Annotated in this window: 92 protein-coding genes, 4 tRNA genes and 1 pseudogene (1 of these 97 running past the window's edge); 73 read left to right on the top strand and 24 right to left on the bottom strand. The window is 71.5% G+C overall.

Annotated features, from left to right (window positions below; all coding sequences use genetic code 11):
- Nucleotides 1-654, top strand: partial view of a LysR family transcriptional regulator gene (locus IE207_RS03595; protein ID WP_190182487.1) — the 3' portion only. 255 nt of this gene lie to the left of the window's left edge; the window shows 654 of its 909 coding nt (coding positions 256-909); its start codon lies beyond the left edge, outside the window; it ends in the stop codon at nt 652-654.
- A 235-nt stretch (nt 655-889) separates the two neighbouring features.
- Here the strand turns inward: IE207_RS03595 and pepN (IE207_RS03590) are convergent, their stop codons facing one another.
- The 5 genes from pepN (IE207_RS03590) to pepN (IE207_RS03570) form a co-directional block, all read right to left on the bottom strand.
- Complete coding sequence (pepN, locus tag IE207_RS03590; protein ID WP_190182486.1) at nt 890-3,487, bottom strand: aminopeptidase N; 2,598 nt, start codon at nt 3,485-3,487, stop codon at nt 890-892.
- A 180-nt stretch (nt 3,488-3,667) separates the two neighbouring features.
- A complete protein-coding gene (locus IE207_RS03585; protein ID WP_190182485.1) occupies nt 3,668-4,699 on the bottom strand; it encodes an aspartate-semialdehyde dehydrogenase in 1,032 nt (343 codons plus the stop codon).
- 254 nt (nt 4,700-4,953) lie between these two features.
- Nucleotides 4,954-8,289: a S8 family serine peptidase gene (locus IE207_RS03580; protein ID WP_190182484.1), complete on the bottom strand. Its 3,336-nt coding sequence runs from the start codon at nt 8,287-8,289 to the stop codon at nt 4,954-4,956.
- Between the two features lie 391 nt (nt 8,290-8,680).
- Nucleotides 8,681-9,643, bottom strand: a complete 963-nt coding sequence (locus tag IE207_RS03575; RefSeq protein ID WP_190182483.1) for a hypothetical protein — start codon at nt 9,641-9,643, stop codon at nt 8,681-8,683.
- Nucleotides 9,644-9,842: 199 nt separating this feature from the next.
- A complete protein-coding gene (gene pepN / locus IE207_RS03570; protein WP_190182482.1) occupies nt 9,843-12,416 on the bottom strand; it encodes an aminopeptidase N in 2,574 nt (857 codons plus the stop codon).
- 126 nt (nt 12,417-12,542) lie between these two features.
- Between pepN (IE207_RS03570) and IE207_RS03565 the strand changes: the two genes are divergently transcribed.
- Nucleotides 12,543-13,190, top strand: coding sequence for a mycothiol-dependent nitroreductase Rv2466c family protein (locus tag IE207_RS03565; protein ID WP_190182481.1), 648 nt, complete (start codon nt 12,543-12,545; stop codon nt 13,188-13,190).
- A 127-nt stretch (nt 13,191-13,317) separates the two neighbouring features.
- Here the strand turns inward: IE207_RS03565 and IE207_RS03560 are convergent, their stop codons facing one another.
- From IE207_RS03560 to IE207_RS03550, 3 genes are all read right to left on the bottom strand, one after another.
- Nucleotides 13,318-13,974 carry a superoxide dismutase gene (locus tag IE207_RS03560; protein ID WP_190182480.1) on the bottom strand — a complete coding sequence of 219 codons (657 nt, stop codon included), beginning with the start codon at nt 13,972-13,974 and terminating at the stop codon, nt 13,318-13,320.
- Between the two features lie 170 nt (nt 13,975-14,144).
- Nucleotides 14,145-15,569, bottom strand: coding sequence for an amino acid permease (locus IE207_RS03555; protein WP_190182479.1), 1,425 nt, complete (start codon nt 15,567-15,569; stop codon nt 14,145-14,147).
- Nucleotides 15,570-15,648: 79 nt separating this feature from the next.
- A complete protein-coding gene (locus IE207_RS03550) occupies nt 15,649-17,046 on the bottom strand; it encodes an amino acid permease (protein WP_190182478.1) in 1,398 nt (465 codons plus the stop codon).
- Between the two features lie 287 nt (nt 17,047-17,333).
- Here IE207_RS03550 and IE207_RS03545 point away from each other — a divergent pair, with 287 nt between their 5' ends.
- Complete coding sequence (locus IE207_RS03545; protein ID WP_190182477.1) at nt 17,334-17,915, top strand: biotin transporter BioY; 582 nt, start codon at nt 17,334-17,336, stop codon at nt 17,913-17,915.
- Between the two features lie 77 nt (nt 17,916-17,992).
- Here IE207_RS03545 and IE207_RS03540 read toward each other — a convergent pair whose 3' ends face one another.
- The gene (locus tag IE207_RS03540; protein WP_190182476.1) at nt 17,993-19,435 is read right to left on the bottom strand and encodes an amino acid permease; all 1,443 of its coding nucleotides are present in this window, start codon (nt 19,433-19,435) and stop codon (nt 17,993-17,995) included.
- Between the two features lie 230 nt (nt 19,436-19,665).
- Between IE207_RS03540 and IE207_RS03535 the strand changes: the two genes are divergently transcribed.
- Together IE207_RS03535 and IE207_RS03530 are read left to right on the top strand one after the other, a co-directional pair.
- On the top strand, nt 19,666-20,151 hold the full coding sequence (locus IE207_RS03535) for a ribose-5-phosphate isomerase (protein ID WP_190182475.1): 486 nt from the start codon (nt 19,666-19,668) through the stop codon (nt 20,149-20,151).
- Between the two features lie 208 nt (nt 20,152-20,359).
- Nucleotides 20,360-21,166, top strand: a complete 807-nt coding sequence (locus IE207_RS03530; protein ID WP_190182474.1) for an Fpg/Nei family DNA glycosylase — start codon at nt 20,360-20,362, stop codon at nt 21,164-21,166.
- A gap of 10 nt (nt 21,167-21,176) precedes the next feature.
- Here IE207_RS03530 and IE207_RS03525 read toward each other — a convergent pair whose 3' ends face one another.
- Nucleotides 21,177-22,412, bottom strand: coding sequence for a GNAT family N-acetyltransferase (locus IE207_RS03525; protein WP_190182473.1), 1,236 nt, complete (start codon nt 22,410-22,412; stop codon nt 21,177-21,179).
- Between the two features lie 117 nt (nt 22,413-22,529).
- Between IE207_RS03525 and IE207_RS03520 the strand changes: the two genes are divergently transcribed.
- The 3 genes from IE207_RS03520 (at nt 22,530) to IE207_RS03510 (ending at nt 24,677) form a co-directional block, all read left to right on the top strand.
- Nucleotides 22,530-23,672 carry a PP2C family protein-serine/threonine phosphatase gene (locus IE207_RS03520; protein WP_190182472.1) on the top strand — a complete coding sequence of 381 codons (1,143 nt, stop codon included), beginning with the start codon at nt 22,530-22,532 and terminating at the stop codon, nt 23,670-23,672.
- Between the two features lie 219 nt (nt 23,673-23,891).
- Nucleotides 23,892-24,347, top strand: coding sequence for an HD domain-containing protein (locus IE207_RS03515; RefSeq protein ID WP_190182471.1), 456 nt, complete (start codon nt 23,892-23,894; stop codon nt 24,345-24,347).
- A 135-nt stretch (nt 24,348-24,482) separates the two neighbouring features.
- The gene (locus tag IE207_RS03510) at nt 24,483-24,677 is read left to right on the top strand and encodes a hypothetical protein (protein ID WP_136216973.1); all 195 of its coding nucleotides are present in this window, start codon (nt 24,483-24,485) and stop codon (nt 24,675-24,677) included.
- Nucleotides 24,678-25,206: 529 nt separating this feature from the next.
- Here IE207_RS03510 and IE207_RS03505 read toward each other — a convergent pair.
- Nucleotides 25,207-25,404, bottom strand: a complete 198-nt coding sequence (locus IE207_RS03505) for a hypothetical protein (protein ID WP_190182470.1) — start codon at nt 25,402-25,404, stop codon at nt 25,207-25,209.
- A 104-nt stretch (nt 25,405-25,508) separates the two neighbouring features.
- The gene (locus IE207_RS03500; protein WP_190182469.1) at nt 25,509-26,264 is read right to left on the bottom strand and encodes a GntR family transcriptional regulator; all 756 of its coding nucleotides are present in this window, start codon (nt 26,262-26,264) and stop codon (nt 25,509-25,511) included.
- Between the two features lie 68 nt (nt 26,265-26,332).
- On the opposite strand from IE207_RS03500, the gene IE207_RS03495 reads away from it, so the two are divergent.
- Nucleotides 26,333-26,995, top strand: coding sequence for a hypothetical protein (locus IE207_RS03495; RefSeq protein WP_190182468.1), 663 nt, complete (start codon nt 26,333-26,335; stop codon nt 26,993-26,995).
- Nucleotides 26,996-27,779: 784 nt separating this feature from the next.
- On the opposite strand, the gene IE207_RS03490 is transcribed toward IE207_RS03495, so the two are convergent.
- Nucleotides 27,780-27,850: transfer RNA gene (locus IE207_RS03490), tRNA-Gly, on the bottom strand.
- Nucleotides 27,851-28,039: 189 nt separating this feature from the next.
- Between IE207_RS03490 and IE207_RS03485 the strand changes: the two genes are divergently transcribed.
- The 5 genes from IE207_RS03485 to clpX all read left to right on the top strand — a co-directional run bounded on the left by IE207_RS03485 (nt 28,040) and on the right by clpX (nt 32,780).
- Nucleotides 28,040-28,116: transfer RNA gene (locus IE207_RS03485), tRNA-Pro, on the top strand.
- Between the two features lie 200 nt (nt 28,117-28,316).
- Nucleotides 28,317-29,711, top strand: coding sequence for a trigger factor (gene tig / locus IE207_RS03480; protein ID WP_190182467.1), 1,395 nt, complete (start codon nt 28,317-28,319; stop codon nt 29,709-29,711).
- A 288-nt stretch (nt 29,712-29,999) separates the two neighbouring features.
- Complete coding sequence (locus IE207_RS03475) at nt 30,000-30,617, top strand: ATP-dependent Clp protease proteolytic subunit (RefSeq protein WP_136216948.1); 618 nt, start codon at nt 30,000-30,002, stop codon at nt 30,615-30,617.
- Between the two features lie 47 nt (nt 30,618-30,664).
- On the top strand, nt 30,665-31,339 hold the full coding sequence (locus tag IE207_RS03470; RefSeq protein WP_308433546.1) for an ATP-dependent Clp protease proteolytic subunit: 675 nt from the start codon (nt 30,665-30,667) through the stop codon (nt 31,337-31,339).
- Nucleotides 31,340-31,493: 154 nt separating this feature from the next.
- The gene (clpX, locus tag IE207_RS03465; RefSeq protein ID WP_008738998.1) at nt 31,494-32,780 is read left to right on the top strand and encodes an ATP-dependent Clp protease ATP-binding subunit ClpX; all 1,287 of its coding nucleotides are present in this window, start codon (nt 31,494-31,496) and stop codon (nt 32,778-32,780) included.
- 65 nt (nt 32,781-32,845) lie between these two features.
- Here the strand turns inward: clpX and IE207_RS03460 are convergent, their stop codons facing one another.
- A complete protein-coding gene (locus IE207_RS03460; RefSeq protein ID WP_190182466.1) occupies nt 32,846-33,778 on the bottom strand; it encodes a hypothetical protein in 933 nt (310 codons plus the stop codon).
- Between the two features lie 93 nt (nt 33,779-33,871).
- Nucleotides 33,872-34,513 carry a hypothetical protein gene (locus IE207_RS03455; RefSeq protein WP_190182465.1) on the bottom strand — a complete coding sequence of 214 codons (642 nt, stop codon included), beginning with the start codon at nt 34,511-34,513 and terminating at the stop codon, nt 33,872-33,874.
- A 97-nt stretch (nt 34,514-34,610) separates the two neighbouring features.
- Between IE207_RS03455 and IE207_RS03450 the strand changes: the two genes are divergently transcribed.
- A complete protein-coding gene (locus IE207_RS03450) occupies nt 34,611-37,232 on the top strand; it encodes a valine--tRNA ligase (RefSeq protein ID WP_190182464.1) in 2,622 nt (873 codons plus the stop codon).
- 154 nt (nt 37,233-37,386) lie between these two features.
- The gene (locus IE207_RS03445; protein WP_190182463.1) at nt 37,387-38,535 is read left to right on the top strand and encodes a sensor histidine kinase; all 1,149 of its coding nucleotides are present in this window, start codon (nt 37,387-37,389) and stop codon (nt 38,533-38,535) included.
- Nucleotides 38,536-38,550: 15 nt separating this feature from the next.
- On the opposite strand, the gene IE207_RS03440 is transcribed toward IE207_RS03445, so the two are convergent.
- Entirely contained in the window at nt 38,551-39,612 is a 1,062-nt protein-coding gene (locus IE207_RS03440; RefSeq protein ID WP_190182462.1) for a rod shape-determining protein, read from the bottom strand.
- A gap of 117 nt (nt 39,613-39,729) precedes the next feature.
- Between IE207_RS03440 and folC the strand changes: the two genes are divergently transcribed.
- The 18 genes from folC to galE all read left to right on the top strand — a co-directional run bounded on the left by folC (nt 39,730) and on the right by galE (nt 63,667).
- Nucleotides 39,730-41,268 (top strand): bifunctional tetrahydrofolate synthase/dihydrofolate synthase, encoded by a 1,539-nt coding sequence (folC, locus tag IE207_RS03435; RefSeq protein WP_373304660.1) that lies wholly within the window; start codon nt 39,730-39,732, stop codon nt 41,266-41,268.
- 3 nt (nt 41,269-41,271) lie between these two features.
- Nucleotides 41,272-41,622, top strand: a complete 351-nt coding sequence (locus IE207_RS03430; protein WP_190182461.1) for a DUF4233 domain-containing protein — start codon at nt 41,272-41,274, stop codon at nt 41,620-41,622.
- Nucleotides 41,623-41,684: 62 nt separating this feature from the next.
- A complete protein-coding gene (ndk, locus tag IE207_RS03425) occupies nt 41,685-42,095 on the top strand; it encodes a nucleoside-diphosphate kinase (RefSeq protein ID WP_190182460.1) in 411 nt (136 codons plus the stop codon).
- Nucleotides 42,096-42,425: 330 nt separating this feature from the next.
- The gene (locus IE207_RS03420) at nt 42,426-43,445 is read left to right on the top strand and encodes a rod shape-determining protein (RefSeq protein ID WP_008738981.1); all 1,020 of its coding nucleotides are present in this window, start codon (nt 42,426-42,428) and stop codon (nt 43,443-43,445) included.
- Nucleotides 43,446-43,612: 167 nt separating this feature from the next.
- Entirely contained in the window at nt 43,613-44,557 is a 945-nt protein-coding gene (mreC, locus tag IE207_RS03415) for a rod shape-determining protein MreC (protein WP_190182459.1), read from the top strand.
- Nucleotides 44,558-44,570: 13 nt separating this feature from the next.
- Nucleotides 44,571-45,266, top strand: a complete 696-nt coding sequence (gene mreD, locus IE207_RS03410) for a rod shape-determining protein MreD (protein WP_190182458.1) — start codon at nt 44,571-44,573, stop codon at nt 45,264-45,266.
- A 13-nt stretch (nt 45,267-45,279) separates the two neighbouring features.
- Complete coding sequence (gene mrdA / locus IE207_RS03405; RefSeq protein ID WP_190182457.1) at nt 45,280-47,454, top strand: penicillin-binding protein 2; 2,175 nt, start codon at nt 45,280-45,282, stop codon at nt 47,452-47,454.
- A 7-nt stretch (nt 47,455-47,461) separates the two neighbouring features.
- Entirely contained in the window at nt 47,462-48,664 is a 1,203-nt protein-coding gene (rodA, locus tag IE207_RS03400) for a rod shape-determining protein RodA (protein ID WP_190182456.1), read from the top strand.
- Nucleotides 48,665-48,733: 69 nt separating this feature from the next.
- Complete coding sequence (locus IE207_RS03395) at nt 48,734-50,254, top strand: CYTH and CHAD domain-containing protein (RefSeq protein WP_190182455.1); 1,521 nt, start codon at nt 48,734-48,736, stop codon at nt 50,252-50,254.
- A gap of 114 nt (nt 50,255-50,368) precedes the next feature.
- Nucleotides 50,369-52,294: a TIGR03960 family B12-binding radical SAM protein gene (locus IE207_RS03390; RefSeq protein ID WP_190182454.1), complete on the top strand. Its 1,926-nt coding sequence runs from the start codon at nt 50,369-50,371 to the stop codon at nt 52,292-52,294.
- 106 nt (nt 52,295-52,400) lie between these two features.
- A complete protein-coding gene (locus IE207_RS03385) occupies nt 52,401-53,246 on the top strand; it encodes a hypothetical protein (RefSeq protein WP_190182453.1) in 846 nt (281 codons plus the stop codon).
- A gap of 127 nt (nt 53,247-53,373) precedes the next feature.
- Nucleotides 53,374-54,153 (top strand): TIGR03936 family radical SAM-associated protein, encoded by a 780-nt coding sequence (locus IE207_RS03380; protein ID WP_190182774.1) that lies wholly within the window; start codon nt 53,374-53,376, stop codon nt 54,151-54,153.
- A gap of 233 nt (nt 54,154-54,386) precedes the next feature.
- Nucleotides 54,387-58,367 carry an Rne/Rng family ribonuclease gene (locus tag IE207_RS03375; protein ID WP_190182452.1) on the top strand — a complete coding sequence of 1,327 codons (3,981 nt, stop codon included), beginning with the start codon at nt 54,387-54,389 and terminating at the stop codon, nt 58,365-58,367.
- Nucleotides 58,368-58,636: 269 nt separating this feature from the next.
- Nucleotides 58,637-58,957, top strand: a complete 321-nt coding sequence (gene rplU / locus IE207_RS03370; protein ID WP_030159347.1) for a 50S ribosomal protein L21 — start codon at nt 58,637-58,639, stop codon at nt 58,955-58,957.
- Between the two features lie 13 nt (nt 58,958-58,970).
- Nucleotides 58,971-59,225, top strand: a complete 255-nt coding sequence (rpmA, locus tag IE207_RS03365) for a 50S ribosomal protein L27 (protein WP_030013081.1) — start codon at nt 58,971-58,973, stop codon at nt 59,223-59,225.
- Between the two features lie 179 nt (nt 59,226-59,404).
- Nucleotides 59,405-60,850: a GTPase ObgE gene (obgE, locus tag IE207_RS03360; protein WP_190182451.1), complete on the top strand. Its 1,446-nt coding sequence runs from the start codon at nt 59,405-59,407 to the stop codon at nt 60,848-60,850.
- Nucleotides 60,851-60,908: 58 nt separating this feature from the next.
- On the top strand, nt 60,909-62,546 hold the full coding sequence (locus IE207_RS03355) for a glycosyltransferase family 2 protein (protein ID WP_190182450.1): 1,638 nt from the start codon (nt 60,909-60,911) through the stop codon (nt 62,544-62,546).
- A 119-nt stretch (nt 62,547-62,665) separates the two neighbouring features.
- On the top strand, nt 62,666-63,667 hold the full coding sequence (gene galE / locus IE207_RS03350) for a UDP-glucose 4-epimerase GalE (protein ID WP_190182449.1): 1,002 nt from the start codon (nt 62,666-62,668) through the stop codon (nt 63,665-63,667).
- Nucleotides 63,668-63,737: 70 nt separating this feature from the next.
- Here the strand turns inward: galE and IE207_RS03345 are convergent, their stop codons facing one another.
- Entirely contained in the window at nt 63,738-64,931 is a 1,194-nt protein-coding gene (locus IE207_RS03345) for a glycosyltransferase (protein ID WP_190182448.1), read from the bottom strand.
- A complete protein-coding gene (locus IE207_RS03340) occupies nt 64,928-67,798 on the bottom strand; it encodes a bifunctional glycosyltransferase/CDP-glycerol:glycerophosphate glycerophosphotransferase (RefSeq protein ID WP_190182447.1) in 2,871 nt (956 codons plus the stop codon). Before IE207_RS03340 ends, IE207_RS03345 begins: the two co-directional genes overlap by 4 nt.
- 182 nt (nt 67,799-67,980) lie before the next feature.
- Between IE207_RS03340 and IE207_RS03335 the strand changes: the two genes are divergently transcribed.
- The 7 genes from IE207_RS03335 (at nt 67,981) to IE207_RS03305 (ending at nt 75,142) form a co-directional block, all read left to right on the top strand.
- Nucleotides 67,981-68,979 carry a glycosyltransferase family 2 protein gene (locus tag IE207_RS03335; protein ID WP_229873280.1) on the top strand — a complete coding sequence of 333 codons (999 nt, stop codon included), beginning with the start codon at nt 67,981-67,983 and terminating at the stop codon, nt 68,977-68,979.
- Complete coding sequence (locus tag IE207_RS03330) at nt 68,976-69,473, top strand: GtrA family protein (protein WP_229873278.1); 498 nt, start codon at nt 68,976-68,978, stop codon at nt 69,471-69,473. Before IE207_RS03335 ends, IE207_RS03330 begins: the two co-directional genes overlap by 4 nt.
- 78 nt (nt 69,474-69,551) lie before the next feature.
- Complete coding sequence (proB, locus tag IE207_RS03325; protein WP_190182446.1) at nt 69,552-70,679, top strand: glutamate 5-kinase; 1,128 nt, start codon at nt 69,552-69,554, stop codon at nt 70,677-70,679.
- A gap of 96 nt (nt 70,680-70,775) precedes the next feature.
- Nucleotides 70,776-71,186, top strand: coding sequence for a DUF8830 family protein (locus IE207_RS03320; protein WP_308433545.1), 411 nt, complete (start codon nt 70,776-70,778; stop codon nt 71,184-71,186).
- A gap of 762 nt (nt 71,187-71,948) precedes the next feature.
- Nucleotides 71,949-73,223, top strand: coding sequence for a glutamate-5-semialdehyde dehydrogenase (locus tag IE207_RS03315; RefSeq protein ID WP_373304659.1), 1,275 nt, complete (start codon nt 71,949-71,951; stop codon nt 73,221-73,223).
- Nucleotides 73,224-73,300: 77 nt separating this feature from the next.
- Nucleotides 73,301-73,879 carry an SCO2584 family spore wall biosynthesis protein gene (locus tag IE207_RS03310; protein ID WP_190182445.1) on the top strand — a complete coding sequence of 193 codons (579 nt, stop codon included), beginning with the start codon at nt 73,301-73,303 and terminating at the stop codon, nt 73,877-73,879.
- An 81-nt stretch (nt 73,880-73,960) separates the two neighbouring features.
- A complete protein-coding gene (locus IE207_RS03305; RefSeq protein WP_190182444.1) occupies nt 73,961-75,142 on the top strand; it encodes an SCO2583 family membrane protein in 1,182 nt (393 codons plus the stop codon).
- Here the strand turns inward: IE207_RS03305 and IE207_RS03300 are convergent.
- Nucleotides 75,129-76,250: a M48 family metallopeptidase gene (locus IE207_RS03300; protein ID WP_190182443.1), complete on the bottom strand. Its 1,122-nt coding sequence runs from the start codon at nt 76,248-76,250 to the stop codon at nt 75,129-75,131. The two genes, IE207_RS03305 and IE207_RS03300, sit on opposite strands and share 14 nt — an antisense overlap.
- 138 nt (nt 76,251-76,388) lie before the next feature.
- Between IE207_RS03300 and IE207_RS03295 the strand changes: the two genes are divergently transcribed.
- From IE207_RS03295 to IE207_RS03230, 14 genes and pseudogenes are all read left to right on the top strand, one after another.
- Nucleotides 76,389-76,556, top strand: coding sequence for a hypothetical protein (locus IE207_RS03295; protein WP_190182442.1), 168 nt, complete (start codon nt 76,389-76,391; stop codon nt 76,554-76,556).
- Nucleotides 76,557-76,654: 98 nt separating this feature from the next.
- On the top strand, nt 76,655-77,272 hold the full coding sequence (nadD, locus tag IE207_RS03290) for a nicotinate-nucleotide adenylyltransferase (RefSeq protein WP_190182441.1): 618 nt from the start codon (nt 76,655-76,657) through the stop codon (nt 77,270-77,272).
- 29 nt (nt 77,273-77,301) lie between these two features.
- The gene (locus tag IE207_RS03285; protein WP_190182440.1) at nt 77,302-78,978 is read left to right on the top strand and encodes an LCP family protein; all 1,677 of its coding nucleotides are present in this window, start codon (nt 77,302-77,304) and stop codon (nt 78,976-78,978) included.
- Nucleotides 78,979-79,107: 129 nt separating this feature from the next.
- Nucleotides 79,108-79,554, top strand: coding sequence for a ribosome silencing factor (gene rsfS, locus IE207_RS03280; protein ID WP_136215683.1), 447 nt, complete (start codon nt 79,108-79,110; stop codon nt 79,552-79,554).
- An 86-nt stretch (nt 79,555-79,640) separates the two neighbouring features.
- Nucleotides 79,641-80,261: a histidine phosphatase family protein gene (locus tag IE207_RS03275; protein ID WP_190182770.1), complete on the top strand. Its 621-nt coding sequence runs from the start codon at nt 79,641-79,643 to the stop codon at nt 80,259-80,261.
- 156 nt (nt 80,262-80,417) lie between these two features.
- Nucleotides 80,418-80,490 (top strand) — tRNA-Ala (locus IE207_RS03270).
- A 143-nt stretch (nt 80,491-80,633) separates the two neighbouring features.
- On the top strand, nt 80,634-80,867 hold the full coding sequence (locus IE207_RS03265; RefSeq protein WP_136215681.1) for a hypothetical protein: 234 nt from the start codon (nt 80,634-80,636) through the stop codon (nt 80,865-80,867).
- Between the two features lie 140 nt (nt 80,868-81,007).
- Nucleotides 81,008-81,080 (top strand) — tRNA-Ala (locus IE207_RS03260).
- Nucleotides 81,081-81,337: 257 nt separating this feature from the next.
- On the top strand, nt 81,338-84,223 hold the full coding sequence (gene leuS / locus IE207_RS03255) for a leucine--tRNA ligase (protein WP_190182439.1): 2,886 nt from the start codon (nt 81,338-81,340) through the stop codon (nt 84,221-84,223).
- A 130-nt stretch (nt 84,224-84,353) separates the two neighbouring features.
- Nucleotides 84,354-85,088: a hypothetical protein gene (locus IE207_RS03250; protein WP_190182438.1), complete on the top strand. Its 735-nt coding sequence runs from the start codon at nt 84,354-84,356 to the stop codon at nt 85,086-85,088.
- A gap of 209 nt (nt 85,089-85,297) precedes the next feature.
- Complete coding sequence (locus tag IE207_RS03245; RefSeq protein WP_190182437.1) at nt 85,298-86,143, top strand: DegV family protein; 846 nt, start codon at nt 85,298-85,300, stop codon at nt 86,141-86,143.
- Nucleotides 86,144-86,253: 110 nt separating this feature from the next.
- The gene (locus IE207_RS03240) at nt 86,254-87,249 is read left to right on the top strand and encodes a ComEA family DNA-binding protein (protein ID WP_190182436.1); all 996 of its coding nucleotides are present in this window, start codon (nt 86,254-86,256) and stop codon (nt 87,247-87,249) included.
- Nucleotides 87,250-87,272: 23 nt separating this feature from the next.
- A pseudogene (locus IE207_RS03235) lies at nt 87,273-89,630 on the top strand (ComEC/Rec2 family competence protein); the annotation flags it as partial.
- 124 nt (nt 89,631-89,754) lie between these two features.
- Entirely contained in the window at nt 89,755-90,636 is an 882-nt protein-coding gene (locus IE207_RS03230; protein WP_190182435.1) for a YceI family protein, read from the top strand.
- 23 nt (nt 90,637-90,659) lie between these two features.
- On the opposite strand, the gene IE207_RS03225 is transcribed toward IE207_RS03230, so the two are convergent.
- Nucleotides 90,660-90,902 carry a hypothetical protein gene (locus IE207_RS03225; RefSeq protein ID WP_190182434.1) on the bottom strand — a complete coding sequence of 81 codons (243 nt, stop codon included), beginning with the start codon at nt 90,900-90,902 and terminating at the stop codon, nt 90,660-90,662.
- 79 nt (nt 90,903-90,981) lie between these two features.
- On the opposite strand from IE207_RS03225, the gene holA reads away from it, so the two are divergent.
- Nucleotides 90,982-91,965, top strand: coding sequence for a DNA polymerase III subunit delta (gene holA, locus IE207_RS03220; RefSeq protein WP_190182433.1), 984 nt, complete (start codon nt 90,982-90,984; stop codon nt 91,963-91,965).
- A 783-nt stretch (nt 91,966-92,748) separates the two neighbouring features.
- Here the strand turns inward: holA and rpsT are convergent.
- The gene (gene rpsT, locus IE207_RS03215) at nt 92,749-93,015 is read right to left on the bottom strand and encodes a 30S ribosomal protein S20 (protein WP_030159297.1); all 267 of its coding nucleotides are present in this window, start codon (nt 93,013-93,015) and stop codon (nt 92,749-92,751) included.
- Between the two features lie 188 nt (nt 93,016-93,203).
- On the opposite strand from rpsT, the gene lepA reads away from it, so the two are divergent.
- From lepA to hemW, 3 genes are all read left to right on the top strand, one after another.
- On the top strand, nt 93,204-95,069 hold the full coding sequence (gene lepA / locus IE207_RS03210; protein ID WP_190182432.1) for a translation elongation factor 4: 1,866 nt from the start codon (nt 93,204-93,206) through the stop codon (nt 95,067-95,069).
- A 239-nt stretch (nt 95,070-95,308) separates the two neighbouring features.
- Entirely contained in the window at nt 95,309-97,195 is a 1,887-nt protein-coding gene (locus IE207_RS03205; RefSeq protein WP_190182431.1) for an AMP-dependent synthetase/ligase, read from the top strand.
- A gap of 32 nt (nt 97,196-97,227) precedes the next feature.
- A complete protein-coding gene (hemW, locus tag IE207_RS03200; protein ID WP_190182430.1) occupies nt 97,228-98,460 on the top strand; it encodes a radical SAM family heme chaperone HemW in 1,233 nt (410 codons plus the stop codon).
- 326 nt (nt 98,461-98,786) lie between these two features.
- Here the strand turns inward: hemW and IE207_RS03195 are convergent, their stop codons facing one another.
- Nucleotides 98,787-99,596 carry a DUF3097 domain-containing protein gene (locus IE207_RS03195; protein WP_190182429.1) on the bottom strand — a complete coding sequence of 270 codons (810 nt, stop codon included), beginning with the start codon at nt 99,594-99,596 and terminating at the stop codon, nt 98,787-98,789.
- Nucleotides 99,597-99,624: 28 nt separating this feature from the next.
- Nucleotides 99,625-100,350, bottom strand: a complete 726-nt coding sequence (locus IE207_RS03190; protein ID WP_190182428.1) for an MBL fold metallo-hydrolase — start codon at nt 100,348-100,350, stop codon at nt 99,625-99,627.
- Between the two features lie 164 nt (nt 100,351-100,514).
- On the opposite strand from IE207_RS03190, the gene hrcA reads away from it, so the two are divergent.
- The 12 genes from hrcA (at nt 100,515) to IE207_RS03130 (ending at nt 111,105) form a co-directional block, all read left to right on the top strand.
- Nucleotides 100,515-101,531: a heat-inducible transcriptional repressor HrcA gene (hrcA, locus tag IE207_RS03185; protein WP_190182427.1), complete on the top strand. Its 1,017-nt coding sequence runs from the start codon at nt 100,515-100,517 to the stop codon at nt 101,529-101,531.
- Nucleotides 101,532-102,671, top strand: coding sequence for a molecular chaperone DnaJ (gene dnaJ, locus IE207_RS03180; protein WP_190182426.1), 1,140 nt, complete (start codon nt 101,532-101,534; stop codon nt 102,669-102,671).
- Between the two features lie 145 nt (nt 102,672-102,816).
- Nucleotides 102,817-103,908 carry a nitronate monooxygenase gene (locus IE207_RS03175; protein WP_190182425.1) on the top strand — a complete coding sequence of 364 codons (1,092 nt, stop codon included), beginning with the start codon at nt 102,817-102,819 and terminating at the stop codon, nt 103,906-103,908.
- Nucleotides 103,905-104,651, top strand: a complete 747-nt coding sequence (locus tag IE207_RS03170; protein WP_190182424.1) for a 16S rRNA (uracil(1498)-N(3))-methyltransferase — start codon at nt 103,905-103,907, stop codon at nt 104,649-104,651. The genes IE207_RS03175 and IE207_RS03170 overlap by 4 nt, the downstream gene beginning before the upstream one ends.
- A gap of 96 nt (nt 104,652-104,747) precedes the next feature.
- On the top strand, nt 104,748-105,107 hold the full coding sequence (locus IE207_RS03165) for a histidine triad nucleotide-binding protein (protein ID WP_190182423.1): 360 nt from the start codon (nt 104,748-104,750) through the stop codon (nt 105,105-105,107).
- 3 nt (nt 105,108-105,110) lie between these two features.
- A complete protein-coding gene (locus IE207_RS03160) occupies nt 105,111-106,016 on the top strand; it encodes a ribonuclease Z (protein WP_190182422.1) in 906 nt (301 codons plus the stop codon).
- 174 nt (nt 106,017-106,190) lie between these two features.
- Nucleotides 106,191-107,288, top strand: coding sequence for a carbohydrate kinase family protein (locus tag IE207_RS03155; RefSeq protein WP_190182421.1), 1,098 nt, complete (start codon nt 106,191-106,193; stop codon nt 107,286-107,288).
- 188 nt (nt 107,289-107,476) lie between these two features.
- On the top strand, nt 107,477-108,535 hold the full coding sequence (locus IE207_RS03150) for a PhoH family protein (protein ID WP_190182420.1): 1,059 nt from the start codon (nt 107,477-107,479) through the stop codon (nt 108,533-108,535).
- Nucleotides 108,536-108,548: 13 nt separating this feature from the next.
- Nucleotides 108,549-109,046: an rRNA maturation RNase YbeY gene (gene ybeY / locus IE207_RS03145; RefSeq protein WP_136215662.1), complete on the top strand. Its 498-nt coding sequence runs from the start codon at nt 108,549-108,551 to the stop codon at nt 109,044-109,046.
- Entirely contained in the window at nt 109,043-110,353 is a 1,311-nt protein-coding gene (locus tag IE207_RS03140) for a hemolysin family protein (protein ID WP_373304658.1), read from the top strand. The genes ybeY and IE207_RS03140 overlap by 4 nt, the downstream gene beginning before the upstream one ends.
- The gene (locus IE207_RS03135; protein ID WP_190182419.1) at nt 110,350-110,703 is read left to right on the top strand and encodes an MmcQ/YjbR family DNA-binding protein; all 354 of its coding nucleotides are present in this window, start codon (nt 110,350-110,352) and stop codon (nt 110,701-110,703) included. The genes IE207_RS03140 and IE207_RS03135 overlap by 4 nt, the downstream gene beginning before the upstream one ends.
- A 48-nt stretch (nt 110,704-110,751) precedes the next feature.
- Nucleotides 110,752-111,105 carry a cytidine deaminase-like protein gene (locus tag IE207_RS03130; RefSeq protein ID WP_190182418.1) on the top strand — a complete coding sequence of 118 codons (354 nt, stop codon included), beginning with the start codon at nt 110,752-110,754 and terminating at the stop codon, nt 111,103-111,105.
- A gap of 81 nt (nt 111,106-111,186) precedes the next feature.
- Here the strand turns inward: IE207_RS03130 and IE207_RS03125 are convergent, their stop codons facing one another.
- Nucleotides 111,187-112,482, bottom strand: a complete 1,296-nt coding sequence (locus tag IE207_RS03125) for an MFS transporter (protein WP_190182417.1) — start codon at nt 112,480-112,482, stop codon at nt 111,187-111,189.
- Nucleotides 112,483-112,553: 71 nt separating this feature from the next.
- On the opposite strand from IE207_RS03125, the gene IE207_RS03120 reads away from it, so the two are divergent.
- Together IE207_RS03120 and IE207_RS03115 are read left to right on the top strand one after the other, a co-directional pair.
- Nucleotides 112,554-113,579, top strand: a complete 1,026-nt coding sequence (locus IE207_RS03120) for a GlxA family transcriptional regulator (RefSeq protein ID WP_229873277.1) — start codon at nt 112,554-112,556, stop codon at nt 113,577-113,579.
- 60 nt (nt 113,580-113,639) lie between these two features.
- The gene (locus tag IE207_RS03115; RefSeq protein WP_229873276.1) at nt 113,640-114,974 is read left to right on the top strand and encodes a WxL domain-containing protein; all 1,335 of its coding nucleotides are present in this window, start codon (nt 113,640-113,642) and stop codon (nt 114,972-114,974) included.
- Nucleotides 114,975-115,343 lie beyond the last annotated feature (369 nt).

The following is a 115,343-nucleotide window of genomic DNA, read 5'->3' as shown; positions in this document are numbered from 1 at the left end:
GCCGGGTACCTGTCCGGGGAGGCGGGCGAGGTACGGATCGGAGCCTTCTCCACCGCCGTGCCCGCCCTGGTGGTGCCGGCCGTCGCGGCCCTGCGCCGGACCGCGCCCGGGGTGGAGGTGCGGGTGCGGGAGACCGAGGCCGCCGAGTCCTACGAGCTGCTCTCCGCCGGGGCCGTCGACCTCGCCCTGTCCCTCGCGGCCCACGCACCGACCGCCCGCGACCCCCGCTTCACCCGGGTCACGCTGCTGGAGGACCCGCTCGATGTGGCGCTCCCGCCCGGCCACCCCCTCGCCGCCGCACCGCTCCTGCGGCTGGCCGACCTGTCGGGGGACCGGTGGATCTTCGGCGGCAGCGGCCCCTGGTCGGAGATCACCCGATCCGCCTGCGAGGCGGCCGGGTTCGTGCCGGAGCAGGCGCACTCGGCGTCCGGCTGGAGCGCGATCCTGGCCATGGTCGAAGCGGGCATGGGGGTGGCCCTCGTACCCCGCATGGTGACCGAACGCGCCTCGGGCACCGCCGTACGGGTGCTGGCCCACGACCGCCCCGCCCGGCACGTCATCGCGGCCACCCGCAGCGGAGCCGAGTCGGCCCCGGCCCTGGCCACCGTCCTGGAGGCGCTACGGGACGCGGCGGCGCAGCGCACCGCTCCCTAGGGCGCGTTTCGAAAGTCCCGCCTGCCCCGCGACGCCCGGCACGCACGCTCGCCGCGTTGTCGGGATCGCCCGCGTACGGCCCGGTACGAGGGCGACCCTCCGCCTTGCGATCGCACGCACCGGACGCCGCGGGGCCCGCCCTTCGGGCGGCCGGCGCTACTTTCGAAACACGCCCTAGTGCTGTGACCGGACACGCGTGTGCCCCGGCCGCCGCAGCGGGCCGGGGCACACGGGCTCAGGCCGCGGCGGCCGCGTCCGCCGCCTGGGCCTTGAGGGCACGCTCGACGCCCGCGCGCGCCTCCGACACCAGACGGCGCAGGCCCGCGTTCGGCTCGGCCGAGGCCAGCCACGCGTCCGTCGCGTCCAGCGTCGCGTGCGAGACCTGGAGCGACGGGTACAGCCCCACCGCGATCTGCTGCGCGATCTCGTGGCTCCGGGTGTCCCAGACCTCCTTGACCGCCGCGAAGTACTTCTGCGTGTACGGCGCCAGCAGCTCGCGCTGGTCGGTCTGGACGAAGCCGCCGATCACCGCCTCCTGCACCGCGTTCGGCAGGTCGCCCGACTCCACGACCGAAGCCCACGCCTGCGCCTTGGCCTGCGCCGTCGGGCGCGCCGCCCGGGCGGTGGCCGCGTGGCGCTGGCCCGCCGCGGTGGCGTCCCGCTCCAGCTCGGCCTCGATCGCCGCCTCGCCGGCCACGCCCGTCGCCACCAGGCGCTCCAGGAACGCCCAGCGCAGCTCGGTGTCGACCGCCAGACCCTCGATCTGCGCCGAGCCGTCCAGCAGCGCCGACAGGTACGTCAGCTGCCCCTCGGTCCGGGCCGTCGCCGCGAAGGCCCGGGCCCACGCCAGCTGGTGGTCGCTGCCCGGAGCCGCCGCCCGCAGGTGCTCCAGCGTCGCCTCCGTCCAGGTGGCGAGGCCCTGCTCGCGCCACGCCGGGTCGGCGTACAGGTCGACGGCCAGCTTCACCTGGCGGTGCAGCGACTGCACGACGCCGATGTCCGACTCCTTGCCGATGCCCGACAGGACGAGGGAGAGGTAATCGCGGGTCGCCAGCTCACCGTCACGGGTCATGTCCCACGCCGAGGCCCAGCACAGCGCCCGCGGCAGCGACTCGGTGAAGTCGCCCAGGTGCGCGGTGACGTTGGAGAGGGACACCTCGTCGAGCCGGACCTTCGCGTACGAGAGGTCGTCGTCGTTCAGCAGCACCACGGCCGGACGGGCGCGGCCCACCAGCTCCGGCACCTGCGTCAGGCCGCCGTCGATGTCCAGCTCGATCCGGTCCGTGCGCGTCAGCGCGCCGTCGCGCAGCTCGTACAGGCCGATCGCGATCCGGTGCGGGCGCAGCACGGGCTCGCCCTTGGCACCCGCGGGCAGGGCCGGGGCCTCCTGGCGGACGGCGAAGGCGGTGATGACGCCCTGCGCGTCCGTCTCGATCTCCGGGCGCAGGACGTTGATGCCGGCGGTCTCCAGCCACGCCTTCGACCAGGCGGTCAGGTCGCGGCCCGAGGTCTCCTCCAGCGCGCCCAACAGGTCGGACAGGCGCGTGTTGCCGAAGGCGTGCGCCTTGAAGTACGCCTGCACGCCCTTGAAGAAGGCGTCCATGCCGACGTAGGCGACGAGCTGCTTGAGCACCGAGGCGCCCTTGGCGTAGGTGATCCCGTCGAAGTTGACGAGGACGTCGTCCAGGTCACGGATGTCCGCCATGATCGGGTGCGTGGACGGCAGCTGGTCCTGCCGGTACGCCCAGGTCTTCATCGAGTTGGCGAAGGTGGTCCACGCGTGCGGCCACTTCGAGCCCTCGGCGTAGGCCTGGCAGGCGATCGAGGTGTAGGTGGCGAACGACTCGTTCAGCCACAGGTCGTTCCACCACTCCATGGTGACCAGGTCGCCGAACCACATGTGCGCCAGCTCGTGCAGGATCGTCTCCGCGCGCACCTCGTACGCCGCGTCCGTCACCTTCGAGCGGAAGACGTACTGGTCGCGGATGGTGACGGCGCCCGCGTTCTCCATCGCACCCGCGTTGAACTCGGGCACGAAGAGCTGGTCGTACTTGGCGAAGGGGTAGTCGTACGCGAACTTCTCCTGGAACCAGTCGAAGCCCTGCCGCGTCACCTCGAAGATCGCCTCCGCGTCGAGGAATCCCGCGAGCGAGGGCCGGCAGTAGATGCCGAGCGGCACGGACTGCCCGTCCTTGCCCTCGTAGGAGCTGTGCACCGCGTGGTACGGGCCGGCGATCAGCGCGGTGATGTACGTCGAGATCCGCGGGGTCGGCTCGAAGCGCCAGACGTTGTCCTCGGCGTCCCCGGGCGTCGCGCCTTCGGGGACCTCCCGCGGGGAGTTCGAGATGACCGTCCAGCCCTCGGGCGCCGTCACGGTGAACCGGAAAGTGGCCTTCAAGTCGGGCTGCTCGAAGCTGGCGAAGACCCGCCGCGCGTCCGGCACCTCGAACTGCGTGTACAGGTACGCCTGCTCGTCGACCGGGTCGACGAAGCGGTGCAGGCCCTCGCCGGTGTTGGTGTAGGCGCAGTCCGCGACGACGCGGAGCTCGTTGTCCCCCGCCGCCAGGTGCTCCAGCGCGATCCGGGAGTCCCGGAAGACGGCGGCCACGTCGAGGGCCTTGCCGTTCAGTACGACCTCGTGCACGGCCGGCGCGACCAGGTCGATGAAGGTCGCGGCGCCCTCCTCGGCCGACCGGAAGCGCACGGTGGTCACGGACCGGTAGGTGCCGCCCTCCTGCGCACCGCCGAGATCGAGTTCGATCTCGTACGAGTCGACGGTGAGCAGCTTCGCCCGCTGCTGAGCCTCTTCACGGGTGAGATTCGTGCCAGGCACGCGGTCATCTCCTTTGATGGTGACGTTGCCGCCCCATCCTTCCACGCGCCCCGCGTCACCCACGCCCGGACGATTCACGGGCGGACAGGGGCGGGCCGGCCCGTCTCCCGGCACGCCGAAGGGGCGGCGCCGGCTCGCGGCGCCGCCCCTTCGGCGGGCACGGGTGGGACCGGCAGGCGATCAGCCCTGCTTGAGCTCCTCGGCGATCAGCTCCGCGATCTGGACCGCGTTCAGGGCCGCGCCCTTGCGCAGGTTGTCGTTGGAGAGGAACAGCGCGAGGCCGTTCTCCGCCGTCTCGTCGGCGCGGATGCGGCCCACGTACGAGGCGTCCTTGCCCGCCGCCTGGAGCGGGGTCGGGATCTCGGAGAGCTCGACGCCGGGGGCGTCCGCCAGCAGCTCGTAGGCGCGCTCCACGCTCAGCGGACGCTCGAAGCGGACGTTGACCTGGAGGGAGTGGCCCGAGAAGACCGGCACGCGCACACAGGTGCCGGAGACCTTGAGCTCCGGGATCTCGAGGATCTTGCGGGACTCGTTGCGGAGCTTCTGCTCCTCGTCGGTCTCGAAGGAGCCGTCGTCCACGATCGAACCCGCCAGGGGCAGCACGTTGAAGGCGATGGGCCGCTTGTAGACGCCCGGCTCGGGGAACTCGACGGCCTCGCCGTCGTGGACGAGCGCGGTCGCCTCGCCGGCCACAGCCTTGACCTGGCCGTCGAGCTCGGCGACACCGGCCAGGCCCGAGCCCGACACGGCCTGGTAGGTGGTGGCGACCATCGCGGTCAGGCCGGCCTCGTCGTGCAGCGGGCGCAGGACCGGCATCGCGGCCATGGTGGTGCAGTTCGGGTTGGCGATGATGCCCTTGGGGCGGTTCTTGATCGCGTGCGGGTTCACCTCGGAGACGACCAGCGGGACCTCCGGGTCACGACGCCAGGCCGAGGAGTTGTCGATCACGACGGCGCCCTGCGAGGCGACCTTCTCCGCGAGGGCCTTGGAGGTGGCGCCACCGGCGGAGAAGAGCACGATGTCGAGGCCGGAGTAGTCGGCGGTGGAGGCGTCCTCGATGGTGATCTCGCGGCCCTCCCACTCCAGGGTCGAACCGGCCGAACGGGCCGAGGCGAACAGCCGCAGCTCGTCCACCGGGAACTTCCGCTCGGCGAGGATGCCGCGCATGACTCCGCCGACCTGTCCGGTGGCTCCGACGATTCCGACCCTCACGGTGACTCCCTCATGTGTGCGTTCGACGCGGGCGCGCGTAAGGCCATCATGCGTTCGGTCCTACGAGCCTTGTCCAATCCATTGTCCGAGGCGCGGACGATCTGCTGCGCGCGAACACCCTGACGAGTCGGTCACAAGGCTGCGGGCCGCCCGCCCCGGCCTGTGTTTTGCCTGGTCAGCGGAGGTGTGCCGGCTTGCGGAACGCCCGAAGGGGCGGCGCTCGACCGAGCGCCGCCCCTCCGGTGTGCTGCGTACTACGGCAGGACCTTCTCGATCTGCACGCTGCCGGTGCCCGCGGCGGTACCGCGGCCGTTCAGCAGCTGGACCTGGCCGAAGAACTGCCGGCCCTCGGGGGCCGGGCTGCTGACCAGGACGTTCGCCGAGACCTGCGCGCTCGCGCCGTTGGCGAGGCTCACCGCGGCGGCCTCGTCGACCTGGACGGAGCCCAGGGCGGCCGAGAAGTACACGTCGCGGTAGTCGTACGTGGTGCTGCCGGACGGGACGGCGTAGCCGATCACCTTGATGCTGTAGGTGCCGGCGGCCGGGTTGAGCAGGCTCACGGCCTCCTCGGAGTCGCCGTCGGCGGAGGAGCCGACCTTGACACCGTCCTTGTAGACCTCGAGGTCGAGGTCGGCGGCGGCGTCGGAGACCTTGCCGATCGCGACGTCGAGGCGCGAGACGCCCTCGCCGACCGTGACCTCGCTGGTCTGGGTCTCACCGGCGGCGATGGTCGGCTTGGCGACCTTCGCGGAGCCGAGCGGGCCGCCCTTGAGCTTGCCGCCAGCGATGGCCGCGGCGTCGTTCTTGATGCTCCACTGGACGGGCGCCGGGGCACCCTGCTTGACCTCGGAGAGCACCTTGACCGCGGGGTCGAAGGTGGCGCCGAGGACCGAGACGTCCAGCTTGAACGGGTTGTCGAGCAGCGGCGACGTACGGCGCGCCTCGACCTCGATCTCCCAGACGCCCGGGGTCGGGTCGGCGTAGGAGCGCAGGTCGGGGCGGCACTGGTTCGCCGGGTTGTCGTAGTTCGGGTAGCACTGGGTCGTCGCGCTGTCCTCGACGCCCGTGCCGTACGGGTGGATCGAGATGAAACGCGTCTGGCTGCCGGCCGCGAGGCCGCCGAGGGCGACCTCAAGGGTCTTGGCGCCCTGCGGGACCGTCACGAAGTACGACTTGTGGCTGTTGCGCTGGACCGAGGAGGTGTCCGACAGCGCGAACGACGGCTTCGCCAGCGGGGCCGAGGCGACGACCGTGGTCATGATCTGCTTGTCGATGCCCTCGGTGGTCTCGTCGTCCAGCTGCAGGATGCCGCTGTGCACGCCGGCCGACTTGACGTTGGCCTCGACCTTGATGGTGACGGGCTTGTTCAGCGGCAGGGTGACGTAGTCGTAGCCGCCGACGACCTTGAAGGTCCCGTCGTTGTTGCGCCAGCTCAGGTTGTGCCGGGTGCCGTACTTGACGCCCGTGGTGCGGGTGACGACGACGTCGTAGACCTTCTTCTGGCCGACCTTCAGGCCGCCCTCGCGGTCGTAGAGGCCGGTGCCGAAGCCCGGGGTCTTGAGGAACTGGTCGATCGCGGTGTCGACCGGCGCCTTGACGGTGAACTCGTTGGCCTTCGCGCCGCGCTGGAGGGACTCCCACGCGCCGACGATGTTGATCAGACCCGCGCCCTGGGCGTGCGCCGGGACGTCGTCGATCCTCTTCGCGGTGCTGGTGAGCGCCACGCGCAGGCTCGCCGGGGTCACCGCCAGGTGCTGCTGCTTGGCGGCCGACAGCAGCAGGGCGCTGGCGCCCGTCGCCTGCGGCGAGGACATCGAGGTGCCCTGGAGCATGGAGTAACCGGCCGGCAGGGTGTAGCCGGCCTCCTTCACCGGGGAGCCGGGCAGCCAGGTCTGCGTGGTGTTGATGGCCGCACCGGGGGCGGTGAGGGTCGGAGTCATGCCGCCGTCCTCACGCGGACCGCGCGAGGAGAAGGGGAACATGTTGTACTTCTTGGTCACGCCGGAGCCGTAGTTGGCGGCCCAGGTCTCCTTGGAGACCGCGGCGCCCACGGAGATGACCTTGTCCGCGAGACCGGGGTCGCCGATCGTGTTGACGCCCGGGCCCTCGTTGCCGGCCGAGATGACCAGCTGGACGCCGTAGGTGTCGATCAGGTTCTTGTAGAGCTCGGCGCGGGCGTTGTTGCCGTCGTTGAGCGCAGGGAGACCGCCGATGGACATGTTGACGATGTCCACGCCACGGTTGGCGACCAGGTCGATCATGCCCTCGGTCAGCGCGACGTTGGTGCAGCCGCCGGACCACGAGCAGGCGCGCGAGGAGACGATCTTGGCGCCGGGCGCCTCGCCGTTCATCTTGCCGCCGAAGAGGCTGTTGGCGGCGGTGATGCCCGCGACGTGCGTGCCGTGCTCGGACTCGATGATGCCGATGTTGACGAAGTCGGCCTTCTTGCCGACCCAGTCACCACCCAGCGGGTCCATCGGGACGTCCTTGCGGATCTGGATCACGAACGGGATCCGCTCGGCGACGTCGGTCGCCGGGTTGTCCGTGCCGAAGTAGCCGATCTGGTAGCCGTCCTTGTACGGCTTCATCGGCTCGTTGTTCGTGAAGTCGCCGTCCTGGTCGGTGTCGACGCGGACGGTGCCGGCGGCGGCGTCGTAGAGCATGCCGAACCGGTCGGTGGTGTCCCCGTCCCGGTTGACGTCGCCCTTCTCGTCACCGGTCGCGGTGATCGACTCGCTGAAGCGGCTCCACTGGTACGAGCCCTCCGGGGCCTTCCAGCTCTGGCCGCCCGCGGTGAAGGTCCCGCCCGTGGCCGTGACCGGGGTGATCTGGGCGCGCCAGGTGGCGTCGTTGTCCGTGATCGGGTCGGTCGCGGTGACCCAGTCGACGATCTTGCGCTCGCCGGTGGTGGTCTTCTGCAGCGCGGGGTGCGCGAGGTCGACGCCGGAGTCCAGGATGCCGATGGTCACGCCGCGGCCGTCGGCCTGCGGGTTCTTGGCGACGAAGTCGACCGCGCCCGTCTCGAAGGACGGGTTGTACGGGTTCTTCGCCGGGGTGTCCTTGCCCGGCCCCGGGTAGGTCTCGGCCGCGGTCTTCTTGCTCGCGCCGGCGTCCTTGCCCGAGTCAGGCCGCGGGTCCGACAGCTGGATCTCGTGCTTGAGGTCCATGGCGTGGACCGAGGACAGCTTGCCGGCTTCCCTCAGCGCGGCCTCGGCCTTGCCGGTGGGGATCGTGGCGCGCACGTAGCCGAGCTTGTCGTTCGTCTGGCCCACCGAAGCGCCCTGTACGGCGCCCAGCTGGTCGGCGACCTGCTTGGTCTGACCGGGCGCGGTGGCCACCATGACGGTGACGGTCGCGTCGCCCTTGGCCTTGGCGTCCCGGAGCAGTTCCGCGTCGGACGAGCCGAGCTTCTGGTCCGCGGACTTGACCGCCGTCGGGGCGCCGGGGTCAGTGGCTCCCGTCGCGGCGAAGACGGGCATCGCCCCGGACGCGCAGAGCGCGGCCACCAGGCCTGCGGCCGCCGCGACGCGGGCGACGCGCCTGGAGGCCGGTATTGCCCCGGATATGGAGCTGGGGGATTCGAGGGTCATCAGCATCCCTGGCTAAGAGAAAGATACGGTCCGGATTTCGGTGCCGGATGACCGGTCAGCCTTGCGCAAGTGACCACTGTTTGGGGAGACATGTCATTGACCGAGACCTGACATGGCGGACTCTCGCCACCGTGGAGGATGCGCCAGCGGGGATGCAACGGGGCATAGGGGGGCGACTTGCGGGGGTCAGTGAGTTGACTTGTCGACTTTCTGGCGGAGTGTCAGGCTGGAACCCGCGCCCGGACGCACCGCAGGTGTGACAACTTCCGTCCGTTCAGCGCACGCGCGTGCGCGCGTTATGAAATTGGGGGAGGCCTTCGCCGGGCGCCGGCCACGGCTCCGGCTCGCGGCTCCGGCTCGCGGCCGGGCCGGCCCCCGGCCGCGCTCCCGTTCACCGGGGCAGTACGACGAGGTAGGCGGCGGGCTCGCGGTCGCCGGACGCCGTCAGCGCGGTCCGGACGACCGCGGCCTGCTGCTCGGGCCAGTCGCGCAGCTTGCGCGGGGTGATGTGGATGACGGTCACCCCGAGCCGCTCCAGGGCGTCCCGCTTCCGGACGGTCTCCGACCACTGCTCGTCCTCGCCCTGGCGGGGTGCCCGGGTGTCGATCTCGACGGCGACGGCGTGATCGGGCCAGTATGCGTCGACCCCGCCGAGGTGGGGGCCGCCGGGCAGCCGCAGGTCCACGTTCCAGACCGGCTCCGCGAGTTCGTAGCCGCGTACGAGCTGGTACAGCCGGTCCTCCGCGATGGCCCGGCCCTCGGCGAGCAGGGACTCGACGGCGTCGACCACGTGCGGCCGGTTCAGCAGCCGGGCCACCGTCAGCTCCCGCACCACGGCCGCCGGTTCGCAGTGCCCCGCCCGGACGGCCTCGCTCAGCAGGCGGCGTACGGTGCCGGCGTCGGAGAGCCGGGCGACGGCGTCGGCGACGGCGCGGGCCACCGGGGCGACCGGCAGGCCGGTCACCTGCATCGGCCGGGGCGGGGTGTGCGCGCGGATGATCCGGACGCCGCCGGTGGACCGGAGCCGGCGGGTGTTCGAGACGAGCACGTCGATGTGCGGGAGCGCCGTGAGCGCCGGGGCCGCGCTGAACCGGTACAGGGCGAGGGCTGCGAGCCCGGTGATCATGGCCTCGTCGGCGGTGCGGCGCCCGGCGTACAGCAGGGCGGCGTGCAGCCGTTCCTCGCTGGTCGGGGCGCCGGGGTGGAGCAGGAACACCCCCGGGAGGATCTGCTGCCAGGCCCGGCCGGCGGCGTCGGCGGCGCTGACGCCGTGCTCGCGGAGCTGCGCGAGGGTGAGCACGCGGGGGCGGCTGCCGGTGAGGTGGGTGAGGGGGAGGGGCGCGTTGTGGTTCATGCCGCGGAGATTCCCGCACGGCGGGGGCCCGCTAACCCCTGTTACGTTCCCGTCGACAAATCGGGACAAGCCCGCACTAAAGTACGGCCGTTCGAAAGCCGATACCGCCGTTCGCTTCCGCTCGACCCGCTCGACCCGCCCGGCCACCGGCCGGCACCGGGGCCGGGCCCGCGCGGCCGGGCGGGAAGCGCACCGGGCCCTAGCCGGCGGTGGCGTCGGCCTTGGTGGCGCCCGCGTCATGGGCTTGGGCTCGCAGCGCGCGGGCCAGGTCGTCACGGGACTCGGCCACCAGCCGCCGCAGCGCCGGCGGAGCCGACTCGTGCGCGGCCAGCCACGCGTCCGTCGCCTCCAGCGTGCCCCGCGAGTCCTGCAGGGCCGGGTACAGGCCCTTCACCACGTCCATCCCGATCTGGATCGACCGCTCGGCCCACACCCGCTCGATCGCCTCGAAGTACCGCTCGGTGTAAGGCGCCAGGAGGGCCCGCTGCGAAGACTGCTGCATCCCCGCGATCGTGGCTTCGACCAGCGCGTTCGACAGCGCGTCCGACTCCACCACCGCCGCCCAGGCCTGGTCCTTCACCGCCGCCGACGGCCGGGCCGCCAGGCACCGCACGTGGTGGCGGCGGCCCGACGCCGTGTCGTCGCGCGCCAGTTCCGCGGCCAGGGCGCCCTCGTCCACCGCCCCGTGAGCGGTCAGCGGCAGCAGGAAGTCCCAGCGCAGCTCCTGGTCGACCTCCAGCCCGTCGATGTGCGCCGAACCGTCGAGCAGCCCCAGCAGCAGCTGGAAGTCGCCCTCCGTGGTGGCGGCCGCCGCGAAGAACCGGGCCCAGATCAGCTGGTGCTCGGAGGCCGGCTCGGAGAAGCGCAGCTCCTGCAGGGCGACCGCCGACAGCACCCGGCCGCCCTGCTCGCGCCACTCGGGCGCCGCGTAGTGGGTGACTGCCGTCAGCGCCTGGTGGTGCAGCATCTGGAGCACCCCCAGGTCGCTCTCGCGGCCCGAGTGGGACAGGACCAGCGAGACGAAGTCGCGGGCCGGCATCAGGGCGTCGCGCGTCAGGTTCCACAGCGCCGACCAGCACAGCGCGCGGGCGAGGGGGTCCCGCAGGTCGCCCAGGTGGGTGCGCAGCGTCGCCAGCGAGCCCTCGTCGAAGCGGATCTTGCAGTAGGTGAGGTCGTCGTCGTTGACCAGGATCAGGTCGGGCCGCTCCCGCCCGGCCAGTTCCGCCACCGCCGTACGCGCCCCGGCGACGTCCGTCTCGGTCCGCGCGTACCGCACCAGGGCGCCGTCCTGCAGCCGGTACAGGCCCACCGCGACCCGGTGCGGGCGCAGCTCGTCGCCCTCCTGCACCACCACCAGTTCACCGATCCTGCCGTCCGGGCCGTAGGTCACCTCCGGCGTCAGCGCGTTCACGCCGGCCGTCTGGAGCCACGCCCGCGACCACTCGGCCATGTCCCGGCCCGAGACCTCCCCGAGCACCGACAGCAGGTCGTCCAAAGTGGTGTTCCCGTACGCGTTCGCCTTGAAGTAGCGCCGCGCGCCTTCCAGGAACGCCTCCCGGCCGACGTACGCGACGAGCTGCTTGAGCACCGCCGCGCCCTTGGCGTACGTGATGCCGTCGAAGTTCAGCTTCGCGGCCTCCAGGTCGGGGATGTCGGCCGTGATCGGGTGCGTGGAGGGCAGCTGGTCGGCCCGGTAGGCCCATGCCTTGCGGTTGTTGGCGAAGGTCACCCACGCCTGGTCGAACCGGGTCGCCTCGACCAGCCCGAACGAGCCCATGAAGTCGGCGAAGGACTCCTTGAGCCACAGGTCGTCCCACCACTTCATGGTGACCAGGTCGCCGAACCACATGTGCGCCATCTCGTGCAGGATGACGTTCGCGCGCCGCTCGTACGAGGCCTGCGTGACCTTTCCGCGGAAGATGTACTCCTCCCGGAACGTCACCATGCCCGGGTTCTCCATCGCGCCCAGGTTGTACTCCGGCACGAAGGCCTGGTCGTACTTGCCGAACGGGTACGGGTAGTCGAACAGCTCGTGGAACAGGTCGAAGCCCTGCTTCGTGACGAGGAAGACGTCGTCCGCGTCGAAGTGCTTAGCCAGGCCCTTGCGGCACATCGCGCCGAGCGGGATCGTCAGGTCCCCGCGCGTGTAGGTGTCGGTGACGTAGTGGTACGGGCCCGCCACCACGCAGGTGATGTACGTGGAGATCGGCGCGGTCTCGGCGAAGCGCCGCGTCTGCCCCTCCCGGGACTCCTCGGCCCCGTTGCTCCACACCTGCCAGCCCTCGGGCGCGGTGACCTCGAAGCGGTAGGGCGCCTTCAAGTCGGGCTGCTCGAAGTTGGCGTACACCCGCCGGGCGTCGGCCGGCTCGTACTGGGTGTAGAGGTAGACCTCGCCGTCCTCCGGGTCCACGAAGCGGTGCATGCCCTCGCCGGTGCGGCTGTAGGCGCAGTTCGCGTCGACCACCAGGACGTTCTCGGTGGCGAGGCCGTCCAGGGCGATCCGCGAACCGTCGAAGACGGCGGCCGGGTCCAGCGCGCGACCGTTCAGGGTGATCGCGTTCACCGAGGGGGCGATCAGGTCGGCGAACGTGGCGGCGTCCGCGGTCGCGGCCCGGAAGCGGATCGTCGTTACGGACCGGAAGGTTCGCGGACCCTCGGCGGGTTCGGCCTCGTCCACCGCCGACCTCAGGTCGAGGGACACCTCGTACCCGTCGACGGACAGCAGCTCGGCCCGTTCGCGGGCCTCGTCACGGGACAGATTCTCTCCGGGCACGTGCACTCCTTCGTGCGTGATCGCGGTCTTGCCTCGAATCCTCGCACGGGGGGAATGGGAGCGGCCCTGAGCTGGTTGGGGAGGGGGCAACGTGACCGGAAACGGGCGAACGATCTGAGGAGAGACATGGCCGACACGCAGGTGAGCGGGAAGACCCCGGTCGATTTCTGGTTCGACCCGATCTGCCCCTGGGCGTGGATGACCTCCCGCTGGATGCTCGAAGTCGAGAAGGTGCGCGACGTCGAGGTCCGCTGGCACGTGATGAGCCTCGCCGTCCTCAACGAGAACAAGCTCGAAGACCTGCCCGAGCGCTACCGCGAGATCCTCGGCCCCAAGGGCTGGGCGCCGGTGCGCGTGGTCATAGCCGCCCAGCAGAAGCACGGTGACGAGTACACCGGCAAGCTCTACACGGCCCTCGGCACCCGCATCCACAACGAGGACAAGGGTGCGACCCGCGAGGTCATCGCGGAGGCGCTGGCGGAGGTCGGCCTCCCGGCCGAGCTGCTCGCCTACGCCGACTCCGACGAGTACGACGAGGTGCTGCGCGCCTCGCACAACAACGGCATCGACCGCGTCGGCCAGGAGGTCGGCACCCCGGTGATCTCCGTACCCGGCGCCGACGGCGACGAGGTGGCGTTCTTCGGGCCGGTCGTGACGCCGACCCCGCGCGGCGAGGCCGCAGCCCGGCTGTGGGACGGCACGCTGCTCGTCGCGTCCACCCCGGGCTTCTACGAGATCAAGCGCACCCGTACCCGGGGGCCCGTCTTCGAGTAGGCGCACCCGGGGATCCCGGGCACAGAAGACCCCCGTGAGTCACGTCCTCACGGGGGTCTTCCGCTGTACACGCCCGCCGGTGAAGGTTGAGAAGACGATCACGAGGCGGCCGGGCCGGTGGCGCCGATCAGCCCTTGACGGGGATCAGCAGCGGGGTGTTGGCCTTGGCGTCGGCGTAACGCCTGGCCACGTCCTGCCAGTTGACGACGTTCCACATCGCCTCGATGAAGTCCACCTTCTGGTTCTTGTACTGCAGGTAGAAGGCGTGTTCCCAGGCGTCGAAGACCAGGACCGGCACCGAGGCCTGGCCGACGTTGCCCTGGTGGTCGTAGACCTGCTCGACGATCAGGCGGCCGCTGATCGGCTCGTACGCGAGCACGCCCCAGCCGGAGCCCTGGGTGGCGGAGGCCGCGAAGGTCAGCTGCTTCTTGAACTTCGCGAAGGAGCCGAAGGACTCGGTGATCGCGTCCGCGAGATCGCCGACGCCGTCCGCGGCGGTCGGCTCGCCGCCGCCCTCGCCGGTCTTCGGGCTGGCCATGTTGTGCCAGTAGATGCTGTGCAGGATGTGGCCGGAGAGGTGGAAGGCCAGGTTCTTCTCCAGGCCGTTCAGCGCGCCCCAGTTCTCCTTGTCGCGCGCCTCCTCCAGCTGCTCCAGCGTGGTGTTGGCGCCGGCGACGTAGGCCGCGTGGTGCTTGTCGTGGTGCAGCTCGATGATCTGCGGGTTGATCACCGGCTCCAGTGCCGCGTAGTCGTACGGAAGCTCAGGAAGCGTGTAGATGGCCATGCGTGTATCCGGTCCCCTCAGCGTGCCAACTGCTTATTGCAATCACTGCGCAACTGCACGCTAACAGTATCTATTCCTGAACACACGTAAGGGTCGCCTGTCTTCGGCGCCCACGACAAAGGCGCGCCCCGTGCCGTCGCACGGAACGCGCCTCGACCTGCGCGGGCCCCTCAGGCGGCCGCGGCCCGCCGTCCGCGTACCAGACCGGCCACCGCGAGGGCGGCCGTCAGCCCGGCCGTGAAGACGACCTGGACCCGGGTGTCCTCGCCCAGGGCCATCAGCACCAGCACCCCGGCGACCCCGGCGAGCGCCACCCACGTCAGGTACGGGAAGCCCCACATCCGCACGACCAGCTTCCCCGGCGCCTCCCGCTCCAGACGGCGGCGCAGCACCATCTGCGAGACGGCGATGAAGCCCCAGACGACGAGGATCACCCCGCCCACCATGTTCAGCAGCCAGGCGAAGAGGGTGTCCGGGTACCAGTACGACAGCAGCACGGTGACGAACCCGAAGCCGGAGGAGGCAAGCACCGCGCGGCGCGGCACGCCGCCGCTCACCTTCCCCAGCGCCTTCGGCCCCTGACCCCGGGTCACCAGGGAGTGGGCCATGCGCGAGGAGCCGTAGATGTTGGCGTTCATCGCGGACATCAGGGCGATCAGGATGACCACGTTCATGATCTGGCCGGCCGCCGGGATGCCCAGGTGGTCCAGGGCGGCGGCGTACGGGCCCTGCTCGACCACCGACGGGTCGTTCCACGGCAGCAGCGTGACGATGACCAGCATCGAGCCGACGTAGACGATCGCGATCCGCCACATGGTGGTCCGCACGGCCCGGGCCACGCCCTTGACCGGGTCCTCCGACTCGGCGGCCGCGATCGTCACCGTCTCCAGCCCGCCGTAGGCGACCACGGACGCGAGCAGCCCGACGAGCAGCCCGTCCACCCCCTCGGGCATGAAGCCGCCCTCGTGGACGAGGTGTGCGGCGCCGGGGGAGGCGGTCCCGGGCAGCAGCCCCAGGACGGCCAGCACCCCGAGGCCCAGGAACAGCGCGATCGCCCCGATCTTGAGGGCGGCGAACCAGAACTCGAACTCGCCGAAGTTCTTCACGGCGGTCAGGTTGCTGACGGTGAACACCACCATGAAGAGCAGCACCCACATCCATGACGGGCTGCCGGGGAACCAGCCCGTCATGATGTGCGCCGCGCCGATCCCCTCGATGGCGACGCCGACGCACAGCAGCGTCCAGAACATCCAGCCCGCCGTGAACCCGGCCCAGGGACCGATCGCGCGCTCCGCGTGTACGGAGAACGAGCCCGAGGCGGGGTTCGCGGCGGACATCTCGCCGAGCATCCGCATCACGCACATCACCAGCACCCCGGACACCGCGTACGCGAGCACGATCGAGGGGCCCGCGGCCGCGATGCCGGCGCCGGAGCCGACGAAGAGCCCGGCGCCGATGACCCCGCCGAGGGCGATCATCGACAGGTGGCGTTGCTTGAGGCCGCCGCCGAGGGCTGACCCGCTGCCGGCCCCGGGCGGCGCCTGCCGCTGCTCGGGCGGGGCGGTGGTGTTCTCGTCGGCGGTGCTCTGGCTCATGGCGCCATCTTGCCCACCGTCCGATAATCGGATGCCTCGCGTCCGGCATTCGGACAACGGGGTGGGCGGGAGGCTGCTTTCAGGCCCGGCGGGCCCGCAGTTCCCTGATGCCCGCGATCGCCAGGACCACCGCGGCCGCCCCGGAGGACCACAGCAGCTGCGGCCGCGCCGAATCGTCGAACAGCATCAGTACCAGCACGGCCGCCATGCCGAGCAGCGCCGCCCAGGTCAGGAACGGGAACCACCACATCGGCAGCGTCAGCCGCTCCGGCATCTCCCGCTCGATCCGCCCGCGCAGCCTCAGCTGCGAGACCGCGATCAGTGCCCACACGAACAGCAGCACCGCGCCGACCGCGTTGAGCATGTAGAGGAACACCGTGTCCGGCCACAGCAGGTTCAGCACCACCGACACGAAGCCGAACGCGACCGACGCGAACACCGCGCGGCGCGGCACCCCGCCCCGGGACACCTTGAGCAGCCCCTTGGGAGCCTCACCCCGCTCGGCGAGCGAGAAGACCATGCGGGAGGACCCGTAGAGATTGGCGTTCAGCGCGGACAGCAGCGCCACGAACACCACGATCTCCATGATCTGACCGGCCGACGGGATGCCGATGGAGTCCAGCACGGCCACGTACGGGCTCTGCCCCGGCTCCAGCGAGTCCCAGGGCAGCAGGGTCACGATCACCAGCATCGAGCCGACGTAGAAGAAGAGGATGCGCCACACCGCGCTGCGCACCGCGCGGGCGACGGAGCGGGCCGGGTCGTCGGACTCGGCGGCCGCGATGGTGACGACCTCCAGGCCGCCGAAGGCGAAGACGACCGCGAGCATGCCGGCGACCACCCCGCCGAACCCCTTCGGGAAGAACCCGCCGTGGCCCGTCAGGTTCTGCACGCCCACGGGATCGGTGTCGGGGAGCAGTCCGAAGACCGCCAGCGTCGCCAGGATCAGGAACAGCACGATGGCGGCGACCTTGAGCGCGGCGAACCAGAACTCGAACTCGCCGAAGTTCTTCACGGCGGTCAGGTTGGTGACCGTGAACACCACCATGAAGATCAGCACCCAGACCCACTGGTCGACCGAGGGCAGCCAGCCGTTGGCGATCTTCGCGGCGCCGGTCGCCTCAACGGCGAGCACCACGACGAGCAGGAACCAGTACAGCCACCCCGCCGAGAAGCCCGCCCAGCGCCCCAGCGCCTTCTCCGCGTAGACGGAGAACGAGCCGGACGCGGGCATCGCGGCCGACATCTCACCCAGCATCCGCATCACCAGCATCGCGAGGACGCCTGCGAGCAGGTACGAGCAGATGATGGCGGGTCCGGCGATGGAGATGCCGGCGCCGGAGCCGACGAAGAGCCCGGCGCCGATCACTCCGCCGAGGCCCAGCATGGTCAGGTGGCGCTGCTTGAGGCTGTGGCTCAGGGGTTCGGGGGAAAGCCCGTCCGCGGGGGCGGGCTTGTCGGTCAGGCGGTCGCGCATGAGGGTGGGCTCGTACTCTCGTTCGGCCTGGTGGCGATGGGGATTCGCGCAGATTGGAGGGACCCTACAGTCTCGCCGGAGGGCGTCCGTCTGCGCAAAACGGACGTGAAGTCTCTAGTAGGTCGTGATGGGGATCACTGCAACTCTGGTGTCGGGAAGGGTTTTTGTCCACTCCCCACCAAACCGGGCAGTACGGCTTGTCCCTGGCGGCGGTGGGGCGGCGACCGGCCCCGGACTAACGTCGATGATCGTCCCGTCATCCGATCACCCCCACGCGGAGTCCCCAGATGAGCACTGCTTCCGTCTCCTCCCGGCCCGGCGCCGTCCTCGCCGACCTGCTGCCCGCGAGCCGCGTCCGTGACATCGCGCTCGTCGTCGGCGGAGCCGCGCTCATGGGCGTCGCCGCCCAGATCTCGGTCAAGGTGCCGGGCCTGATCGTGCCGATCACCGCCCAGACCTTCGCCGCGCTGCTGGCCGGCGCCGCGCTCGGCGCGGGCCGCTCCTTCCTCTCCATGGCGCTGTACACGCTCGTCGGCATGGCCGGCGTGCCGTGGTTCGCGCACGGCGCCTCGGGCGCGGGTGGCGCCACCTTCGGCTACGTGCTCGGCATGCTGCTCGCCTCCACCGTCGTCGGCGCCCTCGCCCGGCGCGGCGCCGACCGATCCGTCCTGCGTACGGCGGGCACGATGGTGCTCGGCTCGGCCCTCGTCTACGCGGTGGGCGTCCCGTACCTGGCGCTGGCCACCGGGATGTCCTTCGGTGCGGCGGTCGCGGGCGGGCTGACCCCGTTCCTGATCGGCGACGCCGTCAAGGCGGCCCTGGCGATGGGCCTGCTGCCCACGACGTGGAAGCTCCTCGACCGCGGCTGAGCGGCCCGCGCGCGAAGCGGAGCAGCCCCGGACCACGAGCGTGGTCCGGGGCTGCTTCGTGGGGGAGTGCCCCGGGACTACGCGGGCGTGGCGGTCTTGGCGGCCTTGCGGCGCCGGTCGCGGACCACGCCGATCGCCAGGACGACCGCCGCGACCAGCAGCGACAGCATCACGGTCTGGCGGTTGTCCTTGTCGTAGACCATGTAGGCCAGGACGAAGGTGATCATCCCGGCGGTGATCCAGGTCAGACCCGGGAAGAGCCACATCTTGACGATGAGCTTGTCCGGCGCCTCGCGCTCCAGGATCCTGCGCATCCGCAGCTGGGTCAGGCAGATGACCAGCCACACGAAGAGCGCGATCGCACCCGAGGAGTTCAGCAGGAAGTCGAAGATCGTGTCCGGGAACGCGTAGTTGAAGTACACGGCGAGGAAGCCGAAGACCACGGAGCCCAGGATCGCGGCGGTCGGCACACCGTTCTTGCTGACCTTGGCGAACGCCTTCGGGGCGTCGCCGCGCTCGCCCAGCGAGAACGCCATGCGCGAAGCGGTGTACAGGCCCGAGTTCAGGCAGGACAGCACGGCCGTCAGGACGATCACGTTCATGATCTGACCGGCGTGCGCGATGCCGATCGAGTCGAGGGCGGCGACGTACGAGCCCTTGTCGACGATCGACTTGTCGTTCCACGGCAGCAGGGTCAGGACGATGAAGATCGAGCCGAGGTAGAAGACGCCGATGCGCCAGATCACCGAGTTGGTCGCCTTGGTGACCGCGCGGCGCGGGTCCTCGGACTCGCCGGCGGCCAGGGTGACGATCTCACTGCCCATGAAGGAGAAGACGACCATCAGCACACCGGTGAGGATCGAGCCCCAGCCGTTGGGCATGAACCCGCCGGCGTCCGTGAGGTGCGCGAAGCCCGCGCCCGGGTTGTCCGAGCCCGGCAGCACGCCGAAGACGGCGAGCATGCCGACGATCACGAACGCGCCGATGGCGACGACCTTGATGCCCGCGAACCAGAACTCGAACTCGCCGTACGAGGCGACCGAGCCGAGGTTGGTGACGGTCAGGACCGCCATCACGATCAGGGCCCAGCCCCACTGCGGGACGGCCGGTATCCAGCCTTCGAGGATCTTGGCGCCCGCGGTGGCCTCCACGGCCAGGACGACGACCCAGAAGAACCAGTACAGCCAGCCGATGGAGAAACCGGCCCAGCGGCCGAGCGCGCGGTCGGCGTACGCGGAGAAGGAGCCCGAGTTCGGGCTCGCGGCGGCCATCTCGCCGAGCATGCGCATCACGAAGACGACCATCGCGCCGACGAGTGCGTACGACACGAGGATGGCGGGACCGGTCTTGGCGATGCCGCCGCCGGAGCCGACGAAGAGTCCTGCTCCGATGACGCCGCCGATGGCGATCATGGACAGGTGGCGGTTCTTGAGACCGGCCTTCAGACCATCGGAGGGCTTGGCGTCGCCGGGGGTGCCGGAGGGGTCGCCTGCCTTCTGAAGGGTCGTCGTGGAGCTCATGGACGATTCCTTAGGTTCTCGGGTTGCGAGTCCCGGCATTGAAACCTGAGATGAACGTCAGACGGAAGACCTGGTTCCGGAAGGTTGCCCGGGGCTAAAGTCCGGGACCTTCGCCCCACCCCGTCCCGTCTGGGTTGTTGGGGATAATTTGAGCTTGCCGAGTGACCCATGCCACACCCGGCCCGGCACCCTCCAGCGGCAGTCCAGGGCGGCCGTGCCACACTCGGACCATGCGCGTGTACCTCGGATCTGACCATGCCGGCTTTGAGCTGAAGAACCACCTCGTGGACTGGCTCAAGAACAACGGCCACGAGCCCGTCGACTGCGGGCCCCACATCTACGACGCCGTCGACGACTACCCGCCGTTCTGCCTGCGCGCCGCGGAGAAGACCGCCGCGGACGCCGACGCCCTCGGCGTCGTCATCGGCGGCTCCGGCAACGGTGAGCAGATCGCCGCGAACAAGGTCAAGGGCGTCCGCGCCATCCTGGCCTGGAGCGTCGAGACCGCGAAGCTCGGCCGTGAGCACAACAACGCCAACGTGATCTCCGTCGGTGGCCGCATGCACACCCAGGACGAGGCCGTCAGCTTCATCGAGGCCTTCCTGGCGACCCCGTACTCCGGCGAGGAGCGCCACACCCGCCGCATCGACATGCTCACCGCCTACGAGACCACCGGCGAGCTCCCTCCGATCCCGGCCCACCACCCCCAGGGCTGATCCGCCCGATCCAGCCGTGCCGTGCCGTGCCGCCGGACGTCCGGCGGCACGGCAGGTTCCGACCGCTTCCCGCCGGTCTCCGGGCCCGTGCACCGCTTGCCCTGCGCGTCCGCCCGCCCGTGTGCGGGCCCGCCTTCCCGCTCGTCCGCCCGCCTTCCCGCCCGCCTTCCCGCCCGTCTTCCCGCTCGTCGCCGTGAGGAGCCCCGCCGTGCCCGAGGGGCATACGATCCACCGCCTCGCCCAGGACCACACCGCGCGCTTCGCCGGGCGCCCGGTACGGGTGAGCAGCCCCCAGGGCCGCTTCGCCGAGAGCGCCGCCCTGCTCGACGGGCGCACCCTGGAGAGCGCCGAGGCGCACGGCAAGCACCTCTTCCTGGAACTCGGCGACGCCTGGATCCACATCCACCTCGGCCTCTTCGGCAAGCTCGGCTTCGGCCCCGCGCCGGCCCCGCCCGCCACCGACACGGTCCGGCTGCGCCTGGCCAACGGGGACCACTGGGCCGATCTGCGCGGGCCGACCGCCTGCGCGCTGCTCGGCGAGGGGGAGAAGAAGGCGATACACGAGCGGCTCGGCCCCGACCCGCTGCGCCCGGACGACGACCCCGACCGGGCGTGGAAGCGGATCTCCCGCTCCCGTACGAGCGTCGCCGCGCTGCTCATGGACCAGAAGGTGATCGCGGGTGTCGGCAACGTCTACCGCGCCGAGGTGCTCTTCCGGCACGGCATCGACCCGTACCGGCTCGGCAAGGACCTGACGCGGGCGCAGTGGGACGCGATCTGGGCCGACCTGGTGGGCCTCATGCGCGAGGGCGTGCGGAACAACCGGATCGACACCGTCCGCGACGAGCACCTGCCCGAGGCGATGGGCCGCCCGCCCAGGGTCGACGACCACGGCGGCGAGGTGTACGTCTACCGCAGGGCGAACATGCCCTGCCACGTCTGCGGGGGCGAGATCCGCACCGCCGGCCTCGCCGCCCGCAACCTCTTCTGGTGCCCGCACTGCCAGATCCGCTAGGCCGGGCGTTTCAGAACCCGTGCGGCAGCCAGGGAGCCACGTCGCTGGCGAAGGCCCGTGAGGCCCGCGCGAGCGTGCCCGGGCGCAGCTCGCGCACGCGCCCGGCGCCGGCCAGCGAGGTCAGCGTGATCCCGCCCAGGTACGCCGAGCCCAGGTCCCGCACCGACAGCTCCAGGTCCACCGGGTCCGCGCTGCGCACGCAGGACGCCGTCCCCTCCGGCCCGACGCGCAGTCGCCACCGCCCCTCGTTCCACGGGCAGAACGCGTCCTCGACCTCCAGGACCACGTCCAGCGGCGTCCCGTACCTGCGCGCCTCCAGCGCCGCCCCGAGGTCCACCAGCCGCACGTACAGCGCGTCGCGCGGGTTCGGCCGGGACCGCCGTACGTCGCTCACCAGGTGCAGCACGGGATCGTCCGCCGGACGCCCCGTGGCCCGTACCGTCGAGGTCAGGTCGATCTCGCAGAGGTAGCGCCACAGCGCCGCGTACGCCGCCGGGTCCGGCGCGTCCAGATCCGACACCTCCACCGTCCCCGCCGCGCCCGTGGGCCCCCACTCGGGCTTCACCCGGTAGCGGGCGTACCCCGCCACCTGCCCGTCCGGCCCCTCGGCGACCACGCACGTGAGCGCGGAGGCGCCCGCGCGCAGCGACTCCGCGTCCAGCAGCCCCTGCCGCTCCCAGCCCGGCTGCCGGGCCGGCATCCCCGGCCGCCGCGCCACCAGGGCGGCGTAGACCCGCTCGCAGTCGGCCAGTGCCTTCTCCGGGTCCACGAGGCGCAGCCGGATCCCGTCCGTCCCCGGCGGCACGCAAAGCCGTACGCGAGCGGTGTCGATCTCCAGGGCCAGCCCGTAGGTACCGGTGCCGTAGCCGAAGCGCCCGTAGATCGCCGGCTCCGAGGCCGTCAGCACGGCGAGCGGTTCACCACCCGCCCGGATGTCGTCCAATTGGCGGCGCATCAGCGAAGTGAGCACTCCTCGCCGGCGGTGGGTCGGCGCGACGCCCACCATGGTGACCCCGGCGGCGGGCACCAGCAGCCCGCCCGGCACCGACAGCCGGAAGCTGAACGCGCCCGCCGAACCCACGCAGTCCTCGCCGTCCCACACGCCGAGCGAGCGCTCCAACTCCGCGAGGGACTTGTAGAGTTCACGCTCCTCGGGGGACTCGGGCACGCCACCGAACGCCAGTTCAAGGTGGTCGTACCAGACATCCCACTCATCAGCCTGCAATACCCGCGTCTCAAGAGCCATATGCGCATCCTTATCAGGGCAATCCCGTCCAGTCGAAGCGATTTCGACCTTCGGCGGGCCCCAGGTCCGGGGGTACCCCTGCGCACGCACAGCCATGATGGATAGGGTCCCGAAGCAATGGCCGGAGCACGTGTGGAGACGCTCATGGCCCGGACGCGCATGCTGTCGCACCGGGCCCGCACCGGGCTGCGCAAATCCGCGGTCGACTACTTCCGCGGTGACGCCTCCGACTGGCTCGCCTTCGGGGGCCTGCTCCTGACCGTGCCCGCGATCGCCTTCGGCACACTGATGATGCCCGTCTGGTTCTCCTCGTCGGCCCTCGTCCTGCCGATCGTGGCGGGCGGACTGCTGCTGCGGCCGGCCAGCCTGCTCGCCCTGTACGCCGCCTCCGCCGTCGCCCTGATCGTGGAGGCGCTCGTACTCGGCCCGTACACCGAAGGGCCCGCCCGGGTCACGCCCGGCACCGTGCTGGTGGTCGCGGCCTGCGGGTTCTTCGGGCTGGTCATCGCCCAGTTCCGCAGCCGGGTCGGTGTCCCGTGGCGGCGCGGCGGCACCATGCTGTTCGACCTGCGCGAACGGATCCGGGTGCAGAGCAAGCTGCCGTCCCTGCCGGCCGGGTGGCACCGGGAGATGGCGCTGCGGCCGGCCGGCGGCCAGTCCTTCTCCGGGGACTTCGTGGTGGCGGCCCGCACGAACGGCGGCCGGACCCTGGAGGTCGTCCTCACCGACGTCTCCGGCAAGGGCATGGAGGCCGGCTCCCGCGCCCTCCTCCTCTCGGGAGCCTTCGGCGGACTGCTCGGGGCCCTGCCCCCGCACGGCTTCCTGCCCGCCGCCAACGGCTACCTGCTGCGCCAGGACTGGGAGGAGGGCTTCGCCACCTCCATCCACCTCGTCCTGGACCTGGAGACCGGGGACTACGAACTCCTCTCCGCGGGCCACCTCCCCGCCCTCCAGCTCTCCGCGGGCACCGGCCGCTGGCGGGAGGTCTCCGGCGAGGGCCCGCTCCTCGGCGTCTACGACGGCACGGAATTCACCCCGGCCCGCGGGAACCTCCGCCGCGGGGACGTCCTGATGCTCTTCACGGACGGCCTGGTCGAAACCGCGGACCGCGACATCAGCGAGGGCATCGACCGCCTGACGGGCGAAGCCGACCGCTACGTCGCGGCCGGCTGGGACGGCGCGACCTGGCACCTCATCGAGAAGGTGGCCAAGGACGTCAACGACGACCGCGCCCTCCTCCTCATCCGCCGCTCCCCATAGCCCCCGGCCAATCCGGCCTCGCCGGCGTTTGCGGCGCAGCCGGGGCCGCCCGCGCCGAGACGCCGCACCCGGACCCGCACCCCCGGGGCCGGCCCGCCACCCCCGACGCCCATGCGGGAACCCCCGCCCTCCGCGCCGCGTTCTCCAACCGGCGCACCACCGAAGCCGATGCGCGCTCCGGGCCGCTCAGGCCCTTCGTACGGCAGCAAGGGAGCTCACATGACGGACCGGGCCCTGACCCTCCTCGAAGTGGAGGCCCTCGCCCGCTCGGCGCACGAGGGACAGACCGACAAGGCCGGCCGTCCCTACGCGGAGCACCTCGCCGCCGTCGCCGAGGGCGTCCGCCTGCGCGGCGGCACCCCCGAGCAGCAGGCCGCCGCCTGGCTCCACGACGCGATCGAGGACCACGCCCTCGCCCCCGATTGGCTCGAAACAGCCGCCCTCCCCGAGGGGGTCAAGTCCATGGTCCTCGCCCTCACCAAGATCCCGGGCGAGCCGGTCGAGGAGTACACGGCCCGCATCCTCGCCACCGAGGGCGCCCTGCTGGTCAAAGAGGCGGACCTGGCGCACAACGCCGACCCCGCCCGCCTCGCCGTCCTGGACGGCCCCACCCGCGACCGGCTGTCCGCGAAGTACACGTATGTCCGCTCCCTCCTCGGCCTGCCCACCCCTTGACCCCGCCCGGTGGCGGAAAACCCGCGATGGCGATTCGTCACGAGACGGATAGCCGGGCCCGGTTGGTGGGAGGATGGTCCATGTGGGGGCAAGCGCCCCAGGCCGACCAGGGGACGACCGAAGGTGTGATCAGTAGTGGCCATTTCGCTGTCAGTGGTGGTTCTGTTGGCGATCATTTTGGTGGTGCTGATCCGCGGCAGCCACATCAAGGCCGGCCCCGCGATCGTCGCGGTCCTCTTCGGCTTCTTCCTGGCATCCAGCTCCATCGCCCCGGACGTCAACCGCTTCCTGAACTCCCTGGCGGACACCATCGCCGGCATCAAGCTCTGACCCGGGGGGCGAACCCGCCCCGGGAACGACCAAGGGCCAGGCGGAGGAAACATCCTCTGACCTGGCCCTTGAGTCTTCAGAGCGGGTGACGGGAATCGAACCCGCGTAGCTAGTTTGGAAGATCGCGTATGTGGATGGCTGCTGAGCTGGCACCTTGCTGACCTGCGGGAAGGTGGACTCCTCACCCCGGTTCCCCGCAAGTCCCCGCTGGTTTTCGCTGGACCGGGCACGCCAGGGGCACGCTGACTGGGCCACCGCAGCCACCCTTCGCGCACACGTCTAACGGGCGAAGGACCAGACCAGCAAGATCACCACTAAGACACCAGCCCACAGAGGTATGCCGGTCTTCGTGAACCTTCCTCGGCTGTCCCTCGGCTGCGGCCGTCGACGCTTAGCCATCCACGCCCCCTCGCTGGCCCCCATGGGCCCCCGGCACACGGTGTCGAAGAAGTGCGGCGGGCAACAGGCGCATGGCGGTTGCAGCGGGGGCACTGCATGGCACAACGCCACATTCGACACATGAGGCGGGTTAGAACGGGTGGAACGTCTGGGCCTCGAAGCCAGGGAGGCGCTGGCGGCTGAACGTCACGTAGACCGGGCCGTAAGGCGTCTCCGTTTGGATGTTCTCCCACTGGTCCAACTCGTGGGTGCAGAACCTGCGGAGGAGCGCGTTCATCTGCTGAAACTCCTCGGGGCTCAATCTGCCCCCGTTTGCGCTGTCGTCCATGCCGGCACCGTATCTCGGCAGATTGGGCGCAGGAGTAGAGCTTGAGGATCACCGATCTTTCGCAGCAGAGCCGTTCCCTGTGACCGGCCCTTGCGTCGGCCGCGCTAGCGGCCCACAGGGATCTCGTAGACGATCTCGCACACTGCGGCGGGGATGACGATGTCCGCGGTCTCCACGGGCTGCCCCTGGTCGCTGTAGTACGTCCGCCGGATGTGGGTCACCAGAGCGGCCTTCTGGATCCCGAGGAGCGACGCCTCCTCGGCTGTCGCCTGCCGCGGTTCCGGCTGCTCCACAGCATGGCTGACGGTAATCCCGATCGCGGCCATCCGGTTCACGACGCCAACGCCGGCATGCGGTCCGCCCTCCGGCAGGACGACGAGCGTGCCCGCGGTGAGTTCGTACGGCTCCCAACTCGTCGACAGCTGCACCGGTCGACCATCAGCAAGGAACTCGTAGACCGTACGCACGCACAGCTCGCCCTCGGCGATCCCGAGCCGCGCCGCGATCCCGGCCGGCGCGGGCACCTTCGCCTCGGTCCGGCTCTCCCAGTTCCCCTGCTTGCCCAGGGCCTGCATGTCCGCGCGGAACGGGGAGCCGCTGAGCTGCTCGCGGGCCGAGGAGCGCACCACCCGGACGCGCTGACGAGACTCCGCGACGTACGTACCCGAGCCCGCGCGGCCTTCCAGCACACCTTGCGAAATCAGCAGTTCCTGCGCCCGGCGGACCACGTTCTCGCCGACACCGCACTCCTGGGCGATCTGGGCTCGTGAGGGGAGCCGGTCGCCAGGTGTCCACTCATGATCCGCGACCCGCTGTCGCAGTACGTCGGCGATGCGGAGATAAGGCGGCTGCTCAGGCATGTAGAAAATCTAGTCCACTAGCTCTAACCTAGTTAACTAGCTTTTGCGTCTTGGTTGGTGCCGGGGTGGTGGCCGTCTTCATTACCAGCAACCAAGCCGGTTCTGTCGCGCTTCTTCTAGTCGGTGCCGTTCTCCTGATCATGGCCATCAACGGGTCATCGCTCACTCGCGCTCGCTACCAGGACTATGAGCTGCTGATGGCACGTCGTAGGCATCCGATTGTCGCCAGCATCGAGCAGGACACGCCGCAGGATGCACGGCAAGCTCTACAGGTTTTGAGTGCCATTGATCCGAGATCCACTGATGACCCCTTGGTGGCACAGGTCTCCGCGGCTGTCTACGAGCGAGAGGTAGCCGATCGCCTTGCGAGGGTCTATCCCGAATCGCATCGTGTTGGTGGTGCTGGTGACCTTGGTATCGACGTACTCGTGCAGACACCAACTGCCCTGATTGGGGTGCAGGTCAAGGCAGGTCGAACCGTCTTGCAAACCTCTACGCTCCGCAGCGTCATTCATGCTGCTGCAGGAGCCCGTAACTCTCGGAGGGCTCCGATCGACGGTCTTCTTCTGGTCACGAACCGACCTCTGCCGCAGGATGTCTCTCGGCGGCTTAGGGAAGTGGCAAGTCCAGACCTACCGACGGCTGCCGTTCGGTGGGTGGACGATCAGGACGATGCGGTCCTCGAAGCGAAAGTTCAGGAACTCGTCTCACGCATCAGTCCATCCACGTGAAGTGGGTCTTCTGAACCTTCCGGGCCTCACGGTGCAGGCGGCGTCAGCCGCAGCAGGTCCTGCTGTCATCCCGTCTGCCGTCGTCCCACACGGAGTGGTAGCGGGGCAGTCGTCAGGGGCCCAGGTGGAGCGCCCCGCTGGACGAACGACCTGGGCCCCTGACGACTGCCCCGCTACGGCTTGCCCTGGGACGATGGCAGACCGGATGACAGCCCCCACCCCAAACCACGGCGCAGCCGCGGCCGCCCGACGTGCCCCCGCATCCCAGAGTCAGAGCGCCCCCGCCGGAGGCATCGCCTTGAGGGACGGTTCACCGATCAGGCCGGGCTCCCATCAAGTCCTTAGCCATTAGCGCGCGGACGGCGGCCGGGCTGGAGCGGGGCGGAGACAGGAGCGCAGGCCCGGGTGACGGGCCGCGCGCGCCGCGCGTGCGCGGCGGGTGCCTTGACCGGCTATGGCACAAGGCGTGTCGCGAGGCTGGGATCAAGGGGCTTCATTTCCATGATCTTCGGCACACGGGCAACACCCTGGCCGCGTTCACGGGAGCCAGCACGCGGGAGCTGATGGCGCGGATGGGCCACAGCACCGCCCGCGCTGATCTACCAGCACGCCAGTGCGGACCGGGACCGGCTGATCGCCGACGCACTGAGCGGGCTCGTGGAGAGGGGCAGGAAAGACACGGACGAGCGCAAGGGGCACGCGGGGGACGGCTGATCACAGCCCCCGGGAACGACTCAGGGCCAGGCGGAGGAAATGTCCTCTGGCCTGGCCCTGAACTGTAGAGAGCGGGTGACGGGAATCGAACCCGCGTAGCTAGTTTGGAAGACTAGGGCTCTACCATTGAGCTACACCCGCAACGCCTGCGCCGCAGGTCCGGGGACCGCGGCACGGACAGAATACTAGCGGGTCGGGCGGGGGGATCGCACACCGCATTTCGTTCCGGCGTCGTGGTCGACTCCGCAGGAGGGGCGGGCGCGGGGCGAGGTCCGTGGGAAACCGGCGTGTCGGACCGTCTTCGGGCATGTACCCTACGTGTCGCACCGACGGGGTGTGGCGCAGCTTGGTAGCGCGTCCGCTTTGGGAGCGGAAGGTCGTCGGTTCGAATCCGGCCACCCCGACCAGTAGCACCTTCTCCACACGCAGTGTCCCCGGGCACGCCCGCCGGTGATCGCCCCGGTGATCGCGTTGTGGGCTGATTGCCGCTTGCGGTTACTATGCAAGCTGCGTGCCCGTGTGTCTGATGCCGGGCCGAATCCGCTGAACCGCTGAATCGCAGCGTGACGGCAGAACCCCCAGCAGTCAGCCACAAGGAGACCGAACCGTGAAGAGCGCCGTGGAGACCCTGAACCCGACTCGGGTTCGGCTCACTGTTGAGGTGCCCTTCGAGGAGCTCAAGGACAGCCTCGACGCGGCCTACAAGAAGATCAACCAGCAGGTCACGGTGAAGGGCTTCCGCAAGGGCAAGATCCCGGCCCGCGTCATCGACCAGCGCTTCGGCCGCGGTGCGGTGCTGGAGGAGGCCGTCAACGACGCCCTCCCGAAGTTCTACACCGAGGCCGTCAACGAGGCCGACCTGAACCCGCTGGGCCAGCCCGAGGTCGACATCACGGAGCTGAAGGACGGCGAGCTGCTGGCCTTCACCGCCGAGGTGGACGTCCGCCCCGAGATCGAGATCCCGGACTACTCCGGCATCGAGGTCACCGTGGACGCCGTCGAGGTCACCGACGAGGACGTCGAGAAGTCGGTCGAGCAGCTGCGCGGCCGTTTCGCGTCCACCAAGGACGTCGAGCGCGCCGCCCAGGACGGCGACGTCGTCACCATCGACCTGGAGGCCAAGGTCGAGGGCGAGGTGCTGGAGGACGGTGTCGCCCAGGACGTCTCCTACACCATCGGCTCGGGCGAGCTCCTCGACGGCATCGACGAGGCCGTCAAGGGCCTGGAGGCCGGTGGCGAGGCCACCTTCACCTCCCAGCTCAAGGGCGGCTCCGCCGAGGGCAAGGACGCCGAGGTCACCGTCAAGGTCACCAAGGTCTCCGCTCGCGAGCTGCCGGAGCTGGACGACGAGTTCGCGCAGATGGCGAGCGAGTTCGACACCCTCGAAGAGCTCAAGGCGGACAGCCGCAAGCGCCTCGAGAACATGAAGCAGTACGACCAGGCCACCCAGGCCCAGGAGCGCGTCCTGGAGAAGTTCCTGGAGCTCGCGGAGATCCCCGTCCCCGAGAAGCTGCTCGCGGACGAGGTCCAGACCCGCAAGCACAACCTGGAGCACCACCAGCTCGGCCAGATGGGCCTGAACCTGGAGAAGTTCCTGGAGATCCAGGGCAAGACGGCCGAGGAGTTCGACGCCGAGACCGCCGAGCAGGCCGTCAAGGGCATCAAGACCCAGTTCCTGCTGGACGCCCTGGTCAACAAGGAGAAGCTGGGCGTCAACCAGGAGGAGCTCACCGAGCACCTCATGCGCCGCGCGCAGTCCTCCGGCATGTCCCCCGACCAGTTCGCCCAGGCGGTCGTCGAGGGCGGCCAGGTCCCGATGCTGGTCGGCGAGGTCGCCCGCGGCAAGGCCCTCGCGGTCGTCGTCGAGGCCGCCAAGGTCCTCGACACCAACGGTGAGGTCGTCGACCTCTCCGACGACGAGGACGAGGTCGAGACGGCCGCCGAGACGGTCGAGGCGGCCGTGGAGGCCGACGCCGAGACCGAGGGCGACGAGGCCAAGTAACACCCCCGGGCGGGCCTCGCGCCCCGCCCACCCGGCAGTGCCCCGAAGGGCCCGGACGCGGCTGCGTCCGGGCCCTTCGCCGTACGGTGGGAAAGGGCTCCGGACCTTGCGCTCCGAGCGAACAGTTCGGGAAGCGGGATGGCGTTGTCCGACCTGCGCGTTAGGGTCCATGAATACGAGGGCACGGGATTACCCGACGCCGGCGGACATCGTCCGCACCGGCTGGTCCGCGCCCCAGAACGAGACGCTGAGACGGCATGTGGCCGTCGGAGACGAGCAGGTGGATACGTGACGAATCTGAAGCCTTACGCCGCGGGTGAGCCGTCCATCGGTGGTGGCCTCGGCGACCATGTCTACAACCGGCTGCTCAGCGAGCGCATCATCTTCCTCGGCCAGCAGGTCGACGACGACATCGCCAACAAGATCACCGCGCAGCTCCTGCTCCTGGCCGCCGAGCCGGAGAAGGACATCTACCTGTACATCAACAGCCCCGGCGGCTCGGTGACGGCCGGCATGGCGGTCTACGACACCATGCAGTACATCAAGAACGACATCGTCACCATCGGCATGGGCATGGCGGCCTCCATGGGCCAGTTCCTGCTCACCGGCGGTACGGCCGGCAAGCGCTTCGCGCTCCCGAACACCGACATCCTGATGCACCAGGGCTCCGCCGGCATCGGCGGCACCGCTTCTGACATCAAGATCCAGGCCCAGTACCTGCTGCGCACCAAGCAGCGGATGGCCGAGATCACCGCTCACCACTCCGGCCAGACCGTGGAGGCCATCATCCGCGACGGCGACCGCGACCGCTGGTTCACGGCGGAGGAGGCCAAGGAGTACGGCCTCATCGACGAGATCATCTCCGCCGCGTCCCTGGTCCCCGGCGGTGGCGGCACCGGGGCCTGATCCCGGCACCGCACCAGGCAAGCCTCAGCCCGCAGAACGCCACCAGGATGGTGAACACCCAGATGCACATGAACAACCTCTCTCCCGCGAGCGGCCTCTACACCGGCGCTCAGGTGGACAACCGGTACGTGATCCCGCGCTTCGTCGAGCGCACCTCGCAGGGTGTGCGCGAGTACGACCCGTACGCGAAGCTCTTCGAGGAGCGCATCATCTTCCTCGGCGTGCAGATTGACGACGCGTCCGCCAACGACGTCATGGCGCAGCTGCTGTGCCTGGAGTCGATGGACCCCGACCGCGACATCTCCATCTACATCAACAGCCCCGGCGGCTCCTTCACCGCGCTGACGGCGATCTACGACACGATGCAGTTCGTGAAGCCGGACATCTCGACGGTCTGCATGGGCCAGGCGGCCTCCGCCGCCGCCGTGCTGCTCGCCGCGGGTACCCCCGGCAAGCGTCTGGCCCTGCCGAACGCCCGTGTCCTGATCCACCAGCCGTCCGGCGGCACCGGCCGCGAGCAGCTCTCCGACCTGGAGATCGCGGCCAACGAGATCCTGCGCATGCGCGACCAGCTGGAGACGATGCTGGCCAAGCACTCGACCACGCCGATCGAGAAGATCCGCGACGACATCGAGCGCGACAAGATCCTCACTGCCGAGGACGCACTGGCGTACGGCCTGATCGACCAGGTCGTCTCCACCCGCAAGAGCACCGCGGTCTGATCCTTGCCGCCAGTTGGCGTGGCCACCCCGTCGCATTTCGGCGATGTGAACCACGTCAAGGGGGCCCCGTTCGGGGCCCCCGGCAAGGTACCGTCGGATATGAGGCACCAGGAGCGCTGAACCAGGCGTCTCCCAGGCGAAGGGGAAGCACCTCGTGGCACGCATCGGTGACGGCGGCGATCTGCTCAAGTGCTCGTTCTGCGGAAAGAGCCAGAAGCAGGTGAAGAAGCTCATTGCAGGACCCGGTGTCTACATCTGCGACGAGTGCATCGACCTCTGCAACGAGATCATCGAAGAGGAACTCGCGGAGACTTCCGAGGTCCGGTGGGAGGAACTCCCCAAGCCGCGCGAGATCTACGAGTTCCTGGAGAGCTACGTCGTCGGCCAGGAGCCGGCGAAGAAGGCGCTCTCCGTAGCGGTCTACAACCACTACAAGCGGGTCCAGGCCGGCGAGAACGGCGGCGCGCAGGGCCGGGACGACGCGATCGAACTCGCGAAGTCCAACATCCTGCTGCTCGGCCCCACCGGCTCCGGCAAGACCCTGTTGGCCCAGACACTGGCCCGCATGCTCAACGTCCCGTTCGCCATCGCCGACGCGACGGCGCTGACGGAGGCCGGGTACGTCGGCGAGGACGTCGAGAACATCCTGCTCAAGCTGATCCAGGCGGCCGACTACGACGTCAAGAAGGCCGAGACCGGGATCATCTACATCGACGAGATCGACAAGGTCGCCCGCAAGAGCGAGAACCCGTCGATCACGCGTGATGTGAGCGGCGAGGGCGTCCAGCAGGCGCTCCTCAAGATCCTGGAGGGCACGACGGCCTCGGTTCCGCCGCAGGGCGGCCGCAAGCACCCGCACCAGGAGTTCATCCAGATCGACACGACGAACGTGCTCTTCATCGTGGGCGGCGCCTTCGCCGGCCTGGAGAAGATCATCGAGTCGCGTGCGGGCGCCAAGGGCATCGGCTTCGCGGCGACCATCCGCTCGAAGCGGGAGATCGAGGCGAGCAACCAGTTCCAGGAGGTCATGCCGGAGGACCTGGTGAAGTTCGGGATGATCCCCGAGTTCATCGGCCGCCTCCCCGTGATCACCTCGGTCCACAACCTGGACCGGGAGGCGCTGCTCCAGATCCTCATCGAGCCGCGCAACGCGCTGGTGAAGCAGTACCAGCGGCTGTTCGAACTCGACGGCGTCGAGCTGGACTTCGAGCGCGAGGCGCTGGAGGCCATCGCGGACCAGGCGATCCTGCGCCAGACGGGCGCGCGCGGCCTGCGTGCCATCATGGAAGAGGTCCTGATGTCGGTGATGTACGAGGTCCCGTCCCGCAAGGACGTGGCCCGCGTGGTCATCACCGCCGATGTGGTCCGCTCCAACGTCAACCCGACGCTGGTCCCCCGCATCGTCCCGAAGGACCAGGGCCCGCAGGAGAAGTCGGCCTAGCCGCAACGGACATACGCGAAGGGGCGCCCCGGAGAACCGGGGCGCCCCTTCGCGCTGGGGCCGGGTCAGACCTTGGTGCGCGAGGTGTTGTAGAGCTTGGCCGCCAGCTTGGAGACCTCGTCCTGGGTGCCCTGGCTGCCGCCGGTCAGGATCGTGGTCTGGTCCATGTGGTTCACCGCGACCAGGGCGGAGTGGTCGCTCCACGCGCAGGTGGGGACCACGAGTGCGCTGGGCTCCCCGGGCTTGGTGGGCTTCGACGTCGTCATCTTGACGTCGACGCACTTCATGATCGCGCCCTTGAACCCGTCCGGCGTGAACGCCTTGGGGGAACCGACCTTTTCGTATTTCAGGCCGAGCTTGTCGGTCTCCGGGTTGGGCGCGCCGATGGTGCCGAAGTAGGCGTCGAGAGCCCGCTCCGGATCGTCGATCTGGCCCCAGAAGCCGCTCGCGGTCATCTGCTTGGCCTTGCCCTTGACGCCGTTGAGGTACTGCTGGGCCGCCTGGTGCGCGTCCTTGACGCCGATGGACTCCGCCTTGGTCTTCTGTTCCGCTGTCAGGGGTTTGTCGCCGTTCGAGGTGCCGAGCGCGTCCGGGTTCTTCACGTACGCGTCCACCGACGCCGGGAAGGTCAGCTTGTAGCCCTTCGTGTCCGCCGCCACCGCGCCCGAGGCGCCGCCGCCCTTGGTGAAGTACCAGCCGGCGCCGGCGATCACGCCGAGGATGACCACCACCGCGATCACCGCGCCCGCCTTGGACTTCTTCGGCGGCTGCTGCGGGGGCATCCCGCCGTACGGGGCCGCCTGCTGGTAGCCGTACGGCGGTGCCGGGGGCTGCTGGGGGTAGCCCGGCTGCTGGGGGTAGCCAGGCGGCGGGGGCTGCTGCGGGTAGCCGTAGCCGGGCTGGGGGGCGGGCTGTCCGCCGTAGGGGCCCGGCTGCTGGCCGTACGGTCCCGGCTGCTGCGGCTGCTGACCGTACGGTCCCGGCTGGTTGTAACTCATGACCCGCGTCCCCCTTTAGGAACTTCTTATGTTGGTCATATCTTGGCCGAAGTCCCCGCAGGTCCGGGCTCCGGGGCCCCATGCGTTACCGAACTACGACGCCCGGACCTCCATGACGCCCCGCAGCGCCCGGGTCCGTTCCGCGAGCGCGGCGAGCGTCACCGGCTCGTTCTCCACCGGGACGGTCACCGTCACCAGCGAGCTGTGGTCCGCCCACATGCACACCGGGAGCTCACCGGCATCGACGTGGACCGTGCCGCACGACATGGCGGCGCCCTCCGGCGTCCCGGCCGGCTCCGTGACCGCGTCCACCGTCCCCATCTCGTGGAGGCCGCGGACCAGTACCGAGCCCGGATCCCTGTCGGCGAACCGGCCGGCCGCCCCGCTGACCACCAGCCGCGCGGTGCCCGACGCGTCGGCGTAGACCACGGCGACCGGCTCGGTGCCCGGCTTCCGCGGGCTCTGGCCCAGCTTGATCGCGTCCACGCGCGGCCCGGAGTCCTGGAGCGTCAGGCCCTGGAAGGAGGCGGGCGGCGTCAGCCGGTACCGTCCGGCGTCGGACGGGCCGCCGTCGAGGACCGCGGTCACGGCCGCCCTTCCGGCGACCACGCCCACGACGGCCCCCAGCGCCACCCCGACCTTCACGAGCACGCGCTTCTTCGGCGGGACGTTGGGGGCGGACGCGTAGGGATGTACCGGAGGCGCCGCGGCGGGCTGCCCGGTGATCTCGTTCATGCGCACAGTCAGACCGATCGGTCATGCCCCGGTCAAGGCGAGCCGGAGGGCGGAACGGATTCGTAACCGGGGTGGGGCCGCCCGTATCCTGTGGTGCGTGACCGAGAACACGCAGACACCCAGCAGCCCCAACTCCGAACTGCCGACCCAGTACGCGCCGGCCGAGGTAGAGGGGAAGCTCTACGAGCGCTGGGTAGAGCGTGGGTACTTCGAGGCGGACGAGAAGAGCGAGAAGCCTCCGTACACCATCGTCATCCCGCCGCCCAACGTCACCGGAAGCCTCCACCTGGGCCACGCCTTCGAGCACACGCTGATCGACGCCCTCACCCGCCGCAAGCGCATGCAGGGCTACGAGACGCTGTGGCAGCCCGGCATGGACCACGCCGGCATCGCCACCCAGAACGTCGTCGAGCGCGAGCTCGCCAAGGAGGGCAAGTCCCGCCACGACCTCGGCCGGGAGGCCTTCGTCGAGCGCGTCTGGCAGTGGAAGGGCGAGTCCGGCGGCCAGATCTCGGGCCAGATGCGCCGTCTCGGTGACGGCGTCGACTGGTCCCGTGAACGGTTCACGATGGACGAGGGCCTCTCCGAGGCCGTCCAGACCATCTTCAAGAAGCTCTACGACGACGAGCTGATCTACCGGGCCGAGCGCATCATCAACTGGTGCCCGCGCTGCCTGACCGCGATCTCCGACATCGAGGTCGAGTACCAGGACGACGACGGCGAACTCGTCTCCATCCGGTACGGCGACGGCGACGCGTCCATCGTGGTCGCCACGACCCGCGCCGAGACGATGCTCGGTGACACCGCGGTCGCCGTCCACCCGGACGACGAGCGCTACGCGCACCTGGTCGGCACGGAGATCGAGCTGCCGCTCACCGGCCGCCGCATCCCGGTCGTCGCCGACGAGCACGTCGACCCGGAGTTCGGCACCGGCGCCGTCAAGGTGACCCCGGCGCACGACCCGAACGACTTCGAGATCGGCCAGCGCCACGGCCTGCCGAACCTCGCCGTCATGGACGAGCACGCGGTCATCACCGTCCACGGCCCCTTCCAGGGCCTGGACCGGCTGGAGGCCCGCTCCGCCATCGTCGCCGCGCTCCGCGCCGACGGGCGGATCGTCGCCGAGAAGCGTCCGTACAGCCACTCCGTCGGCCACTGCTCGCGCTGCAAGACCACCATCGAGCCGCGCCTGTCGATGCAGTGGTGGGTCAAGGTCGGCCCGCTCGCGAAGGCCGCCGGTGACGCGGTCCGCGACGGCAAGGTCAAGATCCACCCGCAGGAGATGGAGAAGCGCTACTTCGACTGGGTCGACAACCTGCACGACTGGTGCATCTCGCGCCAGCTGTGGTGGGGCCACCGGATCCCGGTCTGGTACGGCCCGAACGGCGAGGTCGTCTGCGTCGGTCCCGACGAGCAGCCGCCCGCCGGCGAAGGCTGGACCCAGGACACCGACGTCCTCGACACCTGGTTCTCCTCCGGCCTGTGGCCCTTCTCGACCCTCGGCTGGCCTCGGCAGACCGAGAGCCTGGCGAAGTTCTACCCGAACTCCGTCCTGGTCACCGGCTACGACATCCTCTTCTTCTGGGTCGCCCGGATGATGATGTTCGGCCTGTACGCGATGGACGGCACCCCGCCGTTCCACACCATCGCCCTGCACGGCATGGTCCGCGACCAGTTCGGCAAGAAGATGTCGAAGTCCTTCGGCAACGCCGTCAACCCGCTGGACTGGATGGACAAGTACGGTTCCGACGCCGTCCGCTTCACCCTGGCGCGCGGCGCCAACCCGGGTGTCGACGTCCCGATCGGCGAGGACTGGGTCCAGGCGTCCCGGAACTTCGCCAACAAGATCTGGAACGCCACGCGCTTCGCGCTGATGAACGGCGCCACCATCGAGGGCGAGCTGCCGACCCCCGAGGAGATGTCGGCGACGGACCGCTGGATCCTGTCCCGCCTCAACAAGACCGTCGCGCAGGTCGACGCGTACTACGAGGACTACCAGTTCTCGAAGCTCAGCGAGGCGCTCTACCACTTCGCGTGGGACGAGGTCTTCGACTGGTACGTCGAGCTGTCGAAGACGACGTTCTTCGCGGGCGGCGAGGGCGCCAGGGTCTCCGGTCGCGTCCTGGGCGAGGTCCTCGACGTCACGCTGCGCCTGCTGCACCCGGTGGTCCCCTTCGTCACCGAGACGCTGTGGACCACCCTCACCGGCCGCGAGTCCCTCGTGATCGCCGAGTGGCCCACGGACAGCGGGTTCCGCGACGAGGCGGCCGAGGCCGAGATCGAGAACCTCCAGGCCGTGGTCACCGAGGTCCGCCGCTTCCGCGCGGACCAGGGGCTCCAGCCGGGGCAGAAGGTCCCGGCGCGCCTGGACCTCGCCGGTACCTCGCTGGCCGCGCACGAAGGCGCCATCCGCCAGATGCTGCGCCTGCAGCCGGAGGGCGACGACTTCAACGCCACCGCGACGCTCCCCGTCGCCGGCGCCAGGGTCGCGCTCGACCTGTCGGGCACCATCGACGTGGACGCCGAGCGCAAGCGCCTGACCAAGGACCTCGGCGCCGCCGAGAAGGAGAAGCAGCAGGCGCAGGCGAAGCTCGGGAACGAGGCCTTCCTGGCCAAGGCCCCCGACAACGTCGTGGACAAGATCAAGGGCCGGCTCGCCAAGGCCGAGGCGGACATCGCCCGGATCCAGGCCCAGCTGGCCGGGCTGCCGCAGGCGTAGCGGCTTCCCGTAGGCGACGCGCGAAGGCGCCCACACCGTCGGTCGGTGCAGGCGCCTTCGCCGTATGCCGTCCCCCGTGCCGAGTGCCGGATATCACCCCGGCGCCCCTCACCCCCGGTCCGATCGCCGACGGCGACCGCGCATGATGGAGGGCATGCACGTCAAGCCCGTCGCCTCGGCACTCCACCGGGTCGTGGCCGCCGGCCGCCGGTTCACCGCGGGCTGGGCCGGGTCGCCGCGTGCGCTGGACGTCCTGACGGCGCTGAGCTGCCTCGCCCTGATGGCACTGGACCTGCCGGGACTCGCCGCAGCCGACCATTCCCCTGGCGGTCCGGCGGCGGCCGTCGTCCTCACCGCCGGCTGCGCGAGCCTGCTGGTGCGGCGGCGGCAGCCCTGGGCCGCATACCTCACCGCTCTGCTGTTCATCGGCTGGCTGCACGAGCTGACGCTGATCCAGTTCGCCCTGTATTCCGTCGGCCGCTACCGGGGCCGCCGGGCCGGGATCCTCGCCACCGTCGGGTACGTGGCCTTCGCGCTCGCCGTGTTCAGCCTGCCGGGCTGGCCCGAACCGAGGGCGCAGACCCTCAGCGCCTTCCTCAGCCTGGTCGTCCCGATCGGGGTGCTCGCCTCCGCGGTCGGCATCGCCGCCTACCGGCACGACCTCGTGCGGGAACTCGACACCCGCCGCGCCGAGTCCGCCGTCCTCCAGGCCGTCCAGGACGAGCGGACCTCCGTCGCCCGCGACGTCCACGACTTCGTCGGGCGGGAGCTGACCTTGCTGACGGTGCGCTCGGAGGTGCTGGCGGTGCGGGCCCGCGAGAGCGCCTACGCGAAGGACTTCGAGGAGCTCGCCGACACGGCGCGCCGGGCGCACCTGGTGCTGAACGACATCATCGCGCAGCGCGGGGAGCGGGCCGCGACCCCGGGCGTGGACGGGCTCGAGGCGCTCGCGCGGGAGAGCGGGCAGGCGGGCTCGCCCGTACGACTGGTGATGGACCCTCAGGCGCGGGAGCTGTCGCCGCTGCGGCAGGCGGCGGTCTACCGGGTGGTGCAGGAGTGCCTGACCAACGCCGCCAAGCACGCCCGCGGGGAGACCGTCGAGGTGTCGGTCACCGCGGACGGCCGGTGCCTGCGCATCCGGGTCACCAACGGCCTCGCCGACCGCAACCCGGCCCGCGCCCCCGTCTCGGCCGGCTCCGGTACGGCGAGCATGGCCGAGCGCGTCCACAGCCTGGGCGGAACCCTCGCGGCGACCCGTACCGAGGACGCGTACGTCGTCGAAGCGACCCTGCCGCGCGGCTGAACGCCCCGGCGGGGCCTACGCCTTCGCCGGGGCCAGCAGCCCGGCGAGGGTGTCCATGTCCTCCACGCAGCGGCCCGAACCGAGGGCCACGCAGTCCAGCGGCGCGTCCGCCACGAACACCGGGATACCGGTCGCGGAGGCGATGCGCAGGTCCAGGCCCGGCAGCAGCGCCCCGCCGCCCGTCAGGACGATGCCGCGCTCCATCACGTCGCCGGACAGCTCCGGCGGGCATTCCTCCAAGGTGGTGCGCACGGCGGCGATGACCGCCTCGACCGGCTCGTCGAGGGCGGCCCGCACATCGAGCGCCGTCAGCTCCAGCGTCCTCGGCATGCCGCCGGCCTTCTCCCGGCCGCGCACGGTGTACGCGCGGCTCTCCAGCTCGGGCAGGCCCGGGACCGGCCAGGCCGAGCCGATGGCGACCTTGACGTCCTCGGCGGTGCGCTCGCCGATGAGCAGCGCGTGCTCCTTGCGCACGTGGTCGGTGATGGCGGCGTCCATCCGGTCGCCGCCGACGCGCAGCGACTGCGAGGTGACGATGCCGCCCAGCGAGATGACGGCCACCTCCGAGGTGCCGCCGCCGATGTCCACCACCATCGAGCCCCGCGGCTCCGACACGGGCAGCCCCGCACCGATCGCCGCCGCCATCGGTTCCTCGATCAGGTGTACGGACTTGGCCCCGGCGCGGGTGGAGGCGTGGATGATGGCCCGCCGTTCGACCGGGGTGACGCCCGACGGCACGCAGATCACCATGCGGGTGCGCGGCCGGCGGCCGGGGACCGCCTTGCGCACGAAGTGCCGGATCATCTCCTCGGCGGCCTCGTAGTCGCAGATCACCCCGCCCCTCAGCGGGCGGATCGCGGTGATGGAGCCCGGCGTGCGGCCGATGGTCTCCTTGGCTTCCGTCCCCACCGCCAGGGCCGTCGTCGTACCGGCCTTGACCGCGACCACGGACGGCTCATTGAGGACGATCCCGTGCCCCCGGGCGTAGACGAGGGTGTTCGCGGTCCCCAGGTCGATCCCTATGTCACGGCTGGAGGCCGTCTTCTGCCTGCTGGCGTCCGTGCTGGTCTGCGGCATTCGTTCCCCTATCTGCTGCCGCAAGGCTTGCATAACGAAACGGTCGCGGAGGCAGCCGAAGGTCCCGAAACGGCCGGGCCGAAGGTCCCCCGGGTCCTCGTCCGTAGACTGGTCCCCGTGAGTGAGCAGCAGCCCGACAGCCACGGCCCCGACGACCTCGGCCGGCCCTTCGACCAGACCGACGAGTTCGACCGGATCGTCGCCGAAGAGTCAGACCGCGACCCCGACCTGGCGGTGATCGAGGCCGGGAGCCGCACCCTGCGCGCACACGGCGGAGCGCCGCAGGGCGAGCAGGTGCCCGCCGCCCCCGCCGACCCGGAGGTGGCGAAGGCGCTCCAGGAGGTGGAGCAGGAGCTGTCGACCCGCTGGGGCGAGACCAAGCTGGAGCCGTCCGTCTCGCGCATCGCCGCGTTGATGGACGTCCTGGGCGAGCCGCAGCGTGCGTACCCCTCCATCCACATCACCGGCACCAACGGCAAGACCAGCACCGCCCGCATGATCGAGGCCCTGCTGAACGCCTTCGACCTGCGTACCGGCCGCTACACCAGCCCGCACGTGCAGTCGATCACCGAGCGGATCAGCCTGGACGGGGCGCCGATCAGCGCCGAACGGTTCGTCGAGACCTACCACGACATCAAGCCGTACGTGGAGATGGTCGACGCGTCCGAGGAGTACCGGCTGTCCTTCTTCGAGGTGCTCACCGGGATGGCGTACGCGGCCTTCGCGGACGCGCCCGTCGACGCGGCGGTGGTCGAGGTCGGCATGGGCGGCTCGTGGGACGCGACCAACGTGATCGACGGCGCGGTCGCGGTGATCACCCCGATCAGCCTGGACCACACGGACCGGCTGGGCTCCACCCCGGCCGAGATCGCCCATGAGAAGGGCGGCGTCATCAAGCAGGGCGCCACCGTCATCCTGGCGCAGCAGCCGGTGGACGCGGCGCAGGTGCTGCTCAAGAAGGCCGTCGAGGCCGATGCGACCGTCGCCCGCGAGGGCATGGAGTTCGGCGTCGTCTCCCGCGAGGTGGCGGTCGGCGGCCAGATGCTGACCCTGCGCGGCATGGGCGGCGAGTACGACGGCATCTTCCTGCCCCTGTACGGCGCCCACATGGCGCACAACGCGGCGGTGGCCCTGGCCGCGGTCGAGGCGTTCTTCGGCGTCGGCGGCGAGCACGCCCGCGAGCTGGACGCGGACACCGTCCGCCGGGCCTTCGCCTCGGTGACCTCGCCGGGCCGCATGGAGGTCGTCCGGCGCAGCCCGACCGTGGTCCTGGACGCCGCGCACAACCCGGCGGGGGCGCAGGTCACCGCGGAGGCGGTCACCGAGGCGTTCGGGTTCAGCCGGCTGATCGGCGTGGTGGGCGCGAGCGACGACAAGGACGTGAAGGGGGTCTTCGAGGCCTTCGAGCCGATCTTCGCGGAGGTCGTCGTCACCCAGAACTCCAGCCACCGGGCGATGCCGGCCGACGAGCTGGCGGCCATCGCGGTCGAGGTCTTCGGGCCGGACCGGGTGCAGGTGGAGCCCCGGCTGGACGACGCGCTGGAGGCGGCCGTCACCCTGGCGGAGGAAGAGGCCGAATACGGTGGGGCCGGGGTCCTGGTGACCGGGTCCGTGATCACGGTGGGCGAGGCCCGCCTGCTGCTGAAGAGGGGCTGAGGAATGCGCACGCTGTGTGCTTCGACGCTGATCGGCGAGTTCTTCGTGATCGGGTTCGCGGGTCTGGTGGCCATGAAGGACCCGGACCTGACCCAGGCGGCCGTGTGGACGGTGTGCGGGATCGCGATGCTGCTGTCGGTGCTGCTGTGCGGGATGCTGTCGCGCCCCGGCGCGGTCCAGCTCGGCTGGGCCCTCCAGATCGGGCTGGTCCTCAGCGGGTTCGTCGTCCCGACGATGTTCTTCCTGGGGGCGGTCTTCGCCGGCCTGTGGTGGTGCTCGGTGCACTACGGCCGCAAGGTCGACGCCGCCAAGGCCCGCTGGGCGGCGCAGAGCGAGGCGCAGGCCGAGGCGTAAGGCGGCCCCGGGCCCCCTGTAGCCTCGTCGGACCGCACCCGTATGCCGCAAGGAGTTACCACATGACCCAGCGCACGCTCGTCATCCTCAAGCCCGACGCCGTCCGTCGTGGCCTGATCGGCGAGATCATCGGCCGCATCGAGCGGAAGGCCGGCTGGACCATTCCCGCACTGGAGCTGCGCACGCTGGACCAGGAGACCCTGGAGACGCACTACGGCGAGCACAAGGGCAAGCCCTTCTACGAGCCCCTCATGGGCTTCATGGCGAGCGGTCCGGTCGTCGTCCTCGTCGTCGAAGGCGAACGTGTGATCGAGGGTGTCCGCCAGTTGGCGGGTCCCACCGACCCGATCGCCGCCGCGCCCGGCTCGATCCGGGGCGACTTCGGCTCCATCACCCGGGAGAACCTCATCCACGCCTCGGATTCCGAGGAGTCGGCCGGGCGCGAGCTCAAGCTCTTCTTCCCCGCGCTCTGAGCCGATCCGGAATCCGCGGCGCGGCCTCGTCCGCGCCGGTCGCCCTGACGCGCGATCAGCCAAATAGCGCTCATGACCTGGGGCGACCGAAGTAATTTCGGTCGCCCTTCGGTATGACGGGCGGTGAGCGGGAACGCATGTGCAGGACACGACGTCACCACTATGGGGGCGGGTATCCGTTCCGGCGGGATTGCCGGAGTCCCGTCGCGCGATGTCCGTACCTGCGGCACTACGATGGGGCCTCCACCCACACACCCACCTCGCCGACCTGACAGCAGCCGCTATCAACTGGAAGGCCAGACGCTCCTCATGGGGAACAAGGGGAACAACATGTCGTTCATCGGCCGTGACATGGCGATCGACCTCGGGACCGCCAACACGCTGGTGTACGTGAGGGGCCGGGGGATCGTCCTGAACGAGCCGTCCGTGGTCGCCATCAACACGAACACCGGTGGGATCCTGGCGGTCGGCTCCGAGGCGAAGAAGATGATCGGCCGGACGCCCGGCAACATCGTCGCCGTAAGGCCCCTCAAGGACGGCGTGATCGCCGACTTCGAGATCACCGAGCGCATGCTCCGGTACTTCATCCTCAAGATCCACAAGCGCCGCTACCTGGCCCGCCCGCGCGTCGTGGTCTGCGTCCCCTCCGGTATCACCGGAGTGGAGCGCCGCGCCGTGATCGAGGCGTCCACCCAGGCCGGCGCCCGCCAGGTACACATCATCGAGGAGCCGATGGCCGCCGCCATCGGCTCGGGCCTGCCCGTCCACGAGGCCACCGGCAACATGGTCGTGGACATCGGCGGCGGCACCACCGAGGTCGCCGTCATCTCCCTCGGCGGAATCGTCACGGCACAGTCCATCCGGGTGGCCGGCGACGAGCTGGACAACGCGATCATCCAGCACATCAAGAAGGAGTACTCGCTCCTCCTCGGCGAACGCACCGCCGAGCAGATCAAGATCACCATCGGGTCGGCGTACGACCTCGACAAGGACGAGCACACCGAGATCCGGGGCCGCGACCTCGTCTCCGGCCTGCCGAAGACGGTCGTCATCTCCGCCGCCGAGGTCCGCAAGGCCATCGAGGAACCGGTCAACGCCATCGTGGACGCGGTGAAGACCACCCTCGACAAGTGCCCGCCGGAACTCTCCGGCGACATCATGGACCGCGGCATCGTCCTCACCGGCGGCGGCGCCCTGCTGCGCGGACTCGACGAGCGGCTGCGCCGCGAGACGGGCATGCCGATCCACATCGCCGAGGACCCCCTCGACTCCGTGGCCCTCGGCTCCGGCAAGTGCGTCGAGGAGTTCGAAGCACTCCAGCAGGTCCTGGACGCCCAGCCCCGGCGTTGACCCGAACCCCCGTAAGGGGGCATGTGGAACACAAGGATCCGCCGTACGGGTGCTACCGCGCCTGTGCGGCGGATCGTTGATATACAGGCACAGTCCGGTGCGAGCCCCGGCTCCGTCGGAGCGGCTCCGGCACCGCGAATACCTACGAGGAAGGCACGCCGCCGCACGTGAGGGACACACGAGAGAGCCGGCTGCTCCTGGTGCTTCTGATCGCCATCGCGTTCGCTTTGATCACGGTGGACATCAGGGCGGGCGAGGAGTCACCGGTCGACGGCGCCCGGCAGGCCGCAGCGGCGGTCTTCGGCCCCGTGGAGAAGGGCGTGGCGACCGCCGTCGACCCCGTCGCCCACGCCATAGGCGCCGTACGGGACTCCGACGAGCGCCACAACAGGATCAAGACGCTCGAACGCGAGAACACCGCGCTCAAGGCGAAGCTGGGCAGCGCGGACCAGACCCGCAGCCGGATCCACGAACTCGACGAGATGCTCAAGCGGGCGGGCGCCGGACAGTACGGCATCAAGGGCGCCGAAGTCATCGGAATAGGAGCGGCCCAGGGCTTCTCCTGGACCGTCACCATCGACGCCGGCAGCAAGGACGGCATCGAACGCGACATGACCGTCCTCAACGGCGAAGGCCTCGTCGGCCGCGTCGCGACCGTCGGCCCCGACACCGCCACCGTGGTCCTCGCCAACGACCCCGACTTCACCGTCGGCACCCGCCTGGAGAAGACCGGCGAACTCGGCTTCGCCACCGGCCAGGGCGACCGCGCCCTGTCGGTCCAGATGCTGAACGGCAAGGCCAAGATCGCCCCCGGCGACCGGCTCGTCACCTTCGGCTCGCGCGGCAACAAGCCCTTCGTGCCGGGCGTCCCGCTCGGCGAGGTGGTCAAGGTCGACCCCTCGCGCGGTGACCTGACCCGCACCGTGTGGGTGCGTCCGTTCGTCGGCTTCTCGCGCCTGGACATCGTCGGCGTCGTGGTGATGCCGCCGCGCGAGGACCCGCGCGACACCGTCCTGCCGCCCAAGCCGGAAGTGAAGCCCACCCCGACCGTCACCGTCACCGTGACCCCGTCGGCGTCCGCCAGTGCCCCCGCCAAGCCGGCCGACGAGTAGGAGCTGACCGCACATGCGCTTCAACCGGATCCTGCTCTCGGCCACCCTGATCGTGGTCGCCCTCGTCATCCAGGTGACCGTCCTCGGCCGGCTGCAACTCCCCGGAGCCGTCCCCGACCTGCTGCTGCTCACCGTCGTCGCCCTCGCCCTGGTCTACGGACACCTCAGCGGCGCCTTCGTCGGCTTCGGCGCGGGCCTCCTCGCGGACCTCGCTCCGCCCGCCGACCACGCCGCCGGACGGTACGCCCTCGTCCTGTGCATCGTCGGATACCTCGTCGGCCTGGTCCGCCCCGACAACGGGCGGTTCCGCTCCGCGTGGGGGCCGCTGACGACCGTCGTCGCCGCCGCGATCGGCTCCACCCTGCTGTACGCGGGCGTCGGCGCCCTCGTCGGCGACACCGCCGCCCGGCACGTGGGCCTCACCGAACTGCTGTTCACCGCCACGCTGTACGACCTGCTCCTCGCGCCCTTCACCGTGCCGCTCGTCATGGCCCTCGCCCGCCGTGCCGACAACGACCCGATGGCCGTCGAAGCGGGCGGCGGACCGCCCCAGGGCAAGGCCGTCTCCTCGGGCTGGCTGGCCGGCGGAACGGGCCTGCGGATCGGCAGCCAGCGCGGCGGACTGCGGCTCAAGACGGCACGCGGCCGCGCCAACAGGGCCGGTCGCATAAAGGGCGTCAAAGGTGTGAAGAGCGTCAGGAAACTGTGAGGGGGGAGCGGACGTGACCAACATCCCGGAGACCGGCCGCACCCCCCGGGTGCAGATCCGGCTCGTCATCATCCAGGTACTCGTCTTCTCGCTGCTGTTCACACTCGGCGGACGCCTGTGGTACCTCCAGATCCGCAACGGCGCCGAGTACGCCGACGAGGCCAAGAACAACCACGTCCAGCAGGTCGTCCAGCCCGCCGTGCGCGGCTCGATCCTGGACGACCGCGGTGTGCCGCTCGCCGACAACGAGACGCGCCTGGTCGTCTCCGCCAGCCGCACCGAGCTGATGAAGATGAAGGACAAGGGCAAAGGCGTCCTCACCCGGCTCGCCGGCGTACTGGACATGAAGCCGCGGGACGTCATGGACAAGGTCCGGCTCTGCGACTCCAAGACCCCCCAGCCGTGCTGGAACGGTTCCCCCTACCAGCCGATCCCGGTCACCCTGGTGGCCACCACCCAGCAGGCCCTCCAGATCCGCGAACGCCCCGAGGACTTCCCCGCCGTCACCGCCGAACCCACCGCCGTACGCCGCTACCCGGCGCCCGGCGGCGCCAACACCGGCCAGGTGCTCGGCTACCTCTCCCCGGTCACCGACGACGAGATCCAGAAGGCCAAGAACACCAACTCGCCGTTCCTGCGCTCCGACCAGGTCGGCCGCTTCGGCCTGGAGCGCACGTACGACAAGGAGCTGCGCGGCAAGTCCGGCGTCACCCGCTACGAGGTCGACAACCTCGGCCGGGTGATCGGCGAGGCGAAGAACGACCCGGCCGTCCCCGGCGCCCACGTCGTCACCAGCATCGACGCCCGGGTCCAGGCGGTCGCCGAGTACGAGCTGAACGCCGCGATGGTCGAGGCGCGCAAGCAGATCGACCGCAACACCGGCGTCCCCTACAAGGCCGACGCCGGAGCCATCGTCGTCCTGGAATCCAAGACGGGCCGCGTCGTGGCCATGGCTTCCAACCCGACCTACGACCCGAACATCTGGGTCGGCGGGATCTCCGGCAAGGACTACGCCAAGCTCACCGCCAAGGAGTCCAACGTCCCGCTGATGAACCGGGCGATCCAGGGCCAGGCCGCCCCCGGCTCCATCTTCAAGGTCATCCCGACCACCGCCGCCGTCAACGCCGGGTACAAGTTCGACGGCAGCTACCCCTGCCCCAGCTCGTACTCCATCGGCGGCCAGGTCTTTCGGAACTTCGAGTCCCAGGGCCACGGTTCGATCACCCTCGGCAAGGCCCTCGAAGTCTCCTGCGACACCGTCTTCTACGGCCTCGCCCACCAGCAGTGGCTGAAAGACGGCGGGCTCAAGCCCGTCAAGCACCCCGGCGACATCTTCTTCAAGACCGCCCACAAGTTCGGCCTCGGCGCCGAGACCGGTGTGGACCTGCCCGGCGAGGTGACCGGCCGCGTCCCGGACCGCCAGTGGAAGCAGCGGTTCTGGGCGGCCAACAAGGACGACTGGTGCAAGACCGGCAAGAAGGGCGGCACCTACGTGGAGCTGCTCAACTACGAGAACTGCCTCGAAGGCAACCTCCTGCGCGCCGGTGACGCCGTCAACTACTCCATCGGGCAGGGCGACACGCTCGTCACCCCCATCCAGATGGCCACCATCTATGCCGCCATCTCCAACGGCGGCACCATGTGGAACCCGACCATCGGCAAGGCCATCGTCAGCGCCGACGGCAAGAGCGTCCGGCAGATCCGGGTCAAGGCCCACGGCAAGCTGCCCATGGACGAGAAGACCCGCCGGCAGATGGTCGGGGCGCTGGAGGGCGTCGCCACCCGAGGCACCGCCGCCTGGCGCTTCGGCGGCTGGCCGCAGAAGCAGATCCCGATGCACGCCAAGACCGGTACCGCCGAGGTCTACGGCAAGCAGACCACCTCCTGGTTCGCCACGTTCACCGACGATTACACGATCGTGATGACGATCTCCCAGGGCGGCACCGGCTCCGGTGCCTCCGGCCCCGCCGTGCGCAACGTCTACAACGCCATCTACGGTCTCGACATGGCCGGCAAGCAGGACCTGTCGAAGGCCTTGCTCCCCAAGCCGCAGGCGCAGCTGCCGGCCATCCAGCCGGACGGCTCCATCGACGCCCCCGAGATCAAGCCCTACGTGCCGCCGTCCCCGGAGGACGTGCCGCCCCCACTCGCGGGACCGCCCGCCCCGCCCGTCGCCCGGCAGGACTGAGGACCCGATGCAGACCGCCAACAAGTTCTCCGTCTCCCGCTACGCGCCCGAGCAGCGCGGGGCGATGGCCAGGCTCACCGCGCGCGACTCGGTGCTGCGCCGGCTCGACTGGCCGATACTGCTCTCCGCGATCGCGCTGTCCTTCATCGGCTCGCTGCTCGTGTGGTCGGCGACCCGCAACCGGACCAACCTGAACCAGGGCGACCCGTACTACTTCCTGGAGCGGCACGCCCTGAACACCGGGATCGGCCTGGTGCTGATGATCGGGACCGTGTGGCTCGGCCACCGCACCCTGCGGGGTGCGGTGCCGATCCTGTACGGGCTCTCGCTCGTCCTCGTCCTCGCCGTCCTCACCCCGCTCGGCGCGACCATCAACGGCGCGCACGCCTGGATCGTGATCGGCGGCGGCTTCTCCCTCCAGCCCTCCGAGTTCGTGAAGATCACGATCATCCTGGGCATGGCGATGCTGCTGGCGACCCGGGTGGACGCGGGTGACCTCGACCATCCCGACCACCGCACGGTCGTGAAGGCCCTGTGCCTGGCCGCCGCCCCGATGGGCATCGTCATGCTGATGCCCGACCTCGGCTCCGTCATGGTCATGGTCGTCATCGTGCTCGGTGTGCTGCTCGCCTCCGGCGCCTCCAACCGCTGGGTGCTGGGACTGATGGGCGCGGGCGCGGCCGGGGCCGTCCTCGTCTGGCAGCTCGGCATCCTGGACGAGTACCAGATCAACCGTTTCGCGGCCTTCGCCAACCCCGAACTCGACCCGGCGGGCGTCGGCTACAACACCAACCAGGCGCGGATCGCGATCGGCTCCGGCGGTCTGAGCGGCGCGGGGCTGTTCAAGGGGTCCCAGACCACCGGGCAGTTCGTGCCGGAGCAGCAGACCGACTTCGTCTTCACGGTGGCGGGGGAGGAGCTGGGCTTCATCGGGGCCGGGCTGATACTGGTCCTGCTCGGCGTGGTGCTGTGGCGCGCCTGCATGATCGCCCGGGAGACGACCGAGCTGTACGGGACGATCGTGTGCGCCGGGATCATCGCCTGGTTCGCCTTCCAGGCCTTCGAGAACATCGGGATGACGCTGGGCATCATGCCCGTGGCGGGGCTGCCGCTGCCGTTCGTCTCCTACGGAGGATCGTCGATGTTCGCCGTGTGGGTGGCGGTGGGGCTGTTGCAGTCGATCAGGGTCCAGCGGCCGATATCAGCCTGATCCGACCTAACGGCGGATAACCTTCCGTTTCCGTTCACGTTGTGATCCGTTCAGGGCTACGTTCGAAGCATGGCGGACACGAAACGAGAGATCGAACGCAAATTCGAGTTCACTTCGGCCGCGACGAAGCGGCTGCCGGACCTGACGGGCACGGCCGGGATCACCGCCGTGCGCCGTCAGGGCACCGCCCGACTCGACGCCGTCTACTACGACACCCCTGACCTGCGGCTCGCCGCCGACGGCCTCACCCTGCGCCGCCGCACCGGCGGCGCCGACGAAGGCTGGCACCTCAAACTCCCCGTCTCCCCGGGCGTCCGCGACGAGATCGCGGCCCCGCTCGGCGACGACACCGTCCCCCGCCCCCTCGCCTCCCTCCTGCGCTCGCGCACCCGCGAAGCCGAACTCGCCCCCCAGCTCCGCCTGCTGTCCAAGCGCAAGGTCACGCACCTCCTCGACGCCGACGGGACCCTGCTCGCCGAACTGAGCACCGACACGGTCACCGCCGAGCGCGGACCGGCCACCGCCGCCTGGACCGAAGTCGAGGTCGAACTCGCCGACGGCACCGACCCGGCGCTCCTCGACGCCGTCGAGAAGGTGTTTCGCAAAGCCGGCCTTAAGGTCAGCGACGCCCCCTCCAAACTCGCCCGGGCCCTCGCCGAGACGGGCGCCACCCCGCCGGCCCGCCCCGCACCCGGCCCCGCCGACGACACCGCCGGCGCGCGCGTCCTCGCGTACCTGCGCGAGCAGTGCGAGGCCCTGATCACTAAGGACCCCGCCGTACGCCGCGACCTGCCCGACGCCGTCCACCAGATGCGCGTCGCCACCCGCCGGATGCGCAGCGCCCTCGCCACCTACCGCAGCGTCCTCGACCGCACGGCCACCGACCCGCTGCGCGCCGAGCTGCGCTGGCTCGCCGCCGAACTCGGCGTCGACCGCGACCAGGAAGTGCTCCGGGAACGGCTGCTCACCCGGCTCGGCGAACTCGACGTCACCCTGCTGCTCGGTCCCGTCCGCGCCCGCCTGCGCATATGGGACACCGTCCGCCGCACCGAATCGCGCCTGCGCGCCCTCTCCGCCCTCGACAGCGAGCGCTACCTGACCCTCCTCGACTCCCTCGACGCCCTGCTCGCCGATCCGCCCCTGCGCAAGGCCGCGGGCCGCCCCGCCGCGAAAGTCCTGGCCAAGGCGGTACGGCGCGACCACGACCGGCTTGCCCGCAGGGTGGAGCGGGCCCTCGCCCGGGACGCCGGCCACAAGCGCGACCTCGCCCTGCACGAAGCCCGCAAGGCGGCCAAACGCGCCCGTTACGCGGCGGAAGCCGCCGCCCCCGCGCTCGGCAAGCGCGCCGAGCGCCTCGCCAAGGCCACCAAGAAGGTGCAGACCCTGCTCGGCGACCACCAGGACGGCGTCGTCGCCCGCGACGCCCTGCGGGGCCTCGCCGTCCAGGCCGCCGGGGCGGGGGAGTCCGCCTTCACCTGGGGCCTGCTGTACGGCCGTGAGGAAGCCCTCGCCGAGCGGTACGAACGGAAGCTGCCGAAGGTGTGGGCCAAGACGGCCCGCCGGGGCGCCGCCTTCGCCCGCGGCCGGTGACGGGAGCGGTGACCGTGGAGCGATGATCGTGGAGCGGTGATCATCGCGGCGGGGGGCGGCCGGGCCGCGCGGTACGCTTGAGAGTCGCCCCCCTGCCCGCTTCACGAAAGTCGCGTGATGTCCGAGTCGGTCTTCCCACAGCTCGAAGCGCTGCTCCCGCATGTGCAGAAGCCCATCCAGTACGTCGGTGGTGAGCTCAACTCCACCGTCAAGGCGTGGGACGAGTGCGACGTCCGCTGGGCGCTGATGTATCCGGACGCGTACGAGGTCGGTCTGCCCAACCAGGGCGTCATGATCCTCTACGAGGTGCTGAACGAGCGGGAGGGCGTGCTCGCCGAGCGCACCTACAGCGTGTGGCCGGACCTCGAAGAGCTGATGCGCGAGCACGAGGTCCCGCAGTTCACCGTCGACTCCCACCGCCCCGTCGGTGCCTTCGACGTCTTCGGGCTCTCCTTCTCCACCGAGCTCGGCTACACCAACATGCTGACGGCGCTGGACCTCGCGGGCATCCCGCTGGAAGCCCGCAACCGTACGGTCGACCACCCCATCGTGCTCGCCGGCGGCCACGCGGCCTTCAACCCCGAGCCGATCGCGGAGTTCATCGACTGCGCCATCATCGGCGACGGCGAGCAGGCCGTTCTCGACATGACCGAGATCATCCGGACCTGGAAGGCCGAGGGCCGCCCGGGCGGCCGCGAGGAAGTCCTCCTGCGCCTGGCCAAAACCGGCCAGGTCTACGTCCCCGGCTTCTACGACGTCGACTACCTGCCGGACGGCCGCATCGCACGCGTCGCCCCGAACCGGTCGGGCGTCCCGTACCGGGTCTCCAAGCACACCGTCATGGACCTCGACGAGTGGCCGTACCCCAAGCAGCCGCTGGTCCCGCTCGCCGAGACCGTCCACGAGCGGATGTCCGTCGAGATCTTCCGCGGCTGCACCCGCGGCTGCCGTTTCTGCCAGGCCGGCATGATCACGCGCCCCGTGCGGGAGCGAAGCATCACCGGCATCGGCGAAATGGTCGAGAAGGGCCTCAAGGCCACCGGCTTCGAGGAGGTCGGCCTCCTGTCGCTGTCCTCCGCGGACCACACCGAGATCGCGGACATCGCCAAGGGCCTCGCGGACCGCTACTCGGACGACAAGGTGGGCCTGTCCCTCCCGTCGACCCGCGTGGACGCGTTCAACGTGGACCTGGCCAACGAGCTGACCCGCAACGGCCGCCGCTCCGGCCTGACCTTCGCCCCCGAGGGCGGATCCGAGCGGATGCGCAAGGTCATCAACAAGATGGTCTCGGAAGAGGACCTCATCCGCACCGTCGCCACCGCGTACGGCAACGGCTGGCGCCAGGTGAAGCTGTACTTCATGTGCGGCCTGCCGACGGAGACCGACGAGGACGTCCTGCAGATCGGCGACATGGCGGTCAACGTCATCGCCAAGGGCCGCGAGGTCTCCGGCCAGAACGACATCCGCTGCACGGTGTCGATCGGCGGCTTCGTCCCGAAGCCGCACACCCCCTTCCAGTGGGCCCCGCAGCTGTCCGCGGAAGAGACGGACGCCCGCCTGACGAAGCTGCGCGACAAGATCCGCGGCGACAAGAAGTACGGCCGCTCCATCGGCTTCCGCTACCACGACGGCAAGCCCGGCATCGTGGAAGGCCTCCTCTCGCGCGGCGACCGCCGGATCGGCGACGTCATCCGCGCGGTCTACGAGTCCGGCGGCCGCTTCGACGGCTGGCGCGAGCACTTCTCCTACGACCGCTGGATGCAGGCGGCGGAGAAGACCCTGCCCGCCTACGGCGTGGACGTGGCCTGGTACACCACCCGCGAGCGCACGTACGAAGAGGTCCTTCCCTGGGACCACCTCGACTCGGGCCTCGACAAGGACTGGCTCTGGGAGGACTGGCAGGACGCCCTCGACGAAACCGAGGTCGACGACTGCCGCTGGACCCCCTGCTTCGACTGCGGCGTGTGTCCTCAGATGGACACGCAGATCCAAATCGGCCCGACGGGCAAGAAGCTGCTGCCGCTGTCGGTCGTGAAGTGACCTGAGTTCGCGCTCTTGGACGTGCCCCCCACCGGATCCGGTGGGGGGCACGTTCATTGGGCCCCTTCGCCGCAACGGGCGGAGGGTTTCGTGTGTCCTTACAGGTATGGAACTCGACAAGCGACAGCACGCGGAGCCCGGTGACGGTTGCCTGGTGGGGGTCGTCCGGGTGCCCGTCAAGATCGTGGCGCTGATCGTCGTACTGCCCGTACGGGTGGTGTGGGATCTGCTCGTCGCCTTCGGGCGGGGCGTGCGGCGTCATGTGCTGGGGCCCCTTTTCGTGTACGTCCTCCGGCCGGTGCTGCGCGGCATCGCGTGGGCGCTGACCGTGCTGCTCAAGCTGGTGTTCGTCTGGCCCTGGGCCGGGTTGTGGCGGTTCCTGGTGGAGCCGGTGTACCGCCATCTGCTCGCTCCGGGCGGCCGGTTGCTGTACGAGCACCTGCTCCGTCCGCTGGGGAGGGCGCTCTCCCGGACCGGCCGGGGCCTGCTGTGGCTGGGCGGGGTCCTCTACCGGTACGTGCTCACTCCCGTCGGACACGCGTGCGCGTGGACCGGAACGGTGCTGTGGCGGTACCTGCTGCGACCCGTCGCGCTCGGGGCGTACCGGTACGTGCTCACGCCGCTCGGCCGGGCGCTCGTCTGGGCGTGGCGCGTCGCCGGCCTGGGCGTACGGACGGTGTGGCGGGCGTTCCGGCTGATCGGGTGGGTGCTCGTGGGATGGCCCCTGTCGCGGGTGTACCGGCATGTGCTGACACCGGTCGGACATGTCGTACGAGAGGTGTGGCGCACCGTCCGCGCCACCGTCCGCGAGGTCCGGGCCGACGTGCGGAAGGTGCTGTTCGGGGGCCCCGGCCGGGAACCGGGGAGGTCACGGGCGCGTACTCTGGGTAGTACGACAGCCGTGGGTGACACGCCCGCCCGCGAGACCCCCCTGCGCGCGCCGCAGGGGTGAGCCGCCGGGCGGAGAGTGGCCCGCCGGCCCACCAGACCTCAGGGCGACGCGCGAGCCGCGGAGCCCCGCACAAGGAGAAGAACCACTGGGCAAGCGACAGCCCGAAGGCCCGCCCCCCGCACCGGTGGTGCAGCGCATCCGACTGCGCTACACCAAGCGCGGCCGCCTCCGGTTCACCAGCCACCGGGACTTCCAGCGTGCCTTCGAGCGGGCTCTGCGCCGCTCCGAGGTGCCCATGGCGTACTCGGCCGGCTTCACCCCCCACCCCCGGGTCTCGTACGCGAACGCCGCGCCCACCGGCACCGGCAGTGAAGCCGAGTACCTGGAGATCGCCCTCGCCGAGCCCCGCGACCCCGCGATGCTCCGCGAGCTGCTCGACGAGTCGATGCCGGTCGGGCTCGACATCGTCGACGCCGTCGAGGCCCGGACCTCCGGGCTGGCCGAACGGCTCACGGCCTCCGTGTGGGAGCTGCGCCTGGACGGCGTCGACCTCGCGGACGCCGAGCGGGCCGTGACCGCCTTCCTCGACGCCGAGACCGTCGAGGTCCAGCGCCGCACCAAGAACGGCATCCGGACCTTCGACACCCGAAGTGCGGTGGTCAGCCTCGAAGCGCATCCCGCTCCGGTTGATAGGCCACTGGACAATGCCTGTGCGATACTGCGGCTGGTTGTTCGGCATCTGACACCTGCCGTGCGACCCGACGACGTCCTGTCCGGTCTCCAAGCTGTGGCCGACCTGGCGCCGCCGGTCCCCGCAGCGGTGACCAGGCTGGCGCAGGGGCTCTTCGACGAGGAGTCCGGCACGGTGACCGACCCGCTCGCGCCCGACCGCGAGGCTGTCACGGCCGCCCCACCCACGGCCGCCGTAGCAGCCGACGCGAAGGCGCCGGAAGGTCCCGCCGCGTAAGGATCGTCGTCGTCGCGCCGCCCTGGCACCCGGGAGCCAACCGGGTCGGGCAGCGCACAGACCTGAAGACTTCCGCCAGGCCGTACCGACAACGTGTACGGAACCGGCGGCCACGAACTGAGCTCCCGTGTGGCGAACGCGCCCCGGAGGCCGGCTCCACGCCCAACGCGCGGAGCCGTGCCGGACCGGATGTCAGCCGCGGCGCCCGGGAGCGTGACGGGAGAACCGCCCGCATGCTCGAGAACGAAACCGAGAACACCAACCCCTCGGCCGCCGGCCAGGCCGACAGCGGAACCCCGAGCGACAGCCTGCCGCCGCGCAGGCGTCGTCGTGCCGCGTCCCGGCCCGCCGGGCCGCCCGGTGCCGCTGCCGCCGAGACCGCCCCGGCCGCCGCGCCTGCCGCGGCTCCCGCCGAGGAGGCCGCTCCGGCCGCCGCCCCGGCCCGTGCCCGCCGCCGCGCGACCCGCGCCGTGGCCGCTCCGGCCGCCGACACCGTGGCCGAGGTGGTGGTCGAGGCTCCGGCCGCCGCCGCCGCCCCCGCTGCCGCCGCCGAGGGCGTTCCCGCCGTGGAGGAGACCGCCGCTGCTCCCGCGCCGCGTGCCCGTCGCCGTGCGACCCGCGCCGTGACGGCCCCCGAGGCCCCGGCCGCCGAGGAAGCCGTGCCCGCCGTGGAGGAGCCCGCCGCCCCGGCCCCGCGTGCCCGTCGCCGTGCGACCCGCGCCGTGACGGCCCCGGAGGCCCCGGCCGCCGAGGAAGCCGTGCCCGCCGTGGAGGAGCCCGCCGCCCCGGCCCCGCGTGCCCGTCGCCGTGCGACCCGCGCCGTGACCGCCCCGGAGGCCCCGGCCGCCGAGGCCGCCGCAGCCCCCGCGCCCGCCGCCCCGGAGCCGGTCGCCGCCAAGGCCACCGTCACCGTCGCCGACGCCGTCGACTCCCCGAAGCGCGGCGGGCGCCGCCGCGCCACCCGCTCCGCCGCCCCGGCTGCCCCGGCCGCGCCCGCCCAGCCCGCGGCCGCCGCTCCCGCCGCCGAGACCGAGGCGCCCGCCGCCCCGGCCCCCTCGCGTGGCGGCCGCCGCGCCGCACGTCCCGCCGTGGCCGTATTCCAGGCCCCGGTGTTCGCCGAGCCGATGTTCCAGACCCCGGAGACCGCCGCCATGGCCGCCGCGGCCGCTGCCGCCGCCTCCCGGGCCGAGGAAGCCGAGGAGGCCGAGGAGGAGCCCGAGGCCGAGGTCGAAGCCGCTGCACCCGCCGCGCAGCCGGCCGGCCGTCGCCGCCGCCGTGGCCGTGGCGCCGTCGAGACGGCTCCGGCCGCCGAGTCGGCCCCCGTCTCGCTGGCCGACGTGGAGATGCACGAGGCCGAGGAGCCCGAGGCGGAGGCCGAGACCGCCGACCTCGACGACGAGGAGGGCGACGGCGAGCGTCCGTCGCGTCGCCGCCGTCGTGGTGGCCGTCGCCGTCGCCGCGGTGAGGCCGCCGACCTGGACGAGTCCGCCGAGGACGAGGCCGAGACCGAGGCCGCCGAGCAGGAGGCGGAAGAGGACGAGGAGCCCGCCGAGGAGGACGACGAGGAGAGCGGCGCCCTCGGCTCCAGCTCCAGCCGTCGCCGCCGTCGTCGTCGCCGTCGCAGCGGTGACAGCGGTACGGACGTCGAGGCGTCCGAGGACGACGGGGTCCGTACCGTCGTCAAGGTCCGCGAGCCCCGTCCGGCCCGCGAGAAGGCCGAGCCGTCCGACGAGGTGCAGTCCATCAAGGGCTCGACCCGTCTGGAGGCGAAGAAGCAGCGCCGCCGCGAGGGCCGCGAGCAGGGCCGCCGCCGCGTCCCGATCATCACCGAGGCCGAGTTCCTGGCCCGCCGTGAGGCCGTCGAGCGCGTGATGGTCGTCCGCCAGGCCGGCGAGCGCACCCAGATCGGCGTCCTCGAGGACAACGTGCTCGTCGAGCACTACGTCAACAAGGAAGAGGCCACCTCGTACGTCGGCAACGTCTACCTGGGCAAGGTCCAGAACGTGCTGCCGTCGATGGAGGCCGCCTTCATCGACATCGGCAAGGGCCGCAACGCCGTCCTGTACGCCGGTGAGGTCAACTTCGAGGCGCTGGGCATGGCCAACGGCCCGCGCCGCATCGAGTCCGCCCTCAAGTCGGGCCAGTCGGTCCTGGTGCAGGTCACCAAGGACCCGATCGGCCACAAGGGCGCCCGCCTGACCAGCCAGGTCTCGCTGCCCGGCCGCTACCTGGTCTACGTGCCCGAGGGCTCGATGACCGGCATCAGCCGCAAGCTGCCCGACACCGAGCGCGCACGCCTCAAGACCATCCTCAAGAAGATCGTCCCCGAGGACGCCGGCGTCATCGTGCGCACCGCCGCCGAGGGCGCGAGCGAGGACGAACTGCGCCGTGACGTCGAGCGTCTGCAGGCCCAGTGGGAGGACATCCAGAAGAAGTCGAAGCAGATCACGACGTCTTCGCCGAGCCTGCTGTACGGCGAGCCGGACATGACCGTCCGTGTTGTGCGCGACATCTTCAACGAGGACTTCTCGAAGGTCATCGTCAGCGGTGACCAGGCGTGGGAGACCATCCACGGCTACGTGTCCCACGTGGCGCCGGACCTCGCGGACCGGCTCTCGCGCTGGACCTCCGAGGTGGACGTCTTCGCGACGTACCGGATCGACGAGCAGCTCGCCAAGGCGCTCGACCGCAAGGTGTGGCTGCCCTCGGGCGGCTCCCTCGTGATCGACAAGACCGAGGCGATGATCGTCATCGACGTCAACACCGGCAAGTTCACCGGTCAGGGCGGAAACCTGGAGGAGACCGTCACCAGGAACAACCTGGAGGCGGCCGAGGAGATCGTGCGCCAGCTGCGGCTGCGCGACCTGGGCGGCATCGTCGTCATCGACTTCATCGACATGGTGCTGGAGTCGAACCGGGACCTGGTGCTGCGCCGCATGCTGGAGTGCCTGGGCCGTGACCGGACCAAGCACCAGGTGGCGGAGGTCACCTCGCTGGGTCTGGTGCAGATGACCCGCAAGCGGGTCGGCCAGGGTCTGCTGGAGTCCTTCTCCGAGACCTGCGTCCACTGCAACGGCCGCGGCGTGATCGTGCACATGGACATCCCGACCGCGGCGGGCGGCGGCGGCAACGGCAAGCGTGCCAAGCGCCGCGGTGGCCGTGGTCACGAGCACGACCACGAGGTCGAGTCCGTCGGCACGGCCCTGTCGGTCGACGCCGACGAGTACGAGGCCGAGACGGAGGCGGAGGTCGCGGCCGAGGTCGCGGCTCCCCGCGCGCTGCCCGAGCCGGAGTTCGTCGCGGGCGAAGAGCTGTACAGCAGCCCGGCCGAGGCGGAGGCCGCCGCGGGTATCAGCGGTCGGCGCAACCGTCGCCGTGCCACCCGTAAGGCGACCGCTCCGGCGGGCGCCCCGCGGGGTACGGCAGCCGTCCCGGCGCAGGCCCCGGCCGAGGTGGCCGCCCCGGTGACCCCGGTCATCGAGGAGGAGCCGGCGCTGGAGCCGGCCGACACCGTCCTGGAGCCGGCTGCCGAGGTCGTCGAAGAGGCCGTGGAGGCCTCCGACACGGTCGTGGCCGCGCCGGTGGAGGAGGCCCCGAAGGGCCGTACGCGTCGCCGTGCGACCCGTAAGGCCACCGCTCCGGCGGGCGCCCCGGCGGCTTCGGCCGAGCCGGAGGTCGTGGTCGAGGCCGTGGTCGAGGCGGCGCCCGCGCCGGTGGCCGAACCGGTCGTCGAGCCCGAGCCCGAGCCGGTCGTCGCCGAGGCACCGGCGGAGCCCGTGGCCGAGGCCGCTCCGGCCCGTCCGCGCCGCCGTGCGACCCGCAAGGCCACCGCCCCGGCCGGTTCCCCGGCGGGCGCGGCCGAGGCGGCCGTGCTGGTCGTGGAGACGCCGTCGGCGGAGCCGCAGGCCCCGGCCGAGGCGCCGGTGGAGGCGGAGCCGGCCGAGGAAGCCGCTCCGGTCGTCAAGAAGGCCGTCCGCAAGACGGCCGCGAAGAAGGCGACGACGGCCACCGCGGCCAAGAAGGCGGCGGCGAAGAAGGCCCCGGCCAAGAAGGCGGCGGCCACCAAGACCGCGGCCGCGAAGAAGACGACCGCCAAGAAGGCCGCCACGGGCACCACGGCGGCCAAGAAGGCCCCGGCCAAGCGGGCGACGAAGAAGACGGCGGCGGCCGAGCAGCAGACGCCCCCGTCGGTCTCGGCTCCCACCGAAGCCTGATCCGTCGTACGGCCTCGGGCCCCGCCGCTCGGCGGGGCCCGAGGCCTTGCGGGGCCGGTTTGACCCCCCGGAACCTGCCCCGTAACCTAGACCGTCGGCATGTCCTAGATGATTTCCACGTCTAGTGCGCGTCGCGCTCCTGAGCACCTTCCTCCGGCCGGGCACCGCCCGCAGGAGAGGCCGCTCGTCCATTCCGGATCACCGTGGGCCCCGGCCCATGTGAGCGGCTGGCTTCAGGAGCATCCGTCCCGAGTGAGAGAGAGATCCGCGTGTACGCCATCGTGCGCAGCGGTGGTCGCCAGCACAAGGTTGCTGTTGGTGACATCGTTGAGGTTGACAAGATTTCCACTGCCAAGGTTGGCGACACGGTCGAGCTCTCGACCCTGCTCGTTGTCGACGGCGACGCCGTGACCAGCGACCCGTGGGTGCTGGCCGGGATCAAGGTCCAGGCCGAGATCGTGGACCACCACAAGGGCGCCAAGATCGACATCCTGCGCTACAAGAACAAGACCGGCTACCGCCGTCGCCAGGGTCACCGCCAGCAGTACACGGCGATCAAGGTCACCGGTATCCCCACGGCTGCGAAGTAAGAGGGACTGAGACATGGCACACAAGAAGGGCGCATCGTCCACCCGGAACGGGCGCGACTCCAATGCCCAGCGGCTCGGCGTGAAGCGCTTCGGCGGTCAGGTCGTTTCCGCCGGCGAGATCCTCGTCCGCCAGCGCGGCACCCACTTCCACCCGGGCTCGGGTGTCGGTCGTGGTGGCGACGACACGCTGTTCGCGCTGCAGGCCGGTTCGGTCGAGTTCGGCACGCACCGTGGCCGCAAGGTCGTCAACATCGTTCCGGCCGCCTGATCTCAGCTCTGCTGAACAGGCGTACGTAACTTCCCGAGGGCGGATCTCAGCTCTTCCCGGCGCGAGCCGGGAAGAGAGGTCCGCCCTCGGCGCGTTGGTCATATAGACCACGTTTAATGGGCAGTGGTAGCAATACGGACTGCCCGGGACATTTCCCGTATGTATCTGGAGGAACACCCATGACCACCTTCGTGGACCGCGTCGAGCTGCACGTCGCCGCGGGTAACGGGGGCCACGGCTGCGCCTCCGTTCACCGGGAGAAGTTCAAGCCCCTCGGCGGCCCCGACGGCGGCAACGGCGGCCGTGGCGGCGACGTCATCCTCGTCGTGGAGCAGGCGATCACGACCCTGCTCGACTACCACCACAGCCCCCACCGCAAGGCCACCAACGGCAAGCCCGGCGAGGGCGGCAACCGCTCCGGCAAGGACGGCCAGGACCTGGTCCTGCCCGTGCCGGACGGCACCGTCGTCCTCGACAAGGAGGGCAACGTCCTCGCCGACCTCGTCGGCCAGGGCACCACGTACGTCGCCGCCGAGGGCGGTCGCGGCGGCCTCGGCAACGCCGCGCTGTCCTCCGCGCGCCGCAAGGCGCCCGGCTTCGCGCTGCTCGGCGTCCCCGGCACCACCGGCGACATCGTCCTGGAGCTCAAGACCGTCGCCGACGTGGCGCTGGTCGGCTTCCCCAGCGCCGGCAAGTCCTCGCTGATCTCGGTGCTCTCCTCCGCCAAGCCGAAGATCGCCGACTACCCCTTCACCACCCTCGTCCCGAACCTGGGCGTCGTCACGGCCGGCTCGACCGTCTACACGATCGCCGACGTCCCGGGCCTGATCCCGGGCGCCAGCCAGGGCAAGGGCCTGGGCCTGGAGTTCCTGCGCCACGTCGAGCGCTGCTCGGTGCTGGTGCACGTACTGGACACCGCCACCCTGGAGTCCGACCGCGACCCGATCGCGGACCTCGACGTCATCGAGGAAGAGCTCAAGCTCTACGGCGGCGGCCTGGAGAAGCGCCCGCGGCTCGTCGTCCTCAACAAGGTCGACATCCCGGACGGCCAGGAGCTCGCGGACATGGTCCGCCCGGACCTGGAGGCGCGCGGCTACAAGGTCTTCGAGGTCTCCGCGGTCGCCCGTACGGGTCTCAAGGAGCTCTCCTACTTCCTCGCCGAGGTCATCGCGAAGGCGCGTGCCCGCAAGCCGAAGGAGGAGGCGACCCGCATCGTCATCCGCCCGAAGGCCGTGGACGACGCCGGCTTCACCGTCACCTACGACGAGGTCGAGGACGTCTACAACGTGCGCGGCGAGAAGCCCGAACGCTGGGTCCGCCAGACCGACTTCAACAACGACGAGGCCGTCGGCTACCTCGCCGACCGGCTCAACCGCCTCGGTGTGGAGGACGCCCTCAAGAAGGCCGGTGCCCGCGCCGGTGACGGCGTGGCCATCGGATCCGACGAGAACGCCGTCGTCTTCGACTGGGAGCCGACCATGATGGCCGGCGCCGAGATGCTGGGCCGCCGTGGTGAGGACCACCGCATGGAGGCCCCGCGCCCGGCCACGCAGCGCCGCAAGGAGCGGGACGCCAAGCGCGGCGACTCCGCGCAGCAGGAGTACGACGAATTCCGTCCCTTCTGACGGTGGCTGACCGGTCCTGTTGAGGTGGCCTTTACCCGTGTCGCCTAGGATCCACTGGGTGACCAGCACCAATGCCGCCACCGTTTCCGTCGTGGTGATCGCGTACAACGACGCCGGGCTCGTGGGCGAGGCCGTTACCTCGGCTCTCGCCCAGGGCCCGGTGGTCGCCGAGGTCCTCGCCGTCGACGACGCCTCCTCCGACGGCACCGCGAGCGTGCTGGACGAGCTGGCAGCCCTGCACCCCCGGGTCAAGGTCCTGCACCGCGCCGAGAACAGCGGCGGCTGCGGGACCCCGCGCAACGACGGGATCGCGGCTGCGACCGCCCCGTACGTCCTGTTCCTCGACAGCGACGACGTCCTGCCGCCCGGGGCGGCCGACGCCCTGGTGAGCGCCGCGAGGGAACACAAGACGCCGGTCACCGTCGGCGCGTGCGTACGGCGCGAGCTGCCGCAGCACCAGGACGTGCCGTGGGCGGCGAACCTGTACACCCCGGGTGACGTGATCGAGCGGCCCGCGGAGCGGACCGGGCTGGTCCGCGACACCCTCTGCGTCAACAAGCTCTACGAGCGCGCTTTCCTGGACGAGCACGCCATCCGCTTCCCCGACGGCCGCTTCCGCTACGAGGACTTCGTCTTCACCGCCCGCGTGCTCGCCGCGGAGCCGCGCATCGCGGTGATCGGCGACCTCGTCTACGTCTGGCACGTGCGCCGCGACGCCGCGCGGGTGTCGATCTCCCTCGACCGCAAGGACGTCGGCAACTGGGCTTCGCGCATCGAGGCCCACCGCACCGCGTCCCGGATCCTCACCGAGTCCTCGCCGGAACTGGGGCACGCCTGCCAGGTCAAGTTCCTGGAGTACGACCTGCGCATGTACCTGCGCGAGATCGGCCGGGACCCCGAGTACCAGGCCGCCTGGTGGACCCTGACGCGGGAGTACCTGGCCGGCTTCGCCGACTCCGACATCGAGGCCGCGGGGGCGCACGCGCGCTGGATCGTACGGGTGCTGCGGGCCACCGCGACCCCGCCCGCCGACCTCGCGCGACTCGCCCGCTTCGCCGCCGAACCCCCGCGCCTGGAGCCGCCCTACGCGACCTCCGCCGCCGGGCTGCCGGTGTGGAGCGAGGAACTGCCCGTGGAGCTGGACGGCCTGGCGGAACTGCCGACGGACGGGCTGCCCGTCACTATCGACGCCCGGGCGGCGGGTGTCGCGGGGCTGCGCCTGCGGGTGCACGACCTGTACGGGCGCCTCGCCGCCGCCGGGCCGCGCACCGCCCGGCCGGTGTTCCTGCCGCGTTCGGGCGGGGAACCCGTACGGGGAGAGCCGGTGGAGCTGCGCCCGGCCGAGGACGGCGACGGCTGGGTCTGCGACGTGCCGTTCCGCCTCACCACGATCGCGGAGGCCGGACGGCGTCAGGGCCGGCGCGGGATGCAGGCCTGGGGCGTGCAGATCGGCGTGGAGTGTGCCGACGGTAGCTCCCTGATCACCTCTCCGCGCCCCCTCGACGGCCTGCTCCGCCGACGCGTGCTCCTCAGCAGCCGGTACGGTGTTCTGCTGGCGCAGCCGTACCGCACGGGCGGCGGTTCGCTGGCGGTCCGGCTCGCGCCGGGCGCGGCGGGTGCGCTGAGCTTCGTGCGCAACCGGCTCGGCAGGGCCACGGCCAGGGTGAAGGCCAAGGCCGCGGTGCGGTCGGACTGACCGGCACGGCAACGAGGCGTGGTCGGCAGGGACCGGAGGCGGTCGGCACGGAACCGGAACCGGCCGGCGCGGCAAGACCCACAGGATCCACAGGACAGACAGGACTCGGGAGACTAGGCATGACATTTCTGATCACCGGCGGCGCCGGGTACATCGGCGCCCACGTCGTCCGCGCGATGCTGCTCGCGGGCGAGAAGGTCGTCGTCATCGACGACCTTTCCACGGGCGACGAGAGCCGTGTGCCGGAGGGCGTGCCGCTGGTGATCGGCTCGGTCCTGGACCGGCTGACCCTCGACGAGACCATCGCGCAGCACAAGATCACCGGCGTGGTGCACCTCGCGGGCAAGAAGCAGGTCGGCGAGTCCGTCGAGAAGCCGCTGTACTACTACAACGAGAACGTGCAGGGCCTGACGGTCCTGCTCCAGGCCGTCGCCGCCGCCGGCATCCGCAACTTCCTCTTCTCCTCCTCCGCCTCCGTCTACGGGATGCCCGACGTCGACCTGGTCACCGAGGACACCCCCTGCCTGCCGCTGAGCCCGTACGGCGAGACCAAGCTGGCCGGCGAGTGGCTGGTCCGCGCCGCCGGCAAGGCCCACGGCATCTCCACGGCCTGCCTGCGCTACTTCAACGTGGCGGGCGCAGCGACGCCCGAGCTCGCCGACACCGGCGTCTTCAACCTCGTCCCGATGGTCTTCGAGCGCTACACCGCCGGTGAGGGCGCGCGGATCTTCGGCGACGACTACCCGACCCCGGACGGCACCTGCATCCGCGACTACATCCACGTCGAGGACCTGGCGGACGCCCACGTGGTGGCCGCCCGCAAGCTCGCCGAGTGGGGCGCGCAGGGCCAGTACCAGGACCTCACCGTCAACATCGGGCGCGGCGAAGGCGTCTCCGTGCGCGAGATGGTCGAGCTGATGAACGCCCACACCGGGCACGACCTCGCTCCCGTGGTCACCCCCCGCCGCCCCGGCGACCCGGCGAAGGTCGTCGCCTCGGCGGACAAGATCGCCGCGGAGCTGGGCTGGAAGGCCAAGCACGACGTCCGCGAGATGATCACCTCCGCCTGGGCGGGCTGGGAAGCCAACCGCAAGGGTGCCCTCGACCCCGCCGGACGCTAGCCGTTCCGTACGAAGCCGCCCGCCCCGGACCAGGTCCGGGGCGGGCGGCTTCGTACGCGTCAGAGGCCGGTCAGCGCTCCAGGAAGGAGAACAGCTCCTCCCAGCGATCGGTGATTTCGGCGCTGGAGTACCGGCGGACATCGCGGAACGCGGTGTCGCCCAGCCGGTCGCGCAGACCGCCGTCGGCCATCAGCACGTCCAGGTGCCCCGCCAGCTCCATCGTGTTGCCGAGCCGGGCCAGCAGCCCGTCCTCACCGTGCCGCACGATCTCCCGCACGCCCGGCGCGCAGTCGAAGGCGGCCACCGGCAGGCCCGCGGCCATCGCCTCCAGCAGCGTGATGGGGAACCCCTCGGCCCGCGAGGCCTGCGCGAAGACCGAAGCCCCGCGCAGCGCACCCAGCACGTCGTCGGTGCTGCCCATCCACCGCACGGACTCCTCGATCCCGAGTTCGGCGGCGTGCGCCCGCAGCTTCGGCTCCTCCACGCCCGCCCCGTAGATCCGCAGGACCCAGTCGGGGTGGCGCGGCGCGGCGTCCGCCCAGGCGTCGAGCAGCAGGTCCATGCCCTTCTCGAACGCGAGGCGGCCCACGCTGGCCACGACCTTCTCGGTGCGCGCCGCGGGGGAGTCCGGCATGAACGGCAGCGGGTTCGGCATGCTGTCGACGTTCTGCACGCCCGCCCGGATCCAGAGGTCCGCGTCCTCGGGCGTCAGCACCAGCAGCCGGTCGACGTCCTGGAAGAAGCGGCGTACCCGCTCGCCGCGGGAGGACTTCTGACTCGCCTCGTAGGACTCGTGGCTCATGCCGATGACGGTGAGCCCCTTGGTGTCGGCGAGCGCGACCCACTCCATCGCCCACACCTGCGTGACGATGACCACGGCGCCCGGGCGGGCGGCGCGGAACAGGGTGTTCAGCGTCTCGGCCTTGGCCCGCATCCCCGCGCGGCGGGCCGCCTGACGCCGCCGCTCGGGGGCGTTGAGCCGGCCCTTGAGGCCGGTCAGGCGGCGCGCGGACGGCGGACGGCTCGGGTACAGGGTCGTCGTCTCGTACGGCAGGTTCTCGGGGAACTTCTGCCGCAGCTCCTCCTCGACCGGCGCGATGCCGATGAGGTGCACCCGGTGGCCGCGGTCGGTGAACAGCCGGGCCATCTGGTGCGACCAGGTGGTCACACCGCCGAGCTCGTCCACGCTGTTGGACACGAGGAAGATGTCACGGCCGTCCGGCGCGGACGCGTCGGCCGGTCCGGCGGCGGTCTGCTGGCTCACTTGCCGCTCCTGGTGAAGAACTTCTCGACGATCCGGCGGGCGGCGTCCCCGCGGTCGTACTCGCCGAACTCGGTGAGGAAGCGCTGGCGCGCCTCCGCGTACTTGGCGTCGGCCTCGTCGAAGGCGGAGACGGCCTGCATCAGCTCGTCGGCGGTGGCCACGACCGGCCCCGGCGCCTTCTCCTTGAGGTCGAAGTAGGTGCCGCGGATGTCCGTCGCGTACGCCTCGTAGTCGTAGGCGAAGAACAGCATCGGCCGGTCCAGCACCGCGTAGTCGAACATCACCGACGAATAGTCGGTGATCAGGCCGTCCGCGAGCGCCAGCAGCGGGGTGATGTCGTGGTGCCGGGAGACGTCGATCACCCGGCCCGCGACCGACGGCGGCAGCGAGACGCTGTTGAGGTAGTGCGTCCGCACCAGCAGGACGAAACGCTCACCCAGCCGGTCCGCGAACTCCTCCACGTCGAAGGGGAAGGTGAAGTTCTCCACCGCGCCGTCGGCGGCCGCCCGGAAGGTCGGCGCGTACAGCAGCACCCGCTTGTCCGGGTCGATGCCCAGCTCGGCGGCGAGCGGCCCGCGCACCCGCTCCCCGCTCTGCACCTCGGCGCGGTGCGCCTCGACCAGGGCGTCGTTGCGCGGGTAGCCGCTGCGCACCAGCACCTCGTCGCGCAGCCGGAAGCCCTTGGCGAGGGTCCGGGCGTCGTGCTCGGAGCGGATCAGGAAGTGGTCGAAGCGGTCCACGGCCGCCTGGAAGCGGTCCTGTCCGGCCTTGCCCTGGGCCTTGGTGCGGGGTTCGTGGAAGCCCATCCGCTTGAGGGCGGAGCCGTGCCACGTCTGGATGTACGTGGTGCCCGCGCGCTTGGTCAGCGCCAGGGGGAAGCCCTGGTTGTCGACCCAGAACTCGGCCTGTGCCAGCGCCCGCAGGTACGGCCAGCTCCAGCGGCGGACCAAGGTGGCCTCCTTGGGGAAGCCGGTGGGCTTGGCGCCCGCGTACGACCAGATCGCCTCGAACGGCACGCCCTGGCGCACCATCTCCTCGTAGATCGCCTTCGGGCTGTCGCTGTACTGCTTGCCCATGTGGCTCTCGAAGACGACGGTGCCCTTCTTGAGCGGCAGCTTCGAGAAGACCTCGTGGTAGACCTTCACCTTCTGCTCGCCCGAGCCGATGTTGCGGCGGGCCCGCAGCGCCTTGCGCAGACCGCGTTTGACCACGCCCGCGGCCTTGCCGTGCATCGCGCTGTCGATCAGGGTCCTCGTGCGCTGGGCGGCGGCGCCCTCGGCGGTCAGGACGTAGGAGAGGTTGCCCTTCTTGGTCACCTCCGGCTCGAACCGGTCGGAGACCAGCCGGGTCAGCCGGGGCCGCACGCGCAGCCGGGCCGCCGACTCCAGGTCGACCCCGCCGACCGAGACGCGGGTGGTGATCCGGTCGCCGCCGGCCGTCAACTTGAGCCGGACGTCCCAGACGGCGTCGATGATGCCGAGCGGGCGGACGGTGCTCGCGACGTCGGCGGTCGCGGTCCACTCGATCGTGTCACCGGCGTGGCGCACGGTTGTCGCGGGGAAGCTGAACGAGCGCACCCCGATCTGTCGCCGTGCCCGGAATTCCAGGGTGGCCTTGAGGTCCTGCCCCTCCGCGATGCGGCCGAGCGGGTTGACGACGGCGCCGGACAGCGTGACGGTGCCGCGCCCGTCGTCCTCGTACGAGGTGAGGCGGTTGCCCAGGGACAGCGAGCGGAGCGGGGCGGTGTGGAAGCCCTGCTCGGTGACGTCCAGTATCCGACGGCCCTCGGCGTCGTCTAGGTGCCGGCCACACCAGTAGACGCGGCCGTCGCGCTCGGCCAGCGGGGACGTGAGGCGGCCCTTGTTGGTCATCGCGTCGGCGGCCGGGAGCAGGTTGTCCCAGTCCTCCTTGCCGAGCAGGTAGGCGCAGATGGCTTGGAGGTGGGTGACGCTGTCGTACGCCGCCGGGTCGATGCCGGCCAGGTAGCCGTTGGCCAGGCGGGCGAACTCCTGGCGGTACGCGTCGCCCAGCAGGGGCAGGTCGCGCAGGTGCAGCACCAGGTCGTGCTTGAGGAACTTGGCGTCCTTGGCGGTCTTGATGTCGGTGTGGCCCTTGGCGGCCAGCAGCTCGTCGACGCGGCGGTGGATCTCCATCCGGTGGACGAAGTTCGCGATCTCGTGCCGCCGGTTGCTGATCGACTTCGAGGCCGCCTTCTCCACCACGTTCCAGAAGTAGACGTGGTTGGGGATCAGCGTGATGCGGCGCGCGGCGACGTACGCCTGCGCGGAGAACAGCAGGTCCTCGTAGTGGATGCCGACCGGGAACTCCAGGCCCTGCTCCAGCAGGAACGCGCGCCGGTAGCACTTGTTCGTGGAGAGGGTGTCGTACACCAGCAGGTCCGGGTACTCGGTGATCGACTCCAGCGTGCGGGTGCGGGAGTAGATCCAGGGGTACCACTCGGTGGTCTTGCCCCACCGGTTGTCCAGGTGCACGCGCACGCACATGCCCGAGACGAGGTCGGAGCCGGTCCGCTCGGCCGCGGCCAGCATGTTGCGGCAGGCGTTGCGTTCCAGCACGTCGTCGCTGTCCAGGAACATGACGTAGGTGCCGGTGGCCTGCTGGATGCCGTGGTTGCGGGGCGCGCCGCAACCGCCGCTGTTCTCCGGCAGGCGGAAGGCGCGGACCCTGCCCGGGTGCGCGGCCTCCAGTTCCTGGGCGACCGCGTAGGACCGGTCCTTGCTGCAGTCGTCCACGATCACGACTTCGACCCCGTGCAGGGTCTGGTCCAAAACCGACTGGACGGCTGTCGACAGACGCTCTGCGTCGTTATAGACGATGACGACCACGGAGACGTCAGGCACGTGCACCTCGATCCCTTTGTTCCAATCCGCCCCCGGACTCCGTCCGAGGGGACCCCCCGCCCGTCAAAGCTACCGTGTGTCACGCGAGACTCCGGCAGGCCGACCCAGCCGTGCATACTTCTGAGGAAGTGGTGTGTGGCGGGTCCGGTCGCCGACAATCACCCGTTCGGACCCAGCAGGAAGTGTTCATGACCAAGCTGTCGGTAGTTGTCCCTTGCTACAACGAAGAAGCCGTCATCGACAGCTTCGACGCCGAGATCCGCAGGGTCCTGGACGCACTGCCCGTCACCTATGAGGTTTGTTACGTCGACGACGGGAGCCGTGACGGCACCCTGGAGAAGCTCCGCAAGATCGCCGCGGAGCACGGCGAGCAGACCCGCTACGTCTCGTTCAGCCGGAACTTCGGCAAGGAGGCCGGCATGCTCGCCGGCCTGCGCGAGGCGACCGGCGACGCCGTGGTGATCATGGACGCCGACCTCCAGCACCCGCCCGAGCTGATCGCCACCATGCTCGACTACCACCGCCAGGGGCACGACCAGATCATCGCTCGGCGCACCCGCGAGGGGGACAAGAAGGTCCGCTCCGCGCTCAGCCGGCTCTACTACCGCGGCGTCAACCGCTGGGTCGACGTCGAGCTCACCGACGGTGTCGGCGACTTCCGGCTGCTCTCCCGCCAGGCCGTCGACGCCCTGCTGTCGCTGCCGGAGTACAACCGCTTCTCCAAGGGGCTCTTCTCCTGGATCGGCTTCGACACCGTCCACTTCGACTACCGCAACGCGCAGCGCGAGGCCGGCGAGACGAAGTGGAAGTTCGGCTCGCTGCTGAACTACGCCATGGACGGGCTGATCTCCTTCAACAACCGGCCGCTGCGGATCGGCATCTGGCTCGGCGTGTCCCTCGTCGGCCTCACCGGGCTCTACGCGTTGTGGATCACGGTGATGGCGATCACCCACGGCGTCGAGTCCCCCGGGTACGTCACCCTCGTCGCGCTCATCACGGGCCTCGGCGGCGTACAGATGATCATGCTGGGGCTGATCGGCGAGTACATCGGCCGCATCTACTACGAGACCAAGCGCAGGCCCCACTTCCTGGTCAAGGAGGCGCACGGCGCGGGGCGCGACGGTACCGCCCGAGCCGCGGACGCCGACGCCACCGAGGCCGCGATCGTGGAGCGCAGCCGAGGATGACGGCCGACGACACCCCCGGCAACGGCGACAGCAGCGGCGGCGGCCGCGACAGCAGCGGCAGCGGCCGCAGCAGCCGGCGCGAGCAGTTCGGGCAGATCCTGCGCTTCGGCCTCGTGGGCGGGGTGAACACCTGCACCTTCTTCGGCATCTACCTGCTCCTGCACCCGTGGATGCCGTACTTCGCCGCCTACACCCTGGCCTTCCTGCTCTCGATGGTCGGCTCGTTCTTCATGAACACCTACTTCACCTACCGCACCCGGCCGACCTGGAAGAAGTTCGCGCTCTTCCCGCTCACCAACGTCACCAACTACGTGATCCAGTCGGCCGGGCTCTACGCCCTCGTCACCTGGGCCGGAATGGACACCCGGATCGCGCCGCTGGTCGCGGCCGTCGTGGCGATCCCGTTCACCTTCCTGCTCTCCCGCAAGATCCTCGTCCCCGGCGCGGTCCGCGCGGCTGCGCAGGAGCCCGCCCGGAGCCGGTCCACGCTCTGAAACCGCCGCGCGGCCCCGTCCGGCCACCCCGTAGATTGAGGGCGCAAGGATCAGGCAGGCAAGGGGCAAGGGGAAGACGTGTCAGCGGCTAGGCAGAGCGTCGTGGACGCCCGCAGGATCGTGGTCAAGGTCGGCTCCTCCTCGCTGACCACCGCGGCGGGCGGCCTCGACGCCGACCGGGTGGACGCGCTGGTCGACGTACTGGCCAAGGCCCGCAGCGGCGGCGAGAAGGAGATAGTGCTCGTCTCCTCCGGCGCCATCGCCGCCGGGCTCTCCCCCCTCGGACTGCGCCGCCGCCCCAAGGACCTGGCGCGCCAGCAGGCCGCCGCCAGCGTCGGACAGGGTCTGCTCGTCGCCCGGTACACCGCCTCCTTCGCCAGGTACGGCATCCGCGTCGGCCAAGTGCTGCTGACCAGTGACGACACCAGCCGGCGGGCGCACTACCGCAACGCCTACCGGACCCTGGACCAGCTCCTGGTCATGGGGGCGCTGCCCGTCGTCAACGAGAACGACACCGTGGCCACGGACGAGATCCGCTTCGGCGACAACGACCGGCTGGCGGCCCTCGTCGCCCACCTCGTCCGCGCCGACCTGCTGGTCCTGCTGTCCGACGTCGACGGCCTCTACGACGGGGACCCGTCGCTGCCCGGCACCACCCGCGTCGTGGAAGTACGCGGCCCCGAGGACATCGCCCACGTCTCGATCGGCAGCGCTGGCAAGGCGGGCGTCGGCACCGGCGGCATGGTCACCAAGGTCGAGGCCGCCCGGATCGCGGCGGCCGCCGGGATCCCGGTCGTCCTGACCTCCGCCAGCCAGGCCGCGGACGCCCTCGCCGGGCGCGGCACGGGCACCCTCTTCCACGCGACGGGCCGCCGCTCGGCGGACCGCCTGCTGTGGCTCCAGCACGCCTCGACTCCGCAAGGGCACCTCGTACTCGACGACGGCGCGGTGCGCGCGGTCACCGAGCGCGGCAGCTCGCTGCTGCCCGCCGGAATCGCGGCGGTGGAAGGGGAGTTCGTCGCCGGGGACCCCGTGGAGCTGCGGTCGGCGGACGGCCGGGCGGTGGCCCGGGGCCTGGTCAACTTCGACGCCAAGGAACTCCCGAGGCTGCTGGGGCGATCCACCCGCGAGCTCGCGCGAGAGCTCGGACCCGCGTACGAGCGGGAGGTCGTCCACCGGGACGATCTGGTGCTGCTGGAGGGCTGAGGTTCGGTAAAACCGCCGCACGGCAGGCCAAGGACTGGTCAACTGTGAGAGGCAGACGGACACGCGGGGTGTGGTGGAGCAGACAGGAGGCGGCTGGTGAGACGAGCGCTGACCAGCGTCGGCACCGGGGACGGTGACGGCGGCGGAGGCGGGGACGAGGGCGACACCTCCCGCCTCTGGCACGTGACCCTGAGCGTCTCCGGCAAGCCGGCCCCGCTGTGCGAGGTGCGTCGCGGGCTGGAGCAGCTCGCGCATGATCACCCGTTTCTGCTGACCAGCCGGTATGCCGATGACCATGCGGAGATCCGGTACTGGGAGGAGGCCCGCGACCTCCACGACGCGGCGGCCGTCGCCCTGCGGCTGTGGGGCGAGCACCGCTCGTCGGCGCGGCTGCCACCGTGGGAGATCGTCGGCCTGGAGGTCATCGACCGCTCGACCTACCACCAGCGCGTGGCGGAAGGCTACGGTCCGCCCCCGGCCCACCCGGTCGGCGTGCACCCTTACTGAACGCGCCCCTCGCACGGCTCGGCCCCGGCGGGCCTCCCCGGCTCCGGGCCGCTGTGCCGGATTCCGTCCGTCGTTTCGCCAGCCGGGGGTTCTGGGCTGCCTGCCCAGGGGGGCAGTTCCGCCGACCCCCGCTTGAGGCCCGGCGCCGGCGGGCGGGGCGTTCGTCTGCGGCTCGGGGCATTTCCGGCCCCGTCGGCGTTTGAGGCGCGGGGTCCGGGGCGGAGTCCCGGATGGCCGCCGGGCAGGGCTGTGGCTTACGGCCCGGTGGGGCTTCGCCCGAGCAGTCGGCCCCGCCGGCGTTTGAGGCGCGGGGTCCGGGGCGGAGTCCCGGATGGCCGCCGGGCAGGGCTGTGGCTTACGGCCCGGTAGGGCTTCGCCCGAGCAGTCGGCCCCGCCGGCGTTCGAGGCGCGGGGTCCGGGGCGGAGTCCGGATGGCCGCCCGGCAGGGCTGTGGCTTACGGCCCGGTAGGGCTTCGCCCGAGCAGTCGGCCCCGCCGGCGTTCGAGGCGCGGGGTCCGGGGCGGAGTCCCGGGAAACGGTGAAAGGGCGGGGCGGGGAGAAAGCCGGCGCAGCGCCCCCGGCCCCGCCGTGTCCGGGCCCGGAGGCCAGGGCCGACCGGTGGCTCCCCCGGGGAGAACCGGCGCGGGATCACGGCCCCGCCCCGGGCCGCGGGTCCGGCCCCGTTCCGCCCGGCAGGGCAGGGGTGTCTTACGGGGTGGAACCCCCGTGGGCGGCGGGCGGGCGGGGATTACCCTGGGCCGCATGACCTCGTACGACGCCCCCAGCACCGTCACCGCCACCGCGCAAGCCGCCAGGACCGCCGCCGCGGCCATCGCCCCGCTGCCGCGGTCCGCCAAGGACACCGCCCTCCTGGCCGTCGCGGACGCGCTGGAGGCCCGTACGTCCGAGATCGTCGAGGCCAACGCGGTCGACACCGCCAAGGCCGCCGCAGCCGGCACCAGCGAGACCGTCATCGACCGCCTCACCCTCACCCCCGACCGCGTCCGCGCCATCGCCTCCGACGTCCGCGACGTCGCCGCCCTCCCCGACCCCGTCGGCGAGGTCGTCCGCGGCTCGACCCTCCCCAACGGCATCGACCTGCGCCAGATCCGCGTCCCGCTCGGCGTCGTCGGCATCATCTACGAGGCCCGCCCCAACGTCACCGTCGACGCCGCCGCCCTCTGCCTCAAGTCCGGCAACGCCGTTCTCCTGCGCGGCAGTTCCTCCGCCTACGCCTCGAACACCGCCCTCGTCGGGATCCTGCGCGACGCCGTCGTCTCCGCCGGCCTGCCCGCGGACGCGATCCAGCTCGTGCCCGGCGAGTCCCGCGACTCCGTCCGCGAGCTGATGCGCGCCCGCGGCCTCGTCGACGTCCTCATCCCGCGCGGCGGCGCCTCGCTCATCAAGACCGTGGTCGAGGAGTCCATCGTCCCGGTCATCGAGACCGGCACCGGCAACTGCCACGTCTACGTCGACGCCCAGGCCGACCTCGCCATGGCCGTGGACATCCTCGTCAACTCCAAGGCCCAGCGGCCCTCCGTCTGCAACTCCGCCGAGACGCTCCTGGTCCACCGGGACATCGCCGCCGCCTTCCTGCCCCTGGCCCTGGACGCCCTCGCGGACGCCGGCGTCACCGTCCACGGCGACGGCGAGGTGCTCTCGTACGCCGAGGGCACCAAGGTGACCGCACTGCCCGCCACCGACGAGGACTGGGCCGCCGAGTACCTCTCCTACGACATCGCGGCCGCCGTCGTGGACTCCCTCGACGACGCCGTCACCCACATCCGCCGCTGGACCTCCGGGCACACCGAGGCGATCGTCACCACTTCGCAGGCCGCCGCCCGCCGCTTCACCCAGCTGGTCGACTCGACCACGGTCGCCGTGAACGCCTCCACCCGGTTCACCGACGGTGGTCAGTTCGGCTTCGGCGCGGAGATCGGCATCTCCACCCAGAAGCTGCACGCCCGCGGCCCGATGGGCCTTCCCGAGCTGACCTCCACCAAGTACATCGTCACCGGCGACGGTCACGTCCGGTAGCCGCCCGCCGCACGCGGTGTGGCCGGATTTCCGCTCACACCCTGCCCAAAGCAGCCCCCCAGGTCTACGCTGTCCCCGTGCCGGACGACGTGGGGGGCAAGCCGTTCCCGGACGACGGTGAGCCCGACGACGACCGCGGAGGCGCGGATCAGGACTTCGCCTCCGTGGTGTTCGACGAGGCCTTCGTCCGGAACGCCGAGATTCACGAACCGAGCGCGGCCGAGCGCCAGCGCGCCGCCGACCGGGCCCGCGCCGAGGCCGCCGAGGCCGCGCGCGTGGCCGGGGGCCGGAGCAGCGAAGACGACTACGAGGGCTACGAGGGCTACGACGGCTACGGGTACGGCCCTCCCGGGCTCTACGGCCTCGACGAGCCCGGCTGGGAGCACGGCGGCTACGGCCACGGGTACCCGGACGGCGGCCCCTACGGCATCTACGGGGGCCGCCTGCGGCCCTACCGAGGACGCTCGCCGTGGCTCCGTCCGGTCGCCTGGGTGCTGGCCGTCGTCATGGGACTCGGCATGGTCGCCCTGGCGTTCAGCGCGGTGTACCGAAGCGCCGAAGCCGACTCGGACCCCGCCCCGGCCCCGGCCAGTACCCCGCTGCGCGAAGTCACCGGCGCGGGTGCGTTTACGTACCCCGTCGGCCGCCAACCCTGAAAGTACGACCCCTTGAGCACGACCCCACTCGCGTGACCGGAGCCGGGGGCTTCTCTACAGCGGGGACAGCGGGGAGAAGCGATGGCCGTTCCAGGAGATCCACCCAACGGCACCCCCGACGGCATCGGCGGGGGCGATGACGACTTCCGGGCGGACGAGTACCGGTCCGTCGTGTTCGACGAGGACTTCGTGCGCGCTGCCAGGCTCCAGGAGTACTCCGCCGAGGAACGCATGGGCGAGCACGCCCGGGCCGTACGCAGCCGCTCCCTCTGGTCGGCCGGCGGCCCCGGGCACCGCACCGGGAACCCCGGCAGGGGCGCCCGGCAGGGCATGCTGCTCGTGCTGCTCATCGCCACGGCCTTCGCGGCCGCCGTGTACATGGGCCTGCGCAACCCGTACGTCCCCACGCCCCAGGGCGACGCCCAGCCCCTCGGCAGCGTCGTCGTCCCGCTCGCGCCGACCGTCCCCGTGCCCGGCGGACGCCCCGCCGACCTGTACGCGAACAGCCCCGCGGCGCAGTACGCCGTGGGGGCGGCGGGGATCAGCCTGCCCGCCGTGCGCCGCACCCCGCACTTCAGCGAGAGCCAGATCGTCGCGGCGCTGTCCATCGCGAAGGACTACCTGGTGCAGTCCTCGCTGGACCCGGACGTCCTGGCCGGCACCGCCTCCCGGCCCGTACGGGTCCTGCTCGACCCGGGGCAGCAGTCGCAGTTCGACCAGAGCATGACCTCACCCTCCGGGGACGGCCGGCACGCCGCCACCGGGTGGCTGGTCCGCTTCGCCCCGGACACCGCCGCCATCGTCGATGCACACGTACGGGTGAACGGCACCCTCGGTTTCGAGGAGGTCACCCCCGACGCGCTGGAGGTGACCACCGACCACACCTTCGTCTACGCGGTCCGCCCGGCCACCGGCTCCCCGGCCGCCGCCGACGGGGCGTCGCTCTTCACCGTCCGGCGCGAGCTGCGGCTGCGCTTCGACCGCGCGGACCTCGTGGCCCGGCGCACGGAACTGCTCTCGGCCTACGTGATGGCCGGACCGGAGGACTGCGCCACCGACCCGGCGGCCGGTTTCCGCCCGCTGCTGGCCGGGGCGGCACCCACCACCGTCGGGCCGCCGGCCAGCGACCCGTACGCCAGCGGCCAGCCGAGGCGCACGGCCGGGCTGTGCGGCGTACTGGCGGCGCCCACACCCCCGGACGCCTCCGGCGCGACCCCGCCCGACCGCCAGAACCCGCCCGACGGCGCGGCTACTGCTCCGTAGCCCTGCCCTTGCCGCCCGCGCCGCCCTGGGCGCCCTTCCCGTCCCGGTCGGCGCCGCCCGCCTGCGGACCGCCGTTGGTGCTGGACCCCGAGCCGGTGAACACGTCACGCAGCTTGCCGCCGAGGTCGCCCGCACCGCCGGCTATGTCGCCGACCAGCTTCATCAGCGGATCCTTGCTGCTGCGCACGGAGTCGGCGTAGTGCGAGGCGGACTCCCGGAAGGAGTCGCCCACCGAGGTGTCCTTGTCCTCGTCCCGCCGCGGGTAGTGGCCGTCCATGATCCGCTGGTAGTCCCGGCTCTGCGACCACTTCTTGAGCTCGGCCGCGCGCACCGTGGTGAAGGGATGCGTACGCGGCAGCATGTTGAGGATCTTCAACACGGAGTCGCGCAGGTCACCGCTCTCCTCGTACTCCTCGGCCTGTGCCAGGAAGGCGTCCACGTTCATCTCGTGCAAGTGGTGACCGCCGGCCAGCTTCATCAGCCCGCGCATCGAGGCGTGCACGTCCTGTCCCGCCAGCAGCCCGGCCCGGTCCGCCGACAGTTCCGACTTGCGGAACCACTCGCGCAGCGCGGTGACGATGGCCGTGATCGCCACATTGCCCAGCGGGATCCAGGCCACCTTGAGCGCCAGGTTCGTCAGGAACAGCAGGACCGTGCGGTACACGGCGTGCCCGGACAGCGCGTGGCCCACCTCGTGGCCGACCACCGCCCGCATCTCCTCCTCGTCGAGCAGATCGATCAGGCCCGTCGTCACCACGATGATCGGCTCGTCCAGCCCGATGCACATCGCGTTCGGCTTCGGATCCTGCTGCACGTACATCTGCGGGACCTGGTCCAAGTCCAGGACGTAGCAGGCGTCGAGCAGCATCCCGTGCAGGTGGGGGAACTGCGTCTCGCCGACCCGGACCGAATCCGACAGGAACAGCAGGCGCAGGCTCCGCTCCGGCAGCAGCCCGCTGAGGGCCTTGAACACGGTGTCGAACCCGCTGAGGTTGCGCAGCGCGACCAGCGCCGAGCGGTCCGCCGGATGCTCGTACGCCCGCGATGAGATGCCGGGGAACCTCCTGCGGTTCCGCGCCGGTACCTTCTCGGGTCCGGTGTTCGTCATGGCGCCCTCCCCCTGGATAGACCTGTGTGCTCGCGTCCATCCTCTCCAACGCCTGAGTCGGCGTGAGGGTGCCCGGGGGCCCCGCATACGATGTGAGGGAAGTCTCCGCTCCCTCCCGACTCGATAGGTACCTGCCTGATGAGCCTCTCCACCACCACCCACAACCTGGTCGTTCTCGCCTCGGAGGGTGCCGAGCAGCACGGCGGCAACCACGACAGCCTGAGCCCGTACCTCACCGGCGGCGGCGCCTTCTGCGTGCTGCTGCTCCTGCTGTGGGTGACCACGCGCCTCAACCGCGACCGCTAGACCCGTTGTCCGAGCGCACCGCCCGGCCGCCCGAGCCCTCGGGCACTCGCTCGAATGCGGGTCCGGGACGCGCCACCGGGCCAGTAGGCTCTGCGCTCATGGGAGAGCAGGGAACGCCTACCGGCCCGGTCAAGCGCCGCCTCGGCGTGATGGGCGGGACATTCGATCCGATCCACCACGGACACCTCGTGGCCGCCAGCGAGGTGGCCGCCCTCTTCCACCTCGACGAGGTGGTGTTCGTACCGACCGGACAGCCGTGGCAGAAGTCGCACAGTGTCGTGTCACCGGCCGAGGACCGCTACCTCATGACGGTCATCGCGACGGCCTCGAACCCCCAGTTCTCGGTGAGCCGCATCGACATCGACCGCGGCGGACCGACGTACACCATCGACACCCTGCGGGACCTGAGCGCCCTCAACCACGACTCGGACCTGTTCTTCATCACCGGTGCCGACGCCCTCGCCCAGATCCTGACCTGGCGCAACGCCGAGGAGCTGTTCGCCCTCGCGCACTTCATCGGAGTGACCCGGCCGGGCCACGTGCTCACCGACGACGGGCTGCCCGAGGGCGGTGTCTCCCTGGTCGAGGTGCCCGCGCTGGCGATCTCGTCCACCGACTGCCGGGCGCGCGTCGCGCAGGGCGATCCCGTCTGGTATTTGGTGCCGGACGGTGTCGTGCGCTACATCGACAAGCGTGAGCTGTACCGAGGAGCCTGAGCTTCCGGTTCAGCAGAGAGGGGCCCGCGGTGAACGACCGACAGGATCCGTACGACCCGTACGCCGCCCAGGAGCAGCAGCTCATCGGCTACGACCAGTACGGTCGGCCGGTGTACGGGCCGGCGCCCGCCCAGGCCCCCGCGCCCGCGTACGAGCAGCCGTACGGCTACGGCGGCCAGGGCTACGAACAGGGCTACGACCGCCAGGCCCACGCCGCCCCGCAGCCGCCCGCCCAGGAGCACGGCACCCGGTACGGCCAGGAGCAGTACGCCCCCGGCTACGGGTACGGCACGCAGCAGGCCCAGCAGTGGATCCCCCAGCAGCAGGCCCCGCAGGAGCCGGCCCCCCAGCGGCAGCCCGCACCGCAGCCGGACCCGGATCCACGGCCGGCCCCCCAGGTCCCCGAGCCGCGCCGGGCCGCCTCCGAGCCCGGGCCCGAGGCCGGCCGGGACTACCGCACCGAGATGTTCGCCTTCATCGACCAGCCGGACGAGGAGTCCGAGGACGTCATCGACTGGCTCGCCTTCACCGAGAGCCGTACCGAGCGCCGCGAGGAGGCCCGCCGCCGCGGCCGCAACCGGATCGTGGCGCTGGTCGTCGTCCTCGCCCTGTTCGTCGTGGGCGGCGCCGGTTACCTCTGGTACGCCGGCAAGCTGCCCTTCCTCGACGGACCGGGCGGTCAGAAGAAGACCGCCGCCGCCCCGGGGGCGCAGAAGCGCGACATGATCGTCGTCCACGTGCTCAACACGAAGAAGGGCGGCTCCTCCACGGTGCTGCTCGTCGACAACGTGACCACGAAGCAGGGCGCCACCGTCCTGCTGCCGAACACCTTGAACGTCCCCAAGGACGACGGCACCGGCCAGCCCCTGTCCAAGTCGGTCGAGGACGGCGGCACCGGCACCCGCGAGTCCCTCGACTCGGTCCTCGGCACCCGCATCGGCGGCACCTGGCGTCTGGACACGCCCTTCCTGGAGCGGCTCGTCGAACTGGTCGGCGGCATCGAGGCCGACACCGACACCGCCGTCCCGGCCGACGACCAGGCCAAGACCCCGGCCGTGTCCCAGGGCGCCAAGCAGAGCCTGACCGGCGCGATGGCCGTCGCGTACGCCACGTACCGCGCCCAGGGCGAGCCGGAGACCAAGCAGCTGGAGCGGCTCGGCAAGGTGCTGTACGCCGTCCTGCGCAAGATCCCCGGAGACCCGAAGGCGGCGGCGGTGACCGTCGAGAGCATGGGCCAGATCCTGGACCCGGCGCTGAACGCGCAGAACCTGGGGGCGCTGCTGTCGCGGATCGGGGAGCACGCGAAGACGGGCGCCTACCGCACCGAGGTGCTCCCGGTGAAGCCGGACGGCACCCTCGGAGACGGCGCGGGCAAGAAGGCCGTCGACGAGATCCTCGGCGGCTCCGCGGCAGCGGTCCCCGGGGCCGCTGCCCGGATCGGCCTCAAGGACGCCACCGGGGACGAGAAGACGCAGCTCGCGGCGAAGGCGGCGCTGCTGAACGGCGGCTACACCCTCGTGGAGGGCGGCAAGGCCGACAAGAGCGCGGCGCTGTCGCAGATCACCTACCAGGACGAGACGCAGCGGGCCAAGGCGATCGAGGTGGCCAAGACGCTGGGGCTGCCGGAGACGGCCGTCAAGAAGGCCCAGAGCACGGTGAACGCGGACGTCGTGGTGGTCCTGGGCAAGGACTACAAGGCGTCCTGAGCTGCCGAGACCTCGGGCCGGCGGACCGCTGAGCTGTGATTTCGCCCGCGCGGAACGTTCCGCGCGGGCGGTGTCGGCGGTACATGAGACCCTTGAGAGGATCTGCCCGCCAACCCGAAAGCATGGCCAGTGACCGCCACGGACCGCTCCATCGAGCTCATCACCGCCGCCGCCCAGGCCGCGGCCGACCGGCTCGCGCACGACATCATCGCGTACGACGTCAGCGACGTGCTGTCGATCACCGACGCCTTCCTCCTCGCCTCCGCGCCCAACGACCGCCAGGTCAAGTCGATCGTGGACGAGATCGAAGAGCGCCTGCTCAAGGAACTCGGCGCCAAGCCGGTGCGCCGCGAGGGCGACCGCGACGCCCGCTGGATCCTGCTCGACTACGTCGACATCGTCGTGCACGTCCAGCACAGCGAGGAGCGGGTCTTCTACGCGCTGGAGCGCCTGTGGAAGGACTGCCCCGAGATCGAGCTCCCCGAGGACGCCAAGCTCACCATCGGCAAGGCCGAGGAGCACGCGAAGCTGCGCGAGGCGCAGGGCGACGACGAACTGGACGGTGATCTGTTCTGAGCACGACCGACACGGGTACGACCGGTACGGCCGCCTCCACCGCACCGGCCGCATCGGACGGCAAGGACGGTCGCAGCGGCCGGAAGATCGTCCTTTGGCGGCACGGCCAGACCTCCTGGAACCTGGAGCGCCGCTTCCAGGGCTCCACGGACATAGAGCTGACCGAGACCGGTGTGGCGCAGGCGCGCCGCGCCGCCCGGCTGCTCGCGTCGATGAAGCCGGACGCCATCATCGCCTCCGACCTGCGCCGCGCCTCGAACACGGCCGCCGAGCTGGCCGCCCTCACCGGCCTCGCGGTGGAGCACGACGAGGCGCTGCGCGAGACGTACGCGGGCGAGTGGCAGGGGCTCACGCACGAGGAGATCCTCCACAAGTACGGCGAGCAGTACGCCGCGTGGAAGCGCGGCGAGCCCGTGCGGCGCGGTGGCGGCGAGCTGGAGACCGAGGTCGCCGACCGGGCCGCGCCGGTGGTGCTGCGCCACGCCGACCTGCTGCCGGAGGGCGGCACGCTGGTGGTGGTCAGCCACGGCGGGACGATCCGTACGACCATCGGCCGTCTGCTGGGACTGGAACCGTCCTCCTGGGAGAGCCTCGGCGGGCTCACCAACTGCTGCTGGTCGGTCCTCGGCGAGGGCGCGCGCGGCTGGCGCCTCATGGAGCACAACGCCGGCACGCTGCCGGAGCCGGTGCTCGGCGACGACGACTGAGCACGTCGATGCGGGGCCACGGCCCACGTCGGTGAGGGCCCACGGCGAACGCCGGTGAGGGCCCACGGCCGGATTTCACTTTCCGGCTGGTCACAGGCTAGAGTTCTTCTTGTTCGCAGCGCGGAACGCCGGAAACGGGGGAGCGCGGTGAAGAGCGGGGCTATAGCTCAGTTGGTAGAGCGCCTGCATGGCATGCAGGAGGTCAGGAGTTCAATTCTCCTTAGCTCCACAATCGGTATCCCGTCCCCAACAGGGGGCGGGATACTTGCGTTTGTTCCTTTTGTGCTTGCTGACCGGGCCCGTACCGGCATGGCAGAATCGGACCGCCGGAGGGGGACACGACGGCCCGACGCGGGAGGGAGTCGCTGACGGATGGGTGCACACCGGCGGCGGTGCGACTGGTGCAACAACGGCACGCCGATCGTGCGGGACATGGAGCCGGTCAACCCCGACTACCAGTACTGGTGCGAGGAATGCGCGCGGGCGCTGATCATAAAGGGCGACCCCATCGAGACCTACCGCGAGCTGGAGGGCGAGCCGATCTACGGCCGACTGCTCGACGAGCACTGCACGCTCAAGCGGTTCTACCAGTTCGCCAAGGCGTGATGAAACGGACTTAGCGGTACATGTCGGTCATGGCTCCGGAGGTGCGGAAACCGATTTTTGGACCAGGGCCATGACCGTGTAATGTTTGGGACGTCGCCAAGGGGAACCGGCAAGGGAAACCGAAGCGGCGGGCAACACGAGGGGCTATAGCTCAGTTGGTAGAGCGCCTGCATGGCATGCAGGAGGTCAGGAGTTCAATTCTCCTTAGCTCCACAAGTTCCACAGTGAAGAAGCGGGCCACCCGGATCGGGTGGCCCGCTTCTCGTTGTGCGGAACGCCCGAGCGGGCGTCGGGGCCGCTGCGGTACCCTGACGCCATGCGTGCCGTACGCCTTCTGCTTACCGAGCCGCGCTGATCAGTACCGACCCTTCGAGACGGTCGGCATCGGCGCGGCGTCCCCTCCTGTGCGAGGGGTTTTTTCGTTTGGGCAGGCAGAGACGGCAGAGACGATCGATGGAGCTTCAGAAATCATGAGCGAGACGAACACCCCGGCCCCCGAGGCGGCCGAGGCGCACCGCTACACGGCTGCCATGGCCGCCGACATCGAGGCACGCTGGCAGGACGTATGGGACGCGGAGGGCACCTACGAGGCCCCGAACCCGACCGGTGACCTGGCCGGGACCGACCCCGCGAAGACCGCGGCGCTCGTCGCGCGGCCCAGCAAGTTCATCATGGACATGTTCCCGTACCCCTCCGGTGCGGGCCTGCACGTCGGCCACCCGCTCGGATACATCGCCACGGACGTCTTCGCCCGCCACCAGCGGATGACCGGCCACAACGTCCTGCACACCCTGGGCTTCGACGCCTTCGGCCTGCCGGCCGAGCAGTACGCCGTGCAGACCGGCACGCACCCGCGCGTGTCCACCGAAGCCAACATCGAGAACATGAAGGTCCAGCTGCGCCGGCTGGGCCTGGGCCACGACAAGCGCCGCTCGTTCGCGACGATCGACCCGGACTACTACAAGTGGACGCAGTGGATCTTCCTGCAGATCTACAACTCCTGGTACGACGCCGACGCGAAGAAGGCCCGCCCGATCGCCGAGCTGGTCGCCGCCTTCGAGGACGGCTCCCGCGAGGTCCCCGGAGGCCGTGCCTGGGCGGAGCTGAGCGCGGCTGAACGAGCGGACGTGCTGAACGAGTACCGGCTGGCCTACGCCTCGGACGCGCCCGTGAACTGGTGCCCGGGGCTGGGCACCGTACTGGCGAACGAGGAGGTCACCGCCGACGGCCGTTCGGAGCGCGGCAACTTCCCCGTCTTCAAGGCGAAGCTGAGCCAGTGGAACATGCGGATCACGGCCTACGCCGACCGCCTGCTGGACGACCTGGACGCACTGGACTGGCCCGAGGCCATCAAGCTCCAGCAGCGCAACTGGATCGGTCGCAGCGAAGGCGCCCGCGTGGACTTCCCCGTCGGCACCGACGCGATCACCGTCTTCACCACCCGCCCCGACACCCTGTTCGGCGCCACCTACATGGTGCTGGCGCCCGAGCATGAGCTGGTCGAGAAGATCGTCCCGGCCGCGTGGCCCGAGGGCACCCACCAGGTGTGGACGGGCGGCGCCGCGACCCCCCGCGAGGCGGTGGACGCGTACCGCAAGCAGGCAGCGGCCAAGTCGGACGTCGAGCGGCAGGCCGAGGCCAAGGACAAGACCGGCGTCTTCACCGGCGCGTACGCCACCAACCCGGTCAGCGGCGACCAGGTCCCCGTCTTCATCGCCGACTACGTCCTGATGGGCTACGGCACCGGCGCGATCATGGCCGTTCCGGCGCACGACAGCCGCGACTTCGAGTTCGCCCGCGCCTTCGAGCTGCCGATGCGCTGCGTCGTGGAGCCCTCCGACGACCGCGACGCCGACCCGGCCGAGTGGGACGACGCGTTCTCCTCCTACGACGGCACGATCGTCAACTCGACCGGCGAGGGCATCTCGCTGGACGGCCTGGGCGTCGTCGACGCGAAGGCCCGCATCACCGACTGGCTGGCCGAGCGCGGCATCGGTGAAGGCACCGTCAACTTCCGCCTGCGCGACTGGCTGTTCAGCCGCCAGCGCTACTGGGGCGAGCCCTTCCCGATCGTCTACGACGAAGACGGCGTCGCGCACCCGCTGCCCGAGTCGATGCTGCCGCTGGAGCTGCCGGAGGTCGAGGACTACTCGCCGCGCACCTTCGAGCCCGACGACGCCGCGTCGAAGCCCGAGACCCCCCTGTCGCGCAACGAGGAATGGGTCGAGGTAGAGCTGGACCTGGGCCGCGGCGAGGGCGTCAAGCGCTACCGCCGCGAGACCAACACCATGCCCAACTGGGCCGGCTCCTGCTGGTACGAGCTGCGCTACCTGGACCCGCACAACGAATCGGCGCTGGTCGACCCGGCCGTCGAGCGGTACTGGATGGGCCCGCGCGAGGGCGCCCCGCACGGCGGTGTCGACCTGTACGTGGGCGGCGCCGAGCACGCGGTGCTGCACCTGCTGTACGCGCGCTTCTGGTCCAAGGTGCTGTTCGACCTGGGCCACGTCTCGTCCGCCGAGCCGTTCCACAAGCTGTTCAACCAGGGCATGATCCAGGCGTACGCGTACACCGACGCGCGCGGCGTGTACGTGCCCGCGGCCGAGGTCGAGGAGCGTGACGGCGGCTACTTCTACCAGGGCGAGCCGGTCAAGCGAGAGCACGGCAAGATGGGCAAGTCCCTCAAGAACGCCGTCACGCCGGACGAGATCTGCGAGGAGTACGGCGCCGACACGCTGCGCCTGTACGAGATGGCGATGGGCCCGCTGGACGTGTCGCGTCCGTGGGACACGCGGGCCGTGGTCGGCCAGTACCGGCTGCTGCAGCGCCTGTGGCGCAACATCGTGGACGAGGAGACGGGCGCGGTGACCGTCGTCGACGCCGAGCCCGCCGAGGACACCCTGCGCGCGCTGCACAAGGCCATCGACGGGGCCGGCGCGGACCTGGCGGGGCTGCGCTTCAACACCGCCATCGCGAAGATCACCGAGCTGAACAACTTCCTGACGAAGGCCGGCCGGCCGCTGGAGCGCTCGGTCGCCGAGCGGCTGGTGCTGCTCGTCGCCCCGCTGGCGCCGCACATCGCGGAGGAGCTGTGGCACCGGCTGGGACACAGCGACTCGGTGGTCCACCAGGACTTCCCGGTCGCGGACCCTGCGTACGTGGTGGACGAGAGCGTGACGTGCGTCGTCCAGGTCAAGGGCAAGGTCAAGGCCCGCCTGGAGGTGCCGCCCACGGTCTCCGAGGGTGACCTGGAGCGACTGGCGCTGGCCGACGAGGCGGTCGTGGCGGCGCTGGGCGGGGCGGAGATCCGCAAGGTGATCGTGCGCGCGCCGAAGCTCGTGAACATCGTCATCTGAGGGTCGGCGGCCTGATCCACCGGATCTAGGGGTCTTCCCGTACGGGCAGGTTGGGGGTTCGAAGGGAACCCCCGACCTGCCCGTTGCGTTTACGGTGGAGGGGACGGAATAAGCAGGGGAAGGGAGCCTCATGGAGGCGGGCGCGTTGGTCATCTTTGCCCTGTTGGTGCTGTTCGCGTTCTTGGGGCTGGGCGTGTGGGCCACGGTGAAGGCGGTCGGCGCGGCCAAGCGCGGCGTGGACCGGACGATCACGCAGGCCCGGCGGACGGTGGAGGACACGACCCTCAGGGCCAGGAGCCTCGGCCAGGTGGGGGTCACGGCGGGGCTGGCGCAGCTGCGGCTCGACCTGCGGACTTCGATGAGGGCGACGCAACAGGCGCTGTACCAGGGCGTCCAGACGGACGGCTCGCTGAGGGAGTCGATCGGCCTCTTCGAGCGGCTGAGCGAACACGGGCACGAGCTCGACGCCGAGCTGAAGCGGCTGGAGCAGGAGCCGGACCGCAAGCGGATCGCCGCGGCCCTGCCCGATCTGCGGGCACGCACGCGCAAGATCACGGAGTCGGCGGACTCCTTGCGGTGGGCGGCGCGGGAACGCGCCCGGCGGTTCGCGGAGGACGACCTGTCCGCGCTGTCGGCGCAGATCGAGGTGGAGTCGGGTGCGCTGCGTGACTGGTCGCGGGAGTCGGTGGAGGACCTGACGGCGGCCGCCGCCTCCCGGGAGGCGACCGAGCCGGCCGAGCCGGAGCGCCGGGCGGACGGCCCGACCGAGCCCGCCCCCGCGGCTCTGAACCCGGCCACCCGGGCGCCGCGTCACCCCTGGGAGAAGACGCCGGGGAAGACGCCGAGGCCGGAGACGACGGCCTGAGAGTGGGAAGACCTGCCCGGCAGGCCATGCAGGCCATGCAGGCCATGCAGGCGGGGCAGGCGGGGCAGGCGGGGCAGGCGTAAGGGCGGCGGGTCGGCGGTCACGGGTGGGGTTCGCGCGGGACGGTCCCGGTCGGCGGGCAGAGGCCAGAGGCCCTGGTGAGGGGCTCGTGCTGCCGGAGGGGGGTCGCTGGCGGTAACCTCCCGCTCATGTCCCGCCATGTCGCGATCGTCACCGATTCCACGGCCTATCTGCCCCAACCGGCGATGGCGCGGCATCGGATCACCGCTGTCCCCCTGACCGTGGTGCTCGGCGACGAGGCGCTCGAAGAGGGCACTGAGATCTCGGCCCGCAGCCTCGCGCTCGCCCTGCAAAAGCGCCGCTCGGTCACCACCTCCCGCCCCAGCCCCGAGGATTTCGCCAGGGCCTACCAGGCCGCCGCCGACGCCGGCGCGACCGGCATCGTCAGCCTCCACCTCTCCGCCGAGTTCTCCGGGACCTGCGACGCCGCCGTGGTCGCCGCGAAGACCGCCCCCGTCCCCGTCCGGGTCGTGGACACCGGCATGGTGGCCATGGCCCTGGGCTTCTGCGCGCTCGCCGCCGCCGAGGTGGTGGAGACCGGCGGTTCGGTCGACGAGGCGGTGGCGGCCGCGGAGAAGCGGGCCTCCGACATGTCGGCGTACTTCTACGTCGACACCCTCGACTACCTCCGACGCGGCGGCCGCATCGGAGCCGCGCAGGCACTTCTCGGCTCGGCGCTCGCCGTCAAGCCGCTGCTCACGCTCGACGGCGGCCGGATCGAGATGCTGGAGAAGGTGCGTACGGCGTCCAGGGCCATCGCCCGCCTGGAAGAGCTGGCCGTCGAACGAGCGGGCTCGGGCAGCGTTGACATCGCCGTGCACCACCTCGCGGCGCCGGAGCGGGCCGAGAAGCTCGCGCAACGGCTCCGGGAGCGGATCCCCGGGCTGGTCGAGCTGCACGTCAGCGAGGTCGGCGCGGTCATCGGCGCGCACACCGGCCCGGGTCTGCTGGCGGCCGTCGTCTCGCCGCGCTGACCGGCCGGCGGGTCACCGGAACGGGTGGCGGGGTTATCCACAACGGCTGGGACATCCACCGGAATTGAGGCTTCCGAACGAGGATCGGAAGGGGCCCCTACCGTCGTGGCATGACTCTACGAACGCGTACTTCGCCCCCTTCTCGAGCCGACGGCACCAGTGGCCCCGGCCGTCAACCCCGGTCCGACGGACGGTTCCGTGACCGTCGGCGGCAGCCGTACCCCGATCCCGTGACGGTGCGGCGCCGGGCCGAAGCCATCTTGACGGCGCCGCCGCCCGATCCCGTGCCCGACTCCGATCCCGTGCCTGACTCCGATCCCGTGCCTGACTCCGACCCCGTGCCCGACTCCGATCCCGGGGTTCGGGGCCGTGACCCCGGGGTCCGCGTCCGCGAGCCCGAAGTGCCGGTGCGGGTGCCCGACGCGGTGGCGGTTCCGCCGGAGCGGCGGGGCGCGCGGTGGCTTGCGGTGCGGGAGCGGCTTCCCGTGTGGCTCCAGGCGCGGTGCGGGGTGGAGCCGCGGACGGTCGCGGCGCTCTCGGTGGTGCTGGTCGCGGCGGTGGGCTTCGCGGCCCAGCAGTACTGGTCGGCGCGGCCGGGGCCGGTGACCGCGCCGGCCGTGGTCGCGCCCGCTTCGCTGCCCGCCCCGGCACCCGCGCCGCCGGCCCCGGCCCCCACCGGAGCCAACCGGGTCGTGGTGGACGTCAGCGGCAAGGTCCGCGAGCCGGGGGTGCGGACGCTGCCCGCCGGTGCGCGGGTGGAGGACGCCCTGGCCGCCGCCGGAGGAGTGCGGCCGGGCACCGACATGACCGGGCTGAACCGGGCCCGGGTGCTGGTGGACGGCGAACAGGTGGTGGTGGGCGCGCCCGCGCAGCCCCCGGCGGGGGGTGGCGGACCGGGTCCCGGGTCCGGTGGCGGCCCGCTCAGCCTGGGCAGCGCCACCGTCGCGCAGCTCGACGGGTTGCCCGGGGTCGGTCCGGTGCTCGCGCAGCACATCATCGACTTCCGCACCGCGCGGGGCGGTTTCCGTTCCGTGGAGGAACTCCGGCAGGTCAACGGCATCGGCGAACGCCGCTTCTCCGACCTGCGCAAGCTGGTGCGGCCGTGAACCGCCCCGAGGGGACCGGGCCGATGGACCTGCGGCTCGCCGGGCCGGCCCTGGCCGCGTGGGCGGCGGCCGCCGTCTGCCTGGACGTGCCGGCCGCGTGGACCGGCGCCGGGGTGGGCGTGGCGGTGGTGGCGGCGGGGCTGTTGCTGCTGGCCGGCTGCCGCAGGCCCGGCCCGCTGTGGAGGGTGGGTACGGTCGTTGCCGCCGCATTGCTCTGCGCGGGCGCCGGTGCCGGGGTGGCCGGGCTCCAGCGTGCGCAGGCCCGCGACGGTCCCGTTCTCGGGCTGGCCGGGGAGCACGCCCGGGTCCTGGCGGAGCTCACCGTCGGCTCCGATCCCCGGTCCGTGGCGGGCCGGGGCGGGCCGCCGATGGTGATGCTGGACGCGGTGGTGACCCGGGTGACCGGCCCCGACGGGGTGCGGGCCGCAGTCGAGACGCCGGTGCGGGTGCTGGCCGGGCACCCGGCGTGGGCGGGGCTACAGCCCTCCATGCGGGTCGAGGTGGTGGGGCGGCTGTCCCCCGGCCGGGGTGGGGAGCGGGCGGTGGCTCTGCTCCGTCCGGCCGGGAACGCGCCGCCGAGGGTGACGCACGGCCCGGACGGGGTGCAGCGCCTCGCTGGAACCCTGCGGGCCGGGCTGCGGGAGGCGACGCGGGGGCTGCCGCCCGACGCCCGGGCGCTGCTGCCGGGCCTGGTGGTCGGCGATGTGTCGCGGGTCCCGCCCGATCTGCACGACGCTTTCCGCGCCACCGACCTGCTGCACCTGCTGGCGGTGTCCGGCTCCAACCTCACCGTGGTGCTGTTCCTGCTCATCGGGCCTCCGGCTGCCGCCCAGCACGCCGAGCGGCGTGGGCTGGCCCCGCGCCTGGGGCTGTCGCTGCGGGCGACGGCCCTGTGCGGCGCCGCGCTGACGCTCGCCTTCGTGGTGGTGTGCCGGCCCGAACCCAGCGTGCTGCGGGCCGCCGCCTGCGGGGCGATCACCTTGCTGGCCCTGGCCACGGGTCGGCGCAGGTCCCTGGTGCCCGCTCTGGCCGCGGCCGTTCTGCTGCTGGTGCTGTACGACCCGTGGCTGGCCCGCAGTACCGGGTTCCTGCTCTCCGTGCTGGCCACCGGGGCGCTGCTCACGTTGGCACCGCGGTGGGGCGAGGCCCTGCGGCGGCGGGGCGTGCGGCAGGGGCTCGCCGATGCGCTGGGGGCCGCCGCGGCCGCCCAGGCGGTGTGCGCCCCGGTGGTCGCGGTGCTCTCCGCCCGGGTGAGCCTGGTTGCGGTGCCGTGCAACCTGCTGGCCGAACTCGCGGCGGGTCCGGCCACGGTGCTCGGCTTCGCCACGCTCGCGGTGGCTCCGCTGTGCATGCCGGCGGCGGAACTCCTCGCCTGGTGTGCGGGGGTGCCGGCCGGGTGGATCGCGGGGGTGGCCCGCGCCGGGGCGGGGCTGCCCGGGGCGGAGCTGGCGTGGCCCGACGGGTGGGTGGGCGGTGCGCTGCTGGCCGCCGTCACGGCCGGTGTGGTCGGCCTGTGCGTCCGGTGGGGGCGCAGGTGGTGGTTCTGCTCCGCCCTGGCCCTGGCGCTGCTCGCGGCCGTACTCAGGCCGCCGCTGCTCGTTCGTACATTCAAAGGATGGCCGCCGCCCGGTTGGAGTTACGTCCAGTGCGCGGTGGGGCAGGGGGACGCGGCCGTCCTCGCCGTGGGACCGGGCACGGCGGTGGTCGTGGACGCGGGACCGGAGGCCGGGCCGGTGGACGCGTGTCTGCGGAGCCTGGGGGTGCGGAGGATCCCGTTGCTCGTGCTGACGCACTTCCACGCCGATCACGTGGGCGGCCTCGCCGGGGTGCTGCGGGGCCGGGCCGTGGGGGCGATCCAGACGACGACGCTGGAGGAACCGGCGGGCCAGGCCGAGTTCGTCCGGCGCACGGCCGCCGGCGCCGGGGTGCCGGTCATGGCCGCCGTCGCGGGCGAGCGGCGCCGGACCGGGCCACTGGAGTGGCGGGTGCTGTGGCCGCCGCCCGCCGGCCCGCCGACGGACGGGCCGAACGACGCGAGCGTCACCCTGCTGGTGCGAACCTCCGGCCTGACCCTGCTCCTCCTCGGTGACCTCGAACCACTCGCCCAGCAGGCCCTGTTGCGGGATCATCCGGAACTGGCGCCCGTGGACGTGCTGAAAGTCGCCCACCACGGCTCCGCGCACCAGGACCCCGCGCTCCAGGCCCGGGTCCGGCCACGCATCGCGCTCGTCCCGGTCGGCGCCGGCAACCGGTACGGACATCCCGCGCCCGCTACGCTCGCCGGGCTGCGGGCGATGGGCACGGTCGTCCTACGCACCGACACGGACGGCAGCGTGGCCGTCGCGGGAAGCGGCCCCGGGCTACGGGCGTTTCCGGCCGGACGGCGACGCAAACGACGCGGGCATACCGGGCGCGTCCCTTCTGTTTGCCCACAACCCGGCAGCATGATCGAATGCGTTTTCGCCAGCACGGTCCAAGTCCACACCGCACGGGGGTGCATCAACCATGTTCGGACGCCGACGGGGGATGGAGACGGGCGGCAGCGCCGCCTCCCATACGGCCGCGACACTGACGCTGCCACCGACGGCCCGGTTGCTCAGTTGCCGGGTGCTCGACACGGTGCACCAGCCGGTGCGCCAGGCGAAGTTCGAAGTCACCGACCCGATAGGCCGCCGGGTCGTCAGCGGGGAGACCGACCCGTACGGCGGGTTCAACGCGGCCGTACCGGAGGGGGAGTACCGGCTCTCCGTCACCGCCGAGGGCTACGCGCCGTTCCACGGGGCGACGCTGGTCGGGGACCCTGCGCAGCACGGCACCGCGGAGATCGTCCTCGACGCGGTGGAGCCGCCGCGGCTGCCCGCGCCCGGACACTGGGAAATCGACCCGACGCACTCCTCGATCGCCTTCACCGCCCGTCACATCGGCTTCGCCCGGATCCACGGCCGGTTCACCACGTTCGCCGGCGGGGTACGGATAGCCGAGCGGATGGAGGACTCCTCCATGCGCGTGATCATCGACGCCGGGAGCATCGACACCGGGCTGCGGATGCGGGACGACCACCTGCGCTCCGCCGACTTCCTGGATGCGGCGCGCCACCCCACGGTCGAGTTCTACAGCGAGCGCTTCATCCACCGCGGTGGCAGCCGCTGGGCCGTCGCGGGCGCCCTGACCCTCCACGGCGTCAGCCGCTCGGTGACCCTGGACACCCAGTACATGGGTACCGGTACGGGCCTCCAGGGCGAACCGCGGGCCGTGTGCCGGGCGACCACCGCACTGAACCGCGAGGACTTCGCGCTGAACTGGCAGTCGGTGCTGGCCCAGGGGGTCGCGGCGATCGGCGCGAGCGTCGAGGTGGAGCTGGACGTCCAGATCGTCCACAAGGCCTGAGGAGGCGGGCGCGGGCGCGGGGATCAGGGGGCTTCCAGCCACCCTTCGTAGACGGAGGCGAGGTCGTCCAGCTCGGCGGAGTCGAGCTTGTCCCGCGGGTCCTCGATGACCACCAGCCACTGGGCGTCCTCCGCGTCGTCCTCGCCGGCGAGGGCGTCGCGCACCAGTTGGGGCTCCTCGGGCAGGCCGAAGCGGTCGACGATCTCGGTCGCCACCTCCTCGGCGGCGTCGCGGTCGGGCAGGACCAGTACATGTCGCACGTTCACCCGGCCATTGTCCGGGACGGGGCCGCGGCCGGGGAGCGGGGGAGGGGGACTGTCGGTGGGGCGTGGGATGCTGGAGGCGATGGCCACCAGGAAGAACCCCACCGACGATCCGCTCGCCCCGCTCACCCTCGCGGTGGGGCAGGAGGACCTGCTGCTCGACCGCGCCGTACGGGAAGTGGTGACGGCGGCGCGTGCCGCCGATGCCGACACGGACGTGCGGGACCTCGTCTCCGAGCAGCTCCAGCCCGGCACGCTGGCCGAGCTGACCAGCCCGTCGCTCTTCTCCGAGCGCAAGGTCCTGATCGTGCGCAACGCGCAGGACCTTTCCGCCGATTCGGTGAAGGAGGTCAAGGCGTACCTCGCTGCGCCGTACGAGGAGATCATCCTCGTCCTGCTGCACGCCGGTGGCGTCAAGGGCAAGGGCCTGCTGGACGCGGCGCGCAAGGCCGGCGCCCGGGAGGTCGCCTGCCCGAAGATGACGAAGGCGGCGGACCGGCTGTCGTTCGTCCGGGGGGAGTTCCGGACGCTGGGGCGTTCGGCCACTCCCGAGGCGTGCCAGAGCCTGGTCGATGCGATCGGCAGCGACCTGCGGGAGCTGGCGAGCGCGGCGGCCCAGTTGTGCGCGGACGTCGAGGGGACCATCGACGAGGCCGTGGTCGGGCGGTACTACACGGGCCGGGCGGAAGCGTCCAGCTTCACCGTCGCCGACCGGGCGGTGGAGGGGCGGGCGGCGGAGGCGCTCGAAGCCCTGCGCTGGTCGCTGTCCACCGGTGTGGCTCCGGTCCTGATCACCAGCGCCTTGGCCCAGGCCGTCCGCGCCATCGGGAAGCTGGCCTCGGCCCCGCGCGGGGCCCGCCCGGGCGACCTCGCGCGGGACCTGGGCATGCCGCCGTGGAAGATCGACCGGGTCCGGCAGCAGATGCGGGGCTGGTCGGCGGACGGCGTCTCGGAGGCGCTGCGCGCGGTGGCGCTGGCCGACGCGGGCGTGAAGGGCGGCGGCGACGACCCGGAGTACGCGTTGGAGAAGGCGGTCGTAGCCGTCTCCCGCGCAGCCCGCCGCTAGCCTCCGGCGGTGCGCGACCGCCCCCCCGAGCAGCTGGTGGGCGCGGGTGGCCCGAGTGGCCGGCTCGCGGTGCCGTGGGCTGCTTGCGGCGGGGAAGGGAGCCTCTGAGGAGGTGGCTCCGGTTGGCCGGCCGGGCCGTTGGCTTCCCGGTGCCCACCGGTCGTCGACCCGCGGCGTGAGGGCTCCTCGGGAGGTCGGGACCGTCCCGGCGTGGCGCACGCGCTCGTCCCGCTCGACGGGAACGCGTGACAGGCACGGCCCTGCTCGCGGTGGGGTCGGCGCGGCCGCGGGCCTCTTGTCGTGCGTGGCTGGAAGACGGAAGACGGAAGACGGAAGACGGAAGGCGGGCGGCGAGGACGAAGCCCCGCGCCGCTTCCCGGCTGTTCTCCGCCCCGTGACAGCGGGGTTCGGTGGGCGGGCCCCACCGCCGATCAGCTGCTGCGTTCGACGTCCGTGGGCGCCGGGGCCGGTAGGGGTCGGTGCCGCCGGCTCACCGGCCAGGGTCCGTCGGCTCACCGCCGCGGCGGTGAGCCGGGCGGCCCGGCGCCGTCGGTGGCGGGGGTCGGAACGGGGCCGACAGTCGGTGCCCGCTGTCCGCCGGATCGCAGGAGGCGGGCAAGACGAAGGCCCCGGCCGCGTCCTGGGGAAGGATGGCGGTCGAGGCCTTCGGTACTTCTGGGTGCGCCGCACCCGCGTGGCGAACGCTTCGCGTGCGGCGCGGTTGCCGGTCAGGAGCGGGAGAGAGGGCCCGCTGGGTCCCTACCCGGCGATCACATCAGGAGCTCAGCCCTGGAGGGTGGCAACCTTGGTGGCCAGCGCCGACTTCTTGTTGGCGGCGGCGTTCTTGTGGATGACACCCTTCGAGACAGCCTTGTCGAGCGCACGCGCGGCGGCGCGGGAAGCCACGGTGGCCTTCTCGACGTCACCGGCGGCCACGGCCTCGCGGGCCTTGCGGATCGCGGTCTTGAGCGAAGACTTGACGGCCTTGTTGCGCAGGCGCGCCTTCTCGTTCGTCTTGTTCCGCTTGATCTGGGACTTGATGTTCGCCACGAAAGAGCCTTTTCAGGTTCAGAGTTTGATCTTCGGATTGTGTCCCGGACGGTGAGAGGCCATACGAGACACAGCTGCCCAGGCTACCAGGCACGCTCCGAACGGCCCAAACCGAGCGCACTGCGCCGTCCATGGGACCATGGGACTCTGCATCTACGAGATATACGACCCGAGAATCAGGACACTGCGTGCCCGCGATCCCCAGCCACGTGCCCGAGCCGAGCCGTACCGACCCGGCGCTGATCCGCAATTTCTGCATCATCGCGCACATCGACCACGGCAAGTCGACCCTCGCCGACCGGATGCTCCAGCTGACCGGCGTCGTCGACCAGCGGCAGATGCGCGCCCAGTACCTCGACCGCATGGACATCGAGCGTGAGCGCGGCATCACGATCAAGTCGCAGGCGGTCCGTCTGCCGTGGGCGCCCACCGAGGGCCCGGGCAAGGGCGACACGCACATCCTGAACATGATCGACACCCCCGGTCACGTCGACTTCACGTACGAGGTCTCGCGCTCCCTCGCGGCGTGCGAGGGCACGGTCCTGCTCGTCGACGCCGCCCAGGGCATCGAGGCGCAGACCCTCGCCAACCTGTACCTGGCGATGGAGAACGACCTCGCGATCGTCCCCGTCCTGAACAAGATCGACCTGCCGGCCGCCCAGCCGGAGAAGTTCGCCGAGGAGCTCGCGAACCTGGTCGGCTGCCAGCCCGAGGACGTGCTGCGCGTCTCGGCGAAGACCGGTCTGGGAGTGGAGGCGCTGCTGGACAAGGTCGTCGCCACCGTCCCGGCGCCGGTCGGCGTCAAGGACGCTCCCGCCCGCGCGATGATCTTCGACTCGGTCTACGACTCGTACCGCGGCGTGGTCACCTACGTCCGTGTCGTCGACGGCCAGCTCAACAAGCGCGAGCGCATCCGGATGATGTCCACCGGCGCCACGCACGAGCTGCTGGAGATCGGCGTGTCCTCCCCGGAGATGACCCCGGCCGACGGCATCGGCGTCGGCGAGGTGGGCTACATCATCACCGGCGTGAAGGACGTCCGTCAGTCCAAGGTCGGTGACACGATCACCAGCCTGCACAACGGCGCGACCGAGGCCCTCGGCGGCTACAAGGACCCGAAGCCGATGGTCTTCTCGGGCCTGTACCCGCTCGACGGCTCGGACTACCCGGACCTGCGCGAGGCCCTGGACAAGCTCCAGCTCAACGACGCCGCGCTCGTCTACGAGCCGGAGACCTCGGCGGCGCTCGGCTTCGGCTTCCGCGTCGGTTTCCTCGGCCTGCTGCACCTGGACGTGGTCCGCGAGCGCCTGGAGCGCGAGTTCGGCCTCGACCTGATCGCCACCGCCCCCAACGTGGTCTACCGCGTCGTCCTGGAGGACGGCAAGGAAGTCACCGTCACCAACCCGAGCGAGTTCCCCGAGGGCAAGATCTCGGACGTGTTCGAGCCGGTCGTGCGGGCCACGATCCTCGCGCCCAGCGAGTTCATCGGCGCGATCATGGAGCTGTGCCAGACCCGCCGCGGCACGCTGCTCGGCATGGACTACCTCTCCGAGGACCGGGTCGAGATCCGCTACACGCTCCCCCTCGCGGAGATCGTGTTCGACTTCTTCGACCAGTTGAAGTCCAAGACGCGCGGTTACGCGTCCCTCGACTACGAGCCCACCGGCGAGCAGTCCTCCAGCCTGGTCAAGGTCGACATCCTGCTGCACGGCGACAAGGTCGACGCCTTCTCCGCCGTCTGCCACAAGGACGCCGCCTACGCCTACGGTGTGCGCCTCGTCGCCAAGCTGCGTGAGCTCATCCCGCGCCAGGCCTTCGAGGTCCCGATCCAGGCGGCCGTCGGCTCGCGCGTCATCGCCCGCGAGACCATCCGCGCCATCCGCAAGGACGTCCTCGCGAAGTGCTACGGCGGTGACATCTCCCGTAAGCGGAAGCTTCTGGAGAAGCAGAAGGAAGGCAAGAAGCGGATGAAGATGGTCGGCTCCGTGGAGGTCCCGCAGGAGGCCTTCATCGCCGTCCTCTCCAGCGACGAGTCCGGCGGCAAGAAGAAGTAGCCGGCGGGCGACCCCGATCGCGACAAACGGGCCCACATGCGGACGCATGTGGGCCCGTTTCGTTATGAAGCGGCCGCTCGCCGCCTCTTACGCGCGGGCCGGGCGGCCTTTAGTCTGATCACTGCTCGATGGTTACTCGCCAGTCACAAACTCGCCAACAGCACGTGCGCAGGTCCCCACCCCGCCAGCCCCAAGCGCCCCACGCCCACGCTGCCGCGTGGACCGGTCCGGAGGATGTCGTGAGCGACACACAGACCTTGATCGAGAACCGCCCGCCCACCGTGGCGGCCCTCTTCCTGGAGCGTGTCGCCGCCACGCCGGACGGGGAGGCCTACCGGTACCCGGTCGCCTCCGCCGACGGCGGGCCCGACGACTGGAAGTCGCTCAGCTGGGGCCAGGCCGCCGACCGGGTGTTCGCCATTGCCGCCGGCCTCGCCGACCTCGGCCTCGGCTCCGAGGACCGGGTCGCGCTCGCCTCCAACACCCGCGTCGAGTGGATCCTCGCCGACCTCGGCGTGATGTGCGCCGGCGCCGCGACCACCACCATCTACCCCAGCACCAACGCGGAGGAGTCGGCGTTCATCCTGGCCGACTCCGAGAGCCGGGTCCTGATCGCCGAGGACGCCAAGCAGCTCGCCAAGGCGCGCGCGCACCGCGCCGACCTGCCCCGCCTCGCCCACGTCGTCGTCCTGGACGCCGAGGACGCGCTGGAGGCGGAAGGCGACCCCGAGGGCTGGGTCCTCTCCCTCGACGCCCTGGAGGCGCGCGGCAAGGAGTACCTCGCCAAGCGCCCCGAGGCGGTCAAGGAGCGGATCGCGTCCATCACCGCGGACCAGCTCGCCACGCTGATCTACACCTCCGGCACCACCGGCCGCCCCAAGGGCGTGCGCCTGCCCCACGACAACTGGTCGTACATGGCCAAGGCGACCGTGGCCACCGGCATGATCAACGCGGACGACGTGCAGTACCTGTGGCTGCCGCTGGCCCACGTCTTCGGCAAGGTGCTCACCTCCGGCCAGATCGAGGTCGGGCACGTCACCGCCGTCGACGGCCGCATCGACAAGATCATCGAAAACCTGCCGGTGGTGCAGCCGACCTACATGGCGGCCGTCCCGCGCATCTTCGAGAAGGTCTACAACGGTGCCGCCGGCAAGGCCCGGGCCGCGGGCGGCGCCAAGTACAAGGTCTTCAAGTGGGCCGCCGAGGTCGCCCGCGAGTACGCCAGGACCAGCCAGGACAACCACCGGCGCACCGGAAGCACGAAGGTTCCCCTCGGCCTCGCCGCCAAGCACAAGGTCGCCGACGCGCTCGTCTACTCCAAGCTCCGCGAGGCCTTCGGCGGCAAGCTGCGCGCCGCCGTCTCCGGCTCCGCCGCACTCGCACCCGACATCGGCTACTTCTTCGCCGGCGCCGGCATCCACATCCTGGAGGGCTACGGACTCACCGAGTCCAGCGCCGCGTCCTTCGTCAACCCCGGCGAGGCCTACCGCACCGGCACCGTCGGCAAGCCGCTCCCCGGCACCGAGGTCCGCATCGCCGACGACGGCGAGATCCTGCTGCGCAGCCCCGGCATCATGCAGGGCTACCACCGGCTGCCCGACAAGACCGCCGAGGTGCTGGAAGCGGACGGCTGGCTGCACACGGGCGACATCGGGGAGCTCTCGCCCGACGGCTACCTGCGCATCACCGACCGCAAGAAGGACCTGATCAAGACCTCGGGCGGCAAATACGTGGCCCCGGCGGAGGTCGAGGGCCGGTTCAAGGCGATCTGCCCGTACGTCTCCAGCATCGTCGTGCACGGCGCGGACCGGAACTTCTGCTCGGCGCTGATCGCGCTCGACGGCCCGGCGATCCTGGCCTGGGCGGCCGAGCACGGCCTGGAGGGCAAGACGTACGCCGAGGTCGCGGCCGCGCCCGAGACCAACCGGCTGATCGAGACGTACGTACAGACCCTGAACGAGGGCCTCCAGCGCTGGCAGACGATCAAGCAGTTCCGGCTGCTGCCGCGCGACCTGGACGTCGAGCACGGCGACCTCACCCCCAGCCTGAAACTCAAGCGTCCCGTCGTCGAGCGCGAGTTCAAGCACCTCATCGACGAGATGTACGCCGGGGCCAACGAGGCGTAAACGACCTTGGGGCAGTGCGGGACAATGGGCCCATGCCTTCCGCACTGCCCGACGGTGACCCCATGCCCGAAGACGGCTCCCTGCCGGCGCACGCCCTGGCGGCTGCCGGGGACCGGCCGCTCGGGTTCTACCTGCACGTCCCGTACTGCGCCACGCGCTGCGGCTACTGCGACTTCAACACCTACACGGCCACCGAGCTGCGGGGCACCGGAGGCGTGCTCGCCTCCCGGGAGAACTACGCCGACACCCTGATCGACGAGGTGCGCCTGGCCCGGAAGGTGCTCGGGGACGACCCGAGGGCCGTGCGGACCGTGTTCGTGGGCGGCGGTACGCCGACCCTGCTGCCGGCCGCCGACCTCGTACGGATGCTCGCGGCGATCCGGGACGAATTCGGTCTGGCACCGGACGCGGAGATCACGACGGAGGCCAACCCGGAGTCGGTCGACCCCGAGTACCTCGCGGAGCTGCGGGCGGGCGGGTTCAACCGGGTCTCCTTCGGCATGCAGAGCGCGAAGCAGCACGTCCTCAAGGTGCTGGACCGCACGCACACCCCCGGGCGGCCGGAGGCGTGCGTCGCCGAGGCGCGGGCAGCGGGGTTCGAGCACGTGAACCTGGACCTGATCTACGGCACGCCCGGGGAGACGGACGAGGACTGGCGGGCGTCGCTGTCCGCGGCGCTCGGGGCCGGTCCGGACCACATCAGCGCGTACGCGCTGATCGTGGAGGAGGGCACGCAGCTGGCGCGGCGGATCCGGCGCGGCGAGGTCCCGATGACGGACGACGACGTGCACGCCGACCGGTACCTGATCGCGGACGCGGTGATGGCGGAGGCCGGGTACCACTGGTACGAGGTGTCGAACTGGGCCACCTCCGAGGCCGGGCGGTGCCTGCACAACGAGCTGTACTGGCGCGGCGCGGACTGGTGGGGGGCGGGGCCGGGGGCGCACTCGCACGTGGGCGGGGTGCGGTGGTGGAACGTGAAGCATCCCGGGGCCTACGCGGCCGCGCTGGCCGCGGGCCGTTCCCCAGGGGCCGGGCGGGAGCTCCTGTCGGAGGAGGACCGGCGGGTGGAGCGGATCCTGCTGGAGCTGCGGCTGGTGGACGGAGTGCCGTTGTCGCTGCTCGCGGAGGCGGGGCTGGCGGCGTCGCGGCGGGCGCTGGCGGACGGGCTGCTGGAGGCGGGGCCGTACGGGGCGGGGCGGGCGGTGCTGACGCTGCGGGGGCGGTTGCTGGCCGACGCCGTGGTCCGGGACCTGGTGGACTGACGCGGGCGGCCGGCCGGGGGCGGCCGGCCGGGTGCGGCCGGCCGGGTGCGGGGTTGCCGGGTGCGGCGCCGCCCCGCTGCGCGGCCCCGGCTGCGCCGGGCTCTCCGGGGCTCCGCCCCGGACCCCGCGCCTCGATCGCCGGCGGGGCTGGGTTGCCCGGACCCCGCGCCTCGATCGCCGGCGGGGCTGGGTTGCCCGGACCCCGCGCCTCGATCGCCGGCGGGGCTGGGTTGCCCGGGCCCGCGCCTCAATCGCCGGCGGGGCTGAGTTGCCCGGACCCCGCGCCTCAGACGTCGGCGGGGCTGGGTTGCCCGGGCGGCCGTGTCTCAGGCGCCGGCGGGGGCCGTCACGTGGTCGATGAGGTGTTCCACCGCACCCAGGAGGGTGGGGTCGAGGTCCTTGTAGGACGTGACGCGGGACAGGATGTGCTGCCAGGCCGCTCCCGTGTTCGGGGGCCAGCCCAGGGCGCGGCAGATGCCCGTCTTCCAGTCCTGGCCCGGGGGGATCACCGGCCAGGCCGGGATGCCCAGGGCCGACGGTTTCACCGCCTGCCAGACGTCCACGTACGGGTGGCCCACCACCAGGACGTGCGGGGACGTCACCGACGCCGCGATGCGGGATTCCTTCGAACCCGGCACCAGGTGGTCGACCAGCACGCCCAGACGGGCGTCCGGCGCCGGGCCGAAGTCCGCCACGATGGCGGGGAGGTCGTCGATGCCCTCCAGGTACTCCACGACCACCCCCTCGATCCGCAGGTCGTCGCCCCACACCCGCTCCACCAGCTCCGCGTCGTGACGGCCCTCGACGTAGATCCGCCCCGCCCGCGCCACCCGCGCCCGCGCCCCGGGGACGGCCACCGAGCCCGACGCGGTACGCGTGGGCACCGCGGCCGCGCGGGCCGGGCGGGTCAGCGTGACCACCGCGCCGTCCAGCAGGAACCCGCGCGGCTCCAGCGGGAACGCGCGGCGCTTGCCGAAGCGGTCCTCCAGGGTCACCGTGCCCGCCTCGCAGGCCACCACCGCGCCGCAGAAGTCGGTGCCCGCCACCTCCACCACCAGGCCCGGGTCGGCCGCCACCTCCGGCACGGCCTTCGGGCGCTTCCACTGCGGGGTCAGATCGGGGGAGTACTCGCGCATCCGGCCGACGGTACGAGAGAGCCCGCCCTCACGCGCCCGACACGCCGAACCGGCCCGCCAGTGTGGCGCGTTGCTCACGCACGAAGCCCGCGTCGACCACCGCTCCGTGACCCGGCACGTACAGCGCGTCGTCCCCGCCCAGCGAGAGCAGCCGGTCCAGCGCGGCCGGCCACTGCGCCGGGACCGCGTCCGGGCCCGCCTGGGGTTCGCCCGATTCCTCCACCAGGTCCCCGCAGAAGACGACCTCCCGCTCGTCCGGTACGAAGACCGCCAGGTCGTGCCGCGTATGCCCCGGCCCGACGTTGGCCAGCAGCACCTGGACCCCGCCCAGCTCCAGCGTCCACTCGCCCGACACCAGGTGCCGGGGCAGCGGAAGCGCCCGTGCCGCTTCGGCGGCCTCCGCCGGCTCCAGTCCCTGCCGGACCGCGTCCTCCCGTAGGCCGTCCCGGTCCAGCGCGAGGTGCGTGTCCAGCCCGACCGCACCGTAGAAATCGGCCTCCGGGAAGGCGGAGCCACCCAGCACGTGGTCGAAATGTCCGTGCGTGAATGCGATATGGGTCACGTGCCGGCCGGTCAGTCGCTCCGCCTGCGCCCGCAGCCCGACGCCCTCGCGGACGCAGGAGCCGGGGTCGATCAGGAGTACCGACTCGTCCCCCACCACCAGCCCCACCGTGCAGTCCCACACCGGCAGTCGGCGCCTTCCGGCCCGCCCGGTCAGCCGTTCCCAGCCCGCCTCTTCCCAACGCACGTCCATGCGGGGACGCTACCCTGGCGGGCCGCCCTTGCCCGCGGCGTACCACCCGGCCGTACACTGACCGGGGGATCTCTGGCACTCGGATGCGCAGAGTGCCAGCGGCCCGTCCCGGGCCGGCCGAAAACGACCGCAGCGACGACCCACCGCACTGGAGGTGTGCACGAGTGCTCAGCGAACGCAGGCTCGAAGTGTTGCGCGCCATCGTCCAGGACTACGTGGGGACGGAGGAGCCGGTCGGCTCCAAGGCGCTCACCGAGCGCCACCGGCTCGGCGTCTCCCCGGCGACGGTCCGCAACGACATGGCCTTGCTGGAGGAGGAGGGCTACATCGCCCAGCCCCACACCAGCGCCGGACGCATCCCCACGGACAAGGGCTACCGGCTCTTCGTCGACAAGCTGGCGGGGGTCAAACCGCTGTCGACGCCCGAGCGACGGGCCATCCAGAACTTCCTCGACGGAGCCGTCGACCTCGACGACGTCGTGGGGCGCACCGTGCGGCTGCTCGCGCAGCTCACCCGGCAGGTCGCCGTCGTCCAGTACCCGAGCCTGACCCGCTCCACCGTCCGGCACGTGGAGCTGCTCTCCCTGGCGCCCGCGCGCCTGATGCTCGTACTGATCACGGACACCGGGCGGGTCGAGCAGCGGCTCGTCGACTGCCAGACCCCTTTCGCGGAGACGTCGCTCGCCGACCTGCGGGCGCGCCTCAACAGCCGGGTCGTCGGCCGTCGTTTCACCGACGTGCCGCCGCTCGTGCAGGACCTTCCGGAGTCCTTCGAGGCCGAGGACCGGGCGACGGTCAAGGCCGTCCTCGCGACCCTGCGGGAGACGCTGGTGGAGGAGGCGGAGGAACGGCTGATGATCGGCGGTACCGCCAACCTCACGCGCTTCGGACATGATTTCCCCCTGACGATCAGGCCGGTGCTGGAAGCGCTGGAGGAGCAGGTCGTGCTCCTCAAGCTGCTGGGCGAGGCGAGTGAGTCGGGGGTCGCCGTGAAGATCGGGCATGAGAATGCCTACGAGGGACTGAACTCCACGTCCGTCGTCTCGGTCGGCTACGGTTCGGGCGGCGAAGCAGTCGCCAAACTCGGCGTGGTCGGACCGACCCGCATGGACTACCCCGGAACGATGGGAGCGGTACGCGCAGTGGCACGTTACGTCGGACAGATCCTGGCGGAGTCGTAAGTGGCCACGGACTACTACGCCGTTCTCGGCGTGCGCCGCGACGCATCGCAGGACGAGATCAAGAAGGCCTTCCGTCGCCTGGCGCGCGAACTCCACCCGGACGTGAATCCGGACCCGAAGACGCAGGAGCGCTTCAAGGAGATCAACGCGGCCTACGAGGTCCTCTCGGACCCGCAGAAGAAGCAGGTCTACGACCTCGGCGGCGACCCGCTGTCCTCCTCGGGCGGTGGCGGCGGCGCGGGCGGCTTCGGGGCGGGCGGCTTCGGCAACTTCTCCGACATCATGGACGCCTTCTTCGGCCAGGCCTCGCAGCGCGGACCGCGCTCGCGCACCCGCCGGGGCCAGGACGCCATGATCCGTCTGGACCTGGAACTGGACGAGGCGGCCTTCGGGACCACCAAGGACATCCAGGTCGACACGGCCGTCGTCTGCACCACCTGCTCCGGTGAGGGCGCCGCCCCCGGCACCTCCGCGCAGACGTGCGACATGTGCCGCGGCCGCGGCGAGGTCTCGCAGGTCACCCGGTCGTTCCTGGGTCAGGTCATGACCTCGCGGCCCTGCCCGCAGTGCCAGGGCTTCGGCACCGTCGTCCCCACCCCGTGTCCCGAGTGCGCGGGCGACGGCCGGGTGCGCTCCCGCCGCAGCCTCACCGTCAAGATCCCGGCCGGTGTCGAGAACGGCACCCGGATCCAGCTGGCGGGCGAGGGCGAGGTCGGCCCCGGCGGCGGCCCCGCCGGCGACCTGTACGTGGAGATCCACGAGCTGGCGCACCCGACCTTCCAGCGGCGCGGGGACGACCTGCACTGCACGGTCACCATCCCCATGACGGCGGCGGCCCTGGGCACCAAATGCCCGCTGGAGACGCTGGACGGGCTGGAGGAGATCGACATCCGGCCCGGCACCGGATCCGGCCAGGCGATCCCGCTGCACGGCCGCGGGGTCACGCACCTGCGCGGCGGCGGCCGGGGCGACCTGATCGTTCACGTCGAGGTCACCACCCCGGGCAAGCTGGACGCCCAGCAGGAGGACCTGCTGCGCCAGCTGGCGAAGCTGCGCGGCGAGGAGCGGCCGATGGGCCAGTTCGCGCCGGGCCAGCAGGGCCTGTTCAGCCGCCTCAAGGACGCGTTCAACGGCCGCTGACCGGCCTGCGGCACCTCGTACGAGCCCGGCCCGGGGAACCCCCCGGCCGGGCTCGCGGCGTTCCCGGGCGCCCGCCGGGAAGCGGACTATGCCAGGCGAATGCCGTGATTCGGCCCGGTGCGCGGGACGTGGCACGATGCAGGGCATGTCCACCGCGCCGAACGGTCTCTCCCCGTACCCGATCGTGCAGGCCCCCATGGCGGGCGGTGCCTCCTGTCCGCCGCTCGCCGCCGCCGTGTGCGACGCGGGCGGACTCGGTTTCCTGGCCGGCGGCTACAAGACCGCCGACGGGATGTACCAGGAGATCAAGCGGCTGCGCGCGCTCACCCGGCGCCCCTTCGGCGTCAACCTGTTCATGCCGCAGACCGGCTACGTCGACCCCGCGGCCGTCGAGACCTACCGGGGGCAGCTGGCCGGCGAGGCGACCTGGTACGGGGTGTCCCTGGCGGCGGACGACATCGTCGGCACCTGCGACGACGGCTACGACGCCAAACTCGCCATCCTGCTCGACGACCCCGTCCCGGTGGTGTCCTTCACCTTCGGCTGCCCCCCGGCGGCCGTCCTGACCCGGCTGCGTGAGGCGGGTACGTACACCGTCGTCACCGTGACCGGTGTCGAGGAGGCCCGCACCGCCGAGGCCGCGGGTGCCGACGCGGTCTGCGTCCAGGGCCTCGAAGCGGGCGGCCACCAGGGCACCCACCGCGACGACCCGGAGAACGACGGCACGGCGGGCGTCGGCCTGCTCGTGCTCGTCACGGCGGTACGGGAGGCGGTGGCGCTGCCGGTCATCGCGGCGGGCGGGGTGATGCGCGGCGCGCAGATCGCGGCGCTGCTCGCCGCGGGCGCGGCGGCCGCTCAGCTCGGCACCGCCTTCCTGCCCTGCCCGGAGTCCGGCGCCGACCCCCTGCACAAGCGGGCGCTGACGAACCCGCTGTTCCCGCACACCGAACTCACCCGGGCCTTCTCCGGCAGGCCCGCCCGGAGCCTGGTCAACCGCTTCATGCGCGAGCACGGCCCGTACGCCCCGGCGGCGTACCCGCAGGTCCACCACCTGACCTCGGGGCTGCGCAAGGCGGCGGCCGCCGCCGGGGACCCGCAGGGCATGGCGCTGTGGGCGGGGCAGGGGCACCGGCTGGCGCGGGCGCTGCCGGCGGGGGAACTGGTGGAGGTGCTCGCGGCGGAACTCGTCGAGACACAGAGTGCGTTGAAGGTCATGCAGATGAGGAGAGCGTCATGACGGCCCCGGTGTTCGTGGTCGAGGAGGTCCCCGCGGGGCCGGAGTTCGTGCTCGACGGCCCGGAAGGCCGCCACGCGGTCTCCGTGAAACGGCTGAACCCCGGCGAGGACGTGGTCCTCACCGACGGGCGCGGCCACTGGGCGCAGGGCGTCGTCAAGGCAGCCGAGGGCAAGGACCGCCTCGTCCTCATGGACCTGAACTCCATCGAGGAGGAGCCGCAACCGGACGTCCGGATCACCGTCGTACAGGCCCTGCCCAAGGGCGACCGGGGCGAACTCGCCGTCGAGACCATGACGGAGACCGGTGTGGACGCCATCGTCCCCTGGCAGGCCTCGCGCTGCATCACCCAGTGGCGCGGCGAGCGGGGCGCCAAGTCCCTGGCCAAGTGGCGGGCCACCGCCCGGGAGGCCGGCAAGCAGTCCCGGCGGGTGCGGTTCCCGGAAGTCGCGGAAGCCCTGTCCACGAAGCAGGTCGCGGCGCTCCTCGCCGAAGCCGACCTCGCCGTGGTCCTGCACGAGGACCGCGACACCCCCTCGGGCGCGCTGGCCACCGCCGAACTGCCGACCGCGGGCTCCATCGTGCTGGTGGTCGGCCCGGAGGGCGGGGTCTCGCCGGAGGAACTCGCCGCCTTCGCGGCGGCCGGGGCGCACCCGTACCGCCTGGGCCCCTCGGTCCTGCGCACCTCCACCGCCGGTACGGCCGCGACGGCGGTCCTGCTGGCTCGGACGGGCCGCTGGTCCTGAGGCCGCGCCCCCGACGGGATCGAGCAGGTCATGAGCCGGAGGATCATGTCGCCGGTTACGATGCCCCGACCGATCAACGTCACGAGAGGCGCAGCAATGGCCGGGGAACCGCAGGCGGACTGCCTGTTCTGCAAGATCGTGGACGGGAAGATCCCGGCGACGATCGTCCGCGAGTCCGAGACGACCGTCGCCTTCCGGGACATAAACCCGCAGGCACCCACGCACGTCCTGGTCATCCCCAAGGCGCACTACCCCGACGCCGCGTCCCTGGCCGCCGCCGAGCCGGCGATCGCCGCCGACGTGCTCCGCGAGGCAGGGCAGATCGCCGCCGACGAGGGAATCGCCGACCACGGCTACCGGATCGTGTTCAACACCGGAGCGGGCGCCGGCCAGACCGTCTGGCACGCCCACGCGCACGTCCTCGGCGGCCGCGGCCTCCAGTGGCCCCCCGGATAAGCGGTGTCCGTACGCGAGTTCGTGGTCCTCGGGACCGCCAGTCAGGTCCCCACCCGGGCCCGTAACCACAACGGCTACCTGCTGCGCTGGGACGGCGAGGGCATCCTCTTCGACCCGGGCGAGGGCACCCAGCGCCAGATGCTGCGCGCCGGGGTCGCCGCGCACGACATCAACCGGATCTGCGTCACCCACTTCCACGGTGACCACAGCCTCGGCCTCGCCGGGGTGATCCAGCGCATCAACCTCGACCAGGTCCCGCACCCCGTCACCGCGCATTACCCGGCCTCCGGGCAGAAGTTCTTCGACCGGCTCCGGTACGCCACCGCCTACCGGGAGACGGTGCGGCTGCGCGAGGAGCCGGTGGCCGGGGACGGGACGCTGGCGCAGGCGGCCCCCTACACCCTGGAGGCCCGGCGGCTCTCGCACCCCGTGGAGTCCTTCGGCTACCGGATCACCGAGCCCGACGGGCGCCGGATGGTGCCGGAGCTGCTGGCGCGGCACGGGATCAAGGGGCCGGACGTGGGCCGGCTCCAGCGCGAGGGGAGCCTGGGCGGCGTCACCCTGGACGAGGTCAGCGAGCACCGGCGGGGGCAGCGTTTCGCCTTCGTGATGGACACCCGGCTGTGCGCGGGCGTGGACGCGCTCGCCGAGGGGTGCGACATGCTCGTGATCGAGTCGACGTTCCTCGACGAGGACGTGTCGCTGGCCACCGACCACGGCCACCTCACCGCCGGACAGGCGGCCCGGGTGGCCAGGGAGGCGGGGGTCCGTCACCTGGTGCTGACGCACTTCTCGCAGCGCTACACCGACCCCGGCGAGTTCGAGCGGCAGGCGCGGGCGGCCGGCTTCGAGGGCGAGCTGACGATCGCCGCGGACCTCGTACGGGTCCCCCTGCCCAAGCGCGCCTAGCGGGGGCCCGGGTCCGCGGAACCGGCCGGATCCGAGCGCTCGTGTGGTGATGTACGTCACACTGGGTCGTGGTTCGTCCGCGTCCGGGCACCGGCGGGGACTGCCCGCCGCAAGCCCGGGCGCGGGCACGAACCGTCCACCTCGGCCGCACACGCACGAAACGGGGAGAGCACCGTGACCACTCGGGAAAGCCGTACCAGCCCCGGAGCGAGACTGGACCCGCTCGGTCCGGTGCGCGACCCCCACGAACCGGGCTGCGACGTCTTCCTCACCGGCACCGTCTTCCTCGACATCATCTTCACGGGCCTCGACTCCGCCCCCGTCCGCGGCACGGAGTCCTGGGCGCGCGGCATGGGCTCCAGCCCCGGCGGAGTCGCCAACATGGCCGCCGCGCTGGCCCGGCTCGGCCTGCGCACCTCGCTCGCCGCGGCCTTCGGCGACGACCACTACGGCGAGTACTGCTGGGACGCGCTGGAACAGGGCGAGGGCATCGACCTGTCCATGTCCCGCAGGATCCCCGGCTGGCACAGCCCCGTCACCGTCTCCATGGCCTACGAGGGCGAGCGCACGATGGTCTCCCACGGTCACGAGGCCCCCCTCCCGGCGGGCCCCGGCCGGTTCCCGCAGTGCCCGCCGCGCACCCGGGCGGCCGTGGCCTCCCTGGGCCCGGGCGGCGGCGAGGAGTGGATCGCCCAGGCGGCCCGGCAGGGTTCGCGGGTCTTCGCCGACGTGGGGTGGGACGAGAGCGGCCGCTGGGACCTCGGGGCCCTGGCGGACCTGGAGCACTGTGAGGCCTTCCTGCCGAACGCGGGCGAAGCCATGCGCTACACCCGCACCGACTGCCCCCGCGCGGCCGCCCGGGCGCTGGCGGAGAAGGTGCCGGTGGCGGTGGTGACCATGGGCGCGGACGGCTCCTGCGCGGTGGACGGCCGCACGGGGGAGACGGCGGAGGTCCCCGGGATCACCGTGGACGCCCTGGACCCCACGGGAGCCGGCGACGTGTTCGTGGCCGGCTTCGTCACGGGCACCCTGGCGGGCTGGCCCCTCGCGGACCGGCTGGCCTTCGCCGGGCTCACGGCCGCCCTGTCGGTGCAGGAGTTCGGCGGCTCCCTGTCGGCCCCGGGCTGGCCGGAGGTCTCCCACTGGTGGCGTGCCGCCCCGGCGGACCTGCGTGACCGGTACGCCTTCCTGGACACCCTGGTCCCCCCGGGCGCGCCGCCCGGCCCCCGCCGCCGCGCCGTCCCCACGATCGGCTTCCGGCCCACCTTCTAGTGCCGTGCCGGGCGTCGCGACCCGGTGGACCTTTCCGGTCACGGCACTGGCCGCGGCCGGGAGCAGGAACGCACGGCCCGGAAAAGCCCTCGGGGATGGCGCCGGGGAGTCGTACCCTTGGTAGTCCGGAGGTCGACGATCGGCGCGACCCCTCAGTAGGAGGTATGCGCAGGCCACAGTGCCGGCCCATGACTCAGACACCGACAGCCCGTACCCCAGCGCCGGGGCAGGCGCGAGCCCACTTCACCGTACCGGCCACGCACCCGATGGTGACCGTGCTGGGCTCTGGTGACGCCCTGCTGCGCGTCATCGAGAATGCCTTCCCGAAGGCCGACATCCATGTTCGGGGCAATCAGGTCAGCGCGGTCGGCGATGCGGTGGAAGTCGCCCTGATCCAGCGCCTGTTCGACGAGATGATGCTGGTGCTCCGCACCGGGCAGTCGATGACGGAGGACGCAGTGGAACGCTCGATCGCCATGCTCAAGGCGAACGGCAAGGCGGGCGGCGGCGAAGGCGGCCACGACGAGACCCCCGCAGAGGTGCTCACCCAGAACATCCTCTCCAGCCGCGGGCGGACCATCCGTCCCAAGACGCTCAACCAGAAGCGCTACGTCGACGCCATCGACAAGAACACCATCGTCTTCGGCATCGGCCCCGCCGGCACCGGCAAGACCTACCTCGCCATGGCCAAGGCGGTCCAGGCCCTGCAGTCCAAGCAGGTCAGCCGGATCATCCTGACCCGACCCGCCGTCGAGGCGGGCGAACGCCTCGGCTTCCTGCCGGGCACCCTGTTCGACAAGATCGACCCGTACCTGCGCCCGCTCTACGACGCCCTGCACGACATGCTCGACCCGGACTCGATCCCCCGCCTGATGGCCGCCGGCACCATCGAGGTCGCGCCGCTCGCCTACATGCGCGGCCGCACCCTCAATGATGCTTTCGTCGTACTGGACGAGGCGCAGAACACGACCGCCGAGCAGATGAAGATGTTCCTGACCCGGCTCGGGTTCGATTCCAAGATCGTCGTCACGGGTGACGTCACGCAGATCGACCTGCCGGGCGGGGCCAAGAGCGGCCTGCGACAGGTGCAGGAGATCCTCGACGGGGTGCCGGACATCCACTTCTCGCGGCTCACCTCCGAGGATGTCGTCCGGCACAAGCTGGTCGGCCGTATCGTCGACGCGTACGAGAAGTACGACGACAGCCAGGACTCCCCGCAGTCCCGGAACGGCTACCAGCGGAAGTAGAACTCAGCGCACCATGTCGATCGACGTCAACAACGAGTCCGGGATCGAGGTCGACGAGCAGGCGGTCCTCGACATCGCCCGCTACGCGCTCACCCGGATGCGGATCCACCCGCTGTCCGAGCTGTCCGTCATCGTCGTCGACGAGGAGGCGATGGAGCAGCTCCACATCCAGTGGATGGACCTGCCCGGACCCACCGACGTCATGTCCTTCCCGATGGACGAGCTGCGCCCCCCGGCGAAGGACGACGAGGAGCCCCCGCAGGGGCTCCTCGGCGACATCGTGCTCTGCCCCGAGGTGGCCAAACGGCAGGGCGAGGAAGCGCCGACGCGGCACTCCATGGACGAGGAGCTCCAGCTCCTGACGGTCCACGGGGTGCTGCACCTGCTCGGGTACGACCACGAGGAGCCCGACGAGAAGGCCGAGATGTTCGGTTTGCAGGCGGCCATCGTCGACGGCTGGCGCGGTGAGCGGGGCCTGACCGGCCCGTCCCCGGCCCCCACCGTCTCGTGATCGGCGCACCGCAGCTGATCAGCGGCGCGGTGCTGCTGGTCGTCGTGGCCTGGTTCGCGGCCTGCGCGGAGTCCGGTATCGCCCGCGTCTCCAGCTTCCGCGCCGCCCAGGCCGTACGGGAGGGCCGGCGCGGCAGCGCCAAGCTGGCGCAGGTCACCGGGGACCCGACCCGCTACGTCAACGTGGCGCTGCTGGTCCGGGTCACCTGCGAGATGGCGGCGGGCGTGCTCGTCACGTACGTGTGCCTGAACGAGTTCGGCGAGACCTGGACCGCGCTGCTCGTGGCCATCGCCGTGATGGTGCTGGTCTCGTACGTGGCGGTCGGGGTCTCCCCGCGCACCATCGGCCGCCAGCACCCGCTGAACACGGCGACCGCGGCCGCGTACGTACTCGTGCCGCTCGCGCGGATCATGGGGCCGGTCCCGCAGCTGCTGATCCTCCTCGGCAACGCGCTCACCCCGGGCAAGGGCTTCCGCAAGGGACCGTTCGCCTCCGAGGCGGAGCTGCGGGCGATGGTGGACCTGGCGGAGGCGGAATCGCTGATCGAGGACGACGAGCGCCGGATGGTGCACCAGGTCTTCGAACTCGGCGACACCCTCGTGCGCGAGGTGATGGTGCCCCGCACCGACCTGGTGTGCATCGAGCGGTACAAGACGGTGCGCCAGGCGACGACGCTCGCGCTGCGCTCGGGCTTCTCGCGCATCCCGGTGACCGGGGAGAACGAGGACGACATCGTCGGGATCGTCTACTTGAAGGACCTCGTCCGCAAGACGCACATCAGCCGGGAGGCGGAGAACGACCTCGTCTCGACGGCGATACGTCCGGCCGTCTTCGTACCCGACACCAAGAACGCCGGCGACCTGCTGCGCGAGATGCAGTCCGTACGCAACCACGTGGCCGTCGTCATCGACGAGTACGGCGGCACGGCGGGCATCGTGACGATCGAGGACATCCTGGAGGAGATCGTCGGCGAGATCACGGACGAGTACGACCGCGAACTGCCGCCGGTGGAGGAGCTGGGCGACGACCGGTACCGGGTCACCGCGCGGCTGGACATCACCGACCTCGGGGAACTGTTCAAGGTCGAGGCGTTCGACGACGAGGACGTGGAGACGGTCGGGGGGCTGCTCGCCAAGGCGCTGGGCAGGGTCCCGATCGCGGGTGCGTCGGCGGTGGTGGAGCTGCCCGACGGGCGGCCGCTGCGGCTGACGGCCGAATCGCCGGCCGGGCGCCGGAACAAGATCGTCACGGTGCTGGTGGAGCCGGTGGTGGAGGAGTCCGACGAGGACGCGGGGGATTCGCCGTGACGCCGGCGCAGCTGCGCGCGTTCTGCCTGGGCTTCAACGCGGCGGTGGAAGAGTTCCCGTTCACGCCCGAGACGTCGGTGTTCAAGGTGCTGGGGAAGGTGTTCGCGCTGACGGCGCTGGACGCGGAACCGTTGAAGGTCAACCTCAAGTGCGAGCCGGAGGCTGCGGTGCGGCTGCGGGCGGAGCACGAGGCGATCGTGCCGGGCTGGCACATGAACAAGCGGCACTGGAACACGGTGACGGTCGGCGGGCTGCCGGACGAGCTGGTGCGGGAGCTGGTGGAGGATTCCTACGACCTGGTCGTCGCCGGGCTGCCGAGGGCGGAGCGGCTGCGGCTGGACCGGCCCTGAGGGTGGGTGCGGGTGGCTCGGGCGGGGGCGGTCCTTATGCTTTCGACCATGAGCGAGAACACCGGGATCGACCCCGAGGACAGCAAGATCATCACGCTGGCGCGCAGCGCCCGGGCCCGTAACGGGGTGCCGGAGGGGGCGGCGGTGCGCGACGAGACGGGCCGCACGTACGTGGCCGGGACGGTGGAGCTGGACTCCCTCAAGCTCAGCGCCCTCCAGACGGCGGTCGCGATGGCGGTGGCGAGCGGGGCCCAGTCCCTGGAGGCCGCCGCCGTGGTGAGCGCGGCCGACGCCCCGGCCGACGCGGACCGCGCGGCGGTCCGCGACCTCGGCGGCCCGGACACCCCGGTCCTCCTGGCCACCCCGGACGGCACCCTCAAGTCCACCACCCCGGCCGGCTGACGCCCCCGCCCGTTCGGCGCGGACGGGCCGGGCCGGCCCCGGCGCCTGCGGCGGTGTGGGGCCCGGGCGGGCGGTGCTGCGTCAGGCCGGGGCCGGGGTGGCGGAAGGGCGGCGGCGGATGGTCATGGACATCAGGGCGGCCACCGCGCAGAGGGCGCCCGCCGCGTACCAGACGAGGTCGTACGAGCCGAAGGCGTCTCGGGCCAGCCCGGCCAGGAAGGCCACCAGGGCCGCGCCGACCTGGTGCGAGGCCAGGACCCAGCCGAAGACGATGGCGCTGTCCTCCCCGTACTGCTCCCGGCACAGCGCGATGGTCGGCGGGACGGTCGCGACCCAGTCCAGGCCGTAGAAGACGATGAAGAACACCATCGGCGGATGCACGTACGGCGCCATCAGCATCGGCAGGAACAGGAGCGAGACCCCGCGCAGGGCGTAGTACACGGCCAGCAGGCGCCGCGCCGCGAAGCGGTCGGTGAACCAGCCGGAGGCGATCGTGCCGACCACGTCGAACACGCCGACCACCGCCAGCAGCCCCGCCGCCGCCGTCACCGGCATGCCGTGGTCGTGGGCCGCGGGCACGAAGTGGGTCCGCACCAGCCCGTTCGTGGAGGCGCCGCAGATCGCGAAGGTGCCCGCCAGGAGCCAGAAGGGACCGGTCCGGGCCGCCTTGAACAGCACCGACACCGCCCGCCCCGCCGAACCCCGCACCGGCTCGGGCTTGGCCGCGTAGGTGCCCCCGTACGGTGCGAGCCCCACGTCGGCGGGGTGGTCGCGCAGCAGCAGCCAGACGAACGGCACCACGACCACCGCGGCCAGCGACACCGTCACCGCGCCCGGCCGCCAGCCGTGCCGTTCCACCAGCCAGGACAGCAGCGGCAGGAAGAGCAGCTGCCCGGAGGCCCCGGCCGCGGTCAGGATCCCGGTGACGAGCCCCCGGCGGGCGGTGAACCAGCGGTTGGTCACGGTCGCGGCGAACGCCATGGCCATCGAGCCGCTGCCCAGGCCGACCAGCACGCCCCACAGCAGGACCAGTTGCCAGGCCGCGGTCATCCAGACGGTGGCGAGCGCCCCGCCGGATATGACGAGCAGGGCCAGCGCCACGACCCGGCGGATGCCGAAGCGGTCCATCAGCGCGGCCGCGAACGGCGCGGTGAGCCCGTACAGGGCGAGGTTGACGGAGACGGCGAAGCCGATGGTGCCGCGCGACCAGTCGAACTCCTCGTGCAGCGGTTCGATGAGCAGTCCGGGCAGGGAGGCGAACGCGGCGGCGCCGACGATCGTCACGAAGGCGACGGCCGCGACGAACCAGGCGCGGTGGACGCGTCCGGGCGGCCGGGGCGTGAGGACGGGGGCGGGCGCGGGTGCTGTCTGGGTCACGGGGACAGCTTCCGGCCCGCGGTGACCCCGACGACAGTGGCCTGACCGACATGCTTCGGTACGATCGGGCCATGGAGTCCCGCACGCACCGGGTCGTCGTCCTGGCCCTCGCCGGATTGCTGCCCTTCGAGCTCGGCATCCCGCACCGGATCTTCGGCCGGGCCAAGGATCCCGCCGGGCGGCCGCTGTACGAGATCCTCACCTGCGGCCTGTCCGCCGGGCAGGTGCCCACCGACGCCGACTTCGCGATCCACGTCGGGCACGGCCCGGAGCTGCTCGCCACGGCCGACACGGTCGTGGTGCCGGCTTCGTACGAGCTCGGGCCGGTGTACGAACACGGCAGGCTGACGGACGCACTCGCCGCCGCCCTGTCCCACGTCCGGCCCGGCACCCGGCTCGTCTCCATCTGCACGGGCGGCTACGTACTGGCCGCCGCCGGGTACCTCGACGGTCGCCGCGCCACGACGCACTGGGCCTCCGCCGCCCACTTCCAGCAGCTGTTCCCCCGGGTGCTCGTCGACCCCGACGTGCTCTACACCGACGACGGGGACGTGCTCACCTCCGCCGGGGTCGCCGCCGGCATCGACCTGTGCCTGCACATCGTGCGCCGCGACCACGGCGCCGCCGTCGCCAACGAGGTGGCCCGGCGGACGGTGGTGCCGCCCCACCGGGACGGCGGGCAGGCCCAGTTCATCGAGCGCCCGGTGCCCGAGCCGCAGCTGGCCAGCACCACCGCCGCACGGGCCTGGGTGCTGGACCGGCTGCACGAGCCGATCCGGCTGAGCGACCTGGCCCGGCAGGAAGCCGTATCGGTACGGACGTTCACGCGCCGGTTCCGCGAGGAGGCCGGGGTCAGCCCCGGCGAATGGATCGTGGCGCAACGGGTGGAGCGGGCCCGGCGGTTGCTGGAGCGGACGGAGCTTCCGATGGAACAGGTGGCGCGCGAGGCCGGGTTCGGGGCGGCGCAGTCGTTGCGCAAGCACGTACGGGCTGCACTGGGGGTGAGTCCGACGGCGTACCGCAGGACCTTCCGGGCGGTCGCGGACTCCCCGCCATCACCTGATGGCCCATCAGGCGAGGTGGCATCCGCGCCTTGACTTCTCCCGCCCGCCGCCCCTGAATGGCCCCCAGGTCGCAGGCAACCCAGGGGGCGGGCAGTGCGGACAGGGGCGCGCAGCACAAGAGGCGCGGCGGCGCTCGTCGGCCTGGCCGTCCTCGCGGCCGTCACCGGGGGAGCGCTGGGCGCGCCGGCCGCCGCCGAAGAGGGAACGCCCCCGGGACGGGTGGAGTTCCCCACGCACTGCCTGCCGCCGCAGGAAGCCGGGCTGCCGCCTGCCGAGGGGCCGACCACGGCCCGGATCACCGTCGACGACCCGGCGCCGAAGGCCGGCGACACCGTCACGGTGACCTACCAGCTGGCCTCGACCCCGGCCGCGAACCCCGTCCCCGGCGTGCTCCCCGCCGACGTGCTCACCCCGACCGGGCGGGTCGTGCTCGGGGGCGCGCAGCAGGGTGAGGTCACCGTCGTCGGCGCCCAGCGCAACGACCCCGTAGCGGCGGGGGAGAAGCTGCCCGGGGTGACCATGACCGGCACCTTCACCGTCACCGCGCCCGGCGTGATCACGCTCGCCCCCGGCGGGTACACCCTGCACACCCGGCACCTGGGCGACCTGGACACCGTCTGCGCCCCGGCCGCGCCCGCGCCCGTATCGGAGCGCCTGACCGCCACCCCGCTTCCGACGGCGAACCTGCGCACCCTCGCGCTGCGCTCGGCCTACGGCAATCCCGGCGCGGCGGTCGCGGTCACGGGCGTCGGCTTCGTCCCGGGCGCGGCCGTCACCGTGGCGGGCCGCGCGGGAGCCGCCGAGACCGCCGACCGGGTGGCCGCCACGGCCGACGCGACGGGGACGGTCCGGGCGGAGCTGCCCGTCAGGGACAGGGCGACGACGGGCGTGGTGGCCTACGAGGGCACCGGGTGGTCGGCGCAGCGGGGCTCGGGCGTCGCGGCGTACACGGTCATCGGCGCCGTCGCCGGGCCGGCCGGGGCCCAGAAGGTGACGGCGGTGGTGGAGCCGGGCGCGCTGGCGATGACCCAGGCCGGGGATTCCGTGACCCTGGGCGGCGTCCCGTACGGCGACGGGGGCACGGCGCCCGGCCGGATCGCCGCCGTCACCGTCACGGACGCCCGGGGCGGGCCCGCGGGGTGGTCGCTGGTCGGCAAGGTCACCGATTTCACGGGGCCGGGCGGCGTACGCATCCCCGGGGCCTCCCTGTCGTGGACGCCGTCCTGCATGGCGGCTGCGGGCAGCCCGAGCCGGTGCGCGGCCGGCAGCCCCGGAGCGGTGGGCGCCGAGGGCGCCGTCCTGGCCTCGACCCCCGACGCGGCGGTGGTGGGCGGCACGTTCACCGTCGACGCGGGCGTGCGGCTGCGGGTACCGCCGTACACCCCGCCCGGGGCGTACACGGCGGTCCTGACGCTGACCCTGTCGTGAACGGCGCCGCCGCGCGGCGGGGGCTCGGCGCCCTGGCCCTGCTCGGGGCGCTGCTGCCGGGGACCGCCGGGACGGCGTGGGGCGCCGACAACGGGGAGTGGTCCGTACTGCCCGCCGCCAACGCCGTCGGGCAGCGCCCGTACTTCTACCTCGCCGCCGCCCCCGGAACGGCCGTCCGGGACGCCGTCACCGTCACCAACCGCACCGACCGGCCCCGCACCTTCCGCCTCTACGCCGCCGACGCCTACAACACCGCCCGCGACGGCGGCTTCGCCGTGCGCGGCCCCGACGAACCGCGCCGTGCCACCGCCGCCTGGACCGGACTCGCCCGCGACCGGGTGACCGTCCCGGCCCGGGGCTCGGTGAGCG

It is taken from the genome of Streptomyces cirratus (assembly GCF_014650775.1).
Classification (GTDB): domain Bacteria; phylum Actinomycetota; class Actinomycetes; order Streptomycetales; family Streptomycetaceae; genus Streptomyces; species Streptomyces cirratus.
This window is presented reverse-complemented; position numbering and strand designations above follow the sequence as displayed.

What these genes read in the sequence shown, in the direction of transcription:
- IE207_RS03505 (WP_190182470.1), bottom strand. Translation starts at nt 25,404, where the DNA reads ATGGACGACAGCGCAAACGGGGGCAGATTGAGCCCCGAGGAGTTTCAG.
- IE207_RS03560 (WP_190182480.1), bottom strand. Translation starts at nt 13,974, where the DNA reads ATGGCCATCTACACGCTTCCTGAGCTTCCGTACGACTACGCGGCACTG.
- obgE (WP_190182451.1), top strand. Translation starts at nt 59,405, where the DNA reads ATGACCACCTTCGTGGACCGCGTCGAGCTGCACGTCGCCGCGGGTAAC.
- IE207_RS03300 (WP_190182443.1), bottom strand. Translation starts at nt 76,250, where the DNA reads ATGACGAACACCGGACCCGAGAAGGTACCGGCGCGGAACCGCAGGAGG.
- rodA (WP_190182456.1), top strand. Translation starts at nt 47,462, where the DNA reads ATGCAGACCGCCAACAAGTTCTCCGTCTCCCGCTACGCGCCCGAGCAG.
- IE207_RS03535 (WP_190182475.1), top strand. Translation starts at nt 19,666, where the DNA reads ATGCGCGTGTACCTCGGATCTGACCATGCCGGCTTTGAGCTGAAGAAC.
- IE207_RS03175 (WP_190182425.1), top strand. Translation starts at nt 102,817, where the DNA reads ATGTCCACCGCGCCGAACGGTCTCTCCCCGTACCCGATCGTGCAGGCC.
- IE207_RS03555 (WP_190182479.1), bottom strand. Translation starts at nt 15,569, where the DNA reads ATGAGCCAGAGCACCGCCGACGAGAACACCACCGCCCCGCCCGAGCAG.
- IE207_RS03190 (WP_190182428.1), bottom strand. Translation starts at nt 100,350, where the DNA reads ATGGACGTGCGTTGGGAAGAGGCGGGCTGGGAACGGCTGACCGGGCGG.
- IE207_RS03385 (WP_190182453.1), top strand. Translation starts at nt 52,401, where the DNA reads ATGGAACTCGACAAGCGACAGCACGCGGAGCCCGGTGACGGTTGCCTG.
- IE207_RS03420 (WP_008738981.1), top strand. Translation starts at nt 42,426, where the DNA reads ATGTCGTTCATCGGCCGTGACATGGCGATCGACCTCGGGACCGCCAAC.
- IE207_RS03580 (WP_190182484.1), bottom strand. Translation starts at nt 8,289, where the DNA reads ATGACCCTCGAATCCCCCAGCTCCATATCCGGGGCAATACCGGCCTCC.
- IE207_RS03195 (WP_190182429.1), bottom strand. Translation starts at nt 99,596, where the DNA reads ATGCGCGAGTACTCCCCCGATCTGACCCCGCAGTGGAAGCGCCCGAAG.
- IE207_RS03165 (WP_190182423.1), top strand. Translation starts at nt 104,748, where the DNA reads ATGGCCGGGGAACCGCAGGCGGACTGCCTGTTCTGCAAGATCGTGGAC.
- IE207_RS03250 (WP_190182438.1), top strand. Translation starts at nt 84,354, where the DNA reads ATGGAGGCGGGCGCGTTGGTCATCTTTGCCCTGTTGGTGCTGTTCGCG.
- IE207_RS03565 (WP_190182481.1), top strand. Translation starts at nt 12,543, where the DNA reads ATGGCCGACACGCAGGTGAGCGGGAAGACCCCGGTCGATTTCTGGTTC.
- IE207_RS03445 (WP_190182463.1), top strand. Translation starts at nt 37,387, where the DNA reads ATGCACGTCAAGCCCGTCGCCTCGGCACTCCACCGGGTCGTGGCCGCC.
- IE207_RS03575 (WP_190182483.1), bottom strand. Translation starts at nt 9,643, where the DNA reads ATGAACCACAACGCGCCCCTCCCCCTCACCCACCTCACCGGCAGCCGC.
- IE207_RS03130 (WP_190182418.1), top strand. Translation starts at nt 110,752, where the DNA reads ATGAGCGAGAACACCGGGATCGACCCCGAGGACAGCAAGATCATCACG.
- holA (WP_190182433.1), top strand. Translation starts at nt 90,982, where the DNA reads ATGGCCACCAGGAAGAACCCCACCGACGATCCGCTCGCCCCGCTCACC.
- IE207_RS03245 (WP_190182437.1), top strand. Translation starts at nt 85,298, where the DNA reads ATGTCCCGCCATGTCGCGATCGTCACCGATTCCACGGCCTATCTGCCC.
- ybeY (WP_136215662.1), top strand. Translation starts at nt 108,549, where the DNA reads ATGTCGATCGACGTCAACAACGAGTCCGGGATCGAGGTCGACGAGCAG.
- IE207_RS03265 (WP_136215681.1), top strand. Translation starts at nt 80,634, where the DNA reads ATGGGTGCACACCGGCGGCGGTGCGACTGGTGCAACAACGGCACGCCG.
- IE207_RS03295 (WP_190182442.1), top strand. Translation starts at nt 76,389, where the DNA reads ATGAGCCTCTCCACCACCACCCACAACCTGGTCGTTCTCGCCTCGGAG.
- IE207_RS03525 (WP_190182473.1), bottom strand. Translation starts at nt 22,412, where the DNA reads ATGGCTCTTGAGACGCGGGTATTGCAGGCTGATGAGTGGGATGTCTGG.
- IE207_RS03120 (WP_229873277.1), top strand. Translation starts at nt 112,554, where the DNA reads ATGGAGTCCCGCACGCACCGGGTCGTCGTCCTGGCCCTCGCCGGATTG.
- rpmA (WP_030013081.1), top strand. Translation starts at nt 58,971, where the DNA reads ATGGCACACAAGAAGGGCGCATCGTCCACCCGGAACGGGCGCGACTCC.
- IE207_RS03330 (WP_229873278.1), top strand. Translation starts at nt 68,976, where the DNA reads ATGACGGCCGACGACACCCCCGGCAACGGCGACAGCAGCGGCGGCGGC.
- IE207_RS03395 (WP_190182455.1), top strand. Translation starts at nt 48,734, where the DNA reads ATGGCGGACACGAAACGAGAGATCGAACGCAAATTCGAGTTCACTTCG.
- leuS (WP_190182439.1), top strand. Translation starts at nt 81,338, where the DNA reads ATGAGCGAGACGAACACCCCGGCCCCCGAGGCGGCCGAGGCGCACCGC.
- galE (WP_190182449.1), top strand. Translation starts at nt 62,666, where the DNA reads ATGACATTTCTGATCACCGGCGGCGCCGGGTACATCGGCGCCCACGTC.
- hemW (WP_190182430.1), top strand. Translation starts at nt 97,228, where the DNA reads ATGCCTTCCGCACTGCCCGACGGTGACCCCATGCCCGAAGACGGCTCC.
- IE207_RS03170 (WP_190182424.1), top strand. Translation starts at nt 103,905, where the DNA reads ATGACGGCCCCGGTGTTCGTGGTCGAGGAGGTCCCCGCGGGGCCGGAG.
- IE207_RS03520 (WP_190182472.1), top strand. Translation starts at nt 22,530, where the DNA reads ATGGCCGGAGCACGTGTGGAGACGCTCATGGCCCGGACGCGCATGCTG.
- IE207_RS03375 (WP_190182452.1), top strand. Translation starts at nt 54,387, where the DNA reads ATGCTCGAGAACGAAACCGAGAACACCAACCCCTCGGCCGCCGGCCAG.
- IE207_RS03150 (WP_190182420.1), top strand. Translation starts at nt 107,477, where the DNA reads ATGACTCAGACACCGACAGCCCGTACCCCAGCGCCGGGGCAGGCGCGA.
- nadD (WP_190182441.1), top strand. Translation starts at nt 76,655, where the DNA reads ATGGGAGAGCAGGGAACGCCTACCGGCCCGGTCAAGCGCCGCCTCGGC.
- IE207_RS03455 (WP_190182465.1), bottom strand. Translation starts at nt 34,513, where the DNA reads ATGAACGAGATCACCGGGCAGCCCGCCGCGGCGCCTCCGGTACATCCC.
- IE207_RS03545 (WP_190182477.1), top strand. Translation starts at nt 17,334, where the DNA reads ATGAGCACTGCTTCCGTCTCCTCCCGGCCCGGCGCCGTCCTCGCCGAC.
- IE207_RS03305 (WP_190182444.1), top strand. Translation starts at nt 73,961, where the DNA reads ATGGCCGTTCCAGGAGATCCACCCAACGGCACCCCCGACGGCATCGGC.
- IE207_RS03230 (WP_190182435.1), top strand. Translation starts at nt 89,755, where the DNA reads ATGTTCGGACGCCGACGGGGGATGGAGACGGGCGGCAGCGCCGCCTCC.
- IE207_RS03440 (WP_190182462.1), bottom strand. Translation starts at nt 39,612, where the DNA reads ATGCCGCAGACCAGCACGGACGCCAGCAGGCAGAAGACGGCCTCCAGC.
- mreD (WP_190182458.1), top strand. Translation starts at nt 44,571, where the DNA reads ATGCGCTTCAACCGGATCCTGCTCTCGGCCACCCTGATCGTGGTCGCC.
- IE207_RS03500 (WP_190182469.1), bottom strand. Translation starts at nt 26,264, where the DNA reads ATGCCTGAGCAGCCGCCTTATCTCCGCATCGCCGACGTACTGCGACAG.
- IE207_RS03550 (WP_190182478.1), bottom strand. Translation starts at nt 17,046, where the DNA reads ATGCGCGACCGCCTGACCGACAAGCCCGCCCCCGCGGACGGGCTTTCC.
- IE207_RS03430 (WP_190182461.1), top strand. Translation starts at nt 41,272, where the DNA reads ATGCGCACGCTGTGTGCTTCGACGCTGATCGGCGAGTTCTTCGTGATC.
- ndk (WP_190182460.1), top strand. Translation starts at nt 41,685, where the DNA reads ATGACCCAGCGCACGCTCGTCATCCTCAAGCCCGACGCCGTCCGTCGT.
- IE207_RS03315 (WP_373304659.1), top strand. Translation starts at nt 71,949, where the DNA reads ATGACCTCGTACGACGCCCCCAGCACCGTCACCGCCACCGCGCAAGCC.
- IE207_RS03515 (WP_190182471.1), top strand. Translation starts at nt 23,892, where the DNA reads ATGACGGACCGGGCCCTGACCCTCCTCGAAGTGGAGGCCCTCGCCCGC.
- IE207_RS03540 (WP_190182476.1), bottom strand. Translation starts at nt 19,435, where the DNA reads ATGAGCTCCACGACGACCCTTCAGAAGGCAGGCGACCCCTCCGGCACC.
- IE207_RS03460 (WP_190182466.1), bottom strand. Translation starts at nt 33,778, where the DNA reads ATGAGTTACAACCAGCCGGGACCGTACGGTCAGCAGCCGCAGCAGCCG.
- IE207_RS03470 (WP_308433546.1), top strand. Translation starts at nt 30,665, where the DNA reads ATGGTGAACACCCAGATGCACATGAACAACCTCTCTCCCGCGAGCGGC.
- IE207_RS03335 (WP_229873280.1), top strand. Translation starts at nt 67,981, where the DNA reads ATGACCAAGCTGTCGGTAGTTGTCCCTTGCTACAACGAAGAAGCCGTC.
- IE207_RS03240 (WP_190182436.1), top strand. Translation starts at nt 86,254, where the DNA reads ATGACTCTACGAACGCGTACTTCGCCCCCTTCTCGAGCCGACGGCACC.